General features: G+C 71.1%; 105 protein-coding genes, 4 tRNA genes and 1 riboswitch (2 of these 110 only partly in view). Of the genes, 70 read left to right on the top strand and 39 right to left on the bottom strand.

Annotation, left to right across the window (positions count from 1 at the left end; genetic code table 11):
• Positions 1-673, top strand: the 3' portion of a protein-coding gene (locus tag KUM03_RS04060) for a demethylmenaquinone methyltransferase (protein ID WP_217245589.1). The gene continues 23 nt to the left of window position 1, outside the view; only the last 673 of its 696 coding nucleotides appear in the window; its start codon lies off the left edge, out of view; it ends in the stop codon at positions 671-673.
• A gap of 74 nt (positions 674-747) precedes the next feature.
• Here KUM03_RS04060 and KUM03_RS04055 read toward each other — a convergent pair whose 3' ends face one another.
• Complete coding sequence (locus KUM03_RS04055) at positions 748-1,134, bottom strand: PASTA domain-containing protein (protein WP_217245588.1); 387 nt, start codon at positions 1,132-1,134, stop codon at positions 748-750.
• An 85-nt stretch (positions 1,135-1,219) separates the two neighbouring features.
• Complete coding sequence (locus KUM03_RS04050) at positions 1,220-1,735, bottom strand: GNAT family N-acetyltransferase (protein ID WP_217245587.1); 516 nt, start codon at positions 1,733-1,735, stop codon at positions 1,220-1,222.
• Positions 1,736-1,832: 97 nt separating this feature from the next.
• Here KUM03_RS04050 and KUM03_RS04045 point away from each other — a divergent pair, with 97 nt between their 5' ends.
• Positions 1,833-3,125: a geranylgeranyl reductase family protein gene (locus KUM03_RS04045; RefSeq protein WP_073725328.1), complete on the top strand. Its 1,293-nt coding sequence runs from the start codon at positions 1,833-1,835 to the stop codon at positions 3,123-3,125.
• Here the strand turns inward: KUM03_RS04045 and def are convergent, their stop codons facing one another.
• Together def and KUM03_RS04035 are read right to left on the bottom strand one after the other, a co-directional pair.
• Positions 3,126-3,761 (bottom strand): peptide deformylase, encoded by a 636-nt coding sequence (def, locus tag KUM03_RS04040; RefSeq protein ID WP_217245586.1) that lies wholly within the window; start codon positions 3,759-3,761, stop codon positions 3,126-3,128.
• 154 nt (positions 3,762-3,915) lie between these two features.
• Entirely contained in the window at positions 3,916-4,593 is a 678-nt protein-coding gene (locus KUM03_RS04035) for a C40 family peptidase (protein ID WP_254398767.1), read from the bottom strand.
• On the opposite strand from KUM03_RS04035, the gene KUM03_RS38125 reads away from it, so the two are divergent.
• The 15 genes from KUM03_RS38125 to nuoN all read left to right on the top strand — a co-directional run bounded on the left by KUM03_RS38125 (position 4,592) and on the right by nuoN (position 21,639).
• Positions 4,592-4,735 carry a hypothetical protein gene (locus tag KUM03_RS38125; protein WP_241846944.1) on the top strand — a complete coding sequence of 48 codons (144 nt, stop codon included), beginning with the start codon at positions 4,592-4,594 and terminating at the stop codon, positions 4,733-4,735. The two genes, KUM03_RS04035 and KUM03_RS38125, sit on opposite strands and share 2 nt — an antisense overlap.
• 779 nt (positions 4,736-5,514) lie before the next feature.
• A complete protein-coding gene (locus KUM03_RS04030) occupies positions 5,515-5,874 on the top strand; it encodes an NADH-quinone oxidoreductase subunit A (RefSeq protein ID WP_003974383.1) in 360 nt (119 codons plus the stop codon).
• 12 nt (positions 5,875-5,886) lie between these two features.
• Positions 5,887-6,441, top strand: a complete 555-nt coding sequence (locus tag KUM03_RS04025; protein WP_010041554.1) for an NADH-quinone oxidoreductase subunit B family protein — start codon at positions 5,887-5,889, stop codon at positions 6,439-6,441.
• Positions 6,438-7,214, top strand: coding sequence for an NADH-quinone oxidoreductase subunit C (locus KUM03_RS04020; RefSeq protein WP_217245584.1), 777 nt, complete (start codon positions 6,438-6,440; stop codon positions 7,212-7,214). The genes KUM03_RS04025 and KUM03_RS04020 overlap by 4 nt, the downstream gene beginning before the upstream one ends.
• Positions 7,211-8,533 (top strand): NADH-quinone oxidoreductase subunit D, encoded by a 1,323-nt coding sequence (locus tag KUM03_RS04015; protein WP_217245583.1) that lies wholly within the window; start codon positions 7,211-7,213, stop codon positions 8,531-8,533. The genes KUM03_RS04020 and KUM03_RS04015 overlap by 4 nt, the downstream gene beginning before the upstream one ends.
• Positions 8,530-9,402, top strand: a complete 873-nt coding sequence (nuoE, locus tag KUM03_RS04010; RefSeq protein ID WP_217245582.1) for an NADH-quinone oxidoreductase subunit NuoE — start codon at positions 8,530-8,532, stop codon at positions 9,400-9,402. Before KUM03_RS04015 ends, nuoE begins: the two co-directional genes overlap by 4 nt.
• Positions 9,399-10,748: an NADH-quinone oxidoreductase subunit NuoF gene (gene nuoF / locus KUM03_RS04005; protein WP_217245581.1), complete on the top strand. Its 1,350-nt coding sequence runs from the start codon at positions 9,399-9,401 to the stop codon at positions 10,746-10,748. The genes nuoE and nuoF overlap by 4 nt, the downstream gene beginning before the upstream one ends.
• Positions 10,745-13,249, top strand: coding sequence for an NADH-quinone oxidoreductase subunit G (locus tag KUM03_RS04000; protein WP_217245580.1), 2,505 nt, complete (start codon positions 10,745-10,747; stop codon positions 13,247-13,249). The genes nuoF and KUM03_RS04000 overlap by 4 nt, the downstream gene beginning before the upstream one ends.
• Positions 13,246-14,634: an NADH-quinone oxidoreductase subunit NuoH gene (gene nuoH / locus KUM03_RS03995; protein ID WP_217245579.1), complete on the top strand. Its 1,389-nt coding sequence runs from the start codon at positions 13,246-13,248 to the stop codon at positions 14,632-14,634. The genes KUM03_RS04000 and nuoH overlap by 4 nt, the downstream gene beginning before the upstream one ends.
• Positions 14,627-15,268: an NADH-quinone oxidoreductase subunit NuoI gene (gene nuoI / locus KUM03_RS03990; RefSeq protein WP_073725310.1), complete on the top strand. Its 642-nt coding sequence runs from the start codon at positions 14,627-14,629 to the stop codon at positions 15,266-15,268. Before nuoH ends, nuoI begins: the two co-directional genes overlap by 8 nt.
• Positions 15,265-16,122: an NADH-quinone oxidoreductase subunit J gene (locus tag KUM03_RS03985; protein WP_217245578.1), complete on the top strand. Its 858-nt coding sequence runs from the start codon at positions 15,265-15,267 to the stop codon at positions 16,120-16,122. The genes nuoI and KUM03_RS03985 overlap by 4 nt, the downstream gene beginning before the upstream one ends.
• The gene (nuoK, locus tag KUM03_RS03980; RefSeq protein WP_004927567.1) at positions 16,119-16,418 is read left to right on the top strand and encodes an NADH-quinone oxidoreductase subunit NuoK; all 300 of its coding nucleotides are present in this window, start codon (positions 16,119-16,121) and stop codon (positions 16,416-16,418) included. The genes KUM03_RS03985 and nuoK (KUM03_RS03980) overlap by 4 nt, the downstream gene beginning before the upstream one ends.
• A 15-nt stretch (positions 16,419-16,433) precedes the next feature.
• Positions 16,434-18,407, top strand: a complete 1,974-nt coding sequence (gene nuoL / locus KUM03_RS03975; protein ID WP_217245577.1) for an NADH-quinone oxidoreductase subunit L — start codon at positions 16,434-16,436, stop codon at positions 18,405-18,407.
• A 5-nt stretch (positions 18,408-18,412) separates the two neighbouring features.
• Positions 18,413-19,984 carry an NADH-quinone oxidoreductase subunit M gene (locus KUM03_RS03970; RefSeq protein ID WP_217245576.1) on the top strand — a complete coding sequence of 524 codons (1,572 nt, stop codon included), beginning with the start codon at positions 18,413-18,415 and terminating at the stop codon, positions 19,982-19,984.
• Complete coding sequence (gene nuoN, locus KUM03_RS03965) at positions 19,981-21,639, top strand: NADH-quinone oxidoreductase subunit NuoN (protein WP_217245575.1); 1,659 nt, start codon at positions 19,981-19,983, stop codon at positions 21,637-21,639. The genes KUM03_RS03970 and nuoN overlap by 4 nt, the downstream gene beginning before the upstream one ends.
• 79 nt (positions 21,640-21,718) lie before the next feature.
• Here nuoN and KUM03_RS03960 read toward each other — a convergent pair whose 3' ends face one another.
• Positions 21,719-22,312 (bottom strand): Uma2 family endonuclease, encoded by a 594-nt coding sequence (locus KUM03_RS03960; RefSeq protein WP_217245574.1) that lies wholly within the window; start codon positions 22,310-22,312, stop codon positions 21,719-21,721.
• 208 nt (positions 22,313-22,520) lie between these two features.
• Between KUM03_RS03960 and recQ the strand changes: the two genes are divergently transcribed.
• On the top strand, positions 22,521-24,530 hold the full coding sequence (gene recQ, locus KUM03_RS03955) for a DNA helicase RecQ (protein WP_217245573.1): 2,010 nt from the start codon (positions 22,521-22,523) through the stop codon (positions 24,528-24,530).
• Between the two features lie 50 nt (positions 24,531-24,580).
• Here recQ and KUM03_RS03950 read toward each other — a convergent pair whose 3' ends face one another.
• Together KUM03_RS03950 and fahA are read right to left on the bottom strand one after the other, a co-directional pair.
• Positions 24,581-25,519 (bottom strand): M56 family metallopeptidase, encoded by a 939-nt coding sequence (locus tag KUM03_RS03950; protein WP_217245572.1) that lies wholly within the window; start codon positions 25,517-25,519, stop codon positions 24,581-24,583.
• A gap of 451 nt (positions 25,520-25,970) precedes the next feature.
• Positions 25,971-27,203, bottom strand: a complete 1,233-nt coding sequence (gene fahA / locus KUM03_RS03945) for a fumarylacetoacetase (protein WP_217245571.1) — start codon at positions 27,201-27,203, stop codon at positions 25,971-25,973.
• A gap of 405 nt (positions 27,204-27,608) precedes the next feature.
• Here fahA and KUM03_RS03940 point away from each other — a divergent pair, with 405 nt between their 5' ends.
• The 5 genes from KUM03_RS03940 to KUM03_RS03920 all read left to right on the top strand — a co-directional run bounded on the left by KUM03_RS03940 (position 27,609) and on the right by KUM03_RS03920 (position 35,246).
• Entirely contained in the window at positions 27,609-28,850 is a 1,242-nt protein-coding gene (locus KUM03_RS03940) for a DegT/DnrJ/EryC1/StrS family aminotransferase (RefSeq protein ID WP_374225251.1), read from the top strand.
• Positions 28,843-31,365, top strand: coding sequence for a lipopolysaccharide biosynthesis protein (locus KUM03_RS03935; RefSeq protein ID WP_217245569.1), 2,523 nt, complete (start codon positions 28,843-28,845; stop codon positions 31,363-31,365). Before KUM03_RS03940 ends, KUM03_RS03935 begins: the two co-directional genes overlap by 8 nt.
• Before the next feature lie 357 nt (positions 31,366-31,722).
• Positions 31,723-33,567: a glycosyltransferase gene (locus tag KUM03_RS03930; RefSeq protein WP_217245568.1), complete on the top strand. Its 1,845-nt coding sequence runs from the start codon at positions 31,723-31,725 to the stop codon at positions 33,565-33,567.
• Positions 33,568-33,585: 18 nt separating this feature from the next.
• On the top strand, positions 33,586-34,110 hold the full coding sequence (locus KUM03_RS03925) for a hypothetical protein (RefSeq protein WP_254398765.1): 525 nt from the start codon (positions 33,586-33,588) through the stop codon (positions 34,108-34,110).
• Positions 34,107-35,246: a glycosyl hydrolase gene (locus KUM03_RS03920; RefSeq protein ID WP_217245567.1), complete on the top strand. Its 1,140-nt coding sequence runs from the start codon at positions 34,107-34,109 to the stop codon at positions 35,244-35,246. Before KUM03_RS03925 ends, KUM03_RS03920 begins: the two co-directional genes overlap by 4 nt.
• 56 nt (positions 35,247-35,302) lie before the next feature.
• Here the strand turns inward: KUM03_RS03920 and KUM03_RS03915 are convergent, their stop codons facing one another.
• From KUM03_RS03915 to KUM03_RS03905, 3 genes are all read right to left on the bottom strand, one after another.
• Positions 35,303-36,109 (bottom strand): polysaccharide deacetylase family protein, encoded by an 807-nt coding sequence (locus KUM03_RS03915; RefSeq protein WP_217245566.1) that lies wholly within the window; start codon positions 36,107-36,109, stop codon positions 35,303-35,305.
• Positions 36,106-37,476 (bottom strand): glycosyltransferase family 2 protein, encoded by a 1,371-nt coding sequence (locus tag KUM03_RS03910; RefSeq protein WP_217245565.1) that lies wholly within the window; start codon positions 37,474-37,476, stop codon positions 36,106-36,108. Before KUM03_RS03910 ends, KUM03_RS03915 begins: the two co-directional genes overlap by 4 nt.
• Before the next feature lie 61 nt (positions 37,477-37,537).
• Positions 37,538-38,602, bottom strand: a complete 1,065-nt coding sequence (locus tag KUM03_RS03905; RefSeq protein ID WP_217245735.1) for a GNAT family N-acetyltransferase — start codon at positions 38,600-38,602, stop codon at positions 37,538-37,540.
• A gap of 276 nt (positions 38,603-38,878) precedes the next feature.
• Between KUM03_RS03905 and KUM03_RS03900 the strand changes: the two genes are divergently transcribed.
• A complete protein-coding gene (locus tag KUM03_RS03900; protein WP_217245564.1) occupies positions 38,879-39,688 on the top strand; it encodes an HAD family hydrolase in 810 nt (269 codons plus the stop codon).
• Positions 39,689-39,741: 53 nt separating this feature from the next.
• Here the strand turns inward: KUM03_RS03900 and KUM03_RS03895 are convergent, their stop codons facing one another.
• The gene (locus KUM03_RS03895; RefSeq protein ID WP_217245563.1) at positions 39,742-40,233 is read right to left on the bottom strand and encodes a transglycosylase SLT domain-containing protein; all 492 of its coding nucleotides are present in this window, start codon (positions 40,231-40,233) and stop codon (positions 39,742-39,744) included.
• Positions 40,234-40,237: 4 nt separating this feature from the next.
• Positions 40,238-40,405, bottom strand: a riboswitch (cyclic di-AMP (ydaO/yuaA leader).
• 699 nt (positions 40,406-41,104) lie between these two features.
• On the opposite strand from KUM03_RS03895, the gene KUM03_RS03890 reads away from it, so the two are divergent.
• From KUM03_RS03890 to KUM03_RS03875, 4 genes are all read left to right on the top strand, one after another.
• Complete coding sequence (locus tag KUM03_RS03890; protein ID WP_217245562.1) at positions 41,105-42,115, top strand: polyprenyl synthetase family protein; 1,011 nt, start codon at positions 41,105-41,107, stop codon at positions 42,113-42,115.
• A 263-nt stretch (positions 42,116-42,378) separates the two neighbouring features.
• Positions 42,379-43,638 (top strand): DUF2092 domain-containing protein, encoded by a 1,260-nt coding sequence (locus tag KUM03_RS03885; protein WP_217245561.1) that lies wholly within the window; start codon positions 42,379-42,381, stop codon positions 43,636-43,638.
• A 39-nt stretch (positions 43,639-43,677) separates the two neighbouring features.
• On the top strand, positions 43,678-44,661 hold the full coding sequence (locus KUM03_RS03880) for an ABC transporter ATP-binding protein (RefSeq protein ID WP_217245560.1): 984 nt from the start codon (positions 43,678-43,680) through the stop codon (positions 44,659-44,661).
• Positions 44,648-45,547 carry an ABC transporter permease gene (locus tag KUM03_RS03875; protein ID WP_217245559.1) on the top strand — a complete coding sequence of 300 codons (900 nt, stop codon included), beginning with the start codon at positions 44,648-44,650 and terminating at the stop codon, positions 45,545-45,547. Before KUM03_RS03880 ends, KUM03_RS03875 begins: the two co-directional genes overlap by 14 nt.
• Positions 45,548-45,585: 38 nt before the next feature.
• On the opposite strand, the gene KUM03_RS03870 is transcribed toward KUM03_RS03875, so the two are convergent.
• Complete coding sequence (locus KUM03_RS03870; RefSeq protein ID WP_308406247.1) at positions 45,586-46,788, bottom strand: hypothetical protein; 1,203 nt, start codon at positions 46,786-46,788, stop codon at positions 45,586-45,588.
• A 230-nt stretch (positions 46,789-47,018) separates the two neighbouring features.
• Positions 47,019-49,643, bottom strand: a complete 2,625-nt coding sequence (locus KUM03_RS03865) for a hypothetical protein (protein ID WP_217245557.1) — start codon at positions 49,641-49,643, stop codon at positions 47,019-47,021.
• A gap of 46 nt (positions 49,644-49,689) precedes the next feature.
• On the opposite strand from KUM03_RS03865, the gene KUM03_RS03860 reads away from it, so the two are divergent.
• Positions 49,690-50,244, top strand: coding sequence for a hypothetical protein (locus KUM03_RS03860; protein WP_217245556.1), 555 nt, complete (start codon positions 49,690-49,692; stop codon positions 50,242-50,244).
• A gap of 5 nt (positions 50,245-50,249) precedes the next feature.
• Here the strand turns inward: KUM03_RS03860 and KUM03_RS03855 are convergent, their stop codons facing one another.
• The 11 genes from KUM03_RS03855 to KUM03_RS03805 all read right to left on the bottom strand — a co-directional run bounded on the left by KUM03_RS03855 (position 50,250) and on the right by KUM03_RS03805 (position 60,227).
• Entirely contained in the window at positions 50,250-51,332 is a 1,083-nt protein-coding gene (locus KUM03_RS03855) for a zeta toxin family protein (protein ID WP_217245555.1), read from the bottom strand.
• Positions 51,329-51,583, bottom strand: coding sequence for a hypothetical protein (locus KUM03_RS03850; RefSeq protein ID WP_217245554.1), 255 nt, complete (start codon positions 51,581-51,583; stop codon positions 51,329-51,331). The genes KUM03_RS03855 and KUM03_RS03850 overlap by 4 nt, the downstream gene beginning before the upstream one ends.
• A gap of 11 nt (positions 51,584-51,594) precedes the next feature.
• Positions 51,595-52,053: a DUF4913 domain-containing protein gene (locus tag KUM03_RS03845; RefSeq protein WP_217245553.1), complete on the bottom strand. Its 459-nt coding sequence runs from the start codon at positions 52,051-52,053 to the stop codon at positions 51,595-51,597.
• Entirely contained in the window at positions 52,050-53,807 is a 1,758-nt protein-coding gene (locus KUM03_RS03840) for a type IV secretory system conjugative DNA transfer family protein (RefSeq protein WP_217245552.1), read from the bottom strand. The genes KUM03_RS03845 and KUM03_RS03840 overlap by 4 nt, the downstream gene beginning before the upstream one ends.
• Entirely contained in the window at positions 53,804-55,201 is a 1,398-nt protein-coding gene (locus tag KUM03_RS03835) for an ATP/GTP-binding protein (RefSeq protein WP_217245734.1), read from the bottom strand. Before KUM03_RS03835 ends, KUM03_RS03840 begins: the two co-directional genes overlap by 4 nt.
• Before the next feature lie 95 nt (positions 55,202-55,296).
• On the bottom strand, positions 55,297-56,790 hold the full coding sequence (locus KUM03_RS03830) for an SCO6880 family protein (RefSeq protein WP_217245551.1): 1,494 nt from the start codon (positions 56,788-56,790) through the stop codon (positions 55,297-55,299).
• A gap of 117 nt (positions 56,791-56,907) precedes the next feature.
• Positions 56,908-58,110, bottom strand: coding sequence for a hypothetical protein (locus KUM03_RS03825; RefSeq protein WP_217245550.1), 1,203 nt, complete (start codon positions 58,108-58,110; stop codon positions 56,908-56,910).
• Position 58,111: 1 nt separating this feature from the next.
• On the bottom strand, positions 58,112-58,879 hold the full coding sequence (locus tag KUM03_RS03820) for a hypothetical protein (protein ID WP_217245549.1): 768 nt from the start codon (positions 58,877-58,879) through the stop codon (positions 58,112-58,114).
• Between the two features lie 43 nt (positions 58,880-58,922).
• Entirely contained in the window at positions 58,923-59,222 is a 300-nt protein-coding gene (locus tag KUM03_RS03815; protein WP_217245548.1) for a hypothetical protein, read from the bottom strand.
• Positions 59,223-59,433: 211 nt separating this feature from the next.
• Complete coding sequence (locus tag KUM03_RS03810; protein ID WP_217245547.1) at positions 59,434-59,688, bottom strand: hypothetical protein; 255 nt, start codon at positions 59,686-59,688, stop codon at positions 59,434-59,436.
• Positions 59,685-60,227 (bottom strand): DUF6668 family protein, encoded by a 543-nt coding sequence (locus KUM03_RS03805; protein WP_217245733.1) that lies wholly within the window; start codon positions 60,225-60,227, stop codon positions 59,685-59,687. Before KUM03_RS03805 ends, KUM03_RS03810 begins: the two co-directional genes overlap by 4 nt.
• A 195-nt stretch (positions 60,228-60,422) precedes the next feature.
• Here KUM03_RS03805 and KUM03_RS03800 point away from each other — a divergent pair, with 195 nt between their 5' ends.
• The 5 genes from KUM03_RS03800 (at position 60,423) to KUM03_RS03780 (ending at position 65,474) form a co-directional block, all read left to right on the top strand.
• A complete protein-coding gene (locus tag KUM03_RS03800; RefSeq protein ID WP_217245546.1) occupies positions 60,423-61,469 on the top strand; it encodes a peptidoglycan DD-metalloendopeptidase family protein in 1,047 nt (348 codons plus the stop codon).
• Between the two features lie 23 nt (positions 61,470-61,492).
• Positions 61,493-62,197, top strand: a complete 705-nt coding sequence (locus KUM03_RS03795) for a hypothetical protein (protein ID WP_217245545.1) — start codon at positions 61,493-61,495, stop codon at positions 62,195-62,197.
• A gap of 8 nt (positions 62,198-62,205) precedes the next feature.
• Complete coding sequence (locus KUM03_RS03790; RefSeq protein ID WP_217245544.1) at positions 62,206-63,306, top strand: tetratricopeptide repeat protein; 1,101 nt, start codon at positions 62,206-62,208, stop codon at positions 63,304-63,306.
• A gap of 283 nt (positions 63,307-63,589) precedes the next feature.
• Positions 63,590-63,961 carry a hypothetical protein gene (locus tag KUM03_RS03785; RefSeq protein WP_217245543.1) on the top strand — a complete coding sequence of 124 codons (372 nt, stop codon included), beginning with the start codon at positions 63,590-63,592 and terminating at the stop codon, positions 63,959-63,961.
• A gap of 193 nt (positions 63,962-64,154) precedes the next feature.
• Complete coding sequence (locus KUM03_RS03780; protein WP_217245542.1) at positions 64,155-65,474, top strand: tetratricopeptide repeat protein; 1,320 nt, start codon at positions 64,155-64,157, stop codon at positions 65,472-65,474.
• Between the two features lie 37 nt (positions 65,475-65,511).
• On the opposite strand, the gene KUM03_RS03775 is transcribed toward KUM03_RS03780, so the two are convergent.
• Positions 65,512-66,504: a M28 family metallopeptidase gene (locus KUM03_RS03775; RefSeq protein WP_217245541.1), complete on the bottom strand. Its 993-nt coding sequence runs from the start codon at positions 66,502-66,504 to the stop codon at positions 65,512-65,514.
• Between the two features lie 174 nt (positions 66,505-66,678).
• Positions 66,679-67,149 carry a VOC family protein gene (locus tag KUM03_RS03770; protein WP_217245540.1) on the bottom strand — a complete coding sequence of 157 codons (471 nt, stop codon included), beginning with the start codon at positions 67,147-67,149 and terminating at the stop codon, positions 66,679-66,681.
• Positions 67,150-67,170: 21 nt separating this feature from the next.
• On the opposite strand from KUM03_RS03770, the gene KUM03_RS03765 reads away from it, so the two are divergent.
• Positions 67,171-67,794, top strand: coding sequence for an ABATE domain-containing protein (locus KUM03_RS03765; protein ID WP_308406245.1), 624 nt, complete (start codon positions 67,171-67,173; stop codon positions 67,792-67,794).
• Positions 67,795-67,820: 26 nt separating this feature from the next.
• On the opposite strand, the gene rarD is transcribed toward KUM03_RS03765, so the two are convergent.
• The 7 genes from rarD to KUM03_RS03730 all read right to left on the bottom strand — a co-directional run bounded on the left by rarD (position 67,821) and on the right by KUM03_RS03730 (position 77,353).
• Entirely contained in the window at positions 67,821-68,882 is a 1,062-nt protein-coding gene (gene rarD, locus KUM03_RS03760; RefSeq protein WP_217245731.1) for an EamA family transporter RarD, read from the bottom strand.
• 164 nt (positions 68,883-69,046) lie between these two features.
• Positions 69,047-69,901 (bottom strand): SDR family oxidoreductase, encoded by an 855-nt coding sequence (locus KUM03_RS03755; RefSeq protein ID WP_217245539.1) that lies wholly within the window; start codon positions 69,899-69,901, stop codon positions 69,047-69,049.
• Positions 69,902-70,057: 156 nt separating this feature from the next.
• Positions 70,058-71,116, bottom strand: coding sequence for a 2-oxoacid:ferredoxin oxidoreductase subunit beta (locus KUM03_RS03750; protein WP_217245538.1), 1,059 nt, complete (start codon positions 71,114-71,116; stop codon positions 70,058-70,060).
• A complete protein-coding gene (locus KUM03_RS03745) occupies positions 71,109-73,037 on the bottom strand; it encodes a 2-oxoacid:acceptor oxidoreductase subunit alpha (RefSeq protein ID WP_217245537.1) in 1,929 nt (642 codons plus the stop codon). Before KUM03_RS03745 ends, KUM03_RS03750 begins: the two co-directional genes overlap by 8 nt.
• A 253-nt stretch (positions 73,038-73,290) precedes the next feature.
• On the bottom strand, positions 73,291-73,950 hold the full coding sequence (locus KUM03_RS03740; protein WP_289907232.1) for a response regulator transcription factor: 660 nt from the start codon (positions 73,948-73,950) through the stop codon (positions 73,291-73,293).
• 644 nt (positions 73,951-74,594) lie between these two features.
• The gene (locus KUM03_RS03735) at positions 74,595-75,965 is read right to left on the bottom strand and encodes a sensor histidine kinase (RefSeq protein ID WP_217245536.1); all 1,371 of its coding nucleotides are present in this window, start codon (positions 75,963-75,965) and stop codon (positions 74,595-74,597) included.
• 149 nt (positions 75,966-76,114) lie between these two features.
• Positions 76,115-77,353, bottom strand: coding sequence for a sensor domain-containing protein (locus KUM03_RS03730; RefSeq protein ID WP_217245535.1), 1,239 nt, complete (start codon positions 77,351-77,353; stop codon positions 76,115-76,117).
• A gap of 262 nt (positions 77,354-77,615) precedes the next feature.
• Between KUM03_RS03730 and KUM03_RS03725 the strand changes: the two genes are divergently transcribed.
• The 13 genes from KUM03_RS03725 to KUM03_RS03665 all read left to right on the top strand — a co-directional run bounded on the left by KUM03_RS03725 (position 77,616) and on the right by KUM03_RS03665 (position 89,696).
• Positions 77,616-78,011: an NADH-quinone oxidoreductase subunit A gene (locus tag KUM03_RS03725; RefSeq protein ID WP_217170232.1), complete on the top strand. Its 396-nt coding sequence runs from the start codon at positions 77,616-77,618 to the stop codon at positions 78,009-78,011.
• Complete coding sequence (locus KUM03_RS03720; protein WP_217245534.1) at positions 78,002-78,661, top strand: NADH-quinone oxidoreductase subunit B; 660 nt, start codon at positions 78,002-78,004, stop codon at positions 78,659-78,661. Before KUM03_RS03725 ends, KUM03_RS03720 begins: the two co-directional genes overlap by 10 nt.
• The gene (locus tag KUM03_RS03715; protein ID WP_217245533.1) at positions 78,658-79,878 is read left to right on the top strand and encodes an NADH-quinone oxidoreductase subunit C; all 1,221 of its coding nucleotides are present in this window, start codon (positions 78,658-78,660) and stop codon (positions 79,876-79,878) included. The genes KUM03_RS03720 and KUM03_RS03715 overlap by 4 nt, the downstream gene beginning before the upstream one ends.
• Positions 79,875-80,843: a complex I subunit 1 family protein gene (locus tag KUM03_RS03710; RefSeq protein ID WP_217245532.1), complete on the top strand. Its 969-nt coding sequence runs from the start codon at positions 79,875-79,877 to the stop codon at positions 80,841-80,843. The genes KUM03_RS03715 and KUM03_RS03710 overlap by 4 nt, the downstream gene beginning before the upstream one ends.
• Positions 80,844-80,845: 2 nt before the next feature.
• On the top strand, positions 80,846-81,436 hold the full coding sequence (locus KUM03_RS03705; RefSeq protein ID WP_217245531.1) for an NADH-quinone oxidoreductase subunit I: 591 nt from the start codon (positions 80,846-80,848) through the stop codon (positions 81,434-81,436).
• Entirely contained in the window at positions 81,433-82,077 is a 645-nt protein-coding gene (locus KUM03_RS03700) for an NADH-quinone oxidoreductase subunit J (RefSeq protein ID WP_217245530.1), read from the top strand. The genes KUM03_RS03705 and KUM03_RS03700 overlap by 4 nt, the downstream gene beginning before the upstream one ends.
• Complete coding sequence (gene nuoK, locus KUM03_RS03695; RefSeq protein WP_217245529.1) at positions 82,077-82,508, top strand: NADH-quinone oxidoreductase subunit NuoK; 432 nt, start codon at positions 82,077-82,079, stop codon at positions 82,506-82,508. The genes KUM03_RS03700 and nuoK (KUM03_RS03695) overlap by 1 nt, the downstream gene beginning before the upstream one ends.
• Complete coding sequence (locus tag KUM03_RS03690; RefSeq protein ID WP_217245528.1) at positions 82,505-84,499, top strand: NADH-quinone oxidoreductase subunit L; 1,995 nt, start codon at positions 82,505-82,507, stop codon at positions 84,497-84,499. The genes nuoK (KUM03_RS03695) and KUM03_RS03690 overlap by 4 nt, the downstream gene beginning before the upstream one ends.
• 6 nt (positions 84,500-84,505) lie before the next feature.
• Positions 84,506-86,080 (top strand): NuoM family protein, encoded by a 1,575-nt coding sequence (locus KUM03_RS03685; protein WP_217245527.1) that lies wholly within the window; start codon positions 84,506-84,508, stop codon positions 86,078-86,080.
• Positions 86,077-87,624, top strand: coding sequence for an NADH-quinone oxidoreductase subunit N (locus KUM03_RS03680; protein WP_217245526.1), 1,548 nt, complete (start codon positions 86,077-86,079; stop codon positions 87,622-87,624). The genes KUM03_RS03685 and KUM03_RS03680 overlap by 4 nt, the downstream gene beginning before the upstream one ends.
• Before the next feature lie 315 nt (positions 87,625-87,939).
• A complete protein-coding gene (htpX, locus tag KUM03_RS03675; RefSeq protein WP_073725198.1) occupies positions 87,940-88,803 on the top strand; it encodes a zinc metalloprotease HtpX in 864 nt (287 codons plus the stop codon).
• Complete coding sequence (locus KUM03_RS03670; RefSeq protein ID WP_217245525.1) at positions 88,800-89,216, top strand: YccF domain-containing protein; 417 nt, start codon at positions 88,800-88,802, stop codon at positions 89,214-89,216. The genes htpX and KUM03_RS03670 overlap by 4 nt, the downstream gene beginning before the upstream one ends.
• 213 nt (positions 89,217-89,429) lie before the next feature.
• Entirely contained in the window at positions 89,430-89,696 is a 267-nt protein-coding gene (locus tag KUM03_RS03665; protein ID WP_073725194.1) for a GlsB/YeaQ/YmgE family stress response membrane protein, read from the top strand.
• A gap of 95 nt (positions 89,697-89,791) precedes the next feature.
• Here KUM03_RS03665 and KUM03_RS03660 read toward each other — a convergent pair whose 3' ends face one another.
• Positions 89,792-90,280, bottom strand: a complete 489-nt coding sequence (locus KUM03_RS03660; RefSeq protein WP_217245524.1) for a YajQ family cyclic di-GMP-binding protein — start codon at positions 90,278-90,280, stop codon at positions 89,792-89,794.
• Between the two features lie 237 nt (positions 90,281-90,517).
• Here KUM03_RS03660 and KUM03_RS03655 point away from each other — a divergent pair.
• Positions 90,518-90,599, top strand: a tRNA-Tyr gene (locus KUM03_RS03655).
• 401 nt (positions 90,600-91,000) lie between these two features.
• Positions 91,001-91,219: a hypothetical protein gene (locus KUM03_RS38120; RefSeq protein WP_254398760.1), complete on the top strand. Its 219-nt coding sequence runs from the start codon at positions 91,001-91,003 to the stop codon at positions 91,217-91,219.
• 39 nt (positions 91,220-91,258) lie between these two features.
• Here KUM03_RS38120 and KUM03_RS03650 read toward each other — a convergent pair whose 3' ends face one another.
• A complete protein-coding gene (locus tag KUM03_RS03650) occupies positions 91,259-91,915 on the bottom strand; it encodes an NAD(P)H-binding protein (protein WP_217245523.1) in 657 nt (218 codons plus the stop codon).
• Positions 91,916-92,083: 168 nt separating this feature from the next.
• Positions 92,084-93,349, bottom strand: coding sequence for an amidohydrolase family protein (locus tag KUM03_RS03645; protein ID WP_217245522.1), 1,266 nt, complete (start codon positions 93,347-93,349; stop codon positions 92,084-92,086).
• A 212-nt stretch (positions 93,350-93,561) separates the two neighbouring features.
• Here KUM03_RS03645 and KUM03_RS03640 point away from each other — a divergent pair.
• From KUM03_RS03640 to KUM03_RS03605, 8 genes are all read left to right on the top strand, one after another.
• Positions 93,562-93,634, top strand: a tRNA-Thr gene (locus tag KUM03_RS03640).
• 46 nt (positions 93,635-93,680) lie between these two features.
• A tRNA-Met gene (locus tag KUM03_RS03635) sits at positions 93,681-93,753 on the top strand.
• 90 nt (positions 93,754-93,843) lie between these two features.
• Positions 93,844-94,008, top strand: a complete 165-nt coding sequence (rpmG, locus tag KUM03_RS03630) for a 50S ribosomal protein L33 (protein ID WP_003948671.1) — start codon at positions 93,844-93,846, stop codon at positions 94,006-94,008.
• A 113-nt stretch (positions 94,009-94,121) separates the two neighbouring features.
• Positions 94,122-94,574: a MaoC family dehydratase N-terminal domain-containing protein gene (locus KUM03_RS03625; RefSeq protein ID WP_217245521.1), complete on the top strand. Its 453-nt coding sequence runs from the start codon at positions 94,122-94,124 to the stop codon at positions 94,572-94,574.
• Between the two features lie 7 nt (positions 94,575-94,581).
• On the top strand, positions 94,582-95,010 hold the full coding sequence (locus tag KUM03_RS03620; RefSeq protein ID WP_217245520.1) for a MaoC family dehydratase: 429 nt from the start codon (positions 94,582-94,584) through the stop codon (positions 95,008-95,010).
• A gap of 107 nt (positions 95,011-95,117) precedes the next feature.
• Positions 95,118-95,690 (top strand): TetR/AcrR family transcriptional regulator, encoded by a 573-nt coding sequence (locus tag KUM03_RS03615; protein ID WP_217245519.1) that lies wholly within the window; start codon positions 95,118-95,120, stop codon positions 95,688-95,690.
• A gap of 141 nt (positions 95,691-95,831) precedes the next feature.
• On the top strand, positions 95,832-97,331 hold the full coding sequence (locus KUM03_RS03610; RefSeq protein ID WP_254398759.1) for an MFS transporter: 1,500 nt from the start codon (positions 95,832-95,834) through the stop codon (positions 97,329-97,331).
• A 171-nt stretch (positions 97,332-97,502) separates the two neighbouring features.
• Positions 97,503-98,558, top strand: coding sequence for a UDP-N-acetylmuramate dehydrogenase (locus KUM03_RS03605; protein WP_217245518.1), 1,056 nt, complete (start codon positions 97,503-97,505; stop codon positions 98,556-98,558).
• Positions 98,559-98,579: 21 nt separating this feature from the next.
• On the opposite strand, the gene KUM03_RS03600 is transcribed toward KUM03_RS03605, so the two are convergent.
• Positions 98,580-99,212 (bottom strand): NAD(P)-dependent oxidoreductase, encoded by a 633-nt coding sequence (locus KUM03_RS03600; RefSeq protein WP_217245517.1) that lies wholly within the window; start codon positions 99,210-99,212, stop codon positions 98,580-98,582.
• 104 nt (positions 99,213-99,316) lie between these two features.
• Between KUM03_RS03600 and KUM03_RS03595 the strand changes: the two genes are divergently transcribed.
• Complete coding sequence (locus KUM03_RS03595; protein WP_217245516.1) at positions 99,317-99,922, top strand: TetR/AcrR family transcriptional regulator; 606 nt, start codon at positions 99,317-99,319, stop codon at positions 99,920-99,922.
• Positions 99,923-100,370: 448 nt separating this feature from the next.
• On the opposite strand, the gene KUM03_RS03590 is transcribed toward KUM03_RS03595, so the two are convergent.
• Positions 100,371-101,402 (bottom strand): adenosine deaminase, encoded by a 1,032-nt coding sequence (locus tag KUM03_RS03590; protein ID WP_217245515.1) that lies wholly within the window; start codon positions 101,400-101,402, stop codon positions 100,371-100,373.
• A 124-nt stretch (positions 101,403-101,526) separates the two neighbouring features.
• Positions 101,527-102,753 carry a pyridoxal phosphate-dependent aminotransferase gene (locus KUM03_RS03585; protein WP_217245514.1) on the bottom strand — a complete coding sequence of 409 codons (1,227 nt, stop codon included), beginning with the start codon at positions 102,751-102,753 and terminating at the stop codon, positions 101,527-101,529.
• A gap of 270 nt (positions 102,754-103,023) precedes the next feature.
• Here KUM03_RS03585 and KUM03_RS03580 point away from each other — a divergent pair.
• From KUM03_RS03580 to KUM03_RS03530, 11 genes are all read left to right on the top strand, one after another.
• Positions 103,024-103,096, top strand: a tRNA-Trp gene (locus KUM03_RS03580).
• Between the two features lie 106 nt (positions 103,097-103,202).
• Positions 103,203-103,490: a preprotein translocase subunit SecE gene (secE, locus tag KUM03_RS03575; protein WP_073725168.1), complete on the top strand. Its 288-nt coding sequence runs from the start codon at positions 103,203-103,205 to the stop codon at positions 103,488-103,490.
• Positions 103,491-103,570: 80 nt separating this feature from the next.
• Positions 103,571-104,485 (top strand): transcription termination/antitermination protein NusG, encoded by a 915-nt coding sequence (gene nusG, locus KUM03_RS03570; protein ID WP_217245513.1) that lies wholly within the window; start codon positions 103,571-103,573, stop codon positions 104,483-104,485.
• Positions 104,486-104,654: 169 nt separating this feature from the next.
• On the top strand, positions 104,655-105,089 hold the full coding sequence (gene rplK / locus KUM03_RS03565; RefSeq protein WP_003974315.1) for a 50S ribosomal protein L11: 435 nt from the start codon (positions 104,655-104,657) through the stop codon (positions 105,087-105,089).
• Between the two features lie 80 nt (positions 105,090-105,169).
• Positions 105,170-105,895 (top strand): 50S ribosomal protein L1, encoded by a 726-nt coding sequence (rplA, locus tag KUM03_RS03560; RefSeq protein WP_073725162.1) that lies wholly within the window; start codon positions 105,170-105,172, stop codon positions 105,893-105,895.
• 117 nt (positions 105,896-106,012) lie between these two features.
• A complete protein-coding gene (locus tag KUM03_RS03555) occupies positions 106,013-106,816 on the top strand; it encodes a hypothetical protein (protein ID WP_217245512.1) in 804 nt (267 codons plus the stop codon).
• 128 nt (positions 106,817-106,944) lie between these two features.
• On the top strand, positions 106,945-107,793 hold the full coding sequence (locus tag KUM03_RS03550) for a DUF1396 domain-containing protein (protein ID WP_217245511.1): 849 nt from the start codon (positions 106,945-106,947) through the stop codon (positions 107,791-107,793).
• A gap of 323 nt (positions 107,794-108,116) precedes the next feature.
• Positions 108,117-108,647 carry a 50S ribosomal protein L10 gene (gene rplJ, locus KUM03_RS03545; RefSeq protein WP_007443924.1) on the top strand — a complete coding sequence of 177 codons (531 nt, stop codon included), beginning with the start codon at positions 108,117-108,119 and terminating at the stop codon, positions 108,645-108,647.
• A 115-nt stretch (positions 108,648-108,762) separates the two neighbouring features.
• Positions 108,763-109,152, top strand: a complete 390-nt coding sequence (gene rplL / locus KUM03_RS03540; protein ID WP_217245510.1) for a 50S ribosomal protein L7/L12 — start codon at positions 108,763-108,765, stop codon at positions 109,150-109,152.
• Between the two features lie 588 nt (positions 109,153-109,740).
• Complete coding sequence (rpoB, locus tag KUM03_RS03535) at positions 109,741-113,226, top strand: DNA-directed RNA polymerase subunit beta (RefSeq protein ID WP_217245509.1); 3,486 nt, start codon at positions 109,741-109,743, stop codon at positions 113,224-113,226.
• A 97-nt stretch (positions 113,227-113,323) separates the two neighbouring features.
• On the top strand, positions 113,324-114,415 hold the 5' portion of the coding sequence (locus tag KUM03_RS03530) for a DNA-directed RNA polymerase subunit beta' (RefSeq protein WP_217245508.1). 2,808 nt of this gene lie beyond the right edge of the window; 1,092 of the gene's 3,900 nt are visible here — the first part of the coding sequence; it begins with the start codon at positions 113,324-113,326; its stop codon lies beyond the right edge, outside the window.

The following is a 114,415-nucleotide window of genomic DNA, read 5'->3' as shown; positions in this document are numbered from 1 at the left end:
GCAGCCGCACGAAGTCGCCTCGATGTTCGACCACGTCGCGGAACGGTACGACCTGACGAACGCCGTGCTCTCGCTCGGCCAGGACCGGGCGTGGCGCAAGGCGGTCGCCCGGGCCGTCGACGCCCGCCCCGCGCAGAAGGTCCTGGACCTCGCGGCGGGCACGGCGACCTCCTCCCTGCCCTTCGCCCGCACCGGCGCCTACGTCGTCCCCTGCGACTTCTCCCTCGGCATGCTCCAGGTCGGCAAGGAACGGCACTCCTGGCTGCCGTTCACCGCGGGCGACGCGACGCGGCTGCCGTTCCGGGACGACACCTTCGACGCCGTCACCATCTCCTTCGGGCTGCGCAACGTGCAGGACACCGATGCGGCACTGCGCGAGATGTACCGGGTGACGCGGCCCGGCGGCCGGGTCGTCATCTGCGAGTTCTCGCACCCCACCTGGACGCCGTTCCGCACCGTCTACACCGAGTACCTGATGCGCGCCCTGCCGCCGGTGGCCCGCGCGGTGTCGTCCAACCCCGACGCGTACGTCTACCTCGCCGAGTCCATCCGCGCCTGGCCCGACCAGCCGGCGCTCGCCGAGCGGCTGGGCAAGGCCGGCTGGTCGAAGGTGGCGTGGCGGAACCTGACGGGCGGCGTGGTGGCGCTGCACCGGGGGTTCAAGGCGAGCTGAGGGCCGCGCGGCGGTTCAAGGCGAGCTGAGGACCGCGCAACGGCTCAAGGTGAAGCTGAGGACCGCGCAACGCCTCAAGGCCGGCTGAGGACCGCGCAGCACGGCGGTCCGCCCACTTCCGATCCGGCCGCGTCCGGCCCGCCGTGACCCGGCTCGGTCAGCTCCCGCCGCAGCCCGCCCCACGGCGGCCCCGGCACGCGCGGTTCGCGGATGCCTCCGCCGCCCTCCCCTTCCCCGAAGTCGAACCACACGTACACCTGCGAGTCCCGCGGCACGTGCGCGCCGGGCGGCGGGTACTGGCGTACGACGTGGTCGACGACGGCGAGGTGCAGGTCGGGCCGGTCCGGCGCGTGCAGGGACAGGCCCCGCGCGTGGGCCTCTTCCTGCGCGTCCACGGCCATCAGGCCGACCAGGCGCGGTACACGTACGTCCTTCTTGGGTGCCAGGCGCACGGGCGTCACCCCCCAGCGGTACCCGGCAGAGTAACGCCGCCGCGCACCACCCGGAAGCGCCAAGTGGCTTACTGTGACAGTCGGTTGCAGCGAGTCACCGGCTGTGCAGCGGGAGCCGGTAGCAGTGCCCCTGCTGTTGCGAGGCCGGGGTGGTGAAGACCTCGGCGAGGCGCATGCCCAGGCGTTCCGTCACCGCGATGGACCGGGCGTTGCGGGCGTCGACCATCGCGACCACCTCCGCGACGCCCGCGGCACGCACCCGTTCCAGTGTCTGCCGGGCCGCCGCCGTGACGTAACCCTTGCCCCAGTACGTCCGCCCCAGGCGCCAGCCGATCTCGATCTCGCCCTTGGGGCCCCAGTCCCGCGGCCACGGCTGGGCGCCGGTGAAGCCGATGACCGTGCCCGCCTCGTCCACCATGGTCCACAGGCAGAAGCCGTGCTCCGCGTCATGGCGGCGCTGGCGGGCGGTGAGCTCCTCGTAGACGGACAGCTCCGCGGACCTCCCGCCGTGGAACTCCATGACGTCCGGATCGTCGAATATCCGGTGCCAGGCGACCGCGTCCTCGTCGGTGGGAACGCGCAACCGTACAACGGGCCAAGCTCGGTTCACTGGGCAGCCCTTCAGCCGGGTCGTGGGTGTCGCTGAATAGACTGCCCATGACCAGTGCCGGTCGGCACGCAGATTTCGAACTTGGGGAGATCCCGCCGTGACCGTCGAGACTGAGCCACTCTCCGAGAACACCGCCGACGTGATCGTCGTGGGCGCGGGGCCGGCCGGCTCCACGACCGCCTATCACCTGGCCAAGGCGGGACTCGACGTCCTGCTGCTGGAGAAGACCGCCTTCCCCAGGGAGAAGGTCTGCGGCGACGGCCTGACCCCCCGCGCGGTCAAGCAGCTCGTGGCCATGGGCATCGACATCTCCGAGGAGGCCGGCTGGCTGCGCAACAAGGGGCTGCGCATCATCGGCGGCGGCTCCCGCCTCCAGCTGGACTGGCCGGATCTCGCCTCCTTCCCCGACTACGGACTCGTCCGCAAGCGCGACGACTTCGACGAGCAGCTCGCCCGGCAGGCCCAGAAGGCCGGCGCCCGCCTGTACGAGCGCTGCAACGTCGGCGCCCCCGTGATCGACGACCGCACCGGCCGCATCACCGGCGTCCACGCCAAGCTGGGCGAGGACAAGCGCGAGGTCACCTTCCGCGCGCCGCTGGTCGTCGCCGCCGACGGCAACTCCACGCGGCTGTCCCTGGCGATGGGCCTGCACCGCCGCGAGGACCGTCCGATGGGCGTCGCGGTCCGCACGTACTTCACCTCGCCCCGCCACGACGACGACTACCTGGAGTCCTGGCTGGAACTGTGGGACCGCCGCGGCGCCCAGGACCGGCTGCTGCCTGGTTACGGCTGGGTCTTCGGCATGGGCGACGGCACCTCGAACGTCGGGCTCGGAGTGCTGAACACCTCGGACTCCTTCAAGGAGCTGGACTGGCGCGAGGTGCTGAAGGCCTGGTGCGCGTCCATGCCGGAGGACTGGGGCTACACCCCCGACAACATGACCGGCCCGATCCGCGGCGCCGCCCTGCCCATGGCCTTCAACCGCCAGCCCCACTACACCAAGGGCCTGCTGCTCGTCGGCGACGCCGGCGGCCTGGTGAACCCCTTCAACGGCGAGGGCATCGCCTACGCCATGGAGTCCGGCCAGATCGCCGCCGACGTCATCACCCAGGCCCACGCGCGGGCCACGCCGGCCCAGCGGGAGATCGCCCTCCAGCGCTACCCGCGCGTCCTGAAGGACACCTACGGTGGCTACTACACCCTGGGCCGGGCCTTCGTGAAGCTCATCGGCAACCCGAAGGTCATGCAGATCGCGGCGCAGCGCGGCCTCACCCACCCGCTGCTGATGAAGTTCACCCTGAAGATGCTCGCCAACCTGACGGACCCGACGGGCGGCGACGCGATGGACCGCATCATCAACGGACTGAGCAAGGTCGCGCCGAAGGCCTGATCAGTCCGCCGCCCCTTCAAGAGCCCTGGCGTTGGCCGTCCGGCGCGCGAACACCTCGTCGCGCCGGTCGGCCGACTGCCGCAGCGCCCGCTTGCGGTCGCGCGCGGAGAGCCGGTCCAGATACACCTGACCGTTCACGTGGTCGGTCTCGTGGGCGAGGCAGCGCGCGAAGTAGCCGGTGCCCTCGACGACGAGCGGCTCGCCGTCCTTGTCGAGGCCCCGCACGACGGCCCGGTCGGGGCGGGGCACGGCCATCGCGGCGCCCGGCACCGACAGACACCCCTCGCCCTCGTCCAGCAGACGGCGCCCGGCCGGGTCGAGGGGATCCAGCACCGGGTTCACGATGTGCCCGACATGTCGGGCGCCCTCGTCGTCGGGACAGTCGTACACGAACAGGCGCAGGTCGACCCCCACCTGATTCGCCGCCAGCCCGCAGCCGTCGGCGACGTACATCGTGCGGAACATGTCGTCGATGAGCGCGGCGAGGTCGGGCCCGAACTCGGTGACGTCCCGGCAGGGCTTGTGCAGCACCTCTTCGCCGACCTCGGTGACCCGTCGCACCGACCCGCACCGGGCCTCTGGTGCGAGCGGGGGATAGGCGGCGGTGGGCCGCCCCTGTACGAACACGCTGGGCATGGTCTCTCCTTCGGCTCGTGGACGGGCCGGTGGAGGTCCGGCCCGTGCCGAGCATGCCAGGAGCGACCGCGGGGCCGCAGCCCTCGAGTGGCTGCGGCCCCGCGCGCGGACGTGTCCGCGTTGCGTGTCTTCTGAGGTGCTGGGGTTGTGGGGGTTACAGCACCCGCACCGCGCCGCTCGGCGGGTCGTACGACAGCGGCTTCAGAACCACGCCGGTGGACGGGTTCTGCGCGCCGACGAACATGCCGTCGCCGACGTAGACGCCCACGTGGTACGCGCTGCCCGCGCCACCCCAGTACAGGATGTCGCCCGGCTGGAGGTTGCCCAGCCCGACCTGGGTGCCGGCGGTCGACTGGGCCTGGGAGACGCGCGGCAGGTCGACGCCGACCTGCTTGAAGGCGGCCTGCACCAGACCGGAGCAGTCCCACGAGTTGGGGCCGGTGCCGCCGGAGACGTAGGCGTCGCCGACCTGGGACTGGACGAAGGAGATGACCGCGGCGGCCGAACCGGTGGCCGACGAGGAGCTGCTGCCGAGGCTGCTGCCCGAGCTGTCGGAGGACCCGGTGTCCGCGGAGGCGCTCAGGGTGGCGCGCTCGGCGGTGCGCGAGGCGCGCTCGGCGGCCGCCTTGCGTGCGGCCTCCTCGGCCTTCTTCTTCTCCTCCTCGGCCTTCTTCTTGGCCTCGGCGAGGTCCGCCTCGGCCTGCTTGGCGGCCTTGGCGGCGGCCGCGTCACGCTCGGCCTGCAGCTCGTAGCTCGCGGCCGCCTGCTGCGTGACGTCCGCGGACTGGGCGACCTGAGCGGCCAGGTCGGCCGTCAGAGTGGGCAGTTCCATGGTCTGCGTCACCGGCTCGGCCGCGCTGGCCGAACTCGACGCACCGGCTACTGCCAGGGTGCTGAGGACGCCACCGGCAACTCCGGCCCGCATCGCGATGGTCGACGCGCTGCGGCGGGGCTTCCGGTGGCTGCGTATGTGAGCGGTGTGGGACATAGGGACAACCGGTATCAGGAGCTCCTCCATACCTTCAAGAAACGTGGGCTGCGCCACAGTTGTTCAATCGGGCCCCGAATCCCGGGCGTGTCGCTCCTTATTGACGCCCTAACGGACATTGCGGGCGGCCCGTAACCACCCTGTGATCACGGACTTTGATCGTTACGCCCGAATTGCCCCGCGCTTACCACTTGTTGAGGCAGTTGGCCAAGCCCGGTTCTCAGACGCCTCTCATGAATGTGGCGCAGGTCACGGAACGGTTACCCCGTCGGCCGCGTCCGCGGCGCGCGGCCGGCCCCCGGGGTCACCGCCGAGCGCTCGTGAACGCGTGCACGTGTCCACATCGCACCCCGCCCCTCCCTCTGATGTGTGAACGCGCCCTCTATCAAGTGATCGAGTCCAGCGCCAGTTTGCATGCAAGGGAACCATCTTGATATTGAGACGCCCGCAGCGCGCCCCCTCTGGCCAGCGGCGACGATCGAAATTGTCACCTCTGGTGATCACCTGAACGCTTCTTGTGTGAAGATCACCGCTCATCCGACTTCATGATCCTTCGTCAGGTGGTGGAGATCACAAAGCTTGTGCAATACCCCGTGTCGCAGATCACAGAGTGGCGGGCATAAGATGCGAGGCAGTTGGGCTTGTGACCTGCTTCACATGTTCGCGATCTTCGCCGGGACGAGCGGGGTTCGTGGGGCTGTTGGGGCGGCTGTGAGTCCGATGCAACCGCCAGCAGTCAGTGCCGACTGAGAGGAGCGAGGAGCGGTGAACGCGTATGCGCCCATCCTCGTACTGGGAGCCCTCGGGGCAGGCTTTGCGATCTTCTCCGTGGTGATGGCCACGCTGATCGGTCCGAAGCGGTACAACCGGGCGAAGCTCGAGGCCTACGAGTGCGGAATCGAGCCGACCCCCACGCCGGCCGGCGGCGGGCGCTTCCCCATCAAGTACTACCTGACGGCGATGCTCTTCATCATCTTCGATATCGAGATCGTCTTCCTCTACCCCTGGGCCGTCACCTTCGACGCCCTGGGGATTTTCGGGCTCGTGGAGATGCTGCTCTTCGTGCTCACCGTCTTCGTCGCGTACGCGTACGTATGGCGGCGCGGCGGCCTGGAATGGGACTGAGGGGCCTTTGACATGGGACTCGAAGAAAAACTGCCGAGCGGCTTCCTGCTGACCACCGTCGAGCAGGCCGCGGGCTGGGTGCGCAAGTCGTCCGTCTTCCCCGCCACGTTCGGCCTCGCCTGCTGTGCCATCGAGATGATGACCACCGGCGCCGGCCGCTACGACCTGGCGCGCTTCGGCATGGAGGTCTTCCGCGGGTCGCCGCGGCAGGCGGACCTGATGATCGTCGCGGGCCGCGTGAGCCAGAAGATGGCGCCGGTGCTGCGGCAGGTCTACGACCAGATGCCGAACCCGAAATGGGTGATCTCCATGGGGGTCTGCGCCTCCTCGGGCGGCATGTTCAACAACTACGCGATCGTCCAGGGCGTCGACCACATCGTCCCGGTCGACATCTACCTCCCGGGCTGCCCGCCGCGGCCCGAGATGCTGATGGACGCCATCCTCAAGCTCCACCAGAAGATCCAGACCTCCAAGCTCGGCGTGAACGCCGAGGAGGCGGCCCGCGAGGCGGAGGAGGCGGCGCTCAAGGCCCTGCCCACGATCGAGATGAAGGGGCTGCTGCGGTGAGCGACGCGAACAACACCGCGGGTGACAAGAACAACGCCGCGGGTGACGCGAACGGGGTGAACCCCGAGAAGGACCTGTCCGCCGAGAACCTCCCGGGTCAGCGCGGCCAGGGCGGCGAGGAGATCCGCGTCCAGCGCGGCATGTTCGGCGCCGCGGGCGGCGGCGACACCTCCGGCTACGGCGGCCTGGTCCGTTCCGTCCGGCTCCCCGGACCGGCGAGCCGGCCCTACGGGGGATGGTTCGACGAGGTCGCCGACGAACTCGAGGGCGCGCTGGAGGAGCAGGGACTGCTGCCCGACAACGCCATCGAGAAGACGGTCGTCGACCGCGACGAGCTGACCTTCCACATCGAGCGCGAGCACCTGGTCCGCGTCGCCCGCACCCTGCGCGACGACCCGGCCCTGCGGTTCGAACTGTGCACCGGCGTCAGCGGCGTCCACTACCCGAACGACAAGGGCCGCGAGCTGCACGCCGTCTACCACCTGCGTTCGATCACCCACAACCGGCTGATCCGGCTCGAGGTCAGCGCGCCCGACGGCGACCCGCACATCCCGTCGCTGTTCTCGGTCTATCCGACGAACGACTGGCACGAGCGCGAGACGTACGACTTCTTCGGCATCGTCTTCGACGGCCATCCGGCGCTGACGCGGATCATGATGCCGGACGACTGGCAGGGCTTTCCGCAGCGCAAGGACTACCCCCTCGGCGGCATCCCCGTCGAGTACAAGGGCGCCCAGATCCCGGCTCCGGACCAGCGGAGGTCGTACTCATGAGCACTTCGCACGCCTCCCCTCGCGAGACCACCGAGGGCACCGTCTACACGGTCACCGGCGGCGACTGGGACGAGGTCGTCCAGGCCGCGGCCCGCGCCGACGACGAGCGCATCGTCGTCAACATGGGGCCGCAGCACCCCTCCACCCACGGTGTGCTCCGCCTGATCCTGGAGATCGACGGCGAGACGGTCACCGAGGCCCGCTGCGGCATCGGCTACCTGCACACCGGCATCGAGAAGAACCTCGAGTACCGGACGTGGACCCAGGGCACCACCTTCGTGACGCGCATGGACTACCTGACGCCGTTCTTCAACGAGACGGCGTACTGCCTGGGCGTCGAGAAGCTCCTCGGCATCGAGGACCAGATCCCGGACCGGGCCACGATCATCCGGGTCCTGCTCATGGAGCTGAACCGGCTCTCCTCGCACCTGGTGTGCGTCGCCACCGGTGGCATGGAGCTCGGCGCGACCACCGTCATGATCTACGGCTTCCGCGATCGTGAACTGATTCTCGACGTCTTCGAGCTGATCACCGGCCTGCGGATGAACCACGCGTACATCCGCCCGGGCGGACTCGCCCAGGACCTGCCGCCCGGCGCGGTCGACCAGGTCCGCGAACTGGTGAAGAAGCTGAAGAAGAACCTCCCGGAGTACGACAAGCTCTTCACCGGGAACCCCGTTTTCAAGGGCCGTATGCAGGACGTCGGATATCTCGACCTGGCCGGCTGCATGGCTCTGGGCGCCACCGGCCCGGTTCTGCGCTCCACCGGCCTGCCGCACGACCTGCGCAAGACCCAGCCCTACTGCGGCTACGAGACGTACGACTTCGACGTCCCGACCGCCGAAACCTGCGACTCCTACGGCCGCTTCCTGATCCGGCTGGAGGAGATGCGCCAGTCGCTCCGCATCGTCGAGCAGTGCCTGGACCGGCTCCAGCCCGGCCCGGTCATGGTCGCCGACAAGAAGATCGCGTGGCCCGCCCAGCTCGCCCTGGGACCGGACGGACTGGGTAACTCCCTCGACCACATCAAGAAGATCATGGGCACCTCCATGGAGGCCCTGATCCACCACTTCAAGCTGGTCACCGAGGGCTTCCGCGTGCCGCCGGGACAGGCGTACACGGCGGTCGAGTCGCCCAAGGGCGAACTCGGGGTGCACGTCGTGTCCGACGGAGGCACCCGCCCCTACCGGGTCCACTTCCGCGACCCGTCCTTCACCAACCTGCAGGCCATGGCGGCGATGTGCGAGGGCGGCCAGGTCGCCGACGTCATCGTGGCCGTGGCGTCCATCGACCCCGTGATGGGAGGCGTCGACCGGTGACCACCTCTTCTTCGGAGCGGGGCGTCAGCCTGGGCATGCCGGAACTGCCCGCGCCCGCCTACCCGGACGACGTCCGGGCCCGGCTGGAGACCGACGCGCGCGAGGTCATCGCCCGCTACCCGGACTCCCGGTCCGCCCTCCTGCCGCTGCTGCACCTCGTGCAGTCGCAGGAGGGGCACGTCACGCGCACCGGGATGCAGTTCTGCGCGGACATGCTGGACCTCACCACGGCCGAGGTCACCGCGGTCGCCACCTTCTACACCATGTACCGGCGCAGGCCGAGCGGCGACTACCAGGTCGGTGTCTGCACCAACACGCTGTGCGCGGTGATGGGCGGCGACGCGATCTTCGAGTCCCTCCAGGAGCACCTGGGCGTCGGCAACGGCGAGACCACCGAGGACGGCAAGGTCACCCTGGAGCACATCGAGTGCAACGCGGCCTGCGACTTCGCGCCGGTCGTGATGGTCAACTGGGAGTTCTTCGACAACCAGACCCCGGCGAGCGTCAGGCACCTCGTGGACGACCTGCGCGCGGGACGGCCGGTGACGCCCACGCGCGGTGCGCCGCTGTGCACCTTCAAGGAGACCGCCCGGATCCTGGCGGGCTTCCCCGACGAGCGGGACGGCGCCGTCGCGGCCGGCGGCAGCGCGGGTCCCGCCTCCCTGGCCGGGCTCAAGCTGGCCAAGGGCGAGGCGTCCGCCGCGCGCGTGGTGCACCCGCGGGACGGCGGACCGCACGACGCACCGCAGGACCGGGCCGTGCACGACCCGTCCCCGACGGAACACCTGAGCTCGCACGACGCGCCGCAGGACACATCGGCATCCGACCCTTCCCACCCGGCAGGGCCTACCGCCGAGGAGGGGGAGTGATGACCGTGGCAGCCGAGATCAAGGGCACCAGTCCGGAGAAGCTGCTCGCACCCGTGCTGTCGGCCTTCTGGGACGAGGACGAGTCCTGGACTCTGGACGTCTACCGGAGGTACGAGGGGTACGAGGGGCTCCGCAAGGCGCTGGCGATGTCGCCGGACGACCTGATCGCGTACGTCAAGGACTCGGGTCTGCGCGGACGCGGCGGCGCGGGGTTCCCGACGGGGATGAAGTGGCAGTTCATTCCCCAGGGGGATGGCAAGCCTCACTATCTAGTTGTCAACGCCGACGAGTCGGAGCCGGGGACCTGCAAGGACATCCCGCTCCTCTTCGCGAACCCGCACAGCCTCATCGAGGGCATCGTCATCGCGTGTTACGCCATCAGGTCTTCGCATGCCTTCATCTATCTGCGTGGTGAAGTCGTCCCAGTGCTGCGGCGGTTGCACGAGGCCGTGCGCGAGGCCTACGCGGCCGGCTTCCTCGGCGAGAACATCCTGGGCAGCGGACTCGACCTCACACTCACCGTGCACGCGGGCGCGGGCGCGTACATCTGCGGTGAGGAGACCGCACTGCTCGACTCGCTCGAAGGCCGCCGGGGTCAACCGCGGCTCCGTCCCCCCTTCCCTGCTGTGGCCGGCCTCTATGCCTGCCCGACTGTGGTGAATAACGTCGAATCGATCGCGTCGGTTCCCGCGATCCTGAACAAGGGCAAGGACTGGTTCAGGTCGATGGGCAGCGAGAAGTCCCCGGGCTTCACGCTCTACTCGCTCAGCGGCCACGTCGCGGGCCCCGGCCAGTACGAGGCCCCGCTCGGCATCACGCTGCGTCAGCTCCTCGACATGAGCGGCGGCATGCGTCCGGGCCACCGCCTCAAGTTCTGGACGCCGGGCGGCTCCTCGACGCCGATGTTCACCGACGAGCACCTCGACGTCCCCCTCGACTACGAGGGAGTGGGCGCCGCCGGTTCCATGCTCGGCACCAAGGCGCTCCAGTGCTTCGACGAGACGACCTGCGTCGTGCGGGCCGTCACCCGCTGGACCGAGTTCTACGCCCACGAGTCCTGCGGCAAGTGCACACCGTGCCGCGAGGGCACGTACTGGCTCGTGCAGCTGCTGCGCGACATCGAGGCCGGCAAGGGCGTGATGTCCGACCTCGACAAGCTGAACGACATCGCCGACAACATCAACGGCAAGTCCTTCTGCGCCCTCGGCGACGGTGCCGCCTCGCCGATCTTCTCCTCGCTCAAGTACTTCCGCGAGGAGTACGAGCAGCACATCACGGGCCGCGGCTGTCCCTTCGACCCGGCCAAGTCGACGGCCTGGGCCGACCGCACGGAGGTGAACGCATGACCGTGACCACCAATGCTCCCTCGGGTGGGGGAGAGGCGGCGGTCCCGCCGGAGGACCTCGTATCGCTGACGATCGACGGCGCCGAGATCAGCGTGCCCAAGGGCACCCTGGTCATCCGGGCCGCCGAGCAGCTCGGCATCGAGATCCCCCGGTTCTGCGACCACCCCCTCCTCGACCCGGCCGGCGCCTGCCGCCAGTGCATCGTCGAGGTCGAGGGCCAGCGCAAGCCCATGGCCTCCTGCACCATCACCTGCACCGACGGCATGGTGGTGAAGACCCACCTGACCTCGCCCGTCGCCGAGAAGGCCCAGCACGGTGTGATGGAGCTGCTGCTCATCAACCACCCGCTGGACTGCCCGGTCTGCGACAAGGGCGGCGAGTGCCCGCTGCAGAACCAGGCGATGTCGCACGGCCAGTCCGAGTCCCGCTTCGAAGGAAAGAAGCGGACCTACGAGAAGCCGGTGCCGATCTCGACGCAGGTGCTGCTCGACCGCGAGCGGTGCGTGCTGTGCGCCCGCTGCACCCGGTTCTCCAACCAGGTCGCGGGCGACCCGATGATCGAGCTGATCGAGCGCGGCGCGCTCCAGCAGGTCGGCACCGGCGAGGGCGACCCCTTCGAGTCGTACTTCTCCGGCAACACCATCCAGATCTGCCCGGTCGGCGCGCTCACCTCGGCGGCGTACCGGTTCCGCTCCCGTCCCTTCGACCTGATCTCCTCGCCGTCGGTGTGCGAGCACTGCTCCGGCGGTTGCGCGACCCGCACCGACCACCGGCGCGGCAAGGTCATGCGGCGCCTGGCGGCCAACGAGCCGGAGGTCAACGAGGAGTGGATCTGCGACAAGGGCCGCTTCGGCTTCCGGTACGCGCAGCAGCGGGACCGGCTGACGACGCCCCTGGTGCGAGGCGCCGAGGGTGAGCTGGAGCCGGCCTCCTGGCCGGAGGCCCTGCAGATCGCCGCGCAGGGCCTGCTCGCATCGAAGGGCCGGACCGGTGTCCTGGCCGGCGGGCGACTCACCGTGGAGGACGCCTACGCGTACAGCAAGTTCGCACGTGTGGCGCTCGACACCAACGACATCGACTTCCGCGCGCGCGTGCACAGCACCGAGGAGGCCGACTTCCTGGCCTCCAGGATCGCCGGACGCGGCCGAGACCTCGACGGTACGGGAGTCACGTACACCGCGCTGGAGAAGGCGCCGGCCGTCCTGCTGGTCGGGTTCGAGTCGGAGGAGGAGGCGCCCGGCGTCTTCCTGCGGCTGCGCAAGGCCTGGCGCAAGCACGGGCAGAAGGTCTTCTCGCTGGCCACGCACGCCACGCGGGGCCTGGAGAAGGCCGGCGGCACCCTGCTGCCGGCCGCTCCCGGCACGGAGACCGAGTGGCTGGACGCCCTCGCCGGCGGTGTCGGCCTGGAGGACGGTGGCTCCCAGGCAGCCGAGGCCCTGCGCGCCGAGGGTGCCGTGATCGTCGTCGGCGAGCGGCTGGCGTCCGTCGCCGGGGGCCTCACCTCCGCCGTACGGACCGCCTCCGCGACCGGCGCCCGGCTGGTGTGGATCCCGCGCCGGGCCGGGGAGCGCGGCGCCATCGAGGCGGGGGCGCTGCCCTCGCTGCTGCCGGGCGGGCGCCCGGCGACCGACCCGCGCGCGCGTGAGGAGGTCGCCGCGGTCTGGGGCCTGGCCGACCTCCCGCACCGCTACGGCCGCGACACCGGTGAGATCGTGGAGGCCGCCGCCCGGGGCGAGCTCCAGGCACTGCTCGTGGCGGGAGTGGAGGTTGCCGACCTGCCTGATCCGGCACGCGCGCGTGCGGCACTCGCGGAGGCCGGGTTCGTGGTCTCCCTGGAGCTGCGGCCCAGCGAGGTCACCGAGAAGGCGGACGTCGTCCTGCCGGTCGCCGCGGTCGCCGAGAAGGCCGGGACCTTCCTCAACTGGGAGGGCAGGGTGCGTTTCTTCGAGGCCGCGCTCAAGCCCGACCAGATGACCCGCCGCCTCGCGCCCACCGACGCCCGCGTCCTGCAGATGCTGGCCGACGCCATGGACGTGCACTTGGGGCTGCCGGACCTGCGCACCACCCGCGCGGAGATCGACCGGCTCGGCGCCTGGGACGGGCCGCGGGCCGGTGAACCGCTGTACACCGCGGGCGCGCTGCCCCGGCCGGCCGCCGGTGAGGCGGTACTGGCCGGGCACCGGCTGCTGCTCGACCAGGGGCTGCTCCAGCAGGGCGACGAGGCGCTGGCCGGCACCCGGCACGCCGCCCGCGCGCGCGTGTCGGCCGCCACCGCCGCCGAGGCCGGCGTCAAGGACGGCGACCTCCTGGCCGTCACCGGACCCACCGGTGCCGTCGAATTCCCGCTCCAGATCACCGAGATGCCCGACCGGGTGGTCTGGCTCCCGCTGAACTCGGCCGGCAACGGCGTCGCCTCCGACGCCGGAGTGCTGCCCGGGACCCTCGTCCGCATCGGTCCGGCCACGCTCGCGGGCGAGGCCCCCAAGGAGGTGGAGGCATGAGCCCGTACCTCGCCGCTGAAGACCTCTCGATGTTCGGCACCGACCCCTGGTGGCTCGTCGTCATCAAGGCGGTCTTCTGCTTCGCCTTCCTGATGGTGACCGTGCTGTTCTCCATCGTGTGGGAGCGCAAGGTCGTCGCCTGGATGCAGCTGCGCATCGGCCCCAACCGGCACGGCCCCTGGGGCATGCTCCAGTCGCTCGCCGACGGCATCAAGCTGATGCTCAAGGAAGACGTCGTCGTCAAGCGCGCCGACAAGGCGGTGTACATCCTCGCGCCCATCGTCGCGGCCATCCCGGCCTTCATGGCGATCGCGGTGATCCCCTTCGGACCCGCCGGCAACGAGGTCTCGATCTTCGGCCACCGCACCGCGATGCAACTCACCGACCTGCCGATCGCCATGCTGTTCATCCTGGCGGTCGCCTCGGTCGGCATCTACGGCATCGTGCTCGCCGGCTGGAGCTCCGGATCGACGTACCCGCTCCTCGGCGGCCTGCGCTCCTGCGCGCAGATGATCTCCTACGAGATCGCCATGGGTGCCGCGTTCGCCTCGGTCTTCCTCTACTCGGGGTCGATGTCGACGTCGGAGATCGTCGCCCAGCAGGGCGACCGCTGGTACATCGTGCTGCTGCCGGTCTCCTTCATCCTCTACATCGTCACCATGGTCGGCGAGACCAACCGCGCCCCCTTCGACATGCCGGAGTCCGAGGGCGACCTCGTGGGCGGCTTCAACACCGAGTACTCGTCGATCAAGTTCGCGATGTTCATGCTCGCCGAGTACGTGAACATGGTGACGGTCTCGGCGGTCGCCACCACGCTCTTCCTCGGCGGCTGGCGGGCACCCTGGCCGATCAGCACCTTCTGGGAGGGCGCCAACCACGGCTGGTGGCCGCTGCTCTGGTTCGTGGTCAAGGTGCAGCTGCTGCTGTTCTTCTTCATCTGGCTGCGCGGCACGCTCCCGCGCGTCCGCTACGACCAGCTGATGAAGCTCGGCTGGAAGGTCCTCATCCCGGTCTCCCTGGTCTGGCTGATGCTCGTGGCGACCGTGCGGGCCCTGCGCAACGAGAACTACGAGTTCACCGACATCGCCCTCTACGTCGGCGGCGGCGTCCTGGTCCTGCTGGTGCTGTCCTTCGTCGTCGACATGTACCGCGAGAAGGGCAAGCGGGCCGAGGCTCCGGCCGAGGAACCGGCCGCCTTCGACCCGATGGCCGGCGGGTTCCCCGTACCGCCGCTGCCCGGGCAGGAGCTGCCGCCGGTGCCCAGGCGCCGTCCGCGCCGGGAGCGGGAGCTGATTGTCAGTGGTGGGCCCGATACTCACAGTGACGGATCTACGGGTGGATCTGCGGGCGGATCTACGGATGGAAAGGAGGCGTCCGATGGCTGAGGAACCCAAGGAGACCGACCCCGGTTTCCTGAACCCCGTGGCCGGCTTCGGTGTGACCTTCAAGGCCATGTTCAAGAAGCGGCTGACCGAGCAGTACCCGGAGCAGCAGAAGACCACCGCTCCGCGCTTCCACGGACGGCACCAGCTCAACCGCCATCCGGACGGACTGGAGAAGTGCGTCGGCTGCGAGCTGTGCGCCTGGGCGTGTCCCGCCGACGCGATCTACGTGGAGGGCGCGGACAACACCGACGAGGAGCGCTACTCGCCGGGCGAGCGGTACGGCCGCGTCTACCAGATCAACTACGCCCGCTGCATCCTGTGCGGCCTGTGCATCGAGGCGTGCCCCACGCGCGCGCTGACGATGACCAACGATTTCGAGCTGGCCGACTCCAGTCGCGCCAACCTCATCTTCACCAAGGACCAGCTCCTCGCCGGCCTGGAGGAGGGCATGGTCGACTCGCCCCACGCCATCTACCCGGGCACGGACGAGCAGGACTACTACCGGGGCCTGGTCACCGAGGCCGCGCCCGGCACCGTCCAGCAGGTCGCGCACTCCAAGGGCGAGGTCGTCCAGGAGGGCGACTCGACCTTCGGCGGGACCGAGCCGGCGTCGGAGGAGGTGATCCGCCGATGACCGCGCAACTCGCCGCCGCGGCGACTCTCTCCGCAGGCACCTCCACCGGAGAGGCCGTCCAGTTCTGGATCCTCGGCACCGTCGCGGTGATCGGCGCCCTGTGCACCGTCTTCATGAAGAAGGCCGTGCACAGCGCGCTCTGCCTCGCCGGGACCATGATCGTCCTGGCGGTGTTCTACCTCGCCAACGGCGCCTACTTCCTCGGCGTGGTGCAGATCATCGTCTACACCGGCGCGATCATGATGCTGTTCCTGTTCGTGGTGATGCTCGTCGGCGTCACCGCGGCGGACTCCCTGAAGGAGACCATCAAGGGCCAGCGCTGGCTGGCGCTCCTGTCCGGGCTCGGCTTCGGCATCCTGCTGATCGGCGGCATCGGCAACGCCTCGGTCAGCGAGTTCACCGGCCTCGGCCAGGCGAACGCGAACGGCAACGTGGAGGGCATCGCCTCCCTCATCTTCACCAAGTACGTCTTCGCCTTCGAGATCACCGGTGCCCTGCTCATCACGGCCGCCGTCGGCGCGATGGTGCTCACCCACCGCGAGCGCACCGAACGGGCCGCGACCCAGCGGGAGCTGGCCGAGAAGCGCGTCCGCGAGGGCAAGTACCTGCCGCCGCTGCCCGCACCCGGCGTCTACGCCCGGCACAACGCGGTCGACATCGCGGGCCTGCTGCCCGACGGCACCCCCTCCGAGCTGACCGTCAGCAAGACGCTGCGCGACCGGGGCCAGATCCGCGACGTGTCGACGGACGCGCTCAACGACCTCAAGGCACTGGAGCAGCGTGCCGAGGAGCGCCTGGAGCGCACGGCGGTCGAGCCGGCCAACTTCAAGCGGTCCGAGGAGGCGTCGAAGTGAACCCCGTGAACTACCTCTATCTCGCGGCCCTGTTGTTCACGATCGGTGCCACCGGCGTGCTGATCAGGCGCAACGCGATCGTGGTCTTCATGTGCGTCGAGCTGATGCTCAACGCCTGCAACCTCGCGTTCGTCGCCTTCTCCCGCATGCACGGCAACCTCGACGGCCAGATCATCGCCTTCTTCACGATGGTCGTCGCCGCCGCGGAGGTCGTGGTCGGGCTCGCGATCATCGTGTCCCTGTTCCGTTCCCGCCACTCGGCCTCGGTCGACGACGCCAGCCTGATGAAGCTGTGAGGGGTCGCTAGAACCGTGACTAACGCAGAGAATCTGATTGCGCTGCTGGTGGCGGCGCCCTTGCTCGGAGCGGCGGTCCTGCTGTGCGGCGGACGCCGACTGGACGCCGTCGGCCATTGGATCGGCACGGTGCTGGCCGCCGCCTCCTTCGTGATCGGCGTCGTCCTCTTCGCCGACATGCTCGGCGCCGGCGCCGAGGACCGCACCCTGACGCAGCACCTGTTCAGCTGGATCCCGGTGGAGGGCTTCCAGGCCGACGTCGCCTTCCGGCTCGACCAGCTGTCGATGACGTTCGTGCTGCTGATCACCGGCGTCGGTTCGCTCATCCACCTGTACTCGATCGGGTACATGGAGCACGACGAGCGTCGCCGCCGCTTCTTCGGCTACCTGAACCTGTTCCTCGCGGCGATGCTGATCCTCGTCCTCGCCGACAACTACCTGCTGCTGTACGTCGGCTGGGAGGGCGTCGGTCTCGCCTCCTACCTGCTGATCGGCTTCTGGCAGCACAAGCCCAGTGCCGCCACCGCCGCGAAGAAGGCCTTCCTGGTCAACCGCGTCGGCGACATGGGCCTGTCCATCGCGATCATGCTGATGTTCCTGTGGTTCGGCACCTTCGCCTTCGGGCCGGTGCTCGGCGGCAACGGGGAGGCGGGGCTCGCGGGCTCGGCCGACGAGGGCAAGCTCACCGCGATCGCCCTGATGCTGCTGCTCGCGGCCTGCGGCAAGTCCGCCCAGGTACCGCTGCAGTCCTGGCTCGGGGACGCGATGGAGGGCCCGACCCCGGTCTCGGCCCTCATTCACGCCGCGACCATGGTGACGGCGGGCGTGTACCTGATCGTCCGCTCGGGGGCCATCTTCAACGGCGCGCCCGACGCACAGCTCGTCGTCACCATCGTCGGCGCGGTCACGCTGCTGTTCGGTGCGATCGTCGGTTGCGCCAAGGACGACATCAAGAAGGCGCTGGCCGGCTCGACCATGTCGCAGATCGGCTACATGGTGCTGGCCGCCGGTCTCGGCCCCATCGGCTACGTCTTCGCGATCATGCACCTGGTGACGCACGGCTTCTTCAAGGCCGGGCTGTTCCTCGGCGCCGGTTCGGTCATGCACGGCATGAACGACGAGGTCGACATGCGCCGCTACGGCGGACTGCGCAAGTACATGCCGGTCACCTTCATCACCTTCGGCCTCGGCTACCTCGCCATCATCGGTTTCCCGGGCCTGTCCGGCTTCTTCTCCAAGGACAAGATCATCGAGTCGGCGTTCGCCAAGGGTGGCACCGAGGGCTGGATCCTCGGCGCCTGCGCCCTGCTGGGCGCCGCCATCACGGCGTACTACATGACGCGCGTGATGCTGATGACGTTCTTCGGTGAGGAACGCTGGCGCAACGCCCCGACGCCGTCGCCGAAGCAGCCGGACGTGGAGCCCGCCGCCGAGACGCGCGGTGAGTACACCCCGCCGCACCCGCACGAGTCCCCGAAGATCATGACGATCCCGATGATCGTGCTGGCCGTCGGCTCGGTGTTCGGCGGCGCGTTCTTCAGCATCGGCGACCGCTTCGTGCACTGGCTCGAGCCCATCACCGGGCACGACCACGGCCATGCGCCGATCAGTGCCCTGACCGTCACGGTCTCGACGGTCGCCGTGATGGTGATCGGCGTCGCGGTCGCCTGGGCGCAGTACGGCCGCCGTCCGGTCCCGGCCGTCGCCCCGCGCGGATCGCTGCTCACCCGGGCCGCCCGGCGTGACCTGCTCCAGGACGACTTCAACCACGTCGTACTGGTCCGCGGCGGAGAGCACCTGACGCGCTCCCTGGTCTACGTCGACCACACCCTGGTCGACGGCGTGGTCAACGGCACGGCGGCCTCGGTCGGCGGCCTGTCCGGGCGGATGCGCAAGCTGCAGAACGGGTTCGCGCGCAGTTACGCGGTCTCGATGTTCGGCGGTGCGGCGGTCCTCGTCGCCGCGACCCTGCTGATGAGGGCGGTCTGATACCGATGTCCTTTCCCCTGCTGACAGTCACGGCGGCGCTTCCAGCCGTCGGGGCCATCGCCACCGCCGCGGTGCCGGCCGCGAAACGCACCACGGCCAAATGGCTGGCGCTGCTGTTCTCGCTGGCGACCCTCGCCCTGGCGATCGCGGTACTGGTCCGCTTCGACCCCGGCGGCGACCGCTACCAGCTCACCGAGTCGCACTCCTGGATCGCGGACTTCGGAGTCCGGTACGAACTGGGCGTGGACGGCATCGCGGTGGCGCTGATCGCGCTGACCGCCCTGCTGATCCCGTTCATCATCCTGGCGGGCTGGCACGACGCCGACCCGCTGGAGACCGGCAGCAGCCGCTGGCGGCCGACCCAGGGCTTCTTCGCCCTGATCCTGCTGGTCGAGGCGATGGTGATCCTCTCCTTCGAGGCCACCGACGTCTTCCTCTTCTACATCTTCTTCGAAGCCATGCTCATCCCGATGTACTTCCTCATCGGCGGCTTCGGGGACCGTGCCCACCAGCACGGCGAGAAGACGGCGGCGACCCAGCGGTCGTACGCGGCGGTGAAGTTCCTCCTCTACAACCTGGCCGGCGGCCTGATCATGCTGGCCGCGGTGATCGGCCTCTATGTGGTCGCGGGAAACTTCTCCCTCACCGAGATCGCCCAGGCGAGGGCCAACGGCGAGCTGGAGATGGCGACCAGCACCGAGCGCTGGCTCTTCCTCGGCTTCTTCTTCGCCTTCGCGGTGAAGGCGCCGCTGTGGCCGCTGCACACCTGGCTGCCCAACGCCATGCAGGAGTCGACCGCGCCGGTCGCCGTGCTCATCACGGCGGTCGTCGACAAGGTGGGCACCTTCGCGATGCTCCGCTTCTGCCTCCAGCTCTTCCCGGAGGCCAGCAAGTGGGCGACGCCGGTGATCCTCGTCCTGGCCGTCATCAGCATCATCTACGGGGCGTTGCTCGCGGTCGGCCAGCGCGACATCAAGCGGCTGATCGCGTACGCGTCGATCTCGCACTTCGGCTTCATTGTCATGGGTATCTTCGCGATGACCAGCCAGGGCCAGTCCGGCGCGACGCTCTACATGGTCAACCACGGCATCTCGACCGCCGTCCTGATGCTGATCGCCGGTTTCCTGATCTCGCGGCGCGGCTCGCGGCTCATCGCCGACTACGGGGGAGTTCAGAAGGTCGCCCCGGTACTGGCCGGCACCTTCCTGATCGGCGGACTGGCGACCCTGTCCCTGCCGGGGCTGGCGCCGTTCATCAGTGAGTTCCTGGTCCTGGTCGGCACCTTCACCCGATATCCGGTGATCGGCATCATCGCCACCTTCGGCATCGTGCTCGCCGCGCTCTACACCCTCGTCCTCTACCAGCGGACGATGACGGGCCCGGTGAAGCCGGAGGTGTCGGCGATGCCCGACCTGCGGGTGCGGGAACTGGTGGTCGTGGCACCGCTGGTGGCGCTGCTGATCTTCCTGGGCGTCTTCCCGAAGCCCCTCACGGACATCGTCAACCCGGCGGTGGAGCAGACCATGTCCGATGTACAGAAGAAGGACCCCCAGCCTGAGGTGGAGGCGGCCAAGTGAGCGCAACAGCCGTCCACAGCCTGTGGACAACGGCGGCGACGGCGGCCGACCCGATCGGCAAGATCGACGCGCCGAAGATCGAGTACGGGCAGCTGTCGCCGATCCTGATCATCATCGGTGCGGCGGTCCTGGGCATCCTGATCGAGGCTCTCGTGCCGCGCAGGTCCCGCTACTACGTCCAGATGTTCCTGTCCGTCGTCGCGCTCGTCGCCGCCTTCGCCGCGGTAGTCGCGCTCGCGGCGGGTGGATACGGCACGACCAAGGCGGGCATCGCGGCGATGGGAGCCATCGCCGTCGACGGTCCGGCCCTGTTCCTGCAGGGCACGATCCTGCTGGCGGCGCTGGTCGGTCTGTTCACCTTCGCCGAGCGACGGCTCGACCCGGAGGCGCACGGCAACCGGGTCGACTCCTTCGCCGCGCAGGCCGCGGCCGTGCCGGGCAGCGAGAGCGAGCAGAAGGCGGTCAAGGCCGGCTTCACCACGACGGAGGTCTTCCCGCTCCTCCTCTTCGCCGTCGCCGGCATGCTGGTCTTCCCGGCGGCCAACGACCTGCTGACGCTCTTCGTGGCCCTGGAAGTCTTCTCCCTCCCGCTGTACCTGCTGTGCGCGCTGGCCCGCCGCAAGCGACTCATGTCGCAGGAGGCGGCGGTCAAGTACTTCCTGCTCGGCGCCTTCGCCTCCGCGTTCACCCTGTTCGGCATCGCCCTGCTCTACGGCTACGCGGGCTCCATGTCGTACGGCACGATCGCCTCGGTCGTCGACGGAACCGTGCAGAACGTCACCCCGGCGCTCGCCGACACCATGGGCAACGACGCGCTGCTGCTCGTCGGCTCCGCGCTGATCGTCATGGGCCTGCTGTTCAAGGTGGGCGCGGTGCCGTTCCACATGTGGACGCCGGACGTGTACCAGGGCGCGCCGACGCCGGTCACCGGCTTCATGGCGGCGGCGACCAAGGTGGCCGCCTTCGGTGCCCTGCTCCGCATCCTGTACGTGGTCCTGCCCGGCCTGCGCTGGGACTGGCGGCCGGTGATGTGGGCCGTGGCGATCGTCACCATGCTGGCCGGCGCGATCGTCGCGATCACGCAGACCGACATCAAGCGGCTGCTGGCGTACTCGTCGATCGCGCACGCGGGCTTCATCCTCGCCGGTGTCATCGCGACCACGCCGGAGGGCATCTCGTCCGTCCTCTTCTACCTGGCCGCGTACTCCTTCGTCACCATCGGCGCCTTCGCGGTCGTGACGCTGGTGCGCGACGCGGGCGGCGAGGCGACGCACCTGTCGAAGTGGGCCGGGCTCGGGCGCAGGTCGCCGCTGGTGGCGGCCGTCTTCGCGGTGTTCCTGCTGGCCTTCGCGGGTATCCCGCTGACCTCCGGGTTCTCCGGCAAGTTCGCCGTCTTCAAGGCGGCGGCGGAGGGCGGCGCGGCTCCGCTGGTCGTGATCGGCGTGATCTCGTCGGCGATCGCGGCGTTCTTCTACATCCGCGTGATCGTGCTGATGTTCTTCAGCGAGCCGCGCCCGGAGGGCCCGACCGTCGCGGTGCCGTCACCGCTGACGATGACGGCGATCGGTGTCGGGGTGGCGGTCACGGTGGTGCTCGGCGTGGCGCCGCAGTACTTCCTGGACCTGGCGGGACAGGCGGGGGTGTTCGTGCGCTGACGCGGCGCTCGCCGGTTCGGACACGGCGGCGGCCCGGCATTCCGCAGGGGGTGCCGGGCCGCCGCCGTGTACGCGTGGGTCATTCGCCGCCGCGGCGCGCCTTGATGGCCGTCAGGTCCAGGTCCAGCGGGAAGGGCGCGCTCAGCTTCATACGCTCACGGAAGATGCCGACAGCCACGTAGACCCCTGTGGCCGGCTCCAGCTCGAAGGCGTGGACGACGGCGAGACCCTTCTCGTTTTCCACGCGCCAGTAGTGGGCGATGCCCGCCCGGGCGTACTTCAGGGGCTTGGTCTCGCGGTCGCGGGAGACGGAGTCCGGTGAGACGACCTCCACGGTCAGTACGACAGCTGACGCCGGGACGCGGGTCTGGTCGGGACTTGTCAGGGCTCCTTCCCGCAGCACCAGTACGTCCGGCTCCAGCCTGTTCTGCCGGTCCACGTCGACGGTGAACCTGCACAGGACGTCGAGCCCTTGCGTTGCGGCTACCGAGAGCTGCCGGCCGAAGAAGGACGTTGCCCGTTCGTGGAAGGTCGTCTGAGGGCAAGGGAAGACAAGTCCGGCGTCGATCAGCTGCGTGTGCGCCGGCAGGTCGGGGAGGCGGTCCAGATCGTCAGCGTTCCAGCCCTCGGGGGGAGGGGGCGGCCACTCGGTGGGTGAGGCCTCGGATACCACTCTGTGCGTCCCAGCGATAGGAGTGTCGGGTATCACACAAGGCTATCCGGCTGTGACGTTCGGCGACGGGTGAAGCCTGTGGATAACTCCGGCGCTGTCGGCGCGGACCCCTATCGTTGAGGCAGTGGTCGGGACAGGGCGGACCAGACGGACAGGACGGGTACAGAAGGCCCGGGCAGGCAAGGCAGGACGTACGGGGGACCAGGCGATGGGCGGGACGGGCGTGATCGGCGAGATGGCAGAGACAGCACAGGTGACCGGCGTGGGCAGTGAGGCGCTGGCCGCGCTGCACCGGGTCTTCGGGTACGAGGCCTTCCGCGGCGAGCAGGAAGCGGTCGTCGACCACGTGATCGCGGGCGGCGACGCCGTCGTGCTCATGCCGACCGGCGGCGGAAAGTCCCTGTGCTACCAGATTCCGTCCCTGGTCCGGCCCGGCACGGGCATCGTGGTCTCGCCGCTGATCGCGCTGATGCAGGACCAGGTGGACGCGCTGCGGGCGCTCGGTGTGCGGGCCGGGTTCATGAACTCGACGCAGGACTTCGACGAGCGGCGCGTGGTGGAGGCAGAGTTCCTCGCCGGCGAGCTGGACCTGCTGTACCTGGCGCCCGAGCGGCTGCGGCTGGAGGGCACCCTCGACCTGCTCTCCCGGGGCAAGATCTCCCTCTTCGCGATCGACGAGGCGCACTGCGTCTCGCAGTGGGGCCACGACTTCCGGCCCGACTACCTCGCCCTGTCCCTGCTCGGTGAGCGCTGGCCGGACGTGCCCCGGCTCGCGCTCACGGCGACGGCCACGGACGCCACGCACCGCGAGATCACCGAGCGGCTGAACATGCCGACGGCGCGGCACTTCGTGGCCAGTTTCGACCGGCCCAACATCCAGTACCGGATCGTGCCGAAGACCGACCCCAAGAAGCAGCTCCTGAGCTTCCTGCGGGAGGAGCACCCGGGCGACGCGGGCATCGTCTACTGCCTCTCGCGCAACTCCGTCGAGAAGACCGCCGAGTTCCTCTCCCGCAACGGCGTCGAGGCGGTGCCGTACCACGCGGGCCTGGACGCGGGCACCCGCGCGGCGCACCAGTCGAGGTTCCTGCGGGAGGAGGGCCTGGTGGTCGTGGCGACCATCGCCTTCGGCATGGGCATCGACAAGCCGGACGTACGGTTCGTCGCCCACCTCGACCTCCCGAAGTCGGTCGAGGGCTACTACCAGGAGACCGGCCGCGCGGGCCGGGACGGCCTGCCTTCCACGGCCTGGATGGCGTACGGACTCAACGACGTCATACAGCAGCGCAAGCTGATCCAGTCCGGTGAGGGCGACGAGGCGTTCCGGCGCCGGGCGCAGTCCCACCTGGACGCGATGCTCGCGCTGTGCGAGACCGCCCAGTGCCGCCGCGGCCAGCTCCTCGCCTACTTCGGGCAGGACCCGGACCCGGCCGGCTGCGGCAACTGCGACACCTGCCTCACTCCGCCGGAGACCTGGGACGGTACGGTCGCGGCGCAGAAGGTGCTGTCGACGGTGGTGCGGCTGAAGCGGGAGCGCGGGCAGAAGTTCGGCGCGGGGCAGATCATCGACATCCTGCTGGGCAAGCGCACCGCCAAGGTGATCCAGTTCGACCACGACCAGCTCTCGGTGTTCGGCATCGGCGAAGAGCTGACCGAGGGCGAGTGGCGCGGTGTCGCCCGGCAGCTGCTGGCCCAGGGCCTGCTCGCCGTCGAGGGCGAGTACGGCACGCTGGTGCTGACCGAGGCCAGCGGGGAGGTTCTGCGCCGGGAGCGGGAGGTGCCGCTGCGCAAGGAACCCAAGAAGCCGGCTTCGGCACGGGCGTCGGGCGGCGGGCGCGGCGACCGCAAGGCCAAGGCCGCCGCCGCCGAACTGCCACAGGAACTGGTCCCCGCCTTCGAGGCGCTGCGCGCCTGGCGCGCGGAGCAGGCGCGGGAGCAGGGCGTCCCGGCGTACGTCATCTTCCACGACGCCACGCTCCGGGAGATCGCCACCGCCTGGCCCACCTCGGTCGGGCAGCTCGGAGGCATCAGCGGGGTGGGTGAGAAGAAGCTGGCGACGTACGGGGAGGGTGTGCTGGCCGTGCTGGCGGCGCTGGAGGGACCGGCCGTCGCGGCGGAACCAGCCCCGGGCCGTCCGTCGGCCGGTTCCGTCTCCGACCCGGGTACGGACGACTGGCCGGACATGGAGCCCGAGCCCGAGCCGGACGACTGGATATAAGGGCGGACGGCGGCGACCGGCCGCTGTCGTGGCGCCCGTTGATACAGGCCCTACGCCAGCGCCGTCAGCCCCGGAGCGAAGGTGATCAGCAGGGGGACGAGGGGTACGAGAGCGGCCGTCGCCGTGGTCAGGGCCCGGTGACGAGGCGTCAGGCGGGGCGGCGGTTCGAGGAGGCGGTCGACCCGCTCGCCGAGGAGGCGGTGGCTGGAGGCGCAGGACAGGACGCCCCGGTGCTGGTTCAGCTCGATCAGGGCCAGGGCCGTGGTCAGGTGGCCGCAGCGGCGGGAGGCGGTGTCGTCGGCGGCCAGTTCGACCAGGCGGTGGGTCTGGTCGCAGAAGTGGGCGAAGAGGGGGATTCGGGGGAAGCCGGTGGCCAGTGCGGTGGACAGGTGCAGCAGCCAGTCGTGGCGGGCGCGGGCATGGCCGCGCTCGTGGGTGAGGACGGCGTCGAGCTGGTGGTCGGTGAGACGTTGCAGGGCACCGGTGGTGACGATCAGCTGGGGCGGGCTCCCCGGCATCCACCAGGCGTCCGGGTACTCGTCCTCCAGGACCAGTAGAGGGCCGCGGGCGGCGGGGAGACCGGCGGGCAGGTCGGGGGCGCGTTCGCGCAGGTGGGCGCGGGACTGCGCACGGCGTCGGCGGGCCTCGACGAGTTCGCGGGCGAGCATGGCGGTCGTCCAGGCGGCGCCGCCGGCCAGCAGCAGAGTGAGGGCGGCGGCCCAGGGCGGGCCGGCGGAGAGGTTGTAGGCGGCGGTCACCGCGGGCGGCGCCGGCGCGAAGAGCTGGGCGCGGACGGTGCCGAAGACGGCGGCGGCCCCGAGCACGAGTGCCGTCAGGCAGCACAGCAGGACGGTGGCGACCAGGCACTGCCACACCCACAGCGCGACGACCGGGTCGCGTTCGGGCCACGTGGACCGGGTCAGCGCGCGCGGTACCGGTACCGCGGCGGTCACGGCGACGGCGAACAGCAGGAGCAGGCAGAGGGTCATGCCACGGGCTCCGGATCCTGGTCGGAAAGGGCGGCTCTGGCTGTGGTGCGGTGGTGGTGGGCGGTGCCGGGGCTTCGGCGGGCCCCGGTGGCCCGGTGGGAGGGTGCGCGGACGTGCAGTGCGGCGCACACCGCCCGACGCCAGTATGACGGTGACGGGCGGTGTGAGTCAGGCCCCGGCGGGCAACCGATCCGGCGCATCGCATCGCATCGCATCGCATCGCATCGCATCGCATCGCGGCGCGGCGCCGCCCGCGCGAGCACCGGGCCGGCGTGGTGAGGCCGGCGCCCGCGCGCATAACGGGGCTCGCGGCGCCTGTCGTCTGCGGGAGGCGGGAGTGCCGGGGCTCGTGGCGGGGCTGCCGCCCGCGCGGTTGCCGGGGCTCGCGGCGGACTGCCGTCCACGCGAGTGCGGGCGCTCGCGGGGCTGCCGTCCGTGCGTGTCGCGTGGGCTACCGGCCGGTGCGCGGTGCGGCGATCCGGCCGGTCACCTCGCCCAGACCCACCCGGACGCCGTCCGGGCCGGGTGCCCAGGCCGACAGGGTCACCACGTCCCCGTCCTCCAGGAACGCCCGCTTGCCGTCGGGGAGTTCCAGCGGGTCGCGGCCGTTCCAGGTCAGTTCCAGCAGGGAGCCGCGCTCCCGCTCGGTGGGACCGCTCACCGTGCCGGAGCCGTAGAGGTCGCCGGTGCGCAGGGAGGCGCCGTTGACCGTCATGTGGGCCAATTGCTGGGCGGCCGTCCAGTACATGGTGGAGAAGGGAGGTTCGGAAACGACGTGGTCGTTGATCGTGACGGTGATCCGCAGGTCGTAGCCTCCGGGCTCGTCCTGCTCCGGGGCGGTGTCGTCGAGGTAGGGCAGCAGCTCGTGGGTGCGCTCCGGCGGCGCCACCCGCGCCTCCTCCAAGGCGTCCAGCGGCGTGATCCAGGCCGACACCGACGTGGCGAACGACTTGCCGAGGAACGGGCCGAGGGGGACGTACTCCCAGGCCTGGACGTCCCGCGCGGACCAGTCGTTGAGGAGGCACAGTCCGAAGACGTGCTCGCGGAAGTCGCCGAGCGGCACCGGGTCGCCCGGCTCGGACGGCACGCCCACCACGAAGCCGACCTCGGCCTCGATGTCCAGGCGTACGGACGGGCCGAAGACGGGAGCGGCGTCGGTCGGAGCCTTGCGCTGACCGGACGGGCGGACGACGTCCGTGCCGGACACGACGACCGTGCCCGAGCGGCCGTGGTAGCCGATGGGGAGGTGCTTCCAGTTGGGGGTGAGGGAGTCGGCGGCGTCGGGGCGGAAGATCTGGCCGACGTTCCGGGCGTGGTTCTCGGAGGCGTAGAAGTCGACGTAGTCCGCGATCTCGAAGGGCAGGTGCAGGGTCACCGAGGAGAGGGGGTGGAAGAGGGGTTCCAGGGTCTCGCGGTGGGCGGGGACCGTGACCCAGGCGGTCAGGGCGCGCCGTACGTCGGACCAGGCGGTGCGGCCGGCCGCCAGCAGCGGGTTGAGGGTGGGCCGCGCGAGCAGGGAGGCGTACGGCGAGCCGAGCGCGTGGGCCGCCGCGCCGGCGTCGAGGACGTGGTCGCCGAGCCGGACGCCCACCGTCCGGTCCTGCGTGCCGGGGATCGAGAACACGCCGTACGGGAGGTTGTGCGGACCGAAGGGGTCGCCCTCGGGGACATCGAAGGGGGGCATCGGGTGCTGCCTCGCTTTCGTGCTCGCCATGTGCGCCGTGCGCGCCGGGTGTGCCACGTGGTTCGTGGGCCGGGCCACACGTTACGGGTGACATACCGGTCTTGGGCAGTGCGTCGGGAGGTGGCGGTGCGTGGCGAGGGGAGTGCGCGCAGGTGTGCTGACGTGCGGGGAGTGGTCCGGCGGACGGTGCGGGAGACGGGGGGAGTGGCCGTTGGGGCGGTGTCTCGGCAGTCGGCGCGCGCCCGCGTGAACGCGGGGAAATGTTGCGCTCCGCTTCCGTTTGAGTGCGGGAAGTTGTCCACAGGCCGGTACGCAATCTTGACGGAGCGGTGCGAACGGGGCGACTCTGGGCGGGTGCTGGAAGGCCTCGGGGAGGGGGCCTTCAAGGGCACACCAGGGGGGCGGATGGCCATTGGGGAGGCCGGTCCGGGTTCGGTGCGGGATGGTTCGCAGCCGAGGAAGCGGCTGGAAGGGACCATGCGTGACCGGCTCGGCCGGGAATGCGTGTACGTACCGTCGTGCCGTTTCGGGCTGTACGCGGCACTGCGTCACTGGTGCCCGCCGGGCGGCCGGGTGCTGATGTCGCCGGTCAACGACGACGTCATCTTCTTCGTCGTGCTCGCGGCCGGACTCCGGCCCGTGCAGGCGCCGTTGAACCCGTCGGACGCGTCCATCGACATCGATGCCGTGCCCGAGGACGTGTGGGGTTCCCTGTCCGCCGTACTGACGACGAACCTGTACGGGAACCCGGACCCGGCCCCCGGTCTGCGGGCCCGCTGCGACGCGCTCGGCATCCCGCTGTTCGAGGACGCGGCCCACGCCATCGGCAGCGAGGTGGGCGGGCGGCCGGTCGGCTCCTGGGGCGACGCCTCCGTTTTCAGCCTGTCCAAGCACGTCGGCGCCAAGGCCGGAGGAATCCTCGCGTTCGCCGACCCGGGAATGCGGGAGGCGCTGGAGAAGGCCTGCGACGATCTGCTGCTCCCGCGCCGCGCGACGGCCGAACTCGCCTACGCCGTACGGCCGTACGCGGAGGCCGCTGTGCGCGGACTGCGGTTGCGGCGAGCTGCCTGGGCCACGATGCGGATGCTGGGGCTGACGGAGCGCGAGGAGATCCGGATGCCGCTGCGTCCTCAGGAGCTGGCCCGCGCGGTCGCCTCGGCCCCCGACCTGGACGCCCACGACCCCTGGGTCCGCGTCGACATGCACGACTACCGGTTGCGGGCCGGCCGGTTCCGGCTCGGGCGCATCGGGCGCGGGCTCGACCGGCTGGAAGAGGTCCTCGCGGAGTGCCGGTCGGGTACGGAACTGCTGCTGGCGACCCGCTGGGGACAGCCCGCGGACGGACGAGCGCGGGCTCCCGTCCAGCCGTTGTTCCGGGTGCCGCTGCTCGTGGCGGACCGGGACGCGGCGGTACGTGCGCTGGCCCGGCGCGGCATCGTCGTCGGCTACCTCTACGACCCGCCGCTGGACGACTACGCGGGCGCGGCCTTCACCGACCCGTCCCCGTCGCCCGAGGGCGCGCGCTGGTTCGCGCGGCACGCGCTGCCGGTGGACCCGCTGCGGGCCCGTTCGGTGGTCGCGGCGCTGGAGGAGTCCGGGGTGAGGCCCGCCGAGGCGCCGGAAGGGTTGGTTCCGTCCGGTGGCTGAGACGCAGGTCCACGAGACGGCCGCGGCACCCGCGGGCGGCGACCCGACGCCGGCCGGGCGCGGACACGGCGGCGACTCGCTCTTCAAGAACGCCTACTTCCTCATGCTCAGCACCGGCGTCTCGGCCGTGCTCGGCCTCGGCTTCTGGCTCGTGGCCGCCCGCTACTACTCGGAGGAGGCGGTCGGACAGGGCTCCGCCGCCATCGCCGCGATGCGGCTGCTCGCCAGCATCACGGCGACCACGATGATCGGCGCCGTCGTCCGTTTCGTGCCGCGGGCCGGCCGTGCGACCGGGCCGCTGGTGTGGCGGGCGTACGCGGCCAGTTCGGTGGTCGTCGCCCTGGCAGCGGTCGTCTTCCTGCTCACCCTCGACCTGTGGGGTGCCTCCTACGCCCCTCTCGGCACCGCGGAGGCGGGAGCCCTGTTCGTCGCGGCTTGCGTGGCCTGGGCGCTGCTCACTCTCCAGGACGGTGTGCTGACAGGGCTGCGCAAGGCGGAGTGGGTGCCCGCCGGGAACGCCGTGTTCTCGGTCGGGAAGCTGATCCTGCTCGCCGTCTTCGCCACCACGCTGCCGGTGCTCGGCATCTTCGTGTCCTGGGCCGTGGCCATCGCGTTCTCCACCCTGCCGCTCGGCTGGCTGATTTTCCGCAGGCTCATCCCGCGCCAGGCCGCCGCCGACCACGACGTGGAGCCGCCCAAGGTCCGTGAGATGGGGCGGTTCCTGGCCGGGGACTCGCTGGGGGCGCTGTTCAGCCTGGCGATGATCAACCTGCTGCCGGTGATGGTCGCGGTCAACTTCAGCGCCGCGGAGAACGGCTACTTCTATGTGGCCTACACCGTCGGCGGCACGATGGAGTTCATGGCCATCAACATGGCCTCCTCCCTCACCGCGCACGCCTCGCACGACCCGCGCCGCCTCGCCGACGGCGTCCGCGGAGCCCTGCGCCGCATGACGCTGCTGCTGGTGCCGGTCGTCCTCTTCCTGGTCGCCTTCGCCCCGCAGATCCTCACGCCCTTCGACGACGGCTACGCCGAGCACGGCTCCACGGTGCTGCGGCTGCTCGCCATCGGGGCCCTGCCGCGCATCGTGGTCGAGTTGTACATCGGCGTGCTGCGCGTCCAGGGACGCACCGGCGCACTGGCCGCCGTGCAGGGCACCATGTGCGTCCTGGTGCTGGGCAGCGCGGCGATGCTGTTCACACCGGCCGGGATCGCGGGCGCCGGCTGGGCGGTGCTGGGCGGCATGACCGTGGTCGCCATCGGCTGTGCGCCCGGACTGCGTGCCGTCCTGCGAGGCGGCGACGGGGGCGGGCGTCGCCCCCGAGGGAGCGGGGGACCGGGCGCCCTCCCCGCCGGCACCGCGACGCGAACCGGCGGCGAGCCGCGCCCCGGCACGGCGTACGGCACCCGCTGGGCCCGGCTGAACGCCACCGCGGGGTACGGCACCAACTGGGCGCGGCGGGCGGCGTACGAGCACGGGCAGACCGACGGCGCGGTGCGGGAGGACACGGTCGCCCTGTTCATAGGGCGTCCCGGGTACGAACGGGAGGCCTTGGAGGCGGACACCCTCGCGGTGATCGTCCGGCGGCCGCGCGACGCCGACGCGGAGCCCGGGTCCGAGCCGGACGCCGACTCCGGGCCCGCGCCCGAGAGCGGCTCCGGGCCCGCGCCCGAGACCGAGTCGGGGGCTCGTCCGGACACGGAGATCAAGCCTGAAGGTGAGCACGCGCCCGCGGTCGGCGCCGAGCGTCCGGCCGCTTCACGCGCCGAGGCCGCCGCGTCCGCCGCGGACTTCGGCGACGACTTCGCCGACGACGGGCCGGCGGGCGACGACGGGATCGGGGCGGTCCCGGAGCGGCTCCTGCGGCCTGCCCTGTGGCTGCTGCTCGGCATCGCCACCGTCGTCCTCCTGGTCGCGTCGCGCGAACTGCCGTGGCTGGGCGCCGGCGTGACCGAGGCCGAGATCACGGGTCGGGAGCTGCTGCGGGAACTGCCCCTGTCGGCACTCGTCGCCGGGGCGGTGCTGCTCGTGGTTTTCGTGGCGTCCGTGACGTTGTGCGTGGCGACCGACCCGCGGCTGCCCGGCGCCGCGCTGGGTGCCGCCGTCCTCACCCTGCACGCGGCACCCGTGGCCCTCGGCCGGGAACCGGAGGCGGTCGGTGGGACGTTCTATACCGAGACGGCCGGTTTTCTGGCGGAAGCGGCGGGGCTCGACGGGCCCGGCCCGCTGCTGCGCTGGGCGCCGCTCGTCCTGCAGTTGCTGTGTCTCGTACCGCTGTGGCTGCTCCTCGCGAAGGCGGGTGGCCGGCTGCCGTGGCAGGGGCGCTGGGGGGTTCTGTATCTCGCCGCGGTGGGGGGCTGGGTCTGGCGCGCGGAGCTCGCGCCTCTCGCGCCGCCGCTCCTGCTGCTGCTCGTCCTCGCCGTCCTCCTCCTGTCGCTCCGCCGCCCCGCCCTGATGACGGACGTGACACAGCCCCCGCACCGCACCAGACCGAACGGCACGTCCAGGGACTGATCAAGCGCAGAGCCGAATCGCCAGGGGGGAACCGTCGTGCGTCCGCCAGCAACTCCACGGGAGAGATCCGTACCAGAGCCCGTGCCCGGGCAGGGAAACCCGGACGCGTCGAACAGGGAGCCCGCGACGACGCTGCCGGAGGGTCCGGAGAGGCCGGAGAGGCCGGAAGGACCAGAGGTGCCGGAGGGGTCGGAAGGACCGGACGCGACGGCATCCCCCCGAGCCTCGCAGGAGACGGCCACCAGGAGCTCGCAGGAGGTGTCCGCCCGGCCGGGTCGGGAGCCCGCCTCCCAGGGCCCCGTACGCGCTCACCGAACCCCTACCCCGGAGCCCTCCGGCTCCGCCACCGAGCCGCCCGTGACGGATCTGTCCGACCTCGCCCCCGCCGCCTGGCCGGCCCGCGCGGCGGCCGCCTGGCCGGCGCTGCCGCTGCTCGTCGCGCTCGCCCTGTGGGGCTACGCGATAGGGCACACCGACGTGTCCGCCCTGGACGACTTCGGTCTCGTCAGCGCCCTGCACCCCGCCTTCTGGGCCGGCCTCGCAGTGCTGACCGCGGGCTTCTGGTTCACGGTCCGTGATCCGCGCCGCCCGGGCGCCTGGTCGTTCGCGTACGTCCTGGGCCTGCTGGTCATGGAACGGGCCACCCAGGCCCTCCTCTACCCGACCCCGCTGTACGCGTGGGCGTGGAAGCACGACGCCGTCATCGACCACCTGCTGACCTCCGGCAGCCTCCAGGGCGCGGACCAGCTCGGCGACATGGCCGTCTACGACCAGTGGCCCGGCTTCTTCGCCGCCCAGGCCGCGCTGGTACGGCTGCTGGGCGTGGACGACGCCGCGATGTACATGGCCTGGTGGCCCCTGGTCTCCAGCGTCCTGCTGCTGCTCCCGCTGCTGCTGATCTACCGGACCTTCACCGAGGACCGACGGCTGATCTGGACCGCCGTGTGGCTGTTCTGCATCGGCAACTGGGTCGGCCAGGACTACTTCTCCCCGCAGTCCGTCGCCTTCGCCCTGCACCTGGGCGTCATCGCGGTCGTACTGCGCCGCTACGGCCGCTCCGGCGGGCGGCGCGGCCGGCAGGGGCAGGCGGTGTGGACCGTGCTGCTCAGCGCGCTGGTCACCGCCATCGTCGTCTCGCACCAGCTGACGCCCGGCATGCTCGTCGTCACGCTCGCCGCGCTGGCCCTGACCCGCCGCCACCGCGACTGGGTCCCGGTGGTCACCACGGTGGTGATCTTCCTGGCCTGGTGCCTCACGGCCGCACTGCCCTTCCTGTCGGCCGCCATGCCGGACATGATCCGCTCCATCGGTGACGTCGGCGCCAACGTCGAGACGGGGTACGGGACCACGCCCACCGGCACCGGCGCGGTGGCGACCTCCTGGGCGGCCCGGCTGCTGTCGGGGTCGGTGCTGCTGCTCGCGCTGGCCGGCATCCTGCGCCAACGGGTGCTGCGGCACCGGGCGCTGCCCTTGCTGCTGGTCGCGGCGGCGCCGCTGCCCATGTTCGTGGCGAGCAGCTACGGCAGCGAGATGATCTTCCGGGTGCTGATGTTCACGCTGCCCGGCGCCGCCTTCTTCGCCGCCGCCGCGCTGCTGCCCAAGGTCCGCACCCTGGCCGCCGACGCCGCGGCGCGGGAGACGGAGGGGCGCTCGCCGAAGCCCACCACCGCCCGGCGGCGCCGCGTCCCGCTGCCCGCGCTGCCTTCGCTGCCCGGGCTGCGGTACGGCGCGTGGGTGCCGTTGCTCGTGCTGCTCGCCGGGACGCTGGCGTTCGTGCCGAGCTACTCCGGCAAGGACCGCGTCAACTACTTCCCGCCCCGGGAGGTCGCCCTCGTCGGCCAGCTCTTCGGCCAGGCCCCCGACGACTCCCTCGTCGTCGCCGCCAACCGGAACTACCCGCTCGCCTACGAGCAGTACTGGAGAGTCGACCACTACTGGTTCCTCGACGACGACCGGCGCCACGTCGACGAGATCGTGCGCGACCCGGCCGCCGTCCTGGCCCGCGACATGGCCGCCGTGGAAGCCCCGGCCCGCGCCTACTTCCTGCTCACGCAGGGACAGGTGGCCAACTCGGAGATGAACGGCCAGCTGGACAAAGCACAGTTGGACCGCATCCGGGAGTCCGTGGCGTCGTCGCCCGCGTTCGAGCTGGTCGCCGAGAACGACGCCGGCGTGCTCTACGTCCTGAAACCGGCGAGCTGAGGAGGGGCGGGCCAGACGATGACACAGCACAACGCCATGACACCGCAGGACCCCATGACACCGCAGATCCCCATGACACCGCAGAACGCCATGACACCGCAGGACCTCGTGATCCGCATGCTGCCTCCGTTCGGCGGCTGGCTGGCGCTCGCCGCACTCGCCCTGCCCGGCGGCTCACCGCTGCGTGGCGCGGCGGTCGCCGCCTTCCTGGCCGTCGGCCCGGGCGCGGCCCTGGTCGGGCTCTGCGGCCCGGCGCTGCGGGCCCGCCGCGCGGAGGGCCCCGTCGAACGCCGGGACGCCCGCTTCGAACGCCACTCCGACCTGCTCGAACGGCTGATGCTGGCCGTCCTGCTCAGCATCGGCGCCGCGATGCTCGTCGCCACGGTACTGATCGCCGCGCAGGCCTTCAGCGGGGACCGAGTCCTGCTGACGCTCACCCTGCTGACCACGCTGGCCGCGTTCTGCCCGCGCCTGCGTGCCTCCCCGACGCCCAGGACGGCGCCGGAGGCGCCGCCGAGGACACGGAAGGGTTCCACTCTGTGAGGTTCGCCCGTCCCGCTCGCCGTACACGCGGGGACTCGACGACGACCGGACAGCACCGCCGGCCCAGGACCCCGGAGGAACACCGGGCCCGGGGCCGGCGCCGGCTGCTGATCACCTCCGTCACGGCCACCTGCGCGGTCCTGGTCGCGGTGCTCGCCCTGCGCGACGCCTCCGGCCCGGCCGACCCGGCCGACGATCCGAAGTGCCGCCCCACCGAGCTCCTCGAACCGCCCTGCGGAGCCTGGTTCGGCGCCTTCGTGCCGCACGACAAGTCCGACCTGGCCGACAAGGTGCACGCCTACGAGGAGCAGGTCGGCCGCCGGCTCGACATCGTGTACACGTACCACGACATGTCCGCCGTCACGGACACCCGCCTGGAGGGCCAGCTCCTCACCGAGCAGGAGCAGCGCGTCGGCGAGGACCGCATGCTGCTGCTGTCCTGGGAGAGCAAGTGGTGGGGCGGCACGGAGCGGCAGCAGCCCACCTGGAAGCAGATAGCCGCCGGTGACCTGGACGACTCCGTGATCGACGTCCAGGCGCGGCGGATCAAGGAGTACGGGGAGCGGACGGGGAAGAAGGTCTTCCTCTCCTTCGACCTGGAGATGGACACCCGCACCCCCGACAACGGCACCCCGGCCGAATACGTCCGGGCCTACCGGCACATCCACGACCGCTTCCGCGAGCTGGGCGTCGACAACGTCGTGTGGACCTGGATCATCACGGGCTACCTGAACCACGCCGACCTCTTCGAGAAGATGTACCCGGGGGACGAGTACGTCGACTGGATCGGCTACAACCAGTACAACTACTACCTCTGCCACGAGACGGACTGGCTCAGCTTCGCCCAGACCCAGTACGCCACCCACGACTGGATCCGCGCCAACATCTCCGACGACAAGCCCCTGATGCTGTCGGAGTTCGGCAGCGCGTCCGATCCGAAGCGCCCGGACCGGCAGGCGGACTGGTACGCGCGGGTGCCCGGGGTGCTCAAGGACCTGGAGGGCGTCAAGGCGGCCCTCCAGTGGAACTACCGCGACCCGGGACCGCACTGCAATCTGGCTGTAGCCAACGAGCAGGCGTGGGACAGCCTGCGCAAGGTGGCCGCCGACCCTCACCTCAACCAGCCGCTCGAATGACCGGGCCGGGCGGCATCCGGCGGAACCGGCCGGTCATCAGGCAGCCCACGCGGTCGTCACCCGGCGAACTCGGGCCCCCGGACCATGGCCCGGCCTCGCCGGTACCAGCGCCACGCCACCGTTTTCGGACCGTCCCGGTAGGGGGCGATCCGGGCGCCGTCTCCCGCCAGCCATCCCGCCACGTCGGCGACCGTGTGGCTCTGCCGCACGATGAGCCTTGCGATGCGGTACCGCTCGTCGCGGTCCGAACTGAGCGCGTGCCGCACCGCGGTGGCCGTCTCGTACCCGGCGCGGGCCGACAGTGACCGCACCTTCGCGCTGTTGTAGCCGTGCGGATAGGCGAGGTGGCGCACCGGATGCCCGAGGGCGTCTTCCAGTACCGCCTTGGACCTGCGCAGTTCGTACGCCAGGTCCTTGGCGGACAGGGTGTCGAGCTGGGCATGGGTGACGGTGTGGCTGCCGATCTCCATGCCGGAACGTTCCAGCTCCGCCGCCTCGCCCAGCGTCATCATCGGCGCGGGCGGCAGCAGGCTGCGGCCGCCGGGGGCGATGGCTCCGGTGGTCAAGTACGCGGTGGCGGGCATCCCGCGCTCGGCCAGCACCTCGGCCGTGGGGCCGGGCAGGTCGGCGAAGCCGTCGTCGAAGGTGAGCAGTACCGGCCGGGGCGGCAGCGGGGCCCGCCCGGCGAGGTGGTCGGCGAGCACGCTGATGGTGACGGGCGTCCGGCCGCTGTCGGCGATCGCGTCGAGGTGCGCCGCGAACTCCTTGGGGCGGACGGTGAACTCGGCGATCCACGAGGGCGGGTCGTCCATCACCGCGTGGTACAGGAAGACCGGTATGTGCGCGGTCGTCCCCTCGTTCATCTCGCCTCCAGCCCGACCGTACGCAGCGCCCGGCGGGCGCGCAGATAGCCGACGGGGCCGTACAGCATGCCCCGGCGCTGCAGCCGGGACAGCCGCCGCGGCCAGGGATGCGTACGGGAGTCGTGCCCACCCGGCACGCCCGCCCCCGCCCCCGCGTCACCGGAACCGCCACCCGCACCGCCCCCCGCACCGATCGCGCGCACGGCCGTCAGCCCCCGCGCGTGAACCAGCCCGCCCGGCACCCGCGCGAGGAAGGCCGGCAGCAGCGCGGGCCGGTTCACCAGGATCGCCGTGAGGTACGCGGTGAGGCCGGCGCCGTAGCCGTACGCCTGCGTCTCCAGGTCCCGCCAGGTCTCCCGGTGGTGGTGCCAGACCAGCGCGCTCGGCGTGTACCGCAGCCGCCGCCCCTCGGCGAGGACGCGGACGAACCCGTAGAGGTCGTCGCCGCCACGCGCCCGTGTGCCCGCGCCGGTCGCCGGGTCGAAGCCGCCCACCGAACGCAGCACCGCCGTGCGGAAGGCCATGTTGGCGCCGGAGCCGAAGCGGCCCGCGGTGAACGGGAACAGCGGCTCGCCGGCGGGCGGGTGCGCCGGGTCGTACGTGCGCGGGGTGAACCCCTTCGCGAAGCCGCCGTGGCTCTCCAGCAGCACCTGGGCGGGGGTGCGCAGCCGCGCGGGCAGGATCAGCCCCGTGGTACAGCCCAGTCCCGGGTCGGTGGCGAAGGGCGCGGTCAGTTCGGTGAGCCAGCGCGGGTCGGCGACCACGTCGTCGTCGGTGAAGGCGACCACCTGGCCGCGTACGGCCGCCAGGCCCCGGTTGTGCGCGATGGCGAGTCCCGGCACCGGTTCGCATACGTACCGCACCCGCTCGCCGTACTTCCGCTCGACCAGTTCCCGGGTCTCCTCGGTCACGGGCGCGTTGTCGACGACGACGACCTCGAAGTCCGGGTGGTCCTGGGCGAGCAGCGAGTCCAGGGCGCGGGCCAGTTGGCCGGCGCGTTCCCGGGTGGCGACCACGACACTGGCGGACGGCGGCACGGGCAACGGCTCCGGCGGCGCCTGCGGGGGCAGCTCCCGGGCGAGCCCGGCCAGCACCGCCACCGGGTCCGCGCCGTCGGGCACCTGCCCGAGGAGGGTGCCGACGGGCTGCCCCGCACGTCTGACCAGTACGAACACCGAACCGGGCGTGACCGGTGGGCCGCCCGGCCCCGGTCTCAGCGCTACGCCCTCGTCGCCAGGGTCGCCCCCCGCCCCCGCCGCCCCCCGAGCACCGGGCAGATCCAGTTCGGCGACCTGCACCGGCCCGATGCCCAGGAACTGCTCGATCTCCCGCCGTGTCTCCCGCCGCGCACGCCGCCCACCGGCCATGCGCCCACCCCCTCGTGGTTGCCCTCTGCATCCCGAAACATCCCGAACGACCTGCGCGCCGTCACGACCGGCGCAGCCGGCCCGCTCCCCGCAGCGTCCGCACCGCCAGCGACGCCAGCCGCGGCCTCCCGCGCACGAAACCGTGCGCGCGGCGGACCGGTTCGCGGCCCAGCCAGTGCAGCGCGGCGCCCGCTCCCGGACGCGTCGCCGCGCCCTCGTACACGGGCAGTTCGCCGGTCTTCAGCGAGTCCTTGTACTCCGCCGGGCCCCGCCCCATGTCGAGCATGCCGATGCCCTCGGCAGCTGCGGCCTCGGCCATCCGCAGGTGCAGGACCAGCCCCGGCGAGTACTTGGCGAAGTCCGGGTCGTACGCCGGGAACCAGCACGCCAGGACCGTCGCCGAGCGCAGCCCGAAGTGGGCGGCGATCGGCCGTCCGCCGGCGTAGAGCACGGACAGCGTGCCCGTGCACTCGGTCGCCCGGGTCCCGGCCAGCCGCCCGACGAGCCGGGTGATCCACTCCTGGGCGAACCGGTCCCGGCGCCCCGTCCTGCGGTATTGCGCCGATTTCCAGCCCATGAGGGCGCGCAGCGCGGCCGGGTCCCGCTCGTCGAAGACGAAGCGCACGTCCCCGACCTGGCGGCCGAGCCGGCGCTCCTTGGCGAGGGTCGTCTTCAGGAACTTCGGCGACCGCGCGCGCAACGCGCTCTCGTACGCCGCGTACCCCTGCTCCACGTCGATGACGTAGGTGGCGTGCTCCTCGGCGGCGTGCGGCACGAACAGTCCCTGCTCCGCCTCCAGGTTGTCGAAGGCGAAGCTGGACAGGGAGCAGGCCCGCAGCAGTCGGCGGGTGTCCGGGGCGAGGTCCTGGCGGAGCACCGCCCCCTGGCAGTCCGACACCCCGAGCCCGATCGCGCGGCCCTGCCCCAGCGGCCCGCGCTCGTGCGGCAGGAAACCCGCCGCCTCGCCGCCGTCGTACACCACCGCCACCCGCGCCCGCGGCCGTACCCGGCCCACGACCTCGGTGAACTCCGGTTCCATGAACGGATTGCGTGGTGCCGACGACTTGGCGCGCAGCTCGCGCCAGCGTTCCCGTTCCCCCTCGCCCAGTTCCTCCGGCCTGAGCACACGCACACGTCCGCTGTTCAACCCGACCCCCCGATCAAGTCCCCCCTGGACACAAGGAAGGTACCTCCGGGGCCGCCCGGCCGGTAGGCAGCGGACCATCTTGTTGCCAACCGGTGCACAGGCCTTTAACCGGCTTTAGCCGATGATGTGCCAGGTTTCGGACACGTTCGGGCGTCGTCGTGCGTAGTCGGACGTACTCGCGGCGTCCTCGTTCGGAAGCGGTCCGGAAGCGGTCGCGGGTGAGTCGGGCACGTGCCGCGTCCGTATTCTCTGATCATGGACCGCACCGCATATTCACTCGTCGCCACCGACCTCGACGGCACGCTGCTCCGCGGCGACGACACGGTCTCCGACCGGTCGCTGGCCGCGCTGGCCCGGGCGGCCGGCGCCGGTGCGCGGCACCTGGTGGTGACGGGGCGGCCGGCGCCCCGGGTGCGCCCCCTCCTGGACCGCCTCGGCTGCACGGGGCTCGCGGTGTGCGGACAGGGCGCGCAGGTGTACGACGCGGGCGCGCACCGGATGCTCTGGTCGGTCACCCTGGACCGGGAACTGGCCGAAACCGCGCTCGGCAAGATCGAGGCGGAGGTCGGGCAGGTGTACGCCGCGGTCGACCAGGACGGGGTGGACGGCCTCACCCTCATCGAGCCCGGGTACCTGATGCCCCACCCGACGCTGCCCGCGGTGCGCGTCGACCGGCGCGACGAACTGTGGGCCACGCCGATCAGCAAGGTGCTGCTGCGTCACCCCGACCTGTCCGACGACGAGTTGGCGGCGACGGCGCGCGCGGTGGTCGGCTCGCTGGCCACGGTCACCATGTCGGGTCCGGGGACGGTGGAGCTCCAGCCGTGCGGCATCACCAAGGCGACCGGCCTCGCGCTGGCCGCCGAGCGCCTGGGAGTGGGCCGGCGGCGGACGATCGCCTTCGGGGACATGCCCAACGACATCCCCATGTTCCACTGGGCGGCCCACGGCGTCGCCATGGCCGGCGCCCACCCCGAACTCAAGGCGGTCGCCGACGAGGTCACCACGACGAACGAGGACGACGGCGTGGCCGTCGTCCTCGAACGGATCTTCAGTACCTCTTAGCGCAGCTCAGCTCAGTACGCGCCTGGTACGGCTCAGTACGCGCCTGGTACGGCTCAGTACGCGCCGAAGACGTTGTCGATCGAGCCGTAGCGGTCGGCCGCGTAGTTGCAGGCGGCGGTGATGTTGGCGACCGGGTCGTACGGGTCCCAGGAGGTGCCGGGCACGTGGTACGCCTGGAAGGTCGGGTCGATCACCTGGAGCAGGCCCTTGGACGGGGTGCCGTTGACGGCGTTGATGTCCCAGTTGTTGATGGCGAGCGGGTTGCCGGACGACTCCCGCATGATGTTGCGGTGAATGCCCTCGTACGTGCCCGGGATGCCGTGCTGCGCCATGACGTCCAGCGACTCCCGGATCCAGCCGTCGAGGGTGTTCGAGTACGTCGTCGTGGCGGTGGCTGCGGCCGGCGCGGCGGCCGGGGTGGCCGCGGAGGCGCTGGTGGCACCGATGAGCGGCAGGGCGAGCACCGCGGCGCCGGTGCCGGCGACAGCGAGCTTGCGGGCGAGGCGGCTGGTGCGGGCGTGACGGTTCTGACCGTTGGCAGACATGCTGAGTCCCTCTCCTTACGCCTGCGAGGTGAGCTGTCGGGTTCGGGCGGGGAGGTGCCCGGCCGGGCCCTGACGGGCACGGCTTCACCCCTAGCCGCTCCGGTGGTGACCGGTGCGGCGACTTACCTGGGTCCCCCGCTCCTGCCGGCGAGTGTGTTGGCGGATGACTGTGCGTCCGGGCGGTGGCAGGATTCGGCGTCCGCCCGACAGGCCGGGAACGTATGCGAGAGCACATGTCCGGAACAAGTGCAGGAATCACCCAACGCGCCTGTTGACCTTGGTCTGGGGCATTTGGGGCGCTTGATCCTTTGCGGCTGCCAAGCTTCAACTCGCTTGCGGGGCAAAGGGAGGGCGCAGTCGGCGGCCGGGTTGCCTGCGGGCGGCGTGAAGTGAGCCAACTCACCGCCCTCAACAAGAGCGGCAAATCGGGCATTCAGCTTAAGTGTGAGTCAATCGTCCGCAGGTTGGGAGGGCTTCGGAGGCGGGTGCGTGGCCGGTTCGGGGTGCCGTCGGGTGGGCTTCGTATTCGGCCGCCGCGCCGTCCGGTGTTCACGAGCGCGTCGTGCGGGCATGCGTTCGTATCGGATACGTATCGGAGGGAGGGCCGAGTGGGTGACGTACTCGGAGTGCGGGCCGTTGGGAGGAGTGATGTGATCTTCGGTGGCGGCTTTCGGCCTCGAGGATGTCGATCGATATCTGCTCATATCGCCTGATCAAAAACATACCGCGCATGATCCGATACCGACCGGCCTGTAACGGTGGGCGCTAGCGGTGATCGAAACGTGACCGGATACGCTGACTTGAGTGGTGGCAGCGACCTATCGACAAACCAGGTAATCGCCAGTAGACACCAGCAGACAGGAGACCCCTCGTGACCGTCGTCGGGCCGTTCGGGCTGAGCGTGCGGGACCAGGCTCTGGAAGCCGATGTCCAGGCCGGATTGGTTGCGGTCGAGGAAGGGTTGCTTGAGGCAACCAAAAGCGAGGTGCCCTTCATCACGGAGGCCGCCCAGCACCTGGTGCGGGCCGGCGGCAAACGGTTCCGGCCACTGCTGGTGATGCTCTCGGCCCAGTTCGGCGACCGCTACGCCCCCGGCATCGTGCCCTCGGCCGTCGTCGTCGAGCTGACCCACCTCGCCACCCTGTACCACGACGACGTGATGGACGAGGCCGCTGTGCGCCGCGGGGTGTCGAGCGCCAACACCCGCTGGGGCAACTCGGTCGCCGTCCTCACCGGCGACTTCCTCTTCGCCCGCGCCTCCCAGATCCTCGCCGACCTCGGGCCCGAGGCGGTCCGCGTGCAGGCCCTGGCGTTCGAGCGGCTGGTCACCGGCCAGATCCTCGAGACGGCCGGACCGCAGGACGGACGTGACCCGGTCGACCACTACCTGGACGTGCTGGGCGGCAAGACGGGGTCGCTGGTGGCGGTCTCCTGCCGGTTCGGCGCGATGATGTCCGGCGCCGACGAGACGGTCGTCGACGTGCTCACCCAGTACGGCGAGCGGCTCGGCGTCGCCTTCCAGCTCGCGGACGACGTCCTGGACATCGCCTCCGACTCCCACGAGTCCGGCAAGACCCCCGGGACCGACCTGCGCGAGGGCATCCCGACCCTGCCGGTGCTGCGGCTGCGCGAGCGCGCGGAGCGGCTGGGGCTCGCCGAGGACATCGCCCTGTCCGAGCTGCTCGACTCCGACCTGAGCGACGACGTCCGGCACGCCGAGGCGCTGCGCCTGCTGCGCGCCCACCCCGCGCTGGAACAGGCGCGCAAGGACACCGTCCGGTACGCCAGGGACGCCCGGGCGGCGCTGGCCCCGCTGCGGGAGTGCGAGGCGAAGTCCGCGCTGGTGGAGCTGTGCGACGCCGTGGTGCACCGGGCCGGCTGAACGCGCGGCGCGGTGACCCGCCTCACGTCGTAGGCGTACCCCGCCCCCTACGGGCCGGGGGAGGCGCGGCCCGTCCGTGTCATCCCGCAGGAGTACGCGGAGTTGAGTCCGCGGTCTGACGCTTCTTCCCGGCCGATTTGGTCAGATGGACACCACGGAAAACACCAATCCTCACCGATTCGGGTGAGAATGGCGGCTCACGGGTGAGACGACGAGTGCGAGGTCGCGAGACAGCCGCCGCCGACGACGGAGGTAGGGCACAGATGGCACCGATCGATTCCGACGACAACAGGACCGCCGGGGAGGGCGAGGACTCGCGCGCCGGACGGCGCAAGGCCGCGCGCTACGTCGTCCCGGTCGCGGTGATGGGAGTGGCGGCCGCGACGATCGGGCTCGTCCCCGCGATCGCCGACTCCGGGGACCCGGACCTCCCGAAGGTCACGGCGGAACAACTCATAGAGAAGATCGCCAAGTCGGACGTCGAGCAGCTGTCCGGCACGGTGAAGATCACCACGGATCTGGGCCTGCCGAACCTCGGTGGCCTGGAAAGTGGCCTGATGTCCGGTATGTCCGGCGCGCCGGGTGCGGCCGGTGAGGAAGGCGGCTCCGCCGCCGACCCGTCGGCCAAGCTCACCGAGCTGGTGTCCGGCACCCACACGCTGCGGGTCGCGGCGGACGGCCCCGACCGGCAGAAGCTTTCCCTGCTGGAGAACGCCGCCGAGTACAGCCTGATCCACGACGGCAAGGACGTCTGGGGCTACGACAGCGCGTCCAACGAGGTCTACCACTCGACCACGTCCGAGGCGGCCGGGCAGTCGGAGAAACAGAAGAAGCCGGAGAAGCAGTCGAAGCCGGAGCAGGACGTCCCGGCCACGCCGAAGGACTTCGCCGACCAGGCCCTCAAGGCGGTCGACGACACCACCTCCGTCACCGTCGACGGCACCGCGCAGGTGGCCGGCCGGGACGCCTACCGACTGGTGATCGAGCCCAAGCAGGAGGGCTCCACGGTCGGCGCCGTCAGTATCGCGGTGGACGCGAAGACCGGCATGCCGCTGAAGTTCACGCTCACCCCGGCGAGCGGCGGCGCCGCCGTCGTGGACGTGGGCTTCACCCAGGTCAGCTTCGCGAAGCCGGACGCGTCGACCTTCGACTTCACCCCGCCCAAGGGCGCGAAGGTCACCGAGGGCGACGAGATGGCCGGGGCGCCGGAGCACGGGCGCGAGACAGCCGGCGCCGACCTGGCCGGGGAGCTGGACGGCCTGGAGGTCATCGGCGAGGGCTGGAACTCCATCGCCACCTTCGACACCGGGGGCCAGGGCCTGCCCACGGCCTCCGCGGGCGGCGACGCCGGTGCCCTCGGCGGCTTCCTCGGCTCCTTCGGCGACCAGGTCAAGGGCGACTTCGGCTCCGGCACGGTCTTCAAGACCCGCCTGGTCAACGCCCTGATCACGGACGACGGCAAGGTCTACGCCGGTGCCGTCACCAAGGACGCGCTGGTGAAGGCGGCCGACGCGGCGCAGTAGACGCCGGACCGTAGCAGGAGCGACGAGGAGAGGGAGCCGATGGCCGAACCGTCCGCCACGGAGCGTAAGCACCCGGAGCGCGGGAGCGGGGACGACGCCGTCATCTCCACTCGCGCCCTCACCAAGCGCTACCGCGGCGGACAGCTCGCCGTGGACGGTCTCGACCTGGCCGTCCCGGCGGGCAGCGTCTTCGGCTTCCTCGGCCCCAACGGCTCCGGCAAGACCACCACCATCCGCATGCTGATGGGCCTGATCGAGCCCACCTCGGGCACCGCCGCCGTACTCGGCAGACCGGTCCCGCGCGACGCCCGCGCGGTACTGCCCCAGGTCGGCGCCCTCATCGAGGGCCCGGCCCTGTACGGCTTCCTCTCCGGCCGCGACAACCTGCTGCGTTACGACGCCGCCGACCCGACCGCCGACCCCCGCACCCGGCGCGAACGCGTCGCCGCCGCGCTGGACCGGGTGGGCCTCGCGGCGGCCGCCGGCAAGAAGGCGAGGGCGTACTCGCTCGGCATGAAGCAGCGCCTCGGGCTCGCCGCGGCGCTGCTCCAGCCGCGCCGCCTGCTGGTCCTGGACGAGCCCACCAACGGACTCGACCCCCAGGGCATGCGCGAGATCCGCACACTGGTGCGCGAACTCGCCTCCGACGGCACCACGGTCTTCCTCTCCTCCCACCTGCTGGACGAGATCGAGCAGGTGTGCACGCACGCCGCCGTGATGGCGCGGGGACGGCTGATCACTCAGGGCCCGGTCGCCGACCTGTCGGCCGGGGCCCGCGGCCGGCTGGTGGTGACCACGCCGGATGCGGGGGAGGCGGCCCGGGTGCTGAAGGAGCAGGGGGCCGGTGACGTCGTCGTCGCCGAGGACCGGGTGACGGCGGAACCACCGGGTCGCGACCTCGCCGACCTGAACGCCGCCCTGGTCGCGGCCGGCGTCCGGGTCCGCGGCTTCGGCGTGGAACGGGCGTCGCTGGAGGACGCGTTCGTGGCGCTGACCGGGGAGGGCTTCGATGTCGCAAGCTGAGACGCGACGGCTGCCGGCGCGCACCCCGAGCCCGCTGTGGACCTTCGGGCTGCTCCGCAGCGAACTGTCGGTCACCTTCCGGCGCTGGCGCACCCTCGCCCTGCTGGGCGTGCTGGCGGCCGTGCCGGTACTGGTGGGCATCGCCGTGAAGATCGAGACGAGCGACGGCTCGTCCTTCGGCGGAGGCGGCGGGGGCGGGGGCGGGGGCGGCGGAGGCCCCGCCTTCATCTCACAGATCAGCAACAACGGGCTGTTCCTGGTCTTCACCGCGCTCGCCGCGACCCTCCCGTTCTTCCTGCCGATGGCCGTCGGCGTCGTCGCCGGCGACGCGATCGCCGGCGAGTCGAGCGCGGGCACCCTCCGCTATCTCCTCGTCGCCCCCGCGGGCCGCACCCGCCTGCTGCTCACCAAGTACGCCACGGTGATCGCTTTCTGCCTCGCCGCGACCCTGGTGGTCGCGGTCTCGGCACTCGCGGTAGGAGCGCTGCTGTTCCCGGTCGGCGACCTGATCACCATCTCCGGCACCCGGATCACGTACGCCGAGGGCCTGGGACGGGCCCTGCTGATCGCCCTGATCGTCGCCGCCTCACTCGTCGGCGTCGCGGCCCTCGGCCTGTTCGTCTCGACCCTGACCGGCAGCGGCATCGCGGCGATGGCGACCACGGTCGGTCTGGTGATCACCGTCCAGATCCTCGACCAGATCCCTCAGCTCGACGCCCTCCAGCCGTACTTCTTCTCGCACTACTGGCTGTCCTTCGCCGACCTGATGCGCGAACCGGTCTACTGGGACGACCTGACCCGGAACCTCGGCCTCCAGGCCCTGTACGCGGCGGTCTTCGGCTCGGCGGCCTGGGCGCGGTTCACGACGAAGGACATCACGGCCTGAGGCGCAACGGCGCGGGCGTGGCCCGCCCCGGGCGGGACTCAGCCCTTCAGCCGGACCGACACCCGCAGACCGGAGCCGTTCTCCCGCTGAGTGAACAGGGCCCCGCCCTTCAGTGCAGCGGCCGGAAGCAGGGTGCCCTCGGGCAGGGCCTTCGGCGCGGTGCCGCTCACGTTCAGCTCGATCACGGGCTTCGGGGCGGTCTCGGCGTCGGTCACCCCGTACGCGGTGCCGTCGTCACCGATGACGCCGACGGTGACGGTGCGGCGGGTCTCGTCGCCGGCCAGGCAGAGCGCCTTGCCCGTCTCGGTGTCGAACGCGACCGGGCCGTAGGCGACATGCCTGCCGTTCGGGGACACGACGAGCGTGCGGTCCCGGAGCGGTTTGTCGTCCGCACAGGCCGTGGCCGCCAGCAGACGCCCGCTCGTCAGGTCGTGCGCCGACCAGACGGGAACGTCGGAGTCGTCGCTCGCCTGCCACCGGGCGACGAAGACGCTGTCGCGGACACCGACCAGATCTCCGTTCTGCTCTCCGCTCACGAACGTCCGGCCCGTCTCGACACCCTCCGGTGCGATGTCCTCGCCGGCCCATCCGCCCGGTACGGCGATGCCCCCCTGCTCCCCGCTCACCACGGGCCCCTGGGGCGTGACGGCCACCACCTCGTTGTTGATGCACATCGCCGAGTCGCAGTCCGCGAACAGCCCGGCGGCGTCCTCGTACCGCGTCACCTTGCCGGACTCCAGGTCGATCGCCACGCTGTGGTGGTCGACACCCGGCCCGGTGATCAGCAGTCCGGCCCCGCCGTCCCCGACCTCGACCGAGCTGTTGTGCGCGTCGACCGGTACGGCGACGTGGTGCAGCGGGGCGACGGAGTCACCGGCGGCGTCCACCGGGTAGACGTCGACCTGGACGACCTCCTGGTCCTTGGTGAGGGCGTCGCCGGTCTGCTCGCCGGTCGCCCAGGCGGCGACGTAGGTCCGCTCGCCCTGCCGGAGCACGGTCACCCCAGGGGTCTCGGGGATGCCGGGAGCGTCCGGGTCCACCACCGGCGTCCGGTACGGCGCGCTGGTCCACCGCACCTTGCCCGTGGCACCGTCCCTCACCTGGACGGCGTACCCGTCGCCGGACCGGAGCAGGTAGGCGACCGCCTCACCGTCCGTGGCCACCGGGTCCGTCGCGGCGTTCTCGGGCACCCAGTCGATCTCCTGGTCCCAGCCCTTGTCGCCGGTGTACGCGGAGGGCACGTCGAGGTCGGTGAGGGGAGTGCCCGCTCCCGGGCGCCCGTCGCTTCCGGGACCGCCTGTATCGCCTGTATCGCCTGTATCGCCGGATGAGCATCCGGCGACCAGCGTCCCGGCCAGGATCGCCGCTGCCATGGCTGTTCTTGTCCTCCGCATGGACTGTTCCCTTCTTGTGGCATCGCGCGATGAACGTTCGCGAGCTGTCGGGCTGCCGCCTCTTCGGCGTCGTGGCGTCACCGCGCAGGCCCGCCCCCGCTGCTGCCCGGACCCGGTGGACGGGGGATGTGAGGCGGCTGGGCCGGGACGGAAGGACCGGGCCCGCTGCCGGGCCCGGTTCTCGGTGCGGAGGAGTGGCGGCCGGGCTGGACCCGGGCCGCGCCCGCGACCGGGTTGGCCGGTGAGGCGGTGCCACCTGTCGGCGGTGCTGTCGAGCGGGCGACGGTGGTGGGCCGCTGCCAGCTCTCCGGCACCGTCGCGTGGCGTTGTACGGTTCCCTGCCGCCGGGCCGCCGCCAGGTGGGCGGCCTGCCAGGCGGTGGGGGCGAACCCGGGCGCCGCGTTGCCGCTCACGGCGGGGACCTGCCGGGTGTTCATCGCCATCAGTGCGCGCTGGGTCTCCACCGGGAAGACGTCACGGGGCAGCGACCGGGACGCCGCGCCGGTCACCTCGACCCGGAACTGCCGGCCTCCCGACTCGAAGGTGAGGCCGTAGCCGAGATACTGGCGGTCCCGGTCGAACATCAGGTCACCGTGGATCCGGCCGCCCGAAGCCCTGGTCCGCTCGCCCGTTTCCTGGAGCGTCTTCGGCAACGGGGAGGTACGGCCCAGGCAGCCGACGTACGCCTCCGCCTCCACGTTGGCCGCCCGGAACCGTGGCCGGCCGTCCTGCCCGGTGAACATCTGGACGGCGCCGACGCGGTTGCCGGGCGCGATGTCGATGGTCAGCCGTCCGTCACCGCCGAACTCCGCGTCGAAGCGCCGGCGCATCGCATTGAACTGAACCTGGTTCGCCAGCGCCGGCGGGAGATTCGGGCCGACGATCGTGACCCGAGCGTTTGGATCGGCCTCCAGAATGATCTCGGCGTTCGCCACGCCGGTGCCGCCCGCGCCCGCGACGACCCAGGTCCTCGGTGCGTCCGGGGCCTGTGGGTCGAAGCGGTTCTCCGCGATCTCGTCGCCGATGAAGACCCGCGCGGGCGCCTCGGCCCGTGCGTGTTCCCACTGTGCTGTGGCGTCGAGGGTCTGCATCGCGGCGCGCGCCCCGGAGTCGGACCGCAGGGCGTTCACCAGCCCTTCGTCGCGCAGGAGGGCCAAGGTCTGCTGCGCGGTGGACGCGGTGGCCAGGCGTTGCTGCACCGCGTGGTCGGCGGGCAGCCGTCGGCCCAGGGCATCGAGCGCCTCGGGCAGGTTCTGCACACTTCGGTCCACGCCTGGCACCATTTCCGGCGGCAGGCCGGTGGCGATGGTGGGTATGCCCTCGACGCGCACGTACATGTCCTGCGAGCGGTCGGCCGCGGCGTCGTTGGGACGCACGTGGGCGTAGAGACGGCCGTCGTCGGCCGCCACCAGCCGGGCCCGCCCGTCGACCACCGGGCCTCGTACCGCGAGCGTGTCCTCCCACAGCCGCACCGCGTCGCGGGGGACCCGGCTGGTGGCGTCTCCGAACTGGTGGGCGTCCCCCAGCCCCGTGAGGTGCATGTCGCGCACTTGGTCGGCGGACTGGACGATGCCCTCACCGGGGTCCAGGTGCCAACGGCCCCGGGCGTCGATCAGCAACGCGTCGGGGTCCCGGCCGACGAGGCTCGCGCCACTGCCGATGACGACTTGGCGGGTCGGCCACTCCCCGGTGGCTGCCGCCTCCGCACGGAGTTGTTCCAGCGTCGATCTGCTCACCTCGGTGCGCGTCGCCGCCGCCTCGGCCGCCGCCGTGGCCAGCTCGGCGCGCGGAATGGCGGTTCCGTCCGGCCGGAATCCCGGCAGGTGAGGGGTGCCCGGCGACAGGTCGGCCGCAGAGGGGGTCCGCGCGGCGTGCTCCCGGAAGTCCCGCAGGGCACGGGCGTCGGACGGAGGCAGTTGCTCCAGGGGGACGGCCAGACGGGCCACGGCCTCCCTGGACAGCGCGGACAACTCCGGGCCGACAGCGCGGAGACGAATGTCGGCGGCATGCTGCTCCAGCGCACGGGCCCGGGTGTCCTCGGCGGGAGCGATCGGACGCAGACCGGTGTGGTCCAGCAGGGCCGAGAACTCACCCCGCGCCTCCCGGCGGCGGCCGTCGTCCAGGCTCGCGTCCTGCATGCGGGCGGCGAGGTAGTTCAGCTCGCCCACGCGGCCGAGGTCCTCCTCCGACAGCCTGAACCGGTCCGAGGCGATCTCCCCGCGCCGCAGCAGGTCCTGCCGGACCCGCTCCGCGCTCGCGGCGGCCCGGTCCCGCACGGCCAGCAGTTCGCCGACCTCGTGGCTCAGGGCGCGGCCGACCTGTTGCGGGTCCATTCGGTCGGAGAGCTGGACGAAGTGATTGTCCGACGTGGTGTTGACGTGCGTACGTGCCACGACGCCGGACGGCAGGGGGACACAGTCGAGCCTGAGCGTCAGTTCGGCGCCTTGCTGGTCGGTGAGCGCGAAATGGCGGTCGCCGTCGGTTCCCCGCGGTCCGGCCCAGCGGAGCCGGTCTCCGTACAGGCTCTGCACGACCAGTGGCAGTGCGGCCTCCGCCTGCGCGATGACCTCGCCCTGCCCGGCACGGGGAGAGGTGCTCGTGAACCGCGTGCCCGCGACATCGGTCGCGGTGATGGTGACGGGTGCCTGGGACCGGTCCGGCCGTGCCCGGTCAGCCCCGTGGTCACGCGGGCTCTGAACCATTGGCGTTTCCCCCTTTGACCTGCCTCACGGCCTGTAGGATTTTCGCATGTTGATCGCCCGCTCGACGCAAGAAGCGCACCTCTACATGGATCTGCACGCCTGTGTCTGCGGGGCCGAGACCTTCGAGCGCTCGCACCGCCTGGAACAGCGGGACGGCGCGATGATCGCGGTGTACGAGGGCGTCTGCCCCCAGTGCGGTCGGCCGCGGGTGTTCGAGTTCCGGTTGTCCGACGAACTGCCGCCCGCGCCACCGGCGTTCGGCGGCCGGGAGCCGTCGCGGATCATCGATCCGGGCGAGTTCATGTGGGTCAGCGACGAGGCGGGGACGGACGCGAGTCTGCGCCTGCTCAACACGCCGCCCGCCGAACAGCGTCGCCACCGCGAGAAGGCCGTCTACGCCCTTGCCGCGCTGGAGGAGGTCCTCAAGTTCCTCCCGGAGGGCGCCGACCGGATCCCCGGGGAGTGCTTCACCTCGGACCGCGGCCGTGCGGTCTACCGGAAGGACCCGAGCAGGTTCGAGCGCCGGTGGCTGCAGGACGGCCTTGAGCGCGATCGACGTATCCTCGCCGGCATCGACTCGTTCAGCCCCCCGGCTCAGTAACCGCCTCATGGCGTCCGGGGAGTAGGGGGCGAGGGCGGGCGGACGGCCGGAACGCGGGTCGCGGCCGGCGGTGTGGTGGGCGTCGGTGTCCCGGACCCGGACCCCGCCCCCGACCGCAACCGGCCGGCCGCGGCGATGCGGACCAGGGCGTCACCCTGCCGGAAGGCCGACGTGGTGCGCGGCGTGACCGTCCGGCCCGCGAAGTCGCCCCGGTCCGAGGTGATCAAGCCCGTCGCCAGTCCACCGGCGACCAGTTTCTCCGCGTTCTCCCGGCCGACGGAGTGGCCGCGCCCGGACGTACTGCGCGCGTACAGGTCCCGGATCATCCCCTCGGGTGCCATGCGGCCCCCGTACCAGTCACGGCCCGCGTCGAACTCGGCGCGCCCGTGCTGCCAGCGGCCCGCGTTCTGCGCGAGGCACTGCTCGAGCGGCACTTCCACGGACAGCAGCACGCGCTTGCCGTAGCCGTCGCGTTGCAGGTCACCGAGGAGTTTCTCGTTCCAGCGCTGGTCCCGCAGGGTGGCGTCGTAGAGCAGGTTGTAGCCCTCGGTACGGGCCCACCGCTCGAAGATCCCTTGCAGGTAGGCGGATTCACGATGGGTGAGCGACGCCGTCTCGGACGGTGCCAGCCGACGCCCGTTCGGCAGTTCCCGGGCGTGCGCGGGAAGGTGGGGGGCGCCGCCGTGCTCGAACAGGGCGACCTTGAACTCGTCCGGGTCGAGGACCACGTAGTTCCGTACGTCGACACCGTGCACCCCGGTCAGCGCACGCCCGAGCCCGTCGTCCCGCGCCTGCCACTCGGCGAGGCCGCGCAGCGCGCCGCCCTTGCCCGCGCCGGGCGCACCGGCGGTCAGGAGCGCCGCGTGCCCGTCCCGGGGCAGGCCCGCCACCCGGTGTCTGAAATCCTCCAACACGGCGCTGTGCAGGTGTTCGCGGTCCGCCGCCCACAGCACGCCACGACGGTACTGCCCCATCGTGTCGTGATCCCCCGGTGAGAGGTCGCCGCCCGGGCCCATCCGCCGCTGCAGCTCTCGGTAGAGCCCCTGGTACTCGGGCGTCAGTCTGCTCTCCGGTACCGGGGCCGTCACCGGCGCCGGTCTATCCTGAGCTGGATCTCCTCCACGTCTTCCCGGGACAGCTGTCCCAGCAGGCGTGCTTCCGCGACCACGGACGGCGTGTTGTCCTGGTGGGTCGGCTCGGGGTGGCCCTCGTCCAGTTGCTCCTCCTCGAAGGGCCAGTCGGCCACCGTGGCGAGCATCTCTTCGCGGCCGACCAGACCGGCGGCGTAGCGGTCGAGGTAGGCGCGCAGGGAGCGGGGCACAGGCGTTTCCTTGTTCACGAAGACCTCGTCTACCACAGGTTGCCGTCGTAGGGATCGGGTTCCGCCGCGTCCTGCGGCGTGCGCCCGTCGTCGTAGGGTTCCACCACCGGCACGGTCTTGGCCCGGTGGCTCCCCTCCTTGCACCCCGCGAACGGGCCGACCGGCGAGCGCAGTTCGGCAAGTGCCGGGCCGAGGTGGTCACGGTGCCATACGGCGGGCCCCGCCGAGCCGGCCGCCGCGTCGGTGCACTCCTGCCAGGCCAGCCAGAGGGCGTGGAGGCGTGCGACGGCTTCGAGGTGCTCCCACCACCGGGGGCACCAGGGCTGGGAGGAGGAGACCTCACGGCCGTAGACGGGCAGCAGGAGGTCGGAGACCCAGACAGTCAGATTCCGCAACTCCCGCAGGTACTCCTCACCGTCCATGTAGAGGATGAACGGCGGTTCGGCGGCCGGCTGCCGGTCCACGGCCGGATCGGAGGCATCGGTCATCGGACGGTCCTCTCCGCGGCGCGGGCGGTGATGGCTTTCACCTCGGCCTGGGCGGCCGCCTGGATGCGGTCGGCGCCGGGCTCGGCGTACCAGGGGCGCAGCCGGATCAGGGCCGGTCTGACGCCGGTGGCCAGGAGCAGGGCGGTGCCCTTGGGCAGGGCGCGGATACGGTCGGCGGGCAGGATGCGCTCCAGTCGGTAGGAGGTGGAGCGGGACCGGCCGTCCCTGCCGCGGGACACGCTGACCGTCGACACGTCGTGCTCGCCGACCAGCCGGGACACCTTCTCGACGAAGTCGGCGTCGTCCAGGCCGGCACCCAGCAGCTTGATGGTGGCCGCGCCCCACAGCGCGTCCATCCCGGCCTCGCCCCAGACCCGTACCCCCTGCCGGTAACTCTGCAGCAGGGTGACGATGTTGACGCCCCGCGAGCCGAGGTGGGAGTAGAGATCGGGCAGGTCGGAGATGCGGCAGACGTTGGCGGCCTCGTCCAGTACCGCCGTCATCGGCGGGTCCAGGCGTCCCCCCTGCCGTTCGGCGGCCACCACGCCCGCGCGCAGCACCGAGTCGGCGGCCGCCGCGATGACACCCGCGGCCGATCCGCCGCCGTCCTTCGACAGCAGGTACAGAGTGTCGCGGGACAGCGTGTGCTGTTCCGGACGGAACTGCGGCACCGCCGCGTCCGGCGTCACCCAGGCGGCGATGGCCGGGTCGAGGAGGCAGGCCACGCACTGGCGGGCCGTCTCGTAGATGCCGTCCCGGGTCTCGACGGCGCCCTGGACGGTGCCCTGCAACTGGTCGGCCAGGGCCGGCATGGCCGCGTCGCGCAGCAGATCGACGGGCGTGCGGTCGGCCGGGTCGGCCAGCCACGACAGGACCTCGACGACCCCGCGCCCGCCGCGGTTGGCGGCGTGGAAGAGCGCGGTGAGCGTGTTCTGCGCCGCCGAGATCCAGAAGTCGCGCCTGGACGCGTCGTCGTTGACCGCGCCGACGAAGTGCCCCGCGAGCCTCCTGGCGCCCTCGATGGTGGCGGCATCGGCCAGCATGTCCCACCACATGGCGCGGGGGGTGTGTGCGATGCCCTGCGGATCGAACACCCAGACCCGGCCCGTGCGTTCACGTTCGGCACGAGTGACGCTGTAGACGTCGGCCTTGTTGGAGGTGAGCAGGACGCTGCCCTGGGCGCGCAGGACGCGCGGCACGGCGATTCCGGTGGACTTGCCCGCGCGCGGTGCCATCAGGTCCAGTTCCACATCCTCGTGGCTGGAGCGCAGTTCCGGCCCGTTGGGCTCCAGGTTGCCCAGCAGGTTGCCGGTCTCGTCGGGCTCCAGCCTGGCGGTCTTGGACAGCGACGGGCGCAGCGACCGGGCCCGGGCCGCCGCCCCCTTGGGAAGAAGTCCGGCCAGTTCCCCGCGGCCGGCGAGCCCGGCGGGACGCTTGCCGCGGCCGCGTACGAGGAGGACCAGCACGACCACGAGGGCGACGAAGACGCCGAAGACCGTCGCGATGCCGGCCGTCACCGCGCCGCCCGGCGCGGCGGGCCACAGGGCGCCCGGGCCGTCCTGGACCAGCGTGGCCAGGGTGGACAGCGAGAAGGGGGGCGGATTCCAGCCGCCGCCGGCCAGCGCCGCGCCGAGCGTGCCGCCGAGCCAGGCACCGGCGAAGGAGCCGCCGACCAGGACGGCCACGACCGGGATGATCCACGGCAGCAGGTCGTCCCCGGGGGAGTGGCCCTTGCGGGCGGGCCGTGCACTCATCTCGACGCCTCCCCCTGCTTGGTGAGGTTGAGTTCGTTGCCGGTCCAGCGGTTGTTGGTGTTGTGCAGGGCGCGCTCGGTGTCGGTGATGGACACCTTGATGGGGATGCCGGGCCGCCCGCCGACCTTGATCAGGAAACGGCCCCGGCCGGGCGGCTCCTCGTTGATGCCGGTGCCTGCCCAGCCCGGTGGGGACGACCAGGAGGAGACCAGCTCGACCTCCCGTTCCGACATGCCGACGATCTCGCCCAGTTCCCGCATCTCCGTCCGCGGCAGCCCCGCGCACACGACCATGCCGGCCCGCTCCACGAAGCCGCGCGCCTTGGCCCGGTCGGCCTCGCTGCCCAGCGCCTCGGCGTCCTTGAGCGTGTGGGTGATCTTCGCGTCGCCGAGTCCGAGGGAGCGGTTGAGACGGGTCAGGGCGTCGATCCGCTCGACGATGCCCGAGGCGGCGCGCAACGGACGCCACAGCTCGTCGAGGACCGTGAAGAACCAGCGTTGCGGGGCGAGCCCCGCGTCCGCGAGCGCGTGCGCCGCGGCCACCGTGCCGAGCCCGTCGGACCAGGCGGCCAGCATCGCCGCCGCGGTCAGCTGCGTGTCGGCCTCCCCGATGCGGGAGATGTCGACGCAGACGGCCGGTGACGCCGGGTCGATCCTGGTCGAGGTCTCGGTGGAGAACGTGTCGCCGAGCGGGCCGTCCAGAATGCCGAGCAGTGAGCGGTGCAGCGGGTCGACTGCTTCCTGGTAGCGGTTGATGTCGCCCCGGTCCAGCGTCACCGCGCGCACCCGGTCGGGGCCCTCGTCGAGAACGCGCAGCAGGTCGGCCAGCAAGGGGGCGCGCCCTGGCTCGGTGCGTTCCACCAGGTGGTGCAGACAGGCGGAGAGCACCGACTGTTCGTGGTCGTCCATGGGACGTCCGCGCACGATGGTGACGAGCGCCGCCACCATGTTGAGCACGCGGCCGTGGGCCTCCGCGGCCAGGATTCGCCCGCGCTCGCCGCCGAGCCGCGCCGCGGCCTCGCCCATCGCGCCGGGGTCGAGCACGTTGATGCCGCCGACGCCGCGCCCGATGGAGATCACCTGACCGCCCAGTGCCCGTACGGTGTCCGCGTAGTCGGGCTTCAGGTCCCCGAGCACCAGCGGGGTGACGCCGGTCGCGGTGAGGCCGATGAGCATGCGGTTGATCAGCGTCGACTTGCCCAGACCCGGCATGCCGAGCATGAACAGCGAGGGGTTGGAGATGTAACGGGCCCGGGTGAACCAGGAGATGGGGTCGCCGCAGACCGTCGCACCGGTATGCAGGTGCTGGCCGAGCGGCACACCGGTCATGGGGGCGCCCGAGCCCGCGGCGAACGGCCACAGTCCGCAGGCCTGCACGGTGGTCGCCCGCCACATGGCGGGCGGGTCCAGGTGCCCGACCTGGCCGCCGCCGGGGCCGGGCCAGCCGCGAGGCGGGACCATGGGCGGACGGGGCGGTTGCTTCTGCCTGCTCACAGGGCCTCCCGGATCTGGTACGGAACGAGGGTGTGCTCCCACGGCAGCAGCCCGACGGGCAGCGTGCAGGTGAACGCCGAGGCCTGCATGCGGTCGGCGGGACGCAGCACGATCCGGGAGGACGCCTGGAGATTGCGCATGGTGACGGCCGCGTCCTCGAGGTCCTGCTCGGAGTCGACGGTGACCGTGGCCATCAGCGAGAACTCCACGAGCCCCGCACCGGAGGCCTCCTCGGCCGCCGTCTGCTCCGCCGCCCGCACCTCGGAGCTGGCGCGGGCCTGCACCAGTCCGCCGCGCGAGCCGGCCATGAAGTGGGCGGAGCGGCGGTCGGACTCGACGATGCGGGCGGAGGTCGCGGGGTCGATCGGCCGGTAGACCAGCGAGATCCGCTTGCGGCGGGTGCCCGGCGCGGGTTCCAGCAGGCCGCGCAGCACGCTGGAGCGGACGGTGCCGCGCGGCGCGAGCGTCAGCATCCAGGTCCGGGAGACACCGGAGTCGTGCCGGTACGCGTTCACCGTCTCGACGGTGGCCGCCGGTCCGGCGTCGTCCCACTCGATGCCGGTCGCGGTGTGCTCGGCGCGGGTGCTGAGGACGTCGGGGGCGACCGCAGGGTCGTAGGCGACGCGCACGATCTCGGCGAGCCGTTCCGCCGAGAGCGGGTACGCGGAGCCGCCGCCCGCGGCGATCAGGCCGGACAGCAGTCCCGGCAGCCGCATGGACAGGTCGGTGACGACGTCGTCGGTGCCGCGCTTGGGGCCGGCGGTCGGGCCGTACGTGAGGGCGACGTAGGTGTGCATCTCCGACGAGGCGGACGGGTAGCGCTCGACGACCTCCTCCATCACGGCACGGGCCGCGGCGGGGGCGTCGGGCGCGATGCGGGGGAGGACCTCGGCCGCGAGCCGGGTCCCGGTGTCCGGGGCGGTCTCGACCACGACCTGGGCGCCGCGCAGGCCGGGCTCGTGGGAGAGCCGGGCCAGCCAGTCGCCCCAGGACGCCACCCAGACGTCGACCTGCTCGGGGTCGACGAGCGAGCCGCCGTCCGGGTCGCAGCCGATGACCAGTGTGTACAGGTTGCGGCCCGGGTGGTGGAGCACGCCGAACGGCCGGTCGTAGGCGTCGCGGCCCTCGTGCATCTTCGTCCGGGCGAGCAGCCCGGGCGGCTGGAAACGGCCGCCCGGGCGACGCGAGAGCGGTCCGGAGACGTACGTCGTCGAACCGTTCGCCTTCCGCTTCATCCAGCCGACGCGGACGGCGAGGACCTGGTAGACGTTGCGGCCGTCCGCGGTGCGCAGCGCGAGCGGGGCGAGGAAGAGACCGACCGGGACGAGTACGGCGATCGCGAGCATGAGGGAGACCAGCGAGGCCAGCAGGGCCAGCAGGAGCCCGCCGAAGGCGACGACGGTGCCGAGGAGGCCCAGCGGGCCGAGACCGGGGCGGCGCGGGCGCCGCCAGTTCCCGTAGGTGGGACGCGTCATGGCGTCGGTGGACATGGGTTTCCTTCTTCCGGCTTCTGCGGGGTGAACGGCCTGTCTTCCAGGCGGGCGGTGGGGGCTGGGGCCGGGCCGGGGACCCTGCCCGGCCCGGACCGGTGGGCACCCGGCCGACGACTACTGGTTGTGCCCCTTCATCCCGTCGTTGTCGTCGAGGGAGTTGGCGACCTCCGAGGCCGCCGCCACCTGTGTCTGCGCGACGACCGCGGCTGCCTGGGCGGCCAGGGCGACTCCGCCGGTGGCCGCTCCCGCGGCGGCGGCTCCGCCCGCGGCGGCACCGCCCGCTCCGCCGGCACCTCCGGCCCCGGCCCCGCCCGCTCCGGCGGAGCTTCCGGCCCCGGCGGACGGGGAGCCCTGCGGACTCGCTGAGGCGCCGCCTCCGCCGCCCCCTCCGCCACCGCCCCCGCCGGCCGCGCCGCCGGCGATGCTCACGGCGCCACTGGCGAGGTTGTTGACGGCGTTGAGGGTGACCGTGCCGCCGGACGTACTGCCGAGGGCGGCGGTGGCCGGGACGATCAGCTTGAGCAGCGCGGGCAGGGCGAAGACCGCCAGGATGAGCATGCCCATGCCCGCGATGGTCCGGGTGAGGTCCTCGGTGCCCTTGGCCTCCTTGGTCATCGCCGTCGCCGAGAAGATGATCAGCGCGGCGGCCGGCTTGTAGAGCAGCCAGGCGGCCAGCCAGCCGATGTGCTTCTTCCACCAGCCTTCGCCCCATCCGGTCATGGAGGCGGACGCGGCGAGCGGCAGCGTGCCGATCAGCATGATCAGCACGCCGACGCGGATGTACATGAGGACGATCTGGACGAACGTCGACAGCATCACCAGCAGGCCGAAGACGAGGACCAGACCCGGCTGGCCCAGGGTCATCACGCCGAGCATCTCGGCCGCCTGGCCGCCGAGGTCGGATTTGGCGTAGACCTCCTCGGCGTAAGCGTCCGAAGCCCTCGTGAGGGCGCCTGCCGCGGGAACGGCGAGGGCCCCGGCGAGCAGCACCTTCCACATGCCCATGAAGGCCAGCTTCATGGACTGTCCCCGGCGGTCCAGCGCCATCCGGATCGCCGCCATGAGCAGGGAGGCCACGGCCACGTAGCCGACCAGCCAGTTGAGTTCGCCCTGAATGGTGCCGATGGGCTCCGCGGTCTCGCCCGTCTCCACCCCCAGCCAGACGCCGTTGAGCGACTTCAGCACTTCGGAGGCGGCTTCGCCGATCGCCTTGGCGAACACCTCGACGGCTCCGCTGGTGATGTCCTCGCCGACTTCACCGAGGCCCCACTCCAGACCCTCGCCGACACAGTCGTACACCTTCCAGGTACAGGCCATGTCAGACCTCCCAGGTGACGAAGCCCTGCGTGCCACTCACCTGCGCCATGCCGGAGTACACCGAGCCGTCCGCGCCGGGTACGACCTTCCAGTCGCCCTCGTGCCAGCGCACGGTCACGGAGGCCGTGCCGTACACACCCCTCTCGGGGCCGCGCAGCAGGAGCATCACTGTCGCCTCTTCCTTGTCGTAGGCCAGGACCGAGAAGCCCGCGTATCCGCCGGCGTCCGCCTTGCCCGAGGTGGGCTTGTCCTCGTCCTGCGAGCGGCTGGAGATCAGGGCGTCGCGGCCCGCTCCGGGCACGACCTGCCGCTCCATCACCTCACGCCAGCCCGGGTAGCTGAAGTGGTCCGTGATGGAGTGCGCGGCGAGGACCGCGCCCATCGGGGTGTGCGCGTAGCAGGACCAGACGGGACCGTCGTACTTGAGCGGTCCGACCGTCCCGGACACGGGCACGAGTCCCGTGCCGTTGGCCTTCCACGCGAAGTCCGCGGGAACGGCTGTCGGCTTGTCCTGGTCGCTGTCGTCGGTGCGGCAGTCCTCGGGCCGGCCGCCGTCCGCGTCACCGGTGCTGCTCGGGGCGGGCGCCGGGGCCCGCGTCGGGTCGTCGGCGCGCGTCGTCGGCGTGTCACCGCCGCTGCTCATCAGGGCCACCAGGCCGATGACCAGCAGCGTCGCGAGGAATCCGGCCGACAGGATCCAGCCCCGCTGCTGCCAGAAGGGCTTCTCCCACTCCCCGCTGCCCCCTCGGGATCGACCGGGGGTCACCATGTCGGTACCGCCTTCCGTCGGGACGATCGGGACGCGGAGCGCATCAGCCGAAGACGAAGGTGACGACGGGGCCGGCGGTCGCCACCAGGACGCAGCCGCCCAGGACCATGCCGAGCCGGCCCATGTGCTCCGAGCCCTCGCCGCGGCGCATGGAGATCGCCATCATGGCGCCGGTGATCAGGACACCGGCCACACCGGCCGCCGTGCCGCCCCAGGCGAGGATGCCCAGGACCGTGTCCACCTTGCCGGTGAGCGCGTCCGGCGCGTTCCGGTCGGGATTCGGGACGGTGCCGTCCGCCAGGACTATGTTCTCGTGTGCCTTGGCGACGAGTCTGTCCAACATGTTCTCTCCCCGATTGTTTCCGGCCTTCGGCCGGTGACGTCCTTGATGGTTCTGCGTGCCGGCCGGTGTGCGTGCCGGCCGGTGGCGTCGACGTGAGTCTTGCGACCGCTGTGACGTCGCGCCATGCGTGTGGCGAATCAGCACCACGCTGTGACATGTACGTGGCAATCGAGACGGCGGCCGTACGCGCCGTGCCGCTCCCGTCGGCCGCTCAGGAAAGCATGAGCATCTGCACCAGCGGCCCCGCGGAGGCGCCGATGACACAGGCGCCCATCACCGTCAGGAACTCGCGCAGGTGTTCCTCCACGTCCCCCGTCTTCACGGCGAGCGCCATGCGTGTGCCGACGATGATCAGTCCGGCCACGCCGGCGCAGGTGACCAGCCACGCCATCCAGCCGAGCACCGTGTCCAGCTCGGTCGTGACGTCCGAGCCGACGGCCAGGATGGTCATCGGGTGACTGATCATCGGGTACTCCTCGTCGCCGTGCGTCGGGGTGGTGCGGCCAGCAGCCGGCTCAATGCGGCCGTCTCGCGCGGTGGCGGTGCGCCCAGGTCCCCGGTGCGCCACGAGGGGACCCAGGGCAACCGGTGCACGGCGGTCACCGAGCCGATGACCTTGATGCGCTGGTGCAGTTGGCGGGGCAGGCGTCCCGGTGCGTCCGCGACCAGTACGACGGCGATCAGTTCCAGGCCCGGCGGCTGATCCCCGCGCCGGAAGACGTCGAGAGCCCTGGACGCCGCCTGCAGCCCGGCGGCATGGGTGCGGGCCACCAGCAGCACCCCGTCCGGCTCCCCGTGGTCGGGGCGCGGCCAGGTGCACCCGGCGTCGAGTCCGCCGAGCACGGTCGCCAGTGTGGACGTGCCCGCACCGCCGTGCGCGCCGACCCACGCCAACTGCCGTGGCGGATCCGGTGCTTGGGCGTCCGCGGTGGGTGCCGATGGCTGCCCGGCCGTGATGAGGGGCTCGCGGGTCCAGATCTCCGGACCGTACGTGCCCGACGGCATGTTGGTTGTCACCGCCGCACTCCCCCGTGTCAGATCAGCGGTTTACCCATTGATCATTACTGATGACAGAGTGGCAGGTAACTGCCTGTGAGGCTCTGGGACGAGTTTGTGACGTAGCGGTGACCGGCTCGGGGGCTGTCGACCGGGAAACTCAACCAGGCGTTGTGCCGGAGCAGTTGAGGACGAGGGGGGTTGATGTCGCAGAACGGGGGAGGCGGCGCGGCGGCATGGGTGTTCGGCGGTGGCGTCGCCGCGGTCATGCTGCCCGTGGTCATGATGATCGCGGTGAGCGGTGGCGCGGGCGGTGCGGCGGGCGGCGGTGCCGGGACCGGAGTGGGAGGCGGTCTCCAGGACGGGGCCGTGCCCGCCGAGTACGTTCCCTGGGTGCTCAAGGCCGGCGCGCTGTGCGACGTGATCAAACCGGCGGTCGTGGCGGCCCAGATCGAGGCCGAGTCGGGATGGAACCCGAACGCCGTGTCGCCGGTCGGCGCTGAAGGCCTGTCCCAGTTCATGCCCGGCACGTGGGCGAACTGGGGCCGGGACGACGACGGCAACGGCCGGGTGTCGCCCTATGACCCGGGTGACGCGATCATGGCCCAGGGGCGCTACGACTGCGCGCTCGCCGAACAGGTCGAGGGGTACAAGAAACGGGGTGTCGCATCCGGCGAGACACTCGATCTGACGCTGGCCGCGTACAACGCCGGCCCCGGCGCCGTCGAGGACTACGGGGGCATACCGCCGTACACCGAGACGCGGAACTACGTCGCCCGCATCAAGTCCCTGATACCCAAGTATGAGTCGGTGGACGACCCACCCGGCAAGCTGCCGCCGGGCCAACGGATGGCCATGCCGCTGCGCGGTACGCCGCCCGTCACCTCGCCCTACGGGATGCGCTTCCACCCGGTCCTGCACGTCAACAAACTGCACACCGGAATCGACTTCGGCGCCGCCGCGGGCACGCCGTTCCTCGCCGCGCGCGGCGGCAAGGTCACCTTCGCGGGCTGGTCCAACGGCTACGGCAACCGGGTGGTGATCTCGCACGGCAGCATCGACGGCAAGCAGGTCTCCACCACGTACAACCACATGTCGGCCTTCAGTGTCGCCGTGGGGCAGACGGTCAAGGTCGGCCAGCAGGTCGGCGAGGTGGGCTCCACGGGCTTCTCGACCGGCCCGCACGCCCACTTCGAGGTCATGCAGAACGGCCAGTACGTCGATCCCGCACCATGGCTGGGGATGGAATGACGGCTCAGGCCAGGGGGGACAGGATGAGGAGACATTTCACACGGTCCGTACGCGGGCCGGTGACCGCCGTGGTGACGGCGACCACCGGCCTCGTCCTGCTGTCGGGATGCGGTCTGCCCGACCACCGCGAGGCGGGTTCGAGGTCCGACGGCAGCACCTCGCAGCAACCGTCCATCCTGCCCAAGGTTCCCGTCCCGTCGGGAAAGCCGCTCGGGCCCGACGCGCACGTCCCGGACCTCGGCGCGGTCGACGACAGCGACGCCACGGCGGTCTCCAAGGCCTGGGCGGAGACGACGTACAGCTACGACACGAAGTACGACACGAGTCCGCACGGCGCGGTGCTGCGAGGCACGCGTTGGTGCACGGAGCGCAGGGCTTCGGCCGAACGCCGTTATCGGCCCGCCGCCGGACCCGGCAGCGAGTGGAACGACTGGGAGCGCCACCAGGCGTGGACCACTGTGACCGTGAGCAGTGAACTGGTGGACGACGCCCCGCGCGACACCGAAGGGATCGCCTACCGCTCGCTCGTCGTGGCCGGAACCGCCCACGGCAGGGACGGCTGGACGGGTACCGGACCGCGGCTCAACGCCTACGTCAAGCTGGTGCGTACGGCCGTGGGCGAACCATGGCGCGTGGACGACGCGACCGTCGTCGAAGCCGCCACCCCGCCCAAGCCGAACGAGTCGCCGGAGCCCACCGGTTCGTCGTCCGACGACCCCACGCAGTGAGGGAATCCATGCCCATATTCAGTCGCAGCGAGCACAAGCGGCAGAAGAACCAGGCGGGGCAGGAGCGGCCGCCGGCCCCCGGCCTCAAGCCCATCGACGTGCACGTCACGGCCGACGGGAGCGCCTCGGTGGGGGGCCTGCCGGTCGTCGCGGGATCCGGCGAGAGCGTTCAGGACGCCGTGCTGGACTACCTTCACCAGCTGGTCCTCGCCACCGGCCACGCCGTCGCGGCCGACGTCCACGACGAGCGGATCGGGTACAGCACGCCCATCCGCGTCGCGGCGGACGGATCGAGCCGCTTCGCCGGGGAGCCCGTCCCGCTGCCCCGTCAGGCACGGCCCGACGTGGCTGCGGCCGTGGGCACCGCCCCGCCGTACGAGCGCCCCGCCGGCCGTGAGCAGGACGGCCCCATGCCGCCGGAGAGGGTTCCGGCCGCCCCCGCCCGGCCCGCCCGCGACAAAGCGACACGCGCGTTGCGCGCGGTTCCGGACCGGGTGTCCGGCGAACCCGCCCCGAGGATGCCGGCCCCCGAGCCGGAGCGGTCCGGGCGGTCGGATCAGCGGTCGGCCGACCGGCCGGCGGCGGCCGTGGCGGCACCGGTGGACGCCGCGGCCCCCGCACTGCTCGCGGAGCCCGTCCGGCGGATCAACGAGGCCGTGAGCATGGGGCGGATCGAGTCGGCCGCGACCATGGCGGAACAGGCCATCTCCTCCGCGGCGCGGACTCTGGGCGCGGAACACCCGGAGACGCTGCAACTGCGCGAACTCGCCGCCTACATCGCCTACCTGGCCAAAGACGCGCAACGCTCCTTCGTCCTCTCGATGGCGCTCGCGCGAGTCCGCCGGGGCCGGGACGACGAGGCGGCGCTCGGCAACGTGCAGAGTGCGGCCGCCGCCTGGCGGGCCCTGCCGGACCCCGTCCAGGGGCTGGCTCTGGGGCACGAGCTGATCGCCCTGTGGAGCGAGATGCTCGCTGACGGAAGCCGGTCCGGGGCCGACCCCGCACACCTGGAGGCGGCCCGCGCGCGGATGGGCCGCCTCGCCGCGCGGGCAGACGCGCTGCGCGACTCGCGTCCGGACACTGAGGGGCCGTATGCGCAGCCACGGTGAGCCGGCTGCCGGCCCCGGCGGCGGCCCGGCGGCCCGCCCCGGCCGCTTGCCCCGCCCCGGCCGGGCGTCCCGCTCCGGCCCGGCAGCCCGTCCGCCGGGTCCGGAGCCCCTTCCGGACACGGGGCAGGAGCACCGGGCGCGGCGGCGCGCGGCCCTGCGCCGCTCCCCGCGGACGCGGGTCGAGGTGACCTTCAACGAGCTCACCGGGACGATGAGCTGGCGCGTTCCCACGGACGGGCGACGCGGACGGCCGGAGCGGGGAGGCGGGGGCGGGGGACCCTCCGTGACCACGCGGGCCGCGGCGCTGCGTTCGGTCGGCGTCGGCCCGAGCGGCACGCCGGTGGAGGGCGCCGCGCCGATCCCCGTGCCTCCCGCCGCGGTCCGAGCGGTCGCGGACGCGCCCGCGGACACCTTCACGGCTGACCGGCGCGGCGGTCACCTGGCGCGGACCGCCCTGCTGCGTTCACGGATCCAAGGGGACCTCTCAGGCGTCGCGCGCATGCCGTCGGCCGTCGCGGCCCGGTTGCGCACGACGACGGTGCCCGCCCACCTGGGCGCGCTGTCGGCGGCGCGGGCGACGGTCCGGAGGCCAGGACCGGACGCCCGCGGCAGCGCGACTCCCGCGCCGACCCGGCCCGGAGCGGTCCGGCGGTGAGCGACCCGGCCCGGGGCCCCGGCGCGTGAGCCGGACGGCCCTCTCGCACCTGGAACGAGCCTGTGACACCCCGGTGACGCGAGAACCGGGAGCGAGCGGCGAGACTCGACGGTAGGTGTACGACAGGCATGACAGGCTCTGGACGGTACGGGCACGAAGCCGCCGACGGAAGCCGCCGATGAGTGGGGGAACGATGTCTCGACTCGGCCGCGACAGGCAACGGGAACACGAGGACGCCGAGCGTTCGCCCGGCCCTGCGCCGACGCCGATCGACGTCCGTGTGCCGGCGGTCACGTCGACCGCTTCCGGCGCGCGCAGCGCCTCGGTCGACGGCTCGCCTGTCGTCGCCGCCCCCGGCGAGGAGATCCAGAACGCCGTCCTGAACCGCCTCCACCGCCTCGCCGTCGCCGCCGGCCGCCCCGTCCTCGCCACGATCCACGACGAGCGCATCGGGTGCTCCGTGCCGCTCCGGGTCGACCCGGACGGCTCCAGCCACCTCGCCGGGGAACCGGCGCCGACGACTCCCGAACGAGGTGCCGCACGGCAGGACCGGCCCACGCACGTCCTGCGCTCGGTGTCACCGGCACGGGACAGCGCCCCGACGTTCCGCCTGACACCGGTGCCGGAGCCGCAGCCCACGCCGGCCGGCGACTCCTCGCCGACCTTCACGCTGCGGGCCCTGCCGGAGCCGGCGGGCGGTGCGGAGAGGGCCGCGGCGCCCGGGACGGTGGCGCCGCCGACGGGAGCGTTCGGGCCGCCGCCCCGGATGGACGGTGGCGTGGCGAACGGTGGCTTCGAGGGCGAAGGCGCGGGCGAGGACGAGGGAGAGCACGAGCGCGAGGGGGCGCGAGCGGCGGCTGGGGTGGTCGCCGGGGCGGTCGCCGGGGCTGAGGTGCCGACCGGGTCCGGGGCGGCCGGCGGGCCGTTCCTCGTCGTTCCCGACGTGGACCCGGAACCCAAGCCCACCCCCACCCCCGCCCGCGGTTTCGACGCCGTCGCCGAGGCCGTGCTCGGGGACGGGCCGCTCACCGCCCCCGGCGACGCCACTGCCCCCGCGCTTCTCGCCGAGCCGACGGCGCGCATCAACGAGGCCGTCAAGGAAGGACGTACGGAGGAGGCGGCGCGGCTCGCGGAGCAGGCCGTGGCGGACGCCTCCGGGACGCTGGGGCCGGAGCACGCCGAGGTGCTCCGGCTCCGCGAACTGACCGCCTACATCGCCTACTTGTCCGGCGACCCCGACCGCGCCTTCCGTCTCTCCCTGGACCTCGCCCGGATACACCGCCGCGCGGGCGACGCGGAGGCCGCCTACGGCAACGTCCAGAGCGCGGCCACCGCCTGGCGCGCCGTACGCGACCCGGCACGCGGGCTGGAGCTCGGCCACGACCTCGTGGGCCTGTGGGGCGAACTGGCCGCCGAGGACGGCCCGGCCGCCGAGGACGCCGAGGAGCTGGAGTCGGCCCGCACCCGCATGGGCCGCCTCACCGAACGCGCCGCCCGCGCCCAGGCCGGCTGAGGCGGGCCCGCGATCCGGCCGGACCCGCGAAGTGGTTCTACTGCGACAGCTCCCACATCGCGTACGCGATGGCGTCGCTGTTGCGGTCCAGGGCCGTGTCGTCGATGTTGGCCGTCGTGTCGCACGACGAGTGGTAGCACCGGTCGAACGGCTGGCCCACGGTGCCGCCCCACTTGGCCGCCTGCGCGGACGTCTTCCGGTAGTCGGCGCCGCTGAAGAGTCCGCCGACGGGCACACCCGCGTTCTTGAAGGGCGCGTGGTCGGAGCGGCCGTCGCCCTCGGTCTCGATCTCCGTGGGGACACCGAGGCCGGCGAAGTAGTCCTTGAAGGTCTTCTCGATCGTGGGATCGTCGTCGTAGACGAAGTAGCCGGGGTTCGGCGAGCCGATCATGTCGAAGTTGAGGTAGCCGCTGATCTTCGCGCGGCCCGCGGAACCGAGGCTGTTGACGTAGTACCTGGAGCCGACCAGTCCCAGTTCCTCGGCGCCCCACCAGGCGAAACGCAGGTGCTTGGCGGGCTGGTGGCCGGACCGGGCCACGGCGAGCGCGGTCTCGAGGACGGCCGCCGATCCCGAGCCGTTGTCGTTGATGCCGGGACCGGAGGAGACGCTGTCCAGATGTGACCCGGCCATGACAACCTGATTCGCGTCGCCGCCGGGCCAGTCGGCTATCAGGTTGTACCCGGTGCGGCCGGAGGCGGTGAACCGCTGGACGGTGGTGGTGAACCCGGCCGCGTCCAGCTTGGCCTTCACGTAGTTGAGCGACGCCTGGTAGCCGGGGCGGCCGTGGGCGCGGTTGCCGCCGTTCACCCTGGCTATCGCCTGGAGCTGCGTCAGGTGTGCCTTGACGTTGGCTATCGGGATGTCGGGTGCGGCGGCTGCCGCCGGGGCGGAAACGGCCGCGGGGGCGGAAACGGCGGCGGGGGCGGAAACGGCGGCGGGCGCCGCACCGGCCACCGATCCGCCGGTCGTGAGTGTGGCCACGGCGACGGCACCGGCCGTCAGCGCACGTCCGGAAAGGGGGAGCTTCATGTGGGGGGCTCCGAATTCCTGGGGAGTCCCTGGGGACGGACTCCGCTGTGAATGGGGTGCCTGGATGGTGGGGTCGGGACTGACCGCGCGTCAAGGCCGTTAACCGGCCAGGATGTTGCGCATATCGGAGACCCTGTCCGGACGCCGGCGCCACGCGGTCGTCTCGTCCTCCCCCTAGTGCACGCAGAATTCGTTCCCCTCGGGGTCCGCCATCATCACCCACTCCCCGCCGGGCTCCTTCACGTGCCGCAGTACGCTCGCCCCCAGCGCCTCCAGCCGGGCCACCTCCTCCTCGCGCCGCCCCTCGGCCGCGTGCACGTCCAGATGGATGCGGTTTTTTCCGGACTTGGTCTCCGGGACCCGCTGGAACAGCAGGCGCCGTCCCAGTCCCGTGCCGCTCTCCTCCTGGTACGGGTCGTCGGGGTGCCGTACGGCGGCCAGATCCCGCCAGGCGCGGCGGCCGTGGGACTCGGTGGTCAGCTCGGGCGGCACGGCCCCGAAACCCAGCAGCTTCTCGATGAGCGCGCTGTTGTCCTCCACCTCGTAGTGCAGGGCGGCGGCCCAGAAGTCCGCCTGCGCGTGCGGCGCGGCGGCGTCGATGACGATCTTGAAGTGCAAGGGGGCGGGTCCCGCGGTTGGTGTCATGTAACCAGTTATAATGGTTACGTGAGTGAGCGGACAGTGGAATCGCCGGAACCGGCCCCCGGACTGACGCTGCTGTCGCACGAGGGCAAGCCGTACCGCTTCGACCCGGGTGCCCTGTGCCTGGAGTTGCTGACGACGGGCGGGCCGGGTGCCTACGCGCGCTGGGAGGTGCTGCACCGCCCCGAGGACCTGGTGGCCTGGGCCGGCCGCAGCCGGCTGCCGGGTGGGCTCGACCTGGTGGTGGAGCAGGCCGATGTGCTGCGGGCCCGGACACTGCGCGATGCCCTCTTCCTGCTCACCGCGGACCGCGCCCACGGACGCCCGCTGCGGCCCGAGCACCTGGACGTGGTCAACGCCGCGGCCGCCGAGCCGCCGCTCACCGCCCGCGTCGAGGCGGACGGCACCCGCGGCTGGGCCCCCGGGGCCACGGGGGTGCGTCTGTTGTCGACGGTCGCGCGCGACGCGATCGAGCTGTTCACGGGCCCCTACGCCGACCGTGTCCGCGAGTGCGGCGCACACGACTGCAAGCTGCTCTTCGTCGACACCTCGCGCCCGGGCCGCCGCCGCTGGTGCGCGATGGAACACTGCGGCAACCGCGAGAAGGCCAGGGCCCACCGCGCCCGTCGGGGACCGGAGAGGCGCTGAGGGGGCAGGGGCGTGGGGGAGTGGTGCTACGGCTTTCCCGCCGGGGCGTCGGCCTGTTCGTTCCCGGCCTGCTCGTTGTCGGCCGGGTCCTGGGCCGGGACCCCGGAGGCCACGATGCCCTTCTCCCGGCCGGTGCCGTCCTTGGCCGGCGGTACTCCGCCGCCCGCCCGGTCCAGCTGGGCCCGCAGGGTCCGGGCGTTGCGGTGGGCCGTGCGCAGGGCGTCCCAGGTCAGCAGGGAGAGCGCCAGCCAGACCAGTGCGAAGCCGGCCCAGCGCTCGGGCGGCATGGCCTCACCGAAGTAGAGGACGCCGAGCAGGAACTGGAAGACCGGGGCCAGGTACTGCAGCAGCCCCAGCGTGGACAGCGGCACGCGGATCGCCGCCGCGCCGAAGCAGACCATGGGGATGGCGGTCACCAGGCCGGTGGCGGCCAGCAGTGCCGAGTGCCCGAAACCTTCGGTGGTGAAGGTCGACTCGCCCTGCGCGCCCAGCCACAGCACGTAGCCGAGCGCGGGCAGGAACTGGATCGCCGTCTCGGCGGCCAGCGACTCGACGCCGCCGAGGTTGACCTTCTTCTTCACCAGGCCGTACGTGGCGAAGGAGAAGGCGAGGCAGAGGGAGATCCAGGGCGGCTGGCCGTAGCCGACGGTGAGGACGAGCACGGCGGCGAAGCCGGTCCCGACCGCCGCCCACTGCGCGGGCCGCAGCCGCTCCTTGAGCAGCAGCACGCCCATCGCGATGGTGACCAGCGGGTTGATGAAGTACCCGAGCGAGGCCTCGACCACGTGGCCGCTGTTCACGGCCCAGATGTAGACGCCCCAGTTCACGGTGATGACCGCGGCGGCCACGGCGACCAGACCGAGCCTGCGCGGCTGCCGCAGCAGCTCCCCCGCCCAGGCCCAGCGCCGTACGACGACCAGGGCCACGGCGACGAAGGCGAGGGACCACACCATCCGGTGGGCGAGGATCTCCCCGGCGCCCGCGGGCTTGAGCAGCGGCCAGAACAACGGGACCAGGCCCCACATCCCGTACGCCGCGAAGCCGTTCAGCAGGCCTACTCGCTGCTCACTCCTGGACGACCCGGCCACGGCCACCTCCTTCTCGCACTCGGCATGCGGGGACGGATGCATGCCACGACGAAGGTAGCGCCGCACCCGCCCTCCTGTCATGCCCGTATCGGCATACGGTCATGACAGGAGGGCGGGTGAGTGGGGCGGGCCGGTTCCGGTTCGGGCCGGGCGGCCCGCGCGGTTCAGCTCGAGAGTGCCGCGGCGACGGCCTCGGCGAGCGGAGTGGTCGGGCGGCCGGCCAGCCGGGAGAGGTCGCCGGTGGCGACGACCAGTTCGCCCTTCTCGATCGCCGCGTCCACTCCCGCGAAGACGTCGGCCAGCGGGCCGGGCACCCCGGCGCCGGTGAGGATGCCGGTGTAGACCGTGGTGGAGACGGGGGTGTAGACGATCTCCTTGCCGGTCTGCCGGCTCAGCTCGGCCGCGTACTCGGCGAAGCTCCACGCCTCGTCGCCGCCCAGCTCGTACGCCTTGTTCTCGTGGCCCTCGCCGGTCAGTACGGCGACGGCCGCGGCCGCGTAGTCGGCGCGGGAGGCGGAGGAGACGCGTCCCTCACCCGCCGCCTGGACGACGGCGCCGTGCTCCAGGACGGGGGCCAGCTGCTCGGTGTAGTTCTCGTGGTACCAGCCGTTGCGCAGCAGTACGTACGGCACGCCCGAACCCGTCAGCACCTCCTCGGTGGCGCGGTGGTCGTCGGCGAGCGCGGCCGTGAGGCTGCTCGGGGCGCTGGTGTACGCGAGCAGGGCGACGCCGGCCTGCTTCGCCGCGTCGATCACGACGGTGTGCTGCTGGACGCGGCCCTTGTCGAACTCGTTTCCGGAGATCAGCAGCACCCGGTCGCCGGCCGCGAACAGGGCGTCGAAGGTCTGGGGGTCGTTGTAGTCGGCGACCGCGAGCCGTACGCCGAGGGCGGCGAGGTCGGCGGCCCTGTCGCGGTCGCGGACGACCGCGGTGACCTGGTCGGCCGGAACCTTCTCCAGTAGCTGCCGCACGACGTGGCGGCCGAGGTTTCCGGTGGCTCCGGTGACGACGATGCTCATGGCTTCAGCACTCCTTGTGGGGGTCGGTATGACTAACCCTAAGTCGTGCGCTAACCATAGGAAAGTGACCACTTTGAAGTAAGGTACCTACCTCTGGGTAAGCAAAGGGCCCGGACATTGTTCGTCCGGGCCCTCGTGTGCTGTGCAGGCGGTCCGTCAGCCGACGACCGTCCAGGTGTCGCCGCCGGCGAGCAGTGCGGTGAGGTCGCCCTTGCCGTCCTGCTCGACGGCGGTGTCGAGCTGGTCGGACATGAGCGTGTCGTAGACCGGGCGCTCGACCGAGCGCAGAACCCCGATCGGGGTGTGGTGCAGGGTGTCGGGGTCGGCGAGCCGGGACAGCGCGAAGGCCGTGGTCGGTGACGTGGCGTGGGCGTCGTGGACCAGGATGTCCGCCTCGGTGTCCGCGGTGACGGCGACGATCTCCAGGTCGCCGGTGCGTGGATCGCGTACGACACCCTTCGCGTTGTCGGCGCCGAAGCGGATGGGCTGTCCGTGTTCGAGGCGGATGACCGCCTCCTCGGCCTGCTGTTTGTCCTTGAGGGCGTCGAAGGCGCCGTCGTTGAAGATGTTGCAGTTCTGGTAGATCTCGATCAGGGCCGTGCCGGGGTGGTCGGCGGCCTGGCGCAGGACCTCGGTGAGGTGCTTGCGGTCCGAGTCGACGGTCCGGGCCACGAACGACGCCTCCGCACCCAGGGCGAGGGAGACCGGGTTGAAGGGGGCGTCCAGCGACCCCATCGGCGTCGACTTGGTGATCTTGCCGACCTCGGAGGTGGGGGAGTACTGCCCCTTCGTCAGGCCGTAGATCCGGTTGTTGAACAGCAGGATCTTGAGGTTGACGTTGCGGCGCAGGGCGTGGATGAGGTGGTTGCCGCCGATGGAGAGCGCGTCGCCGTCGCCGGTGACGACCCAGACGGACAGGTCACGGCGGGAGGCGGCGAGCCCGGTGGCGATGGCGGGGGCGCGGCCGTGGATGGAGTGCATCCCGTAGGTGTTCATGTAGTACGGGAAGCGGGAGGAGCAGCCGATGCCGGAGACGAAGACGATGTTCTCCTTCGCCAGGCCGAGCTGCGGCATGAATCCCTGCACGGCGGCGAGAATGGCGTAGTCACCGCAGCCGGGGCACCAGCGCACTTCCTGATCGGACTTGAAGTCCTTCATGGACTGCTTGCCCTCGGCCCTGGGGACGAGCTGGAGCAATGCGTTGGCGTCAGCCATCGATGGCCTCCTTCAGCACGGTGGCGAGCTGTTCCGCCTTGAACGGCATGCCGTTGACCTGGTTGTACGACTCCACGTCGACCAGGTACTTCGCCCGGACCAGGGTGGCGAGCTGCCCGAGGTTCATCTCGGGGACCACCACCTTGTCGTACCTCTTGAGCACGTCACCGAGGTTGCGCGGGAAGGGGTTGAGGTGGCGCAGGTGCGCCTGGGCGATCGCCTCCCCGGCACCGCGGAGGCGACGGACGGCCGCCGTGATCGGCCCGTAGGTGGAGCCCCAGCCCAGCACCAGGGTGCGGGCCTGGTCGGGGTCGTCGGGCTCGATGTCCGGGACCTGGATGCCGTCGATCTTGGCCTGGCGGGTGCGGACCATGAAGTCGTGGTTGGCCGGGTCGTAGGAGATGTTCCCCGTGCCGTCCTGCTTCTCGATCCCCCCGATCCGGTGCTCGAGACCCGGGGTGCCCGGCACGGCCCAGGGACGGGCGAGGGTGTGCGGGTCACGCTTGTACGGCCAGAACACCTCGGAGCCGTCGTCCAGGGTGTGGTTGGGGCCCTGCGCGAACTGCACCGTCAGGTCCGGCAGTTCGCCGGTCTCCGGGATACGCCACGGCTCGCTGCCGTTGGCCAGGTAGCCGTCCGAGAGCAGGAACACCGGTGTGCGGTAGGTCAGCGCGATCCGCGCCGCCTCCAGAGCGGCGTCGAAGCAGTCGGCCGGAGTGCGGGGGGCCACCACCGGGACCGGCGCCTCGCCGTTGCGCCCGTACATCGCCTGCAACAGGTCCGCCTGCTCGGTCTTGGTCGGCAACCCCGTCGACGGCCCGCCCCGCTGGATGTCCACGACCAGCAGCGGCAACTCCAGGGAGACCGCGAGCCCGATCGTCTCGCTCTTGAGCGCCACGCCCGGGCCGCTCGTCGTCGTCACCGCCAGCGAACCGCCGAACGCCGCGCCCAGCGCCGCGCCGATCCCGGCGATCTCGTCCTCCGCCTGGAAGGTGCGCACACCGAAGTTCTTGTGCCGGCTCAGCTCGTGCAGGATGTCGGAGGCCGGGGTGATCGGGTACGAGCCCAGGAACAGCGGCAGGTCCGCCTGGCGGGAGGCGGCGATCAGGCCGTAGGCCAGGGCCAGGTTCCCGGAGATGTTGCGGTAGGTGCCGGGCGGGAACGCCTTCGCCGCCGGGGCGACCTCGTAGGAGACGGCGAAGTCCTCCGTGGTCTCACCGAAGTTCCAGCCCGCCCGGTACGCGGCGATGTTCGCCGCCGCGATGTCCGGCTTCTTCGCGAACTTCGTCTTCAGGAACTTCTCCGTGCCCTCCGTGGGCCGGTGGTACATCCAGCTCAGCAGCCCGAGCGCGAACATGTTCTTGCTCCGCTCGGCCTCCTTGCGGGAGAGGCCGAACTCCTTGAGCGCCTCCACCGTCAGCGTCGTCAGCGGCACCGGATGCAGGTGGTAGCCGTCGAGCGAACCGTCCTCCAGCGGCGAGACGTCGTAGCCGACCTTCTGCATCGCCCGCTTGGTGAACTCGTCCGTGTTGACGATGATCTCCGCGCCGCGCGGCATGTCGCCGATGTTCGCCTTCAGCGCCGCCGGATTCATCGCCACCAGTACGTTCGGGGCGTCGCCGGGCGTGAGGATGTCGTGGTCGGCGAAGTGCAGCTGGAACGACGAGACACCCGGCAGGGTGCCGGCGGGCGCCCGGATCTCGGCCGGGAAGTTCGGCAGCGTCGACAGGTCGTTGCCGAACGACGCGGTCTCCGAGGTGAAACGGTCGCCGGTGAGCTGCATCCCGTCGCCCGAGTCCCCCGCGAACCGGATGATCACCCGGTTCAGCCGGCGGACGTCCTTCGCCCCGGCCGGTTTGCGCTGCTCTCCTACGACGGTTCCGTCGGCCTGCTCCGCTGGGCTGCTGACCTGGCTGGTCACTGACTGGACCTCCCTCGAGGCGGCTGTCCGGGGAGTGGTCTCCCACCGACCATCCCGGGATCAACACTACGTCCGCAGGGGTTGCCTTCCGATGGACATTCGCATGATGGACACGACCTCGAGATGGTCGGCCGCCCTGTAGTCCCACGGTTTCCGCGCCCCCCGGCGCCTGTGAGGACGCCCCCGGCCCGTGCTCCGGTTTCTCATTCGTTCGGATGAGCGGCCGGTGATTCCGGGCTCTGGGCTGCGCGTGTCAGGAATTGAGATAGGTGAGGACGGCGAGCACCCGCCGGTGATCACCGTCGCTGGGGGACAGCCCCAGCTTCAGGAAGATGTTGCTGACGTGCTTCTCCACGGCCCCGTCGCTCACCACCAGCTGCCTGGCGATCGCCGAGTTCGTCCTGCCCTCGGCCATGAGGCCCAGGACCTCCCGCTCCCGCGGGGTGAGCCCCGCGAGCACGTCCTGCTTGCGGCTGCGCCCGAGCAGCTGGGCGACCACCTCGGGGTCCAGGGCCGTACCGCCCCCGGCCACCCGCACCACCGCGTCCACGAACTCCCGCACCTCGGCGACCCGGTCCTTGAGCAGATACCCCACGCCCCGGCTGGAACCGGCCAGCAGCTCCGTCGCGTACCGCTCCTCCACGTACTGGGACAGCACCAGTACGCCGAGACCGGGATGCGCCTTGCGCAGCTGCACCGAGGCGCGCACGCCCTCGTCGGTGTGCGTCGGCGGCATCCGTACGTCCGCCACCACGACGTCCGGCAGCTCGCCCTGCGCGTCCAGCTCGGTGATGGTCTTGATCAACGCGTCACCGTCGCCGACACCGGCCACGACCTCGTGCCCCCGGTCGGTCAGCAACCGGGTCAGCCCCTCTCGGAGCAGCACTGAATCCTCGGCGATGACCACCCGCACCCTGTCCTCCACGATCCTCGGCCCCCCACAGCCCGTCCACCGCACGGCCCGCGCGGCCCACGCCGCGTCCACGAACCCGTCCGTGTGACAGGACCAGCATCCCAGCATCGGAGACCGAATGCGCTCGGGCAACGGGAAGAGAACGCGGAGCAGGGGGTTCCGGCCAGGTCCGGCTCCTCGGCGACCGATTACCGGCCACCTTGGCCGGGGCCGGCTCGGTGACGCCGATCGGGGTCCGGATGGGGCACACCGCACACCGATCGGGGTCTGGCTGCCACACCGACCGGGGTCCTGTTCGGGTACACCGACCGGGGTCCTGTTCGGGCACACCCGATCGGGGTCCGGCTGCCACGCCGATCGGGTTTCGGCATGGCCCGGCACGGCTGGCCTCGCCCGGCACGGGACCGGCATAGCTGGCCTCGCCCGCACGGACCGGCATGGTCCGGCCCGCCTCACTCAGGCTCGGTCAGGGTCGGCCGACCCGGCATGGCCCGACCCGGCATGGCCCGACCCGGCACGGAGCGGCCCGGCACGGAGCGGTCCGGCAAGGGCCGATTCCGCGAGGCCGGGGCCGGTGCCTTCACGCCCCGCCGCCTCCGTCCAGCACGCGCGGCGCCGGGCGGAGGTGGCGGGGACCGGGCGATTCAGTGGCCGGCCACCGGCTCGCTCCGCCACGGCAGTTCCGCGGTCACCCGCGTCGGGCCTCCGTCCGGCGAGTCCACCACGAGGATTCCGTCCACCGCGTCGAGCCGTTCCGCCAGGCCCGCCAGCCCCGAACCGGCCGACACCGCCGCTCCGCCCACACCGTTGTCCGCGACCTGGAGCATCAGCCGGTTCTCCACGCGCCAGACCTCCACGAAGGCCACCGTGGCCCGCGCGTGCTTGCTGACGTTCTGGAGCAGCTCCGAGACGGTGAAGTAGGCGATGCCCTCGATCGCCGACGCCGGCCGCTCCGTCAGGTCGACCTCCACCTGCACCGGCACGGTGCAGCGTGAGGCGACCGAGGAGAGCGCCGCGTCCAGGCCGCGGTCGGTCAGGACCGCGGGGTGGATGCCGCGGGCCAGGTCCCGCAACTCCTGGAGCGCCGTCTTCACCTCGCCGTGCGCCTCGTCCACCATGACCGCCGCCGCCCGCGGGTCCTCCTTCAGCTTCTCCTTGGCCAGTCCCAGATCCATGGCCAGGTTGACCAGGCGGGCCTGGGCCCCGTCGTGCAGGTCGCGCTCGATGCGCCGCAGGTCGGCCGCGGCCGTGTCGACCACGACCCCGCGGTCCGACTCCAGCTCCACCACCCGGGTGGCCAGCCGCGACGGCCCGAGCAGGCCGTGCACCATCACCCGGTCCACCGTCGTCAGCGCCCGGACGATCCACGGCGTCGCCAGTGTGAACAGCAGACCGACCAGCGCGGTCATGGTGATCTCGAACGGGTTGTCCAGGTAGACCCGGTGCGTCTCGTCACCGTAGAGCTGGAGCCCGTCCTGCCCGGCGTACATCGGGAACACCCAGAACCACAGCGGGTACGTGAGCATCGCCCACCCGAACGCCCAGACGTTCACGGCGACGACGAAGGAGAACACCGACCACGGGAACTGCAGCACCGCGTACAGCAGGCTCCGCCAGGAAACGCCGCTCTTCAGGACGGCCCCCATCCAGCCCAGCGCGCCCTGCTTCTTCATCCGCAGCGGCTCCGGGTCGGACACCCGCAGACCCAGCAGGACCCGAGCCCGTGCCCGCTCCATCGCACCGAAGCCCCGGCAGCCGGCCAGCGCCGCCGCCAGCACCGGGACGCCAAGGAACGTCACCAGCAGCCCCGCTCCCAGGGACACCATCGTGACGGCGTAGGTGAAGAGCAGGATGCCGATCGGCAGGCTCAACAGCACATAACCGAACTCTCGCCAACTGCGCGCCTCGAACGGCGCGCGCAGCCCCGCCGGCAGCCGGTGGCGTCGCGCGGCGGTGTCCTCGGGAAAGCCGGACCCGCTCCCGAACCCGTAACTGTGTCCGTAATCCGTGGCCATCGGTGCCGTCCTTCTCCTCGTCCTATGGCTGTGCCGTCGTAACTCCACCCTGATCGACCGCCCGCTCACGGGCCATGGAGCCCGTCGGCGTCTCGAGAGGGGGGTTTTCCCCACCCCGGGGCGCATGCCGGCCCCTGTGGCGTGCTCCTTCAGTGCCCGCGGGAAGCGCCGGACTCGCGCGCGGTGGCGTCGTCGCCGGTGCGGTCGCGCCACGGCAGCTCGGCGGTCACCGTCGTCGGACCGCCCTCCGGCGAGTCGACGACGAAGAGACCGTCGACGGCGCTCAGCCGGTCGGCCAGCCCCTTCATCCCCGTACCGCCGTCGAGGCGGGCGCCCCCGCGGCCGTCGTCGCTCACCTGTATGAGCAGCCGGTCGGAGGACCGCCACACCTCCACGGCGGCGGTCCTCGCCCGGCTGTGCTTGCTGACGTTCTGCAGCAGCTCCGAGACGGTGAAGTAGGCGATGCCCTCGATGGCCGCGGCAGGGCGCTCCATGAGGTCGACGGTCACCTTGACCGGCACGGTGCAGCGTGAGGCGACCGAGGAGAGCGCCGCGTCCAGGCCGCGGTCGGTCAGGACCGCGGGGTGGATGCCGCGGGCCAGGTCCCGCAGCTCCTGCAGGGCCAGCTTCACCTCGCCGTGCGCCTCGTCGACCATGGCCGCCGCCGCGTCGGGGTCCTCCAGCAGCTTCTCCTTCGCCAGACCCAGCCCCATGGCCAGGTTGACCAGGCGGGCCTGGGCCCCGTCGTGCAGGTCGCGCTCGATGCGCCGCAGGTCGGCCGCGGCCGTGTCGACCACGACGCCCCGGTCCGACTCCAGCTCGGCGATCCGCCGCTCCAGCTCGTCGGAGGGGGAGAGCAGCGCCCGCACCATCGCCCGGTCCGCGTTGGCCAGGCCTCGAGCGATGAACGGCAGCACCGGCCACAGCACGAAAAGCGACGTCAGGGTGACGACGAAGGTGAGGATGCCCCAGGGGAGCCGTATGAAGTCGTACAGGACGGTGCGCCAGCCCACCGGGTCCTTCAGCGCCATCCACAGCTGGGGAAAGAACCCGCCCCCGCCGCGCAACGGAAGCCGGCTCGGCTCCTCCACTCGAACCCCGAGCAGGGCCCGGGCCCGGGCCCGCTCCAGTTTGCCCAACTGCCGCGCACCCATCAGCCCCGCGGCCAGCAACGGGAACCCGATCACCGTGACCGTCAGCCCGACGCCGGTGAACAGCATCGTCACCACGTACACGAATCCGAGCAGCGACGCCGGAAGGTTCGCCAGCAGGTGGGCGATCTCCATCCAGGTGTGCCGGTCGTAGGCGAAACGGGCCGGCGGCGGGCGGTCGCCGGGCGCGGCGCCGGTGTTCCCGCGAGGCGTCGGTGTCGAGAGGCGTTCGGTCATACGAGTCAGCGTGCCGTGCCGCGCGACGCCGCGCCATGAGGTCTACCGCCAGGACGCACTGAGGAAAACCCCACCCCCCGGGGACCCACCCCCCGGACCCACCCCTCGGACCCACTCCCGGGACGCACCTTCCCGAGTCCGCCCCGTGTCCCAAGGTGTGACGGGCTGCTTACCGTCTCTTTATCAGGCCCTAGACTCCCGTGCGTACAGATCGTCGATCAGCAGCGTTCGGGACAGGGAGCGCGGGGAGCGAGGGACGGACGTGCCGGAACCGACCGTCGGCCTTGCGGCTGACTACTTCCAGTCCTACTCGGTCGTCGGACTGCTCGCCGTCGTCGGCGTGCTCTTCGTCGCCGTCGCCTTCGGAGCCGGGCGCCTGCTGCGACCCGTGGTCCCGACGCCCGAGAAGCTGCTGACGTACGAGTGCGGTGTCGACCCCGTCGGCGAGGGCTGGGCCCACACCCAGGTCCGCTACTACGTCTACGCGTTCCTCTACGTCATCTTCGCGGTCGACTCGATCTTCCTCTTCCCCTGGGCGACGGTCTTCGCCGATCCTGGTTACGGAGCGACGACCCTCGTGGAGATGTTCATCTTCCTCGGCTTCCTCGCCGTGGGCCTGCTCTACGCATACAAGAAGGGCGTCCTGTCATGGACGTGAACCCTGCCGAGAATCCTGCCGGGAACCCCACCGAACCCGTGCTGCTCCCCGAACCCAAGCGGCTCGGCGCGCTCGCACGTCTCGCCCCCGAGCCGATGAAGGTCGTCCTGAACTGGGGCCGCCGGTACTCCCTGTGGGTCTTCAACTTCGGCCTCGCCTGCTGCGCCATCGAGTTCATCGCCGCGTCGATGGCCCGCCACGACTTCATCCGGCTCGGCGTCATCCCCTTCGCGCCGGGCCCCCGCCAGGCCGACCTGATGGTGGTGTCCGGCACGGTGACCGACAAGATGGCGCCGGCCGTCAAGCGCCTGTACGAGCAGATGCCCGAGCCGAAGTACGTCATCTCCTTCGGCGCCTGTTCCAACTGCGGCGGCCCCTACTGGGACTCCTACTCCGTGACGAAGGGCGTCGACCAGATCATCCCCGTCGACGTCTACGTCCCCGGATGCCCGCCCCGCCCCGAGGCCCTCCTCCAGGGCATCCTCAAACTGCAGGAGAAGATCGCGCGGGAGTCGCTGGGGGAGCGGTACGCCACATCGCACCGGCCGTCGGCGGCGGCGCTGCGGAGCGGCCTGGTCCGGCCGCCGGCGCCGGATTCCGCCGGGGACCGCGACGCGGGCACGGCTGCGGATGCGGGGGAGGGCCGATGACCGCCGTCGGCTGGCTCCCCGCCGACGCCACGGAACTCTTCGGTCCGCAGGCCACGGCCGACGAGTCGTACGACGTCCTGACCGTGGACGTGCCGCCGGCGTCCTGGATCTCCGCCCTCGAGACCGCGCGGGACCGGCTGGGCTGCACCTACTTCGACTGGCTGAGCGCGGTCGACGAGCCGGGCACGGGCTTCCGCGTCGCGGCGCACGTCGTGGCGCTGGGCCCCGTACGCCGGCTGCTGCTGCGCACGACGGTCCCGCACGAGTCCCCGGTCCTGCCCAGTGCCGTCGCGGTGTACGCGGGCGCGGCCTGGCACGAACGCGAGACCCACGAAATGTTCGGCGTCGCCTTCGAGGACCACCCCGCGCTGGACCACCTGCTCCTGCCGGTGGGCTTCGAGGGCCACCCGCTGCGGAAGGACTTCGTCCTCGCCGCCCGCGTCGCCAAGGCCTGGCCAGGGGCCAAGGAGCCCGGCGAGTCCGAGCACGGCGGTCCACGTCGCCGGCAGATGCTGCCGCCCGGCGTCCCCGACCCCAACGAGTGGGGTCCGCTCAAGGGTCAGCTGCCTCCTGCCCCGGCCCGCCCGGCACGAGGAGCGGGACGCGCGGCCGGGGAGCGCCCGACCCGCGAGGTGGGCGACCGCCCGGTCCGCCGATCCCGTACGGCGGCGGAGGGCTCCGCCAGCCAGGGTGCCCCGGCGCCCCGGCGTGCGCGCAGCGCGAGCGGGGGTTCGGCGTCCCAGCGGACGGGTGCGCCGGAAGCCGAGCCCACCACGGAGACGGACTCGAGCGCGGGGACCGGGCCGGCGGCCTCCGGGCCGACCGCACGGCCCCGACGCGCGCGCACCGCCAGTGAGGGCTCCGCGTCGCAGCGACCCGCCTCCGACGCCCGTCCGTCAGAGGCGGACTCGGACACGCAGACGCCCGGCCCTGCCGCCGGCGATGACACGGGCACGTCCCCGGTGCCCGAGGCGCCGGCCCCGAAGCCGCCTGCCCCCGTCACACCGCGCAGCTCGGACGCCCCGTGGCACCACGCCCGCCCCGCCTTCGGCGACGCCGAGCCCGAGCCCGACGCCGACACGGAACGGCAGCCGGACGCGACCTCCGACGAGCCGAGCACCTCGGAGGAGAACGAGAACCCGGCCCGGAAAAAGACTCCGGACCCGAACTCGAACCAGAACCCCAACCGCCCGAACCCCCCAGGAGGCCCGCAGTGAACGACGCGCTCGACGTCACCCTGCGCCTCCTGATCGTCTTCGTCGTCTTCCTCGCCCTTCCCCTGATCGTCGGACAGACCGAGCACAAGGTCATGGCCCACATGCAGGGCCGTCTCGGCCCGATGTACGCCGGCGGCTTCCACGGCTGGGCGCAGCTCGTCGCCGACGGCGTGAAGTTCGCGCAGAAGGAGGACGTGGTCCCGGCCGACGCGGACCGCCGTATCTTCCAACTCGCCCCCGCCGTGGCCCTCCTGCCGTATCTCCTGGTCCTCCTGGCCATCCCGGTCGGCCCTGGAGAGGGCGCGGTCGGCCAGGTCGTCGACGCGGGCATCTTCTTCGTCCTCGCCGTCATGGGCGTGGGCGTCCTCGGCTCCCTCATGGCGGGCTGGGCCTCCGCCAACAAGTTCTCCCTCCTCGGCGGTCTGCGCACCGCCGCCCAACTCCTCGCCTACGAGCTCCCGATGCTGCTGACCGCGGCCTCGGTGGCCATGGCGGCGGGCACCGTCTCGCTCGTCGGCATCCTCGACGCCTTCGAGTGGTGGTGGCTGCCCTGGCAGATCGTGGGCGCGATCGTCTTCTTCGTCGCCGGTCTGGCCGAGCTGCAGCGTCCCCCGTTCGACATGCCGGTCGCTGACTCGGAGATCATCTTCGGTGCCTACACCGAGTACACCGGCCTGCGCTTCGCCCTGTTCCTCCTCGCCGAGTACGCCGGGATCGTGGTCCTGTGCGGCCTGACCACCGTCCTGTTCCTGGGCGGCTGGCACGGCCCCTGGGGCGCCGACGGCCTCGGCTGGGTGTGGACGCTGCTGAAGACGGCCGTCCTCGCCTTCGTGGTGATCTGGCTGCGCGTGACCTACCCGCGCCTGCGCGAGGACCAGCTCCAGAAGCTCTCCTGGACCCTCCTCGTCCCCCTCTCCCTCGCCCAGATCGCCCTCACCGGCATCGTCAAGGTGGTGATCCAGTAACCATGCCCCCCATCCCCGGCTCAGGTCTGGCCAAGGGCCTGGCCGTCACCCTCCGCACGATGACGAAGAAGACCGTCACCGAGCAGTACCCGGACATCCAGCCCGACCTCCCGCCCCGCACGCGCGGCGTGATCGGCCTGTTCGAGGAGAACTGCACGGTCTGCATGCTGTGCGCCCGCGAGTGCCCGGACTGGTGCATCTACATCGACTCCCACAAGGAGACGGTCCCGGCGGCGACCCCCGGCGGGCGCGACCGCAGCCGCAACGTCCTCGACCGCTTCGCCATCGACTTCTCGCTGTGCATGTACTGCGGTATCTGCATCGAGGTCTGTCCTTTCGACGCCCTGTTCTGGTCCCCGGAGTTCGAGTACTCCGAGACCGACATCCGCGACCTGACCCACGAGCGCGACAAGCTCCGCGAGTGGATGTGGACGGTGCCGGCCCCGCCCGCCCTCGACCCCGGTGCGGAGGAACCGAAGGAACTCGCCGCCGCCCGAAAGACCGCCGACAAGCTGGCCGCCCAGCAGGAGGCAACGGGACCGGAAGCGGCCGGACCGGAAGCAACCCGGCCGGAACAGGAGGGCCGGGAATGACCCTCGCAGCGACCGTCGGTCACCTCGCCGCGGACTCCACGACCCTGGCCGCCGAATCGCAAGGCTTTCTCTCCCCGACCGGCGTCGAGATCGCCTTCCTCCTCGTCGGCCTGGTCACCTTCGGCGCCGCCGTCGTCACCGTCACCACCCGGCAACTGGTCCACGCCGCCCTGTGGCTGGTGGTGGCCCTCGGGGGTCTCGCCGTCGAGTACCTCCTGCTCACCGCCGAGTTCATCGCCTGGGTGCAGGTCCTCATCTACGTCGGTGCCGTCGTCGTCCTCATCCTGTTCGGCCTGATGCTCACCAGGGCCCCCATCGGCCGTTCCCCGGACGCCGACTCCGGCAACCGCTGGGCCGCCCTCACGGTGGCCGTGGCCGCCGCCGCGGCCCTGGTCTGGGTCGTCGTCGACGCCTTCCGCACCACCTGGATCGACCTGGACGGCCCGGCCGCCGGCTCCACCGCCGTCACCGGAGCGAGCCTGTTCCAGAACTGGGTCCTCCCCTTCGAAGCCCTCTCGGTCCTCCTCCTCGCCGCCCTCGTCGGCGCCATCGTCCTGTCCCGCAGGACGAAGGCGGACCGCGCGGCAGAAGCCGGCCGGCCGACCGCCCCGAACAGCACCGACAAGGGCGGTGACCGCTGATGCACCTCGCCTATCCCGCCGTCCTCTCCGTCCTCCTGTTCTGCACGGGCCTGTACGGCGTCCTCGCCCGCCGCAACGCGATCCTGGTCCTGATGTCGGTCGAGCTGATGCTCAACGCCGTCAACCTCAACCTGGTCGCCTTCGACGTCTGGCTCAGCAGGACAGCCGAGGAGACCCTGCACTCCGGCCAGGCCCTGACCCTGTTCATCATCGCTATCGCGGCCGCCGAGATCGGCATCGGCCTGGCGATCGTGCTCGCCGTCCACCGCAACCGCGGCACCGCGGACATCGACAAGCTCCGTGACACCGCCGAGGGACCCGACGGCTACGGCCCCGACGGCGACGGCCCCGATGGCAAGGACTCCGACAGCGCGGGCACCGACGCCGCCGCGACCGGGCCGGGCACCGAGAAGGCTGAGGCCACCGCGTGACCACGACCACCCTCGCCGCACTCGTCCCCGTCCTCCCCTTCCTCGGGGCAGCCGCCGGTCTCCTCCTGGGCCGCTCCGCGCCGGGCTTCGTCCGACCGCTCGCCGTCCTGCCGACGCTGGCGGCCCTCGTCCTCGCCGTGGTCGTCGCGGCCCGCCAGGGCGGCGGCCGTGCCGTCGACGCCGTCACGGAGCTGACCCCCACCGGTTCCGTCCCCGTCGAACTCGCCCTGCACATCGACGGCTTCGCCGCCCTCGTCGCCGTCCTGGTCGGCTGCGTCGCCACCTGCGTGCAGATCTACTCGACGGGCTACCTGCGCGACGATCCGCGCTACCCCTCGTACGCCGCCCTCGTCTCCCTGTTCACCTCCGCCATGTTCCTCGTCGTCTACTCCGGCGACCTGATGGTGCTGCTGGTCGGCTGGGAGATCATGGGCATCTGCTCCTACTTCCTGGTCGGCCACTACTGGGAGACCTCGGAGGCCCGCGCTGCCTCCCTCAAGGCCTTCCTGGTGACCAAGCTCGGTGACGTCCCCTTCCTGATCGGCCTGCTGGCGCTGGCCACCGAGGCCGGCTCCTTCCGCATCACCAAGATCCTCGGCGCGGTCGCGAGCGGCTCGCTCGACCACCCGACGCTGATCGCGCTGCTGCTCCTGGCCGGTGTGGCGGGCAAGTCGGCGCAGTTCCCGCTGCACACCTGGCTTCCCGACGCGATGGCGGGCCCGACGCCCGTCTCCGCGCTCATCCACGCCGCGACGATGGTCGCCGCCGGTGTCTACTTCGTCGCCCGGCTCCTTCCGCTGTTCCAGGCCTCGCACGCCGCGATGGTCGTCCTCGCCGTCATGGCCGCCGTCACGATGGTCGGCTCGGCGCTCGCCGCGCTCGCCCAGGACGACATCAAGCGCGTCCTCGCCTACTCGACCATCGGACAGCTCGGCTACATGACCGGCGCCCTCGCCGCCGGCGACCGCGGTGCCGCCGTCTTCCACCTCCTCACCCACGGCGCCTTCAAGGCGCTGCTGTTCCTCGCCGCCGGCGTGATCATCCACGCCGCCGGCACCAACTCACTGGCCGCCATGTCCCGCATGCGGGGCCTGCGCGACCGCGTCCCGGACGCCTACTGGACGATGACCGTGGCGCTGCTCGCCCTGGCCGCGATCCCACCCTTCAGCGGCTTCTTCTCCAAGGAGGCCGTCCTCGTCGTCGCCGAGCACGCCGCCACCGGCCACACCGAGCAGGCGCCCGGCGCCGCGGGCTGGACCGTCCTCCTCGCCGGCCTGGTCACGGCCCTGCTCACCGCCGCGTACGCGATGCGCCTGTGGCTCCTGGCCTTCCACGGACAAGGCACCGAGGCCCCCGACCACGGCCGGCAGCCGGTGGTCATGAACGCCGTGCTCTGGGTCCTTGCGATTCCGTCACTCGCCCTCGGCGGGCTCGCCTTCCGCCTCCTGCCCGACTGGTTCGACGGCCACGACCTCACCCCGACCCTCACCACCTCCGTGCTCGGCACGGGCGTGGCCCTGGTCGGCGGCATCGTCACCTACGCGGCCTGGCGCCACACCACGGCCCTTGCGGCCCGCCCGCCGCTCGGCGCGGTCGCGGCCCACCCGGAGGGCGACGCCGCCCTCGTGGAGGCCGAGGCCATCGCCAGCCACGAGCCGGCCTACGGAGACATCGCCTACGCCGCCGACCCGTCCGACCCCGGACGGCTCCTGCTGGGCCCGCTGCACCGGCACGCGGCCGTCGGCTTCCACCTGGACGCGGTGTACACGACCCTCTTCGTCCGACCGGTCCAGGCCGGCGCGAGTCTCGTGCGGTTCCTCGACCGGGAGGTCGTCGACACCTACGTACGCGCGGCGGGTGCCCTGCCGCGCCTCCTGGGCACCGCCGTACGCCGGGCTCAGACCGGCAATGTCCAGACCTATGTGAGCGCGCTGCTCGCCGGCACCGTCGTCCTCGCGGTCGCCGCCGTCCTCGTCGCCACGGGAGCGTGAGCAGGCGTGATCGATATCAACGAGTCCGTGATGCAGTTCCTTCTGGCGTTGATCGTCGTCGGCCCGCTCATCGGCGCCGCCGCCGCTCTCCTGCCCGCCCCTCCCGGACTGAAGGGGAAGTCACCCGACCAGGCCGTCCTGCGGCACGGCGTCACCGTCACCGGTGCCGTCCTCGTCGCCGCGATCGTCCTCGTGCTCGGCTTCGACCACGACCAACCGTCGAAGATGCAGGCCAGCACCGACATCAGCTGGATCCCCGCACTCGACGTGCGCATCCACCTCGGCATCGACGGCATCTCCCTCCCCCTGCTGGTCCTGACCGCGCTGCTGACCTTCCTCTGCGCGCTCTACTCGTACTTCAACATGCCGTCGGGCCCGTCCCCGAAGGCGTTCGTCGCGCTGCTGCTCGTCCTCGAGTCCGGCACCCTCGCGACCTTCGCCGTCCTCGACCTGATCCTGTTCTTCCTCGCCTTCGAGATGGTCCTGATCCCGATGTACTTCCTCATCGCCCGCTGGGGCGGCGAGGGACGGGCCGGGGCGGCCTGGAAATTCATCCTCTACACCCTCCTCGGCTCCGTCGTCATGCTGCTCGGCCTGCTCCTGGTCGGACTCGGCGCGGGCACATTCGACATGGTGGCACTCGCCACTGACAACGGCCGGTCGCTGACCACATCCGTGCAGGTCATCGCCGTTCTGGCGATCGGGATCGGCCTCGCGGTCAAGACCCCGATGTGGCCGCTGCACAGCTGGCTGCCCGACGCCCACACCGCCGCCCCGACCGTCGGATCGGTCCTGCTGGCCGGCGTCCTGCTGAAGATGGGCACGTACGGGTTCGTGCGCATCCTCCTCCCCGTCGCGCCGGAGGGCTTCCACACCTTCGCGCCCTACCTCGCCGCCTTCGCCGTCGTCGGCATCATCTACGGCTCCCTCGCCTGCCTGGCCCTCGCCAAGCGGGGCGCGAAGGGCGACCTCAAGCGCCTCATCGCCTACTCCTCCGTCGGCCACATGGGCTTCGTCCTGCTCGGCATCGCCACGATGACCCCGACCGGCGTGAACGGCGCCCTGTTCGCCAACATCGCCCACGGCCTCATCACCGGCCTGCTCTTCTTCGTCGTCGGCGCCCTCAAGGACCGCACCGGCACCACCGACCTCGACACCCTGGCCGAGGAGACCGGAGCCGCTCTGTACGGCAAGGCGCCCCGACTGGGCGGCCTCCTCGCCTTCGCCGCCGTCGCCTCGCTCGGTCTGCCGGGCCTGGCCGGCTTCTGGGGCGAGATGCTGGCCCTGTTCGGTGCCTTCGACCCCCACGAGGACCTCAGCCGCCCCGCCTTCCTCACCTTCATGGCGATCGCCGCGTTCGGCACGCTGCTGACCGCCGCGTACATGCTGATCGTGGTCCGCCGCGTCTGCATGGGCGCCGTACCGCGCGAGGCCCCGAAGCTCACCGACGTACGCACCTACGAGTTCGCCGCCTGGACGCCGCTCGTCGCCCTCACCGTCGTCGCCGGACTGTGGCCCAGGACCCTCCTCGGGCTGACCGACCCGGCCGTGCAGCAGCTCCTCTCAGGAGGCACCCGATGAGCTCCCCGGCCCAGCCGCTCGCCGAGGCCCTGTCGCAGCCACTGGCCCAGAACCTCGTCCAGTCCGTCGACTGGCTCGCCATCGCGCCGCCCACCATCACGGCGGTCGTCGGACTCGCCGTCCTCGTCACCGACCTGTTCGTCAAGGACGCCCGCAAATCCCTGCTCGGCTGGATCTCGGTCGCCGGACTCGCCGCCGCCGCGCTCATGCTGCTGCCCCTGGTGAACGACGACCGCTCCACGTTCTGCCTGACCGGCGACGCCGACGTGTGCAGCTACACCGCGGACACCTTCACCCTCGCCATCCAGTTCCTGGTCCTCGGCGGCGCCCTCGTGACCGCCCTGCTGTCGGTCACCGCCGTGAAGGACGCCGACCGCGGACTCCCCGAGGGCGAGTTCTGGTTTCTGCTGCTCTCCTCCGCGGCCGGCGCCGCGCTCCTGCCCGCCTCCCGCGACCTCGCCACGCTGATCGTCGCCCTGGAGGTCGCCTCCCTGCCCGCCTTCGCCCTCGTGGGCCTGCGCCAGGGCGACCGCCGGTCCTCCGAAGCGGCCCTGAAGTTCTTCCTGTCCTCGGTCACCGCGACCGCGGTCAGCCTCATGGGCATCAGCTTCGTGTACGCCTCCACCGGCACCCTCTACCTCACCCAGGTGGCCGAACGCATCCAGGACGTCGACGGGCAGCTCACCACGCTCGCCCAGACCGGGGTCGTCCTCACCCTCGTCGGTTTCGCCTTCAAGACGGCCGCCGTGCCCTTCCACTTCTGGGTGCCGGACACCTATGTGGGCGCGCCCCTGCCGATCGCCGCCTATCTGTCCGTGATCGGCAAGGCGGTCGGCTTCTCCGGCCTGGTCCTCGTCACGGTCATCGCCCTCCCCTCCTACGCCGACGTCTGGGGCCCCGCCCTCGCGGTCCTGGCCGCGCTCACCATGACCGTCGGCAACGTCGGCGCCCTGCGCCAGCAGTCCACGCGCGCGTACAGCGCGGTACGCCTGCTCGCCTGGTCGTCCGTCGGGCAGGCCGGCTACCTCCTGGTGCCGATCGCCGCCGCCGCGTACTCCGACGACCCGGAACGCTCGATCGGCTCCACCGTCGCCTACGCCCTCATGTACGCCGCGGTGAACCTCGGCGCCTTCGCGGTGGCCGCGCTCGTGGGCCGTACGAGGTCCCTGAACCGCGTCGCCGACTACCGTGGTCTGTACGCGTCCAATCCGCTCGCCGCCCTGCTCCTGGCCTTCTTCCTGCTCTGCCTGGCCGGACTGCCGCCCGGCGTCATCGGCCTCTTCGCCAAGGTCACGGTGTTCTCCGCGGCCGTGGACGCCGGGCTCGGCTGGCTGGCCGTCGTCATGGCGGTCAACGTCGCCATCGCGCTGTTCTACTACCTCCAATGGACGGCCCTGCTGTTCCGGGCGCCCGAGGAGGCGACCCCCGGACACCACGTTCCGGCGCCCCTCACGGCCGCGATCACCGTGACCGCGGTCCTCGCCGTCGCCCTCTCGGGCGCGCCCCAGCTGATCCTGCGCTTCGCCGACACCGGCCTCTTCTGAACAGCGGCCGCCTCCCGCCACGACCGGGCGGGAGGCGCCGTAGCGCACGCGAGCGGGACCACCGCCTGCCACCCGCGCGTGCGGGCACCCGGCCTCCACGCGCGCGTGCCGCGCACCGAGCCGTCACCCGTACGGTCCACGCGCGCCCCCGCGGGCGCCGGGGAACTGGTCGCCCTCGCCTGGCGTTGACCAGTACGGAAGGGTCCACTGGACGTGATGCCACGGCACCGGTGGCTTCGGAGACCAGGAAGCAACCACAGCGAGCGACACCAGCAAGCAAAGGGTTCCCCTGCTGCACCACTTGGAGGGCGTACCGTGCACCGCCGGCACAACGGGCTCAGGACCGCAGTACTCCTCGGGGGACTGTCCGCGCTCATCATCGTCATCGGCAGTTTCTTCGGCCGAGCGGGGCTCGTCGTCGCCGTCCTCGTCGCGCTCGGCACGAACGCGTACGCGTACTGGAACAGCGACAAGCTCGCCCTGCGCGCGATGCGCGCCCGCCCGGTCAGCGAGTTCGAGGCCCCGGCGCTGTACCGCATGGTGCGGGAGCTCTCCACCCAGGCCCGCCAGCCAATGCCCCGCCTGTACATCTCACCGACGGAGGCGCCGAACGCCTTCGCGACCGGCCGCAACCCGCGCAACGCGGCCGTGTGCTGCACCGAGGGCATCCTGCGCCTGCTCGACGAGCGCGAGCTGCGCGGCGTCATCGGCCACGAGCTCAGCCACGTCTACAACCGCGACATCCTGATCTCGTCCGTCGCCGGAGCCCTCGCCTCGGTGATCATGTTCCTGGTCAACTTCGCCTGGCTCATCCCGATCGGCCGGTCCAACGACGATGACGGACCCGGTTTGCTGGGCATGCTCCTCATCATGCTCCTCGGTCCGCTCGCCGCCACCGTCATCCAGCTGGCCATCAGCCGTTCCAGGGAGTACGAGGCGGACGCGTCCGGCGCCCAGCTCACCGGAGACCCGATCGCCCTCGCCGGAGCCCTGCGCAAGCTGGAGCACGGCACCAAGCAGCTCCCGCTGCCCCCGGAGCCCCGGATCGAGACGGCGAGCCACATGATGATCGCGAACCCGTTCCGCCCCGGGCAGGGCCTCTCGAAGATGTTCTCCACCCATCCGCCGATGGCGGAGCGAATCGCCCGACTCGAAAAGATGGCAGGTCGTCAGCAGTGAAGACCATCCTGAACGTCATTTGGCTCGTGCTCAGCGGCTTCTGGCTGTTCCTCGGCTACGTCGTCGCGGGCGCGCTGCTCTGCATCACGATCATCGGCATCCCGTTCGGCATAGCCGCGTTCCGCATCGGCGTCTACGCCCTGTGGCCCTTCGGGTACGCGGCGGTCGAGCGACGGGACGCCGGAGCCCCCTCCTGCATCGGCAACGTCCTGTGGCTGGTCCTCGCCGGCTGGTGGCTCGCCATCGGCCACATCGTCACCGGCATCGCGCTGTGCGTCACGATCATCGGCATTCCGCTCGGCATCGCCAACTTCAAGCTGATCCCGGTCTCGCTGCTCCCGATGGGACGCGAGATCGTACGCACGGACCAGCCGTTCACGGCCACCGCCGGCACCCAGCGGGCCGGCTGGTAGGAGCCGCGGTTCTCCACAGGAGCGGAGTTGTCCACAGGACTGCGCGGCTGCCGGTCGCGGCCCGCATGATGAACCCATGACCGACGATCACCGAAACCACCGGACGGCTTTGCGACGTCCTTCTCACCGAGAGAACGGCGACGCGCGCGGAGGAACGAGCAGCCCGCAGCACTGGGACGGCTCGGCCGCGGAGAGAAAGGGCAGGGTCGGGGCATGACCGTCATCAGCTGGATCATCCTGGGACTGCTGGCCGGGGCCATCGCCAAGTTCCTGCTGCCGGGCCGCGACCCGGGAGGGCTCGTCGGCACCACCCTCATCGGTATCGCGGGCGCGTTCACCGGCGGTTGGATATCGGCCCGCTGGCTGGATCACCCGGTCAGCAAGGACTTCTACGACGGAGCCACGTGGGCGGCCGCGATCGGCGGTTCCCTGGTGCTTCTGATCGCCTACCGGCTCCTGTTCGGCAACTCCCGCGACTGACGCCGGCTGAGCGGGCGGGCAGACGAAAGGCCAGGCAGGCGAAAGGGCGGGCCCACTGCCGGCACCCGCCCTTCCTGGTACGACCGTTCAGCAGATCACCGGTAGTTGACGAACTGCAGTGCGAAGTCGAAGTCCTGGTTCTTCAGCAGGGCGATCACGGTCTGCAGGTCGTCCCGGCTCTTGGAGGAGACCCGCAGCTCGTCACCCTGTACCTGGGCCTTCACACCCTTGGGGCCCTCGTCACGGATGAGCTTGGCCACCTTCTTCGCGTTGTCCTGGGAGATGCCCTCCTCGATCGACGCGAAGATCTTGTACTCCTTGCCGGAGAGCTGGGGCTCGCCCGCGTCCAGAGCCTTCAGCGAGATGCCGCGCTTGATCAGCTTGGACTGGAAGACGTCGAGGATGGCGTTCACCCGGTCCTCCGAGTTGGCCTCCATGAGGATCTTCTCCCCGGACCACGAGATCGAGGCGCCCACGCCCTTGAAGTCGTAGCGCTGCGAGATCTCCTTGGCGGCCTGGTTGAGGGCGTTGTCGACCTCCTGCCGCTCGACCTTCGAGACGATGTCGAAACTGGAGTCGGCCATGTCCTGTGGCTCCTTGATATCTGGGTGCGTGTCGGGCCGCGTATCGGCTCCGTACCGGCATGCAGCTACGGCCGCCGAGCTCCGCAGAGGTCCCCGGCCGCATCCGGACAAGCCTAGCCACCCGCCGTCCCCCGGGCGGCGATCAATCGGGTGGCGAAGCACCCCTCCACATCAGGTATTGTTTACGTCGTTGCCACGGAGCGCCGCCGAAAGGCGGTTCGACGGGCAGCGAACCCCGGCGGTGTGCCCGAGCGGCCAAAGGGAGCAGACTGTAAATCTGCCGGCTCAGCCTTCCCAGGTTCGAATCCTGGCGCCGCCACAAGACCGAAAGGGTCTGTGAACAGCAGCAATGCTGATCGCAGGCCCTTTTGGCGTTCACGGACCCCCCTGATCGTTGTGACGCGTGTGGGGCGGGTGTGGGGCAGCTTCCGCTGCCTACTGTGGTTGTGCCCCGAAGTTGAGCCAGGCGGACACGGCAGCGTGGGGAAGATCATATGGACGCTTCGTCGGCGGCGACGGGCACTGAGCGGGCGCCAGAAGTGGCGGCGCGGCCGAACCAGCGTTCGCGACCCCCGGCGGTCAGTCGAGGCTCGTGAAGAAGGGCTGAGGCAGCGCCAGGACCGATGTGCACGACGTCGGTGCGCGATCTCGCCGCACCACCGTCATGGCGGCCGTCTGCACGGCCAACGCCCGCTCGCGCGTTGCGGGCAGACTGGGGGCATGGTCCCGTCCTCCCGCCGCAGAACCTGCCCCGAGTGCCGTCGCGAGATCGCCGTGGTCGCGGGGCGGTACGCGCGTCATGACCCGCCCGGCGCGCGGGGGAGTGGCGAGCTCGTCTCCTGTCCCGGGTCGCGCCGGCCGGCACAACTGGGAGCGGCGCAGCCGTCCTTGGACGGGTACGTCGTCCCCGACTTCCCCGGGCAACTGCCCCTGTTCTGACCGGTGTGCCGGGTGCTCGCGCACACGGGGACCGGCTGCTCAGTTCCCGGCCACCGACTTCACCGCCACCGACACCGGCGCCGAGCCCGCGATCAGCTCCAGGGTCAGGCCCGCCGTGGCCGGCGTGTCGACCAGCTCCGCCAGCACGGCGGCCACGTCGTCGCGCGGCACGGGACCGCGGCCGGTGTGTGCCTCCAGACGCACCAGGCCGGTGCCGGCGTCGTCCGTCAGCATGCCGGGCCGCAGGATCGTCCAGTCCAGCGCGTCCAGGGAACGCACGTGCGCGTCGGCCTCACCCTTGGCGCGCAGGTAGACGTCGAAGATCTCGTCGCCCTGGTGCTCCGGGTCGGCGCCCATGGAGGACACGACCACGAAGCGCCGTACGCCCGCCCGGACCGCCGCGTCCGCGAAGAGGACCGCCGCCGCCTTGTCCACCGTGTCCTTGCGGGTCGCCCCGCTCCCGGGGCCCGCGCCCGCGGCGAAGACCGCCGCGTCCGCGCCCCGCAGCCGCTCCGTGACCTCCTCGGCCGAGGCCGACTCCAGGTCCAGGACGACCGGTTCGGCGCCGACCGCACGCAGATCGTCGGCCTGTTCGGCCTTGCGGACGATGCCCGCCACCTCGTCGCCGCGCGCGGCGAGCAACCGCTCCAGCCGCAGCGCGATCTGACCATGACCACCAGCGATGACAATGCGCATGCCTTCGACCGTACGCCGCGACGGCCGCCCGCGCCGCACGACTTGCACCATGTCCCACCGGCCGCCCGGCGCGCCGCCGTGAGCATTTCCGGACGCCTCGGTGCCCTCGTGCCGCGCTGCCTTCCCTTAGCCCCTCAGCCCTCCAGCCCCTCAGCGCCTCCCAAGCCCTCAGCGCCTCCCAGGCCCCCCACGCCCCTGTCGCGGCAGCCCCAGGTCGGTCGCGGTTGCCGAGTCGCCGTACTCCCGTACCGCGCTCGTCCGTGCCACCACGCGCCCCCGATGTACCACGATCCGGCTGTACGCCAGGGACAGCGCCCCCGCCAGCCGGTCCCCGCGCACCGCGAGGAGTTCGGCCGGGAAACCCGCCTCCACCCGTACCTCGGGCAGGCCCAGGGCCGTCCGTGCCGCCGTGCTCACCGCGTCGTAGGCGTCCTCGGGACGCAGCCCGTGGCGCGAGGCCAGCAGGTACGCCGCCTCCAGGGGGTCGCCGCGCCCGACCGGGTTCGACACGTCCCGCAGGGCGCCGCTCCCGGCGGTGACCCGCACCCCGGCCGCCCGCAGCAGCCGTACCGGTGCCGTGCCGTCGCGGCCCTCCACGGCGCCGCAGGCGCCCTGCGGCAGGCATACGACGGTCACTCCGGCCGCAGCGAGGCGGTCCGCCGCCCGGGCGGCCACGTCGGAGGGGAGCCGGGCGAGGCCCTCGCAGGGGCCCAGGGTCACCCCGGGGCGCAGTCCGCCCGCCATCGCCGCCAGCCGGGCCAGCCGTGCGGGGTCGGCGGCGTCCGTGTGCAGGTCGACCGGGCAGCCGTGCTCGGCGGCGACCTCGAGGACGGCCTCCACGTAGCCCGTCGGATCGGGGTCCAGGTCCGGGCAGCCGCCCACCGCGTCCGCGCCCATCTTGACCGCGTCCCGCAGCAGCGCCAGTCCGTCGGCGCCGGCCGCCCCGGTCAGCACCCTCGGCATCGCCACCGCGGTCAGGTCGGTCAGCCCGCGCAGCGAGCGCTGGGCCCGCAGTACGCCGGTCAGCGCGCCGAGCCCCGGAACGGCGCCCACGCGTACGTGCGCCCGCAGCGCGGTCGTCCCGTGCCCCAGCTGGAGCAGGGCGGCCTCGGTGGCCCGCCGCTGGACGTCCAGGGGGTCGCAGGAGACGGGACCCGGAGTCTCGGCCGTCAGCGCGGTGTCGCCGTGGACGTGGGGGTCGGCGGGGGCGGGCAGGAGCAGGTAGCCGCCGAGGTCGACGCGGGTGCCGGGGCCGCAGGCGCCGGCCGGGGACAGACTGCCGGCCGTGCCGACCGCCTCGATGCGTCCGCCGTGCAGCCGTACGTCCACGGTCCGGCCGTCGGTGAGGCGGGCCCCGGTCAGCAGGAGCGAGCCGGGACCGGCGGAACCGGAGGGGGAGGGCGAAGGGGAGGGCTGCGGCTGGCTGTCGGGCATCGCGCTCCTCTGGGCTCGGGGCTGCGCAGTGGGGGACGCAAGATCACGCAGAGTGAGTCGAGCCTAGGACGGTGATCAGCTCGTGGCGCGGAGGAGCGCAATAGTCGTACCGGCGCGGTCCGCCGCTGCGCGGTGGTCGGGACGGGCCGGGGCAGGGGCGGCGAAACGGATTTGGGCGAACGGCGGGCGACCGTGTAATGTCTTCATCGCTCGCCCCAATAGCTCAGTCGGCAGAGCGTCTCCATGGTAAGGAGAAGGTCAACGGTTCGATTCCGTTTTGGGGCTCTGGTGTGAGAGGTTCCCGCCGCGAGGCGGGGCCCGATCGCATCACAGCGGTGTAGCTCAGTCGGTAGAGCAAGCGGCTCATAATCGCTGTGTCACCGGTTCAAGTCCGGTCACCGCTACTCTTAGTAGCCGATTGCGGGGTCGGTCCTTCAATCGGCTACTCTTTCCTGCGTTAATACCATCAATCCGTTCGTCAAGGAGCACTTCACGTGGCTGCCACCGACGTCCGCCCGAAGATCACGCTGGCCTGCGTGGAGTGCAAGGAGCGGAACTACATCACCAAGAAGAACCGGCGTAACAACCCGGACCGACTGGAGATGAAGAAGCACTGCCCGCGTTGCAACGCGCACACCGCGCACCGCGAAACGCGATAAATCAGGCTCGTACGTGAGGCCGTCCCCGAAGCTCGGGGGCGGCCTCACGTCGTTTCGCCGTCCGCAGGCAGACGGCAACAGGTAGACAGAGACCAGCAGGAGGTGCCGAGCCCATGGCGCTCGACCAGTCCTTCGTGGGGCGGACCTATCCGCCCACCGAGCCCTACGAGGTGGGCCGGGAGAAGATCCGTGAGTTCGCGGAGGCGGTGGGGGACGCGAACCCGGCGTATACGGACGCCGAGGCGGCGAAGGCGCTCGGCCATCCGGACGTGATCGCGCCGCCGACCTTCGTGTTCTCCGTCACGTTCCGTGCGGCCGCGCAGGTCATCGAGGACCCGCGGCTCGGTCTGGACTACAGCCGGGTGGTGCACGGCGACCAGAAGTTCGCATACTCCCGCCCGGTCCGCGCGGGTGACCGGCTGAGCGTCACCTCGTCCATCGAGGCGATCAAGTCCATGGCGGGCAACGACATCCTGGACGTCCGCGGTGAGGTCCACGACGAGGCCGGCGAGCACGTCGTGACCGCCTGGATCAAGCTGGTGGCCCGCGCGGCCGAGGAGGCGTGAGCATTCGATGACGGCGAAGATCTCCTACTCCGACGTCGAGGTCGGTACCGAGCTGCCCGCCCAGAGCTTCCCCGTGGACCGGGCCACGCTCGTCCGGTACGCGGGTGCCTCCGGCGACTTCAACCCCATCCACTGGAACGAGAAGTTCGCCAAGGAGGTCGGCCTCCCGGACGTCATCGCGCACGGCATGTTCACCATGGCCGAGGCGATCCGCGTGGTCACCGACTGGACCGGTGACCCGGGCTCGGTCGTCGAGTACGGCGTCCGCTTCACCAAGCCCGTCGTCGTCCCGAACGACGACAAGGGGGCCGTCATCGAGGTCAGCGGAAAGGTCGCCGCCAAGCTCGACGACAACACCGTCCGCGTCGATCTGACGGCGACCAGCGCCGGACAGAAGGTGCTGGGCAGGTCCCGCGCGGTCGTACGGCTGGCCTGATACATGCAGGTGTAAGGGGCGTCCTCCAAGGGAGTGCGCCCCTTACCTGTGTCCGCGTACCCGTCTGCGGTTGACCTAGTTAGTGATTGAGTACTAACTTACTCGTCATGGTCAGGATGAGCGCAGAGGAGAGGCGCGAAAGCGTCATCCGTGCGGCGATGAGCGAGTTCGCCCGGGGCGGCTATTACGGCACGTCCACCGAGGCCATCGCCAAGCGGGTGGGGGTCTCCCAGCCGTACCTCTTCCGGCTCTTCCCGGGCAAGAAGGCGATCTTCCTGGCGGCGGCGGAGCGATGTCTCCAGGACGCGCGCAGGGTCTTCATGGAAGCCTCTGAGGGCCTCCACGGCGAAGAGGCGCTGCACGCCATGGCGAACGCCTACACGCAGCTGATCGCCGAACAGCCCGAAAAGCTCCAGATGCAGTTGCAGACGTACGTGGCCGTGGCGGCGGCCGAGGCCGCCGGGGACCTCGAGTTCGGCGAGATGGTGCGCAAGTGCTGGATGGAGCTCTTCGACGCCGTTCATGTGCCCCTCGGCGGCGACGTGGGCGAGACGACGACCTTCATGGCGTACGGCATGCTCGTCAACGCCCTGGTCGGCATGGGCTTCCCGCCGGAGCACCGGATCTGGGAAGGCTTCTACATTTCGGCGAGGGCCAAGACCGGTCAAGGCGAGGCGTAGGTATGTGAGGCGTAGGTGCCCGGCGCCCGCGCGGGCTTGCGTTTCACTGCGCTTCGCGCTTCCGCATGGGCGCAGAAGTTAGTAATCAATAACTAATCGACAGAAGTCCGACGCAAGCAGTGCACACCCTCTGGGGGAGAGATGTCACAGCACGGCGCACAAGGGAGCGCCCGCCGTGGGGGAACGGCCTGGGCCCTCGTCATCACCAGCGTCGCCGGTTTCATGGCGGCCCTGGACAACCTCGTCGTCACCACCGCCCTGCCCGCCATCCGCGAGGACCTGGGCGGGGCGCTGCACGACCTCGAATGGACCGTGAGCGCCTACACGCTCACCTTCGCCGTCCTCCTGATGTTCGGCGCGGCACTCGGCGACCGCTTCGGCCGCCGCAGGCTCTTCCTCGTCGGCATCACCGTCTTCACCGCGGCCTCCGCCGCCGCGGCCATGGCACCCGGCATCGACTCGCTGATCGCCGCCCGCGCGGTGCAGGGCGTCGGCGCGGCCATCATGATGCCGCTCACCCTGACCCTGCTGACGGCCGCCGTGCCCGCCGAACGACGCGGGATGGCGTACGGCATCTGGGGCGCCGTCAACGGGCTCGCCGTCGCCTCCGGTCCGCTGGTCGGCGGAAGTCTCACCGAGCACATCTCCTGGCAGTGGATCTTCTGGCTGAACGTTCCGCTGGGCCTGGCCCTCCTGCCGCTCGCCCGCCTCCGCCTCGCCGAGTCGCACGGCACCGGCGCGCCGCTCGACGTCCCCGGCACGCTGCTCGCCAGCGGCGGACTCTTCGGCATCGTCTACGGCCTGGTCCGCGGGCCCGTCGACGGCTGGACCGGCCCGGTGGTGCTGACGAGCCTGTTCGCGGGCGCCGCGCTCCTCGTCGCCTTCGTCCTCTACAGCACCCGGGCGAGGAATCCCATGCTCCCGATGCGGCTGTTCCGCTCCCGCGCCTTCGCCGGCGTCAACGCGGCGAGCCTGCTGATGTTCCTGGGGATGTTCGGCTCGATCTTCCTGCTCAGCCAGTACATGCAGAACGTGCTCGGCTACACGCCCACCGAGGCGGGCCTGCGGATGCTGCCCTGGACCGGCATGCCGATGCTGGTCGCGCCGCTCGCCGGAATCCTCTCGGACCGGATCGGCGGCCGCCCGGTCGTCGCCGCCGGCCTCTTCCTCCAGGCGGCCGGACTCGGCTACCTCGCCTACGTGGTCACCGCCGACGTCACATACGCCGCCCAGTTGCCCGGCCTCATCCTCAGCGGCATCGGCATGGCTCTCTTCTTCGCCCCGGCCTCCGCCCTGGTGATGTCCAGCGTCGTCCAGGCGGAACAGGGCATCGCCTCGGGCGCCAACAACGCCCTGCGCGAGGTGGGCGGCGCGCTCGGCATCGCGGTGATGTCCTCGATCTTCGCGGCCCAGGGCGGGTACGGGTCCGCGCAGTCCTTCGTCGACGGACTGCGGCCGGCGATCGCGGTGGGCGCCGCGGTCGTCGCCCTCGCGGGCGTCGCGGCCCTGCTGATCCCGGCCCGCCGCGGGAACGGCGCGCTGCCCGCGGACCACCGCCAGACCCAGCCACCCACCGACCCGGAACTCCAGCCACCCACCGACCCGGAACTCCTCCCACCCGCCGAAGCGGCCACCCGCTGACCGGCGGACGAGAAGCGAAGGCAGCCCACACGCCCCTCACCGCCCGGCCCGCGCCCACCCTGCCGCCGAAGTACGAGTACGCCCGACCCGAACCGAGGAACGCCCCGGCCGACCGGCCGGGGCGTTTCCCGCTGCCCGGCCCTGTCACCGCCGTCTCGTACCCTTGACCGCGTGCAGGAACTCCACGACGCCCCCCTCGCCCCGCTGACCACCTTCCGGCTGGGCGGCCCCGCGACCCGCCTGATCACGGCCACCACCGACGCCGACGTCATCGCCGCCGTCCGCGAGGCCGACGACACCGGCACGCCCCTGCTGCTCATCGGCGGCGGGTCCAACCTGGTCATCGGCGACAAGGGCTTCGACGGCACCGCCCTGCACATCGCCACGCGCGGCCTCTTCCTCGACGGCACGACGCTCGAAGTCGCGGCCGGCGAGATCTGGACCGACGCCGTCGCCCGCACCGTCGAGGCCGGCCTCGCCGGCGTCGAGTGCCTGGCCGGCATCCCCGGCTCGGCGGGCGCCACCCCGATCCAGAACGTCGGCGCGTACGGCCAGGAGGTCTCCTCGACGATCACCGAGGTCACCGCCTACGACCGCAGGAACCGCGAGACGGTCACCCTCGCCAACGCCGACTGCGCCTTCTCCTACCGCCACAGCCGCTTCAAGGCGGAGCCCGAGCGGTACGTAGTCCTGCGCGTCCTCTTCAAGCTGGAGGACGCCGACGGGCTCTCCGCGCCCCTCCGCTACGCCGAGACGGCCCGCGCCCTGGGCGTCGAGGCCGGCGACCGGGTACCGCTGGCCGCCGCCCGCGACACCGTGCTGAAGCTCCGCGCGGGCAAGGGCATGGTCCTGGACCCCGAGGACCACGACACCTGGTCGGCCGGCTCGTTCTTCACCAACCCGATCCTCACGGACGACGAATTCGCCGCCTTCCGCTCCCGCGTGGCCGAACGCCTCGGCGACGCCGCGGAACCGCCCGCCTTCCCCGCGGGCGAGGGCCGGATCAAGACCTCCGCCGCCTGGCTGATCGACAAGGCCGGCTTCACCAAGGGCTACGGCACCGGCCCCGCCCGCATCTCCACCAAGCACACCCTGGCCCTCACCAACCGCGGCGAGGCGACCACAGAGGATCTGCTGGCCCTGGCCCGCGAGGTCGTCGCCGGCGTCCGGGAGGCCTTCGGCGTCACGCTGGTCAACGAACCGGTGACGGTCGGCGTCAGCCTTTAGGGGCCCACGCCCCGTGCCGTGTCAGTAGGCCACACCCACACCCTGCTTCACGGTCGCCGCGTCCTCGGTCAGCGCCAGCATCGCGTGTGCGACGTCGGCCCGGCCGACGAAACGCCCCTTGGCCGGGAAACCGCCGACCACCGTCCGGTACCGGCCCGAGAGCGGCTTGTCCTGCAGCCGCGGCGGTCGGACGACCGTCCAGTCCATGCCGCTGCGCGCCAGCTCCTCCTCCATGGCGCGCAGGTCGGCGTACACGTCCTTCAGCAGGGCGGAGACGACGCCGCGCACCGTCCGGTCCAGAGGGCCGTCGCCCTGCGGCCGCGGCCCCACCGGGGCGGCGCTGACCACCAGCACCCGGCGCACGTCCTCCGCGCCCATCGCGCCGAGCACCGTCCGGGTCAGCCGGGTCGCGACGCCCGCGTCCTTCCGGCTGCGGGCGCCGAGCCCGGACAGCACCGCGTCCCGCCCGGCCACCGCCGGACGCACCGACGCCGGGTCGCTCAGATCCGCGCGGAACACCTCCAGGCGCTCCCCGGTCACGGTCAGCCGCGCGGGGTCCCGGACGACGGCGGTGACGTGGTGCCCCGCGCCGAGCGCCTGGCGTACGACCTCCTGGCCGATGCCTCCGGTGGCACCGAAGACGGTGAGTTTCATGGCGTACCCCATCCGACGATTCGGTGGGTGAGTACTCACTCACCCCGGTCTCTCCTATAGTGAGTAAGCACTCACCCACCGGTCAAGCCCCGACTGGAGCAGCAATGCCGCCCACCAAGCCGACCCGGGAACGCCTCCTGGACGCCGCACACGAACTGATGCTCACCGTCGGGCTCGCCCGTGCCACCACCAAGGAGATCGCCAAAGGGGCGGACTGCTCCGAGGCGGCGCTGTACAAGCACTTCGCGAGCAAGGAGGAGCTGTTCATCCGCGTCCTCTCCGAGCGGCTGCCCCGGCTGGGCCCCCTGCTGCGGAGCCTTGCCGCCGAGCCGGACCGGGCCCCGCTGGAGGAGAACCTCACGGAGATCGCCCACCAGGCCGCGCTCTTCTACGAGCAGAGCTTCCCGATCGCCGCGTCGCTGTACGCCCAGACGGAGCTGAAGCGACGGCACGACGAGGCGATGCGGGAGCTGGGCACCGGCCCGCACCTGCCGATCGAGGGCCTGGACGCCTACCTGCGTGCCGAGCAGGCCGCGGGGCGGGTACGGGGGGACGCGGACACGTTCGCGGCGGCGTCGCTGTTGCTGGGGGCTTGTGCGCAGCGGGCGTTCGCGTACGACGCGGTGGGGGAGGGCGGGATGCCGGCGGCTGACGCCTTTGCGCGGAGGCTGGTGCGGACGGTGTTGGTGGGGATCGGCGGGGGTGGGTGACGGCACCCGGCGTTCACGGCTCACCCGGCGTGGGTGTGGGCGTCGGGGGGTGGGTGCGCGGCCCGGCGCTGACGGGGTGCCCGGCGCGGGTGTGGTCGTCGGGGGTGGGTCGCGCGGCCCGGCGCTGCGGGGTGCCTCCCCCACTCTCGGCTTCGCTCGAGCGGGGGGACCCCCACCGCCCACCCGTGCCGCCCCAGCGGCACGACTGCCCGCAGCTGGGCGGGACGGCGTGGCACCACCCGCCCGCGCGGGCGGTCAGCCGCGTACGGCGGGAAGGGGACGTGTCGGGGGGTGTCCGCCCGTAGCGGTTGGCGCGTCCGCGCCGTTCAGCCCCGTGGCCGACCGATTCCGCGCCGTTCCGAGGACGGACACCCCCCGGCGCGGCCCCGACCCACAGACCACACACCGCGCGCTACCCGCAGCGGCGCCGCAGGCAACCGCACCCCCATCACTCCACCAGCCACTCATCCACCCCCGCCAACAGCCTCCCCTTCACAGCCTCCGGTGCAGCCGACCCCCGTACCGACTGCCGCGCCAGTTCCGCCAGTTCCGCGTCCGTGAACCCGTGGTGCTCGCGCGCGATCTCGTACTGCGCCGCCAGCCGCGCCCCGAAGAGCAGCGGATCGTCCGCGCCCAGCGCCATCGGCACCCCCGCCTCGAACAGCGTCCGCAGCGGCACGTCCTCCGGCTTCTCGTACACGCCCAGCGCGACGTTCGACGCCGGACACACCTCGCACGTCACCTGCCGGTCGGCCAGCCGCTTCAGCAGCCGCGGGTCCTCCGCCGCCCGCACCCCGTGCCCGACCCGGTCCGCCTCCAGGTCGTCCAGACAGTCCCGCACCGACGCCGGCCCGGTCAGCTCACCCCCGTGCGGCGCACTCAGCAGCCCCCCGTCCCGCGCGATCGCGAACGCCCGGTCGAAGTCCCGCGCCATCCCCCGCCGCTCGTCGTTCGACAGCCCGAACCCGACGACCCCCCGGTCCGCGTACCGCACCGCCAGCCGCGCCAGCGTCCGCGCGTCCAGCGGATGCTTCATCCGGTTCGCGGCCACCAGCACCCGCATCCCGATCCCGGTGTCCCGCACGGTCGTCTCGACCGCGTCCAGGATGATCTCCAACGCCGGGATCAGCCCACCCAGCCGCGGCGCGTACGACGTCGGGTCCACCTGGATCTCCAGCCACCGCGACCCGTCTCGCAGATCCTCCTCCGCGGCCTCCCGCACCAGCCGCTGGATGTCCTCCGGCTCCTGAAGACACGACCGCGCCGCGTCGTACAGCCGCTGGAAGCGGAACCACCCCCGCTCGTCCGTGGCCCGCAGCTTCGGCGACTCGCCGCGGCCCAGCGCCTCGGTGAGCGTCTCGGGCAGCCGCACACCGTGCTTGTCGGCCAGTTCCAGCAGGGTCGTGGGTCGCATCGACCCGGTGAAGTGCAGGTGCAGATGGGCCTTCGGCAGTTCAGAGAGATCACGTACACGCTCCATTCCGTGATCCTGCCGCACGACACGCCCGGCCCGACAGCACTTTCCCCGTACGTGGTCTTGCTCGCACAAACAAACAGGGCCGCACCTCGACGTCGAGGTGCGGCCCTGCTCAAGGAACGGCGGGTCAGTCCCGCGCCTCCGCCAGCAGCTTCTGGACCCGGCTCACGCCCTCCACGAGGTCCTCGTCCCCGAGCGCGTACGACAGCCGCAGGTATCCGGGCGTACCGAAGGCCTCACCCGGCACCACCGCGACCTCGGCCTCCTCCAGGATCAGCGCGGCCAGCTCCACCGTGTCCTGCGGACGCTTGCCGCGGATCTCCTTGCCGAGCAGCCCCTTCACCGACGGGTAGGCGTAGAACGCCCCCTCCGGCTCCGGGCACAGCACGCCGTCGATCTCGTTGAGCATCCGCACGATCGTCCTGCGGCGCCGGTCGAAGGCCTCCCGCATCTTCGCCACGGCGTCGAGGTCGCCGGAGACCGCGGCCAGCGCCGCCGCCTGGGCGACGTTGGACACGTTGGACGTGGCGTGCGACTGGAGGTTCGTCGCGGCCTTGACCACGTCCTTCGGGCCGATGACCCACCCGACCCGCCAGCCGGTCATCGCGTACGTCTTGGCGACACCGTTGACCACGACGCACTTGTCGCGCAGCTCGGGCAGGACCGCCGGCATGGACACCGAGGAGGCGTCGCCGTAGACGAGGTGCTCGTAGATCTCGTCCGTCAGCACCCACAGCCCGTGCTCGACGGCCCACTTGCCGATCGCCTCGGTCTCGGCCTCGCTGTACACCGCGCCCGTCGGGTTCGACGGCGACACGAACAGGACGACCTTCGTCTTCTCGGTGCGCGCGGCCTCCAGCTGCTCCACGCTCACCCGGTAGCCGGTCGTCTCGTCGGCGACGACCTCGACCGGGACACCGCCGGCCAGCCGGATCGACTCGGGGTACGTCGTCCAGTACGGCGCCGGGACGATGACCTCGTCGCCCGGGTCGAGGATCGCGGCGAACGCCTCGTAGATGGCCTGCTTGCCGCCGTTGGTGACCAGGATCTGCGACGGGTCGACCTCGTAGCCGGAGTCGCGCAGCGTCTTCGCGGCGATCGCGGCCTTCAGCTCGGGCAGGCCGCCGGCCGGCGTGTAGCGGTGGAACTTCGGGTTCTTGCAGGCCTCGATCGCGGCCTCGACGATGTAGTCCGGCGTCGGGAAGTCGGGCTCACCGGCGCCGAAGCCGATCACCGGTCGCCCGGCGGCCTTGAGGGCCTTGGCCTTGGCGTCCACGGCGAGGGTGGCGGACTCGGAGATCGCGCCGACTCGGGCGGAGACCCGGCGCTCGGTGGGAGGGGTTGCAGCGCTCATGGCCCCATCGTTCCAGACCGGAAACTTCCCGGGCACAGGGGTTTCACGGACTGAACAGAACCGGACCGGGACCTGATACCGGACCGGACCGAGCCCCGCACGGGCCCCGCCACGGACCGGGCGGAGCCCTGAACATCAGTCCGGACGTCCTTTCTGTTCGACGCCCGGCCGTTGAGCACGTACACTCTCACCTCGTTGGCCTTCAGCGGCCCGCACTCATCCGGTGCACACCGAGCATCCGGACGGATGCGGTACGTTGGGGACACACAAAGGGTCGTAGCTCAATTGGTAGAGCACTGGTCTCCAAAACCAGCGGTTGGGGGTTCAAGTCCCTCCGGCCCTGCTACACACACCTTCGCCAGGGTGTGCGCATGTACGTACAGCAATGCACCGCCGTGCGGCTCAGACCGGGCGCGGCACGGCCACGACCCGGAATCAGGTGAGGACGAGTGACGGACGCCGTGGGCTCCATCGACATGCCTGATGCCGAGGACGAGGCTCCGGACTCCAAGAAGAAGTCCCGCAAGGGCGGCAAGCGTGCCAAGAAGGGCCCGCTGAAGCGGCTGGCGCTCTTCTACCGCCAGATCGTCGCGGAGCTCCGCAAGGTTGTCTGGCCGACTCGCAGTCAGCTGTCGACGTACACCACCGTGGTGATCATCTTCGTGGTCATCATGATCGGCCTGGTGACTCTGATTGACTATGGCTTCTCTCACGCCGCCAAGTACGTCTTCGGCTGAGTCGAGAGCGAAGGGCGCCGAGGTACCCGGCGCCCCTTTCGCGTGTTCCACCCCTATGTATCCAGGAAGAAGCAGCCACCGTGTCTGACCCGAACGTGAACGACGCCATCGAGCCGGTCGAGTCCGTCGAGGACGAGCTCGGCACCGTCGAGGGCGCCGACAACGAGGACACCCAGGTCTCCGCCGAGACCGAGGCTGCCGACGACGCCGCCGCGGACGCGGACGAGACCGCCGAGGCCCAGGACGAGGCCGTCGAGGCCGACACCGCGGACGCCGACGAGGCCGAGACGGACGAATCCGAGACGGACGAGACCGAGACCGAAGAGACCGCGGACGCCGAGACCGACGAGGCCGAGGCCGCGCCCGAGGAGCCCGAGCTCGACCCGATCGAGGCGCTCCGCCGCGAGCTGCGCGTCCTCCCCGGCGAGTGGTACGTCATCCACACCTACGCCGGTTACGAGAACCGCGTGAAGACCAACCTCGAGCAGCGCGCCGTCTCCCTCAACGTCGAGGACTACATCTTCCAGGCCGAGGTGCCGCAGGAAGAGGTCGTCCAGATCAAGAACGGCGACCGCAAGACGATCCGGCAGAACAAGCTGCCGGGTTACGTCCTCGTCCGCATGGACCTGACCAACGAGTCCTGGGGCGTCGTCCGCAACACCCCCGGCGTCACCGGCTTCGTCGGCAACGCCTACGACCCGTACCCGCTGACGCTGGACGAGATCGTCAAGATGCTCGCCCCGGAGGCCGAGGAGAAGGCCGCCCGCGAGGCCGCCGAGGCCGAGGGCAAGCCGGCTCCGCAGCGCAAGGTCGAGGTCCAGGTCCTGGACTTCGAGGTCGGCGACTCGGTCACCGTCACCGACGGCCCGTTCGCCACGCTGCAGGCCACGATCAACGAGATCAACGCCGACTCGAAGAAGGTCAAGGGCCTCGTCGAGATCTTCGGCCGCGAGACCCCGGTCGAGCTGAGCTTCGACCAGATCCAGAAGAACTAGCTTCTTTTGGACGTACAGCTTCCGAACAGGTCGGACGGGCCCACGCTGCCCGTCTGACCTGCTCGGTTTTCAGCCGCACATCCATACCCGTTATCGTTGTGCGGTATGCCTGCGTCCGGGTGGTCCCCGAGACGCGGGCAGGACCCGAATCGAAAGGACCCGGAGAGCTATGCCTCCCAAGAAGAAGAAGGTCACGGGGCTCATCAAGCTCCAGATCCAGGCCGGTGCCGCCAACCCGGCTCCGCCGGTCGGCCCCGCGCTGGGTCAGCACGGCGTGAACATCATGGAGTTCTGCAAGGCCTACAACGCCGCGACCGAGTCGCAGCGTGGCTGGGTCATCCCGGTGGAGATCACGGTCTACGAGGACCGCTCCTTCACCTTCATCACCAAGACGCCGCCGGCCGCCAAGATGATCCTCAAGGCCGCGGGCGTGGAGAAGGGCTCCGGCGAGCCGCACAAGACCAAGGTCGCGAAGATCACGCGTGACCAGGTCCGTGAGATCGCCACCACCAAGATGCCCGACCTCAACGCCAACGACCTGGACCAGGCGGAGAAGATCATCGCCGGTACCGCTCGTTCCATGGGCGTCACGGTCGAGGGCTGACCTCCACCCCGTAAGCAAGCAGAAGTGGCGGGGCCTGCTCGGCCCGTACCACGACTCCTAAAAAGCCAACAGGAGCAGTAGTGAGCAAGCGCAGCAAGTCTCTCCGCGCTGCGGACGCCAAGATCGACCGGGAGAAGCTCTACGCCCCGCTCGAGGCCGTCCGTCTCGCCAAGGAGACCTCCACGACCAAGTTCGACGGCACCGTCGAGGTCGCCTTCCGTCTGGGTGTCGACCCGCGCAAGGCCGACCAGATGGTCCGTGGCACCGTGAACCTCCCGCACGGCACCGGTAAGACCGCCCGGGTCCTGGTCTTCGCGACCGGTGACCGTGCCGAGGCCGCGCGTGCCGCGGGCGCCGACATCGTCGGCGCCGACGAGCTGATCGACGAGGTGTCGAAGGGCCGTCTGGACTTCGACGCCGTCGTCGCCACCCCGGACCTCATGGGCAAGGTCGGCCGCCTCGGCCGCGTGCTCGGTCCCCGTGGTCTCATGCCGAACCCCAAGACCGGCACCGTGACCCCGGACGTCGCCAAGGCTGTCAACGACATCAAGGGCGGCAAGATCGAGTTCCGCGTCGACAAGCACTCGAACCTGCACTTCATCATCGGCAAGACGTCGTTCGACGACACCAAGCTGGTGGAGAACTACGCCGCGGCGCTGGAGGAAGTCCTCCGCCTGAAGCCGTCGGCCGCCAAGGGCCGGTACATCAAGAAGGCCGCCCTCAGCACCACGATGGGCCCCGGCATTCCGCTGGACTCCAACCGCACCCGCAACCTCCTCGTCGAGGAGGACCCGGCCGCGGTCTGAGCCCACGGCTCGCCCCACCGGTTCACGGGCCCCGCACCTTCCGAGGTGCGGGGCCCGTTCGGTTTTCCGTACGGGTGTCGCAGCCCTGCGTTAACGTGCGGGGCAGGGGGTGGGCGGATGAGGGGCACGAACAGCACCAGGTCACGCCGTACGGTCGCGTCGATCGCGGTGACGGTCGCGCTGGGGTGTGTCACGGCCTGCACCTCCTCCGGCGGACCCACCGGCTCCACGGCGTCCGCCGACCCGTCGACCGCACCCCTGCGCTCGGCGGAACGGGCCACCGCGCGGGCGGGCTCCGCGCGGGTCGAGTCCACGACCGTCATGGGGGGTGAGCTCTCCCTGGAGGCCACGGGAGCCCTCGGCTGGGACGACGGTCTCACCGGCACCCTGAAGATCACCTACACGGGCGGTACGACCGCCGAGACCATGCGCCGACTGGGCACCACCGCCATGGAAGCCAGGTACCTGCCCGACGCGTACTACGCCCGGATGGGCGACGAGTTCGCCGACCGGGTGGGCGGCCGGCACTGGATCAAGTACGGCTACGCCGACCTGGAGGACCTGGGAAGCGGCGCGGCCGGTGTCGCGGACGGGATGCGCGGCACCACGCCCGACCGGACGGTGAAGCGGCTCCTGGCCTCCGACGACGTACGCAGGGTGGGGGAGGAGACGACCCGTGGCCGGCGCACGACGCACTGGACCGGCACCGTGGGCGGCAGGGCCGGGCAGACCGTCGACATCTGGGTGGACGACCGGGACCTGCTGGTCAAGAAGGTCGAGCGGGGACGGACGGAGACCGGGGAGCTGACCCAGACCGCGTACTACAGCGACTACGGCGTAGCGGTGGCCGCCGAACGCCCGCCGGCCTCCGACACGGCGGACTTCACGGAGCTGCTGCGGCAGACACGGGACGACGGCTGAGCCACAGACAGCACAAGACGGTTCGCAAATCACAAGATCGTTCGAACCATTCCGGATAAGCTCACGTCCTTGCTGTGGAGAAGCAGTCTGTCTTCTCCCGTGTTCACTGATTCCCGTGGGGGGAAAGCATGAAGACTTCCGTACGCATGCCCGTCGGTGCCGGACTGGCCGCGCTGCTGCTCGCCGCCGGTGCGGTGGGCTGCTCCAAGGGGGACGAGGCCGGTCAGTCCCCGGAGATGACGCCGGCGGCGGCCGTCGCCAAGGCGGCGAAGAACACGGAGGAGATCGACTCCTTCCGCTACCGCATGACCGGGCAGGCCCCCGAGGAGGGCCGGGTCGAGGCCGAGGCCCAGATGCAGATCGAGCCCACGCTCGCGATGAGCATGAAGATGTCGGCGCTCGACCAGGGCGCCGACGCCAAGGCGGAGATCCGGATCGTCGACAAGGCCATGTACCTCGGCGGCGGAGCCGCGGCGGCCAAGGAGATGGACGGCAAGAGCTGGATGAAGTTCGACCTGGGCGCGATGGGCGCCGGCGACGAGCTGAACCAGCTGGGCGGAGCCTCCCAGGCCGACAAGAACCCGGCGACCGAGTCCACCTTCCTCACCGGCGCCAAGGACGTGGAGAAGGTCGGCACCGAGACCGTCGAGGGAGTCGAGACCACCCACTACAAGGGCACCGTCACCCTCGCCGACCTGGAGAAGTCCCTCGCGGACGAGGACAAGGCCACCCGGGAGAAGCGGCAGAAGAGCATCGAGCAGTACGAGAAGATGGGCATCGACAAGCTCACTATGGACATGTGGGTCGACGGCGACGACCACACCAAGCAGTTCCGGATGCGAGGCGACGCCGACAAGGGCCCGCTGGACATGACCATCACCTTCCTCGGCATCAACGAGCCCGTGAAGGTCACCGCCCCGCCGGCCAAGGACACGGTCGACCTGGCGGAGATGATGAAGGAAGCCCAGCAGGGCTGAGTCCCAGCAGGGCTGAGATCCGGCACGGCCGGATCGCCGTACGGGCGGATTTGCTTGACACTGCCCCGTTCACGTACGCTCTTCGACGAAGCCAAAGACCGCTGGTCGTTGCCGTGTGCTCGCGAGAGTCACGGTGGCCGAAGGATCCGCTGAACTGCGGACGACCCGCGCAGGTGACTGTGGATGAACTCCCGGAGCACGCGCTCACGCGCATGCCGACCGGTCGAGTCACGCCCCGTGCGCCTGCGCCGGGGCGTTTCGTTTTCCCCAGTCCTCCTTCGGGTCCGCGCGGTCCGAATCACCCGGAAGGAGGCCGAGGCTCTATGGCGACGCCCGAAAAGGCTGCCGCGGTTGCCGAGCTGACGGACAAGTTCCGCAGCTCCAACGCCGCCGTGCTGACCGAGTACCGCGGTCTCACCGTGGCGCAGCTCAAGACGCTGCGCCGGTCGCTCGGTGAGAACGCCCAGTACGCCGTGGTGAAGAACACGCTGACCAAGATTGCGGCCAACGAGGCCGGGATCACGCTCGACGACCAGCTCTTCGCTGGTCCGACGGCCGTCGCCTTCGTCACCGGTGACCCGGTGGAGTCGGCGAAGGGTCTGCGCGACTTCGCCAAGGACAACCCGAACCTCGTCATCAAGGGCGGTGTCCTTGACGGCAAGGCGATGTCCGCCGACGAGATCAAGAAGCTTGCGGACCTTGAGTCCCGCGAGGTTCTGCTCTCCAAGCTGGCCGGTGCCATGAAGGGCAAGCAGTCCCAGGCTGCCTCTGTCTTCCAGGCGCTGCCGTCGAAGCTCGTCCGCACCGTGGACGCGCTCCGTGCCAAGCAGGACGAGCAGGGCGGTGCCGAGTAATTCGGCTCGCTTTCTGACCCACGCCGCCTAGCGGCACGGGTCGCAGCGGGCCCGACGTACGCCCGCCTCACCCCGTACATCCGGCACCTGCCGAATTAGTGGAAGGACCGCCATCATGGCGAAGCTCAGCCAGGACGACCTGCTTGCCCAGTTCGAGGAGATGACCCTCATCGAGCTCTCCGAGTTCGTGAAGGCCTTCGAGGAGAAGTTCGACGTCACCGCCGCCGCTGCCGCGCCGGTCGTCGTCGCCGGTGGTGCCGCTGGTGGCGCCGCTGCCGACGCCCCCGAGGAGAAGGACGAGTTCGACGTCATCCTCACCGGCGCCGGCGACAAGAAGATCCAGGTCATCAAGGTCGTGCGCGAGCTGACCTCCCTGGGTCTGAAGGAGGCCAAGGACCTCGTCGACGGCACCCCGAAGCCGGTCCTCGAGAAGGTCAACAAGGAGGCCGCCGACAAGGCCGCCGAGTCCCTCAAGGGCGCCGGCGCCTCCGTCGAGGTCAAGTAAGACCGCACCGGCACCACGGATCCGTCAGGGTCTGTAACGCCGTAGCACCGAAGAGCGATCATCCATCCGGGTGGTCGCTCTTCGGCGTACCGGGGGTTGGGCGGCGGCTGCCTTGCACGTGCGACGGCGAAGAGTATGGTGATCTTCGTCGTGCCGTCTCCGGGGCCCTGAGAGCCACTGGAGGCAACCGGTTCGGGCCAAGGGGGGCCTTGACGAACCGCACGCAGCGCGCAATTCTCAGGGCGTCGTCAAAGGATCCGAATCCGAGGCATGGATCGACGGCGAAGAGGGCAGTATCTGGGTGCGTTGAGGGCGAGGCCTTGCCGCACAGGTGGTGAGAACAACGAGGAGCGAACACGGTCCCCGAAAGCTGCACTGGACATCAGTGTGCCAAGTGGCTACACTGACCCTTTGCGCTGCCTGTTAGCTGCCCCCTGCCCGTCACCAGGGGTCTGCCCTCGCCCGAGCACTGACGACCAGAGCACGCCTGACCTGGCTCTTTAGCCACATCAGGCACCCCCTGTCTCCGTGCACGGAAGAGGGGCCGGTACGCGCGTAGTGAGTCCGAGCCCTCGGAAGGACCCCCTCTTGGCCGCCTCGCGCAATGCCTCGACCGCGAATACGAACAACGCTGCCAGCACCGCCCCGCTGCGCATCTCCTTTGCAAAGATCAAGGAGCCCCTCGAGGTTCCGAACCTTCTCGCGCTGCAAACCGAGAGCTTCGACTGGCTCCTCGGCAACGACGCCTGGAAGGCTCGCGTCGAGTCGGCTCTGGAGTCCGGTCAGGACGTCCCCACCAAGTCCGGTCTGGAAGAGATCTTCGAGGAGATCTCGCCGATCGAGGACTTCTCCGGGTCGATGTCGCTGACGTTCCGCGACCACCGCTTCGAGCCCCCCAAGAACAGCATCGACGAGTGCAAGGACCGCGACTTCACGTACGCGGCCCCGCTCTTCGTCACCGCCGAGTTCACCAACAACGAGACCGGCGAGATCAAGTCCCAGACGGTCTTCATGGGCGACTTCCCGCTCATGACCAACAAGGGCACCTTCGTCATCAACGGCACCGAGCGTGTCGTCGTGTCGCAGCTCGTCCGCTCGCCGGGCGTCTACTTCGACTCCTCGATCGACAAGACGTCCGACAAGGACATCTTCTCCGCCAAGATCATCCCGTCCCGGGGTGCCTGGCTGGAGATGGAGATCGACAAGCGCGACATGGTCGGTGTGCGCATCGACCGCAAGCGCAAGCAGTCCGTGACCGTCCTGCTCAAGGCTCTCGGCTGGACCACCGAGCAGATCCTCGAGGAGTTCGGCGAGTACGAGTCCATGCGCGCCACCCTGGAGAAGGACCACACCCAGGGCCAGGACGACGCGCTGCTCGACATCTACCGCAAGCTGCGTCCGGGCGAGCCCCCCACGCGTGAGGCCGCGCAGACGCTTCTGGAGAACCTGTACTTCAACCCGAAGCGCTACGACCTCGCCAAGGTCGGCCGCTACAAGGTCAACAAGAAGCTCGGCGCGGACGAGCCGCTGGACGCCGGCGTGCTCACCACCGACGACGTCATCGCCACCATCAAGTACCTGGTGAAGCTGCACGCCGGTGAGACCGAGACGACCGGCGAGTCGGGCCGGGAGATCGTCGTCGAGACCGACGACATCGACCACTTCGGCAACCGCCGCATCCGCAACGTCGGCGAGCTCATCCAGAACCAGGTCCGTACGGGTCTCGCCCGTATGGAGCGCGTCGTGCGCGAGCGCATGACGACCCAGGACGTCGAGGCGATCACGCCGCAGACCCTGATCAACATCCGGCCGGTCGTCGCCTCCATCAAGGAGTTCTTCGGCACCAGCCAGCTGTCCCAGTTCATGGACCAGAACAACCCGCTGTCGGGGCTGACGCACAAGCGTCGTCTGAACGCCCTCGGCCCGGGTGGTCTCTCCCGTGAGCGGGCCGGCTTCGAGGTCCGTGACGTTCACCCGTCGCACTACGGCCGCATGTGCCCGATCGAGACGCCCGAAGGCCCGAACATCGGTCTGATCGGCTCGCTCGCCTCGTACGGCCGGATCAACCCGTTCGGTTTCATCGAGACGCCTTACCGCAAGGTCGTCGACGGCCAGGTCACGGACGACGTGGACTACCTGACCGCCGACGAGGAGGACCGCTTCGTCATCGCGCAGGCCAACGCCACGCTCAACGACGACATGCGCTTCTCCGAGGCCCGCGTCCTGGTCCGCCGCCGTGGCGGCGAGGTCGACTACGTCCCCGGTGACGACGTCGACTACATGGACGTCTCGCCGCGCCAGATGGTGTCGGTCGCGACCGCCATGATCCCGTTCCTCGAGCACGACGACGCCAACCGTGCCCTCATGGGCGCGAACATGATGCGTCAGGCGGTGCCGCTCATCAAGAGCGAGTCCCCGCTGGTCGGCACCGGCATGGAGTACCGCTCCGCCGCCGACGCCGGCGACGTGGTCAAGGCCGAGAAGGCGGGTGTGGTCCAGGAGGTCTCCGCGGACTACATCACCACCACCAACGACGACGGCACGTACATCACGTACCGCCTGGCCAAGTTCTCCCGGTCCAACCAGGGAACCTCGGTCAACCAGAAGGTCATCGTCGCCGAGGGCGACCGGATCATCGAGGGCCAGGTCCTGGCCGACGGTCCGGCCACCGAGAACGGCGAGATGGCGCTCGGCAAGAACCTGCTGGTCGCGTTCATGCCGTGGGAGGGTCACAACTACGAGGACGCGATCATCCTGTCGCAGCGCCTCGTGCAGGACGACGTCCTCTCCTCGATCCACATCGAGGAGCACGAGGTCGACGCCCGTGACACCAAGCTCGGCCCCGAGGAGATCACCCGGGACATCCCGAACGTCTCCGAGGAGGTCCTCGCCGACCTCGACGAGCGCGGCATCATCCGCATCGGTGCCGAGGTCGTCGCCGGCGACATCCTCGTCGGCAAGGTCACGCCCAAGGGTGAGACCGAGCTGACCCCGGAGGAGCGCCTGCTCCGCGCGATCTTCGGTGAGAAGGCACGCGAGGTCCGCGACACCTCCCTGAAGGTGCCGCACGGCGAGATCGGCAAGGTCATCGGCGTCCGCGTCTTCGACCGCGAGGAGGGCGACGAGCTGCCGCCCGGCGTGAACCAGCTGGTCCGCGTCTACGTCGCGCAGAAGCGCAAGATCACCGACGGTGACAAGCTCGCCGGCCGCCACGGCAACAAGGGCGTCATCTCCAAGATCAACCCGATCGAGGACATGCCGTTCCTGGAGGACGGCACCCCGGTCGACATCATCCTCAACCCGCTGGGTGTCCCGTCCCGAATGAACCCGGGTCAGGTCCTGGAGATCCACCTCGGCTGGCTCGCCAGCCGCGGCTGGGACGTCTCCGGCCTCGCGGAGGAGTGGGCCGAGCGCCTCCAGGTCATCGGCGCCGACAAGGTCGAGCCCGGCACCAACGTCGCCACCCCGGTCTTCGACGGTGCGCGTGAGGACGAGCTGGCCGGCCTGCTCCAGCACACCATCCCGAACCGGGACGGCGAGCGCATGGTGCTCCCGTCCGGCAAGGCGCGGCTGTTCGACGGCCGCAGCGGTGAGCCGTTCCCGGACCCGATCTCGGTCGGGTACATGTACATCCTCAAGCTCCACCACCTGGTCGACGACAAGCTGCACGCCCGGTCGACCGGCCCGTACTCGATGATCACCCAGCAGCCGCTGGGTGGTAAGGCCCAGTTCGGTGGCCAGCGCTTCGGTGAGATGGAGGTGTGGGCGCTGGAGGCTTACGGCGCCGCGTACGCCCTCCAGGAGCTGCTGACCATCAAGTCCGACGACGTCACCGGCCGCGTGAAGGTCTACGAGGCCATCGTCAAGGGCGAGAACATCCCTGAGCCCGGCATCCCCGAGTCCTTCAAGGTGCTCATCAAGGAGATGCAGTCCCTGTGCCTCAACGTGGAGGTGCTGTCCTCGGACGGCATGTCCATCGAGATGCGTGACACCGACGAGGACGTCTTCCGCGCTGCGGAGGAGCTCGGCATCGACCTGTCCCGGCGCGAGCCGAGCAGCGTCGAAGAGGTCTGACGGGAGTCAGGCGGGGCCTCCCAGCCGGAGGCCCCGCCGATCCCGCGACCCCCGTTTCAGACCACAGACTTACAACCCTGAGAGGGATTGACGCATAGTGCTCGACGTCAACTTCTTCGACGAGCTCCGGATCGGTCTGGCCACCGCTGACGACATCCGTCAGTGGAGCCACGGCGAGGTCAAGAAGCCCGAGACCATCAACTACCGCACCCTCAAGCCCGAGAAGGACGGACTCTTCTGCGAGAAGATCTTCGGTCCGACCCGGGACTGGGAGTGCTACTGCGGCAAGTACAAGCGCGTCCGCTTCAAGGGCATCATCTGCGAGCGCTGTGGCGTCGAGGTCACGCGCGCCAAGGTGCGCCGTGAGCGGATGGGCCACATCGAGCTGGCCGCCCCCGTCACCCACATCTGGTACTTCAAGGGCGTCCCGTCGCGCCTGGGCTACCTGCTGGACCTGGCGCCGAAGGACCTCGAGAAGGTCATCTACTTCGCCGCGTACATGATCACCTTCGTGGACGAGGAGCGCCGTACGCGCGACCTGCCCTCGCTGGAGGCCCACGTCTCCGTCGAGCGCCAGCAGATCGAGCAGCGCCGCGACTCCGACCTGGAGGCCCGCGCCAAGAAGCTCGAGACGGACCTCGCCGAGCTGGAGGCCGAGGGCGCCAAGGCCGACGTGCGCCGCAAGGTGCGCGAGGGTGCCGAGCGTGAGATGAAGCAGCTGCGCGACCGTGCGCAGCGCGAGATCGACCGCCTCGACGAGGTGTGGAACCGGTTCAAGAACCTCAAGGTCCAGGACCTCGAGGGCGACGAGCTGCTCTACCGCGAGCTGCGCGACCGCTTCGGCACCTACTTCGACGGCTCCATGGGTGCGGCTGCCCTGCAGAAGCGCCTGGAGTCCTTCGACCTCGACGAGGAGGCCGAGCGCCTCCGCGAGATCATCCGCACCGGCAAGGGCCAGAAGAAGACCCGCGCGCTCAAGCGCCTCAAGGTCGTCTCCGCGTTCCTGCAGACCAGCAACAGCCCCAAGGGCATGGTGCTGGACTGCGTGCCGGTCATCCCGCCGGACCTGCGTCCGATGGTGCAGCTGGACGGTGGCCGCTTCGCGACCTCCGACCTGAACGACCTGTACCGCCGCGTCATCAACCGCAACAACCGCCTGAAGCGGCTTCTCGACCTCGGCGCGCCCGAG

This window comes from Streptomyces sp. AC602_WCS936 (genome assembly GCF_019049125.1).
In the GTDB taxonomy this organism is placed as follows: domain Bacteria; phylum Actinomycetota; class Actinomycetes; order Streptomycetales; family Streptomycetaceae; genus Streptomyces.
The sequence above is the reverse complement of the archived record's forward strand: the minus strand, read 5'-3'. Positions and strand labels throughout refer to the sequence as shown.

Bases quoted from the DNA above. Each gene is read 5' to 3' on its own strand.
- KUM03_RS03735 (WP_217245536.1), bottom strand. From the start codon at position 75,965: ATGGCCACGGATTACGGACACAGTTACGGGTTCGGGAGCGGGTCCGGC.
- KUM03_RS03625 (WP_217245521.1), top strand. From the start codon at position 94,122: ATGGCGCTCGACCAGTCCTTCGTGGGGCGGACCTATCCGCCCACCGAG.
- KUM03_RS03680 (WP_217245526.1), top strand. From the start codon at position 86,077: ATGAGCTCCCCGGCCCAGCCGCTCGCCGAGGCCCTGTCGCAGCCACTG.
- KUM03_RS03805 (WP_217245733.1), bottom strand. From the start codon at position 60,227: ATGCCGTCGGGCACGTACGGTCCGGAGATCTGGACCCGCGAGCCCCTC.
- KUM03_RS03750 (WP_217245538.1), bottom strand. From the start codon at position 71,116: ATGGCTGACGCCAACGCATTGCTCCAGCTCGTCCCCAGGGCCGAGGGC.
- KUM03_RS03885 (WP_217245561.1), top strand. From the start codon at position 42,379: ATGGCACCGATCGATTCCGACGACAACAGGACCGCCGGGGAGGGCGAG.
- nuoI (WP_073725310.1), top strand. From the start codon at position 14,627: ATGGCTGAGGAACCCAAGGAGACCGACCCCGGTTTCCTGAACCCCGTG.
- KUM03_RS03940 (WP_374225251.1), top strand. From the start codon at position 27,609: ATGGCCATTGGGGAGGCCGGTCCGGGTTCGGTGCGGGATGGTTCGCAG.
- KUM03_RS03615 (WP_217245519.1), top strand. From the start codon at position 95,118: ATGGTCAGGATGAGCGCAGAGGAGAGGCGCGAAAGCGTCATCCGTGCG.
- KUM03_RS03600 (WP_217245517.1), bottom strand. From the start codon at position 99,212: ATGAAACTCACCGTCTTCGGTGCCACCGGAGGCATCGGCCAGGAGGTC.
- KUM03_RS03550 (WP_217245511.1), top strand. From the start codon at position 106,945: ATGAAGACTTCCGTACGCATGCCCGTCGGTGCCGGACTGGCCGCGCTG.
- KUM03_RS03595 (WP_217245516.1), top strand. From the start codon at position 99,317: ATGCCGCCCACCAAGCCGACCCGGGAACGCCTCCTGGACGCCGCACAC.
- KUM03_RS03985 (WP_217245578.1), top strand. From the start codon at position 15,265: ATGACCGCGCAACTCGCCGCCGCGGCGACTCTCTCCGCAGGCACCTCC.
- fahA (WP_217245571.1), bottom strand. From the start codon at position 27,203: ATGCCCCCCTTCGATGTCCCCGAGGGCGACCCCTTCGGTCCGCACAAC.
- rplL (WP_217245510.1), top strand. From the start codon at position 108,763: ATGGCGAAGCTCAGCCAGGACGACCTGCTTGCCCAGTTCGAGGAGATG.
- KUM03_RS03820 (WP_217245549.1), bottom strand. From the start codon at position 58,879: ATGGTGACCCCCGGTCGATCCCGAGGGGGCAGCGGGGAGTGGGAGAAG.
- KUM03_RS03660 (WP_217245524.1), bottom strand. From the start codon at position 90,280: ATGGCCGACTCCAGTTTCGACATCGTCTCGAAGGTCGAGCGGCAGGAG.
- KUM03_RS03620 (WP_217245520.1), top strand. From the start codon at position 94,582: ATGACGGCGAAGATCTCCTACTCCGACGTCGAGGTCGGTACCGAGCTG.
- KUM03_RS03555 (WP_217245512.1), top strand. From the start codon at position 106,013: ATGAGGGGCACGAACAGCACCAGGTCACGCCGTACGGTCGCGTCGATC.
- KUM03_RS03825 (WP_217245550.1), bottom strand. From the start codon at position 58,110: ATGGCCTGTACCTGGAAGGTGTACGACTGTGTCGGCGAGGGTCTGGAG.
- KUM03_RS03770 (WP_217245540.1), bottom strand. From the start codon at position 67,149: ATGACACCAACCGCGGGACCCGCCCCCTTGCACTTCAAGATCGTCATC.
- nuoK (WP_217245529.1), top strand. From the start codon at position 82,077: ATGCACCTCGCCTATCCCGCCGTCCTCTCCGTCCTCCTGTTCTGCACG.
- nuoH (WP_217245579.1), top strand. From the start codon at position 13,246: ATGAGCCCGTACCTCGCCGCTGAAGACCTCTCGATGTTCGGCACCGAC.
- KUM03_RS03590 (WP_217245515.1), bottom strand. From the start codon at position 101,402: ATGGAGCGTGTACGTGATCTCTCTGAACTGCCGAAGGCCCATCTGCAC.
- KUM03_RS03950 (WP_217245572.1), bottom strand. From the start codon at position 25,519: ATGACCCTCTGCCTGCTCCTGCTGTTCGCCGTCGCCGTGACCGCCGCG.
- KUM03_RS03755 (WP_217245539.1), bottom strand. From the start codon at position 69,901: ATGAGCATCGTCGTCACCGGAGCCACCGGAAACCTCGGCCGCCACGTC.
- KUM03_RS03720 (WP_217245534.1), top strand. From the start codon at position 78,002: ATGGACGTGAACCCTGCCGAGAATCCTGCCGGGAACCCCACCGAACCC.
- KUM03_RS03790 (WP_217245544.1), top strand. From the start codon at position 62,206: ATGCCCATATTCAGTCGCAGCGAGCACAAGCGGCAGAAGAACCAGGCG.
- def (WP_217245586.1), bottom strand. From the start codon at position 3,761: ATGCCCAGCGTGTTCGTACAGGGGCGGCCCACCGCCGCCTATCCCCCG.
- KUM03_RS03810 (WP_217245547.1), bottom strand. From the start codon at position 59,688: ATGATCAGTCACCCGATGACCATCCTGGCCGTCGGCTCGGACGTCACG.
- KUM03_RS03585 (WP_217245514.1), bottom strand. From the start codon at position 102,753: ATGAGCGCTGCAACCCCTCCCACCGAGCGCCGGGTCTCCGCCCGAGTC.
- KUM03_RS38125 (WP_241846944.1), top strand. From the start codon at position 4,592: ATGGTCTGCGTCACCGGCTCGGCCGCGCTGGCCGAACTCGACGCACCG.
- KUM03_RS03815 (WP_217245548.1), bottom strand. From the start codon at position 59,222: ATGTTGGACAGACTCGTCGCCAAGGCACACGAGAACATAGTCCTGGCG.
- KUM03_RS03925 (WP_254398765.1), top strand. From the start codon at position 33,586: ATGACACAGCACAACGCCATGACACCGCAGGACCCCATGACACCGCAG.
- KUM03_RS03910 (WP_217245565.1), bottom strand. From the start codon at position 37,476: ATGGCCGGTGGGCGGCGTGCGCGGCGGGAGACACGGCGGGAGATCGAG.
- KUM03_RS03610 (WP_254398759.1), top strand. From the start codon at position 95,832: ATGTCACAGCACGGCGCACAAGGGAGCGCCCGCCGTGGGGGAACGGCC.
- KUM03_RS03650 (WP_217245523.1), bottom strand. From the start codon at position 91,915: ATGCGCATTGTCATCGCTGGTGGTCATGGTCAGATCGCGCTGCGGCTG.
- KUM03_RS03895 (WP_217245563.1), bottom strand. From the start codon at position 40,233: ATGTCTGCCAACGGTCAGAACCGTCACGCCCGCACCAGCCGCCTCGCC.
- KUM03_RS03970 (WP_217245576.1), top strand. From the start codon at position 18,413: ATGTCCTTTCCCCTGCTGACAGTCACGGCGGCGCTTCCAGCCGTCGGG.
- KUM03_RS03900 (WP_217245564.1), top strand. From the start codon at position 38,879: ATGGACCGCACCGCATATTCACTCGTCGCCACCGACCTCGACGGCACG.
- KUM03_RS03700 (WP_217245530.1), top strand. From the start codon at position 81,433: ATGACCCTCGCAGCGACCGTCGGTCACCTCGCCGCGGACTCCACGACC.
- KUM03_RS04015 (WP_217245583.1), top strand. From the start codon at position 7,211: ATGAGCACTTCGCACGCCTCCCCTCGCGAGACCACCGAGGGCACCGTC.
- KUM03_RS03830 (WP_217245551.1), bottom strand. From the start codon at position 56,790: ATGTCCACCGACGCCATGACGCGTCCCACCTACGGGAACTGGCGGCGC.
- KUM03_RS03645 (WP_217245522.1), bottom strand. From the start codon at position 93,349: ATGCCCGACAGCCAGCCGCAGCCCTCCCCTTCGCCCTCCCCCTCCGGT.
- KUM03_RS03780 (WP_217245542.1), top strand. From the start codon at position 64,155: ATGTCTCGACTCGGCCGCGACAGGCAACGGGAACACGAGGACGCCGAG.
- KUM03_RS03715 (WP_217245533.1), top strand. From the start codon at position 78,658: ATGACCGCCGTCGGCTGGCTCCCCGCCGACGCCACGGAACTCTTCGGT.
- KUM03_RS03665 (WP_073725194.1), top strand. From the start codon at position 89,430: ATGACCGTCATCAGCTGGATCATCCTGGGACTGCTGGCCGGGGCCATC.
- KUM03_RS03845 (WP_217245553.1), bottom strand. From the start codon at position 52,053: ATGACCGATGCCTCCGATCCGGCCGTGGACCGGCAGCCGGCCGCCGAA.
- KUM03_RS03880 (WP_217245560.1), top strand. From the start codon at position 43,678: ATGGCCGAACCGTCCGCCACGGAGCGTAAGCACCCGGAGCGCGGGAGC.
- recQ (WP_217245573.1), top strand. From the start codon at position 22,521: ATGGGCGGGACGGGCGTGATCGGCGAGATGGCAGAGACAGCACAGGTG.
- KUM03_RS04035 (WP_254398767.1), bottom strand. From the start codon at position 4,593: ATGGAACTGCCCACTCTGACGGCCGACCTGGCCGCTCAGGTCGCCCAG.
- KUM03_RS03800 (WP_217245546.1), top strand. From the start codon at position 60,423: ATGTCGCAGAACGGGGGAGGCGGCGCGGCGGCATGGGTGTTCGGCGGT.
- KUM03_RS03915 (WP_217245566.1), bottom strand. From the start codon at position 36,109: ATGAACGAGGGGACGACCGCGCACATACCGGTCTTCCTGTACCACGCG.
- KUM03_RS03775 (WP_217245541.1), bottom strand. From the start codon at position 66,504: ATGAAGCTCCCCCTTTCCGGACGTGCGCTGACGGCCGGTGCCGTCGCC.
- KUM03_RS04000 (WP_217245580.1), top strand. From the start codon at position 10,745: ATGACCGTGACCACCAATGCTCCCTCGGGTGGGGGAGAGGCGGCGGTC.
- KUM03_RS04025 (WP_010041554.1), top strand. From the start codon at position 5,887: ATGGGACTCGAAGAAAAACTGCCGAGCGGCTTCCTGCTGACCACCGTC.
- KUM03_RS03730 (WP_217245535.1), bottom strand. From the start codon at position 77,353: ATGACCGAACGCCTCTCGACACCGACGCCTCGCGGGAACACCGGCGCC.
- KUM03_RS38120 (WP_254398760.1), top strand. From the start codon at position 91,001: ATGGTCCCGTCCTCCCGCCGCAGAACCTGCCCCGAGTGCCGTCGCGAG.
- KUM03_RS03875 (WP_217245559.1), top strand. From the start codon at position 44,648: ATGTCGCAAGCTGAGACGCGACGGCTGCCGGCGCGCACCCCGAGCCCG.
- KUM03_RS03835 (WP_217245734.1), bottom strand. From the start codon at position 55,201: ATGTGGCGGGCGACCACCGTGCAGGCCTGCGGACTGTGGCCGTTCGCC.
- KUM03_RS03860 (WP_217245556.1), top strand. From the start codon at position 49,690: ATGTTGATCGCCCGCTCGACGCAAGAAGCGCACCTCTACATGGATCTG.
- rplK (WP_003974315.1), top strand. From the start codon at position 104,655: ATGCCTCCCAAGAAGAAGAAGGTCACGGGGCTCATCAAGCTCCAGATC.
- KUM03_RS03865 (WP_217245557.1), bottom strand. From the start codon at position 49,643: ATGGTTCAGAGCCCGCGTGACCACGGGGCTGACCGGGCACGGCCGGAC.
- KUM03_RS03840 (WP_217245552.1), bottom strand. From the start codon at position 53,807: ATGAGTGCACGGCCCGCCCGCAAGGGCCACTCCCCCGGGGACGACCTG.
- rplJ (WP_007443924.1), top strand. From the start codon at position 108,117: ATGGCGACGCCCGAAAAGGCTGCCGCGGTTGCCGAGCTGACGGACAAG.
- KUM03_RS03795 (WP_217245545.1), top strand. From the start codon at position 61,493: ATGAGGAGACATTTCACACGGTCCGTACGCGGGCCGGTGACCGCCGTG.
- KUM03_RS03705 (WP_217245531.1), top strand. From the start codon at position 80,846: ATGCCCCCCATCCCCGGCTCAGGTCTGGCCAAGGGCCTGGCCGTCACC.